Annotated in this window: 102 protein-coding genes, 1 pseudogene and 1 riboswitch (2 of these 104 cut by a window edge); of the genes and pseudogenes, 65 read left to right on the forward strand and 38 right to left on the reverse strand. The window is 71.7% G+C overall.

Going from position 1 to position 114,021, the window contains the following annotated elements; genetic code table 11:
- From pgm to ACFYPA_RS18660, 3 genes are all read right to left on the reverse strand, one after another.
- On the reverse strand, positions 1-1,022 hold the 5' portion of the coding sequence (gene pgm, locus ACFYPA_RS18650) for a phosphoglucomutase (alpha-D-glucose-1,6-bisphosphate-dependent) (protein WP_359316712.1). Its footprint begins 619 nt before the window's first position; the window shows 1,022 of its 1,641 coding nt (coding positions 1-1,022); the start codon lies at positions 1,020-1,022; its stop codon lies off the left edge, out of view.
- Between the two features lie 46 nt (positions 1,023-1,068).
- Positions 1,069-1,788: a 4'-phosphopantetheinyl transferase superfamily protein gene (locus ACFYPA_RS18655; RefSeq protein WP_359079325.1), complete on the reverse strand. Its 720-nt coding sequence runs from the start codon at positions 1,786-1,788 to the stop codon at positions 1,069-1,071.
- A gap of 163 nt (positions 1,789-1,951) precedes the next feature.
- Positions 1,952-2,305, reverse strand: a complete 354-nt coding sequence (locus tag ACFYPA_RS18660; protein ID WP_359079327.1) for a DoxX family protein — start codon at positions 2,303-2,305, stop codon at positions 1,952-1,954.
- A gap of 232 nt (positions 2,306-2,537) precedes the next feature.
- Between ACFYPA_RS18660 and ACFYPA_RS18665 the strand changes: the two genes are divergently transcribed.
- From ACFYPA_RS18665 to ACFYPA_RS18695, 7 genes are all read left to right on the forward strand, one after another.
- On the forward strand, positions 2,538-3,404 hold the full coding sequence (locus ACFYPA_RS18665) for a sigma-70 family RNA polymerase sigma factor (RefSeq protein ID WP_389132905.1): 867 nt from the start codon (positions 2,538-2,540) through the stop codon (positions 3,402-3,404).
- 311 nt (positions 3,405-3,715) lie between these two features.
- A complete protein-coding gene (locus ACFYPA_RS18670; RefSeq protein ID WP_389132908.1) occupies positions 3,716-8,005 on the forward strand; it encodes a discoidin domain-containing protein in 4,290 nt (1,429 codons plus the stop codon).
- Positions 8,006-8,218: 213 nt separating this feature from the next.
- Positions 8,219-9,643, forward strand: a complete 1,425-nt coding sequence (locus ACFYPA_RS18675; protein WP_359316722.1) for an extracellular solute-binding protein — start codon at positions 8,219-8,221, stop codon at positions 9,641-9,643.
- A 78-nt stretch (positions 9,644-9,721) separates the two neighbouring features.
- A complete protein-coding gene (locus tag ACFYPA_RS18680) occupies positions 9,722-10,681 on the forward strand; it encodes a sugar ABC transporter permease (protein WP_359079337.1) in 960 nt (319 codons plus the stop codon).
- 15 nt (positions 10,682-10,696) lie between these two features.
- Positions 10,697-11,656 (forward strand): carbohydrate ABC transporter permease, encoded by a 960-nt coding sequence (locus tag ACFYPA_RS18685; protein WP_359079339.1) that lies wholly within the window; start codon positions 10,697-10,699, stop codon positions 11,654-11,656.
- 136 nt (positions 11,657-11,792) lie between these two features.
- Positions 11,793-13,418 carry a glycoside hydrolase family 13 protein gene (locus ACFYPA_RS18690; protein ID WP_389132912.1) on the forward strand — a complete coding sequence of 542 codons (1,626 nt, stop codon included), beginning with the start codon at positions 11,793-11,795 and terminating at the stop codon, positions 13,416-13,418.
- Positions 13,419-13,507: 89 nt separating this feature from the next.
- On the forward strand, positions 13,508-13,834 hold the full coding sequence (locus ACFYPA_RS18695) for a cupin (RefSeq protein ID WP_359079343.1): 327 nt from the start codon (positions 13,508-13,510) through the stop codon (positions 13,832-13,834).
- Between the two features lie 8 nt (positions 13,835-13,842).
- On the opposite strand, the gene ACFYPA_RS18700 is transcribed toward ACFYPA_RS18695, so the two are convergent.
- On the reverse strand, positions 13,843-15,102 hold the full coding sequence (locus ACFYPA_RS18700) for an RNA polymerase sigma factor (protein WP_389132914.1): 1,260 nt from the start codon (positions 15,100-15,102) through the stop codon (positions 13,843-13,845).
- Positions 15,102-15,458, reverse strand: coding sequence for a YciI family protein (locus tag ACFYPA_RS18705; protein WP_389132916.1), 357 nt, complete (start codon positions 15,456-15,458; stop codon positions 15,102-15,104). The genes ACFYPA_RS18700 and ACFYPA_RS18705 overlap by 1 nt, the downstream gene beginning before the upstream one ends.
- Before the next feature lie 154 nt (positions 15,459-15,612).
- Between ACFYPA_RS18705 and ACFYPA_RS18710 the strand changes: the two genes are divergently transcribed.
- The 3 genes from ACFYPA_RS18710 (at position 15,613) to ACFYPA_RS18720 (ending at position 18,343) form a co-directional block, all read left to right on the forward strand.
- On the forward strand, positions 15,613-16,239 hold the full coding sequence (locus ACFYPA_RS18710) for a GNAT family N-acetyltransferase (RefSeq protein ID WP_389132919.1): 627 nt from the start codon (positions 15,613-15,615) through the stop codon (positions 16,237-16,239).
- Positions 16,240-16,363: 124 nt separating this feature from the next.
- Positions 16,364-17,236, forward strand: a complete 873-nt coding sequence (locus ACFYPA_RS18715; protein WP_359079350.1) for an ABC transporter substrate-binding protein — start codon at positions 16,364-16,366, stop codon at positions 17,234-17,236.
- 174 nt (positions 17,237-17,410) lie between these two features.
- Entirely contained in the window at positions 17,411-18,343 is a 933-nt protein-coding gene (locus tag ACFYPA_RS18720) for a carbohydrate kinase (RefSeq protein WP_389132922.1), read from the forward strand.
- 183 nt (positions 18,344-18,526) lie between these two features.
- Here the strand turns inward: ACFYPA_RS18720 and ACFYPA_RS18725 are convergent, their stop codons facing one another.
- Positions 18,527-19,819, reverse strand: a complete 1,293-nt coding sequence (locus tag ACFYPA_RS18725; RefSeq protein ID WP_389132925.1) for a hypothetical protein — start codon at positions 19,817-19,819, stop codon at positions 18,527-18,529.
- Between the two features lie 166 nt (positions 19,820-19,985).
- Between ACFYPA_RS18725 and ACFYPA_RS18730 the strand changes: the two genes are divergently transcribed.
- The 4 genes from ACFYPA_RS18730 (at position 19,986) to ACFYPA_RS18745 (ending at position 25,535) form a co-directional block, all read left to right on the forward strand.
- Positions 19,986-21,887: an acyl-CoA dehydrogenase gene (locus ACFYPA_RS18730; protein WP_359316739.1), complete on the forward strand. Its 1,902-nt coding sequence runs from the start codon at positions 19,986-19,988 to the stop codon at positions 21,885-21,887.
- 460 nt (positions 21,888-22,347) lie between these two features.
- Positions 22,348-22,535: riboswitch (cobalamin riboswitch) on the forward strand.
- 35 nt (positions 22,536-22,570) lie between these two features.
- A complete protein-coding gene (locus ACFYPA_RS18735; protein ID WP_359079356.1) occupies positions 22,571-23,638 on the forward strand; it encodes an ABC transporter substrate-binding protein in 1,068 nt (355 codons plus the stop codon).
- A 68-nt stretch (positions 23,639-23,706) separates the two neighbouring features.
- Positions 23,707-24,750: an iron chelate uptake ABC transporter family permease subunit gene (locus ACFYPA_RS18740; protein WP_359079826.1), complete on the forward strand. Its 1,044-nt coding sequence runs from the start codon at positions 23,707-23,709 to the stop codon at positions 24,748-24,750.
- Positions 24,747-25,535, forward strand: coding sequence for an ABC transporter ATP-binding protein (locus ACFYPA_RS18745; RefSeq protein WP_389132929.1), 789 nt, complete (start codon positions 24,747-24,749; stop codon positions 25,533-25,535). Before ACFYPA_RS18740 ends, ACFYPA_RS18745 begins: the two co-directional genes overlap by 4 nt.
- 105 nt (positions 25,536-25,640) lie before the next feature.
- Here the strand turns inward: ACFYPA_RS18745 and ACFYPA_RS18750 are convergent, their stop codons facing one another.
- On the reverse strand, positions 25,641-26,681 hold the full coding sequence (locus ACFYPA_RS18750) for a PRC and DUF2382 domain-containing protein (protein WP_359079360.1): 1,041 nt from the start codon (positions 26,679-26,681) through the stop codon (positions 25,641-25,643).
- 484 nt (positions 26,682-27,165) lie between these two features.
- Here ACFYPA_RS18750 and ACFYPA_RS18755 point away from each other — a divergent pair, with 484 nt between their 5' ends.
- The 6 genes and pseudogenes from ACFYPA_RS18755 (at position 27,166) to ACFYPA_RS18780 (ending at position 30,231) form a co-directional block, all read left to right on the forward strand.
- Positions 27,166-27,288: a hypothetical protein gene (locus ACFYPA_RS18755; RefSeq protein ID WP_359316749.1), complete on the forward strand. Its 123-nt coding sequence runs from the start codon at positions 27,166-27,168 to the stop codon at positions 27,286-27,288.
- Between the two features lie 48 nt (positions 27,289-27,336).
- A complete protein-coding gene (locus ACFYPA_RS18760) occupies positions 27,337-27,672 on the forward strand; it encodes a hypothetical protein (RefSeq protein WP_389132932.1) in 336 nt (111 codons plus the stop codon).
- Between the two features lie 10 nt (positions 27,673-27,682).
- The gene (locus tag ACFYPA_RS18765) at positions 27,683-27,964 is read left to right on the forward strand and encodes an IclR family transcriptional regulator C-terminal domain-containing protein (RefSeq protein WP_389132935.1); all 282 of its coding nucleotides are present in this window, start codon (positions 27,683-27,685) and stop codon (positions 27,962-27,964) included.
- A 16-nt stretch (positions 27,965-27,980) separates the two neighbouring features.
- A pseudogene (locus ACFYPA_RS18770) lies at positions 27,981-28,496 on the forward strand (alpha/beta hydrolase); the annotation flags it as partial.
- Positions 28,497-28,616: 120 nt separating this feature from the next.
- The gene (locus ACFYPA_RS18775; RefSeq protein ID WP_389133141.1) at positions 28,617-29,270 is read left to right on the forward strand and encodes an adenosylcobinamide amidohydrolase; all 654 of its coding nucleotides are present in this window, start codon (positions 28,617-28,619) and stop codon (positions 29,268-29,270) included.
- Positions 29,271-29,325: 55 nt separating this feature from the next.
- Positions 29,326-30,231, forward strand: coding sequence for an NAD(P)-dependent oxidoreductase (locus ACFYPA_RS18780; protein WP_389132938.1), 906 nt, complete (start codon positions 29,326-29,328; stop codon positions 30,229-30,231).
- Positions 30,232-30,333: 102 nt separating this feature from the next.
- Here the strand turns inward: ACFYPA_RS18780 and ACFYPA_RS18785 are convergent, their stop codons facing one another.
- Positions 30,334-31,296 carry an RNA polymerase sigma factor SigF gene (locus ACFYPA_RS18785; RefSeq protein WP_359079366.1) on the reverse strand — a complete coding sequence of 321 codons (963 nt, stop codon included), beginning with the start codon at positions 31,294-31,296 and terminating at the stop codon, positions 30,334-30,336.
- 524 nt (positions 31,297-31,820) lie between these two features.
- On the opposite strand from ACFYPA_RS18785, the gene ACFYPA_RS18790 reads away from it, so the two are divergent.
- The 8 genes from ACFYPA_RS18790 to ACFYPA_RS18825 all read left to right on the forward strand — a co-directional run bounded on the left by ACFYPA_RS18790 (position 31,821) and on the right by ACFYPA_RS18825 (position 38,892).
- The gene (locus ACFYPA_RS18790) at positions 31,821-32,558 is read left to right on the forward strand and encodes an SAM-dependent methyltransferase (protein ID WP_389132941.1); all 738 of its coding nucleotides are present in this window, start codon (positions 31,821-31,823) and stop codon (positions 32,556-32,558) included.
- 154 nt (positions 32,559-32,712) lie between these two features.
- Positions 32,713-33,633 carry an NADP-dependent oxidoreductase gene (locus ACFYPA_RS18795; protein ID WP_359316756.1) on the forward strand — a complete coding sequence of 307 codons (921 nt, stop codon included), beginning with the start codon at positions 32,713-32,715 and terminating at the stop codon, positions 33,631-33,633.
- Entirely contained in the window at positions 33,630-34,394 is a 765-nt protein-coding gene (locus tag ACFYPA_RS18800; RefSeq protein ID WP_359079371.1) for a GNAT family N-acetyltransferase, read from the forward strand. The genes ACFYPA_RS18795 and ACFYPA_RS18800 overlap by 4 nt, the downstream gene beginning before the upstream one ends.
- Positions 34,395-34,610: 216 nt before the next feature.
- Positions 34,611-35,825, forward strand: a complete 1,215-nt coding sequence (locus ACFYPA_RS18805; protein ID WP_389132944.1) for a PP2C family protein-serine/threonine phosphatase — start codon at positions 34,611-34,613, stop codon at positions 35,823-35,825.
- Between the two features lie 83 nt (positions 35,826-35,908).
- The gene (locus tag ACFYPA_RS18810; protein ID WP_389132947.1) at positions 35,909-36,577 is read left to right on the forward strand and encodes a TetR family transcriptional regulator; all 669 of its coding nucleotides are present in this window, start codon (positions 35,909-35,911) and stop codon (positions 36,575-36,577) included.
- Positions 36,574-37,347, forward strand: coding sequence for an SDR family NAD(P)-dependent oxidoreductase (locus tag ACFYPA_RS18815; RefSeq protein ID WP_359079377.1), 774 nt, complete (start codon positions 36,574-36,576; stop codon positions 37,345-37,347). The genes ACFYPA_RS18810 and ACFYPA_RS18815 overlap by 4 nt, the downstream gene beginning before the upstream one ends.
- Positions 37,348-37,413: 66 nt before the next feature.
- Entirely contained in the window at positions 37,414-38,454 is a 1,041-nt protein-coding gene (locus ACFYPA_RS18820; protein ID WP_389132950.1) for an NAD(P)-dependent alcohol dehydrogenase, read from the forward strand.
- A gap of 123 nt (positions 38,455-38,577) precedes the next feature.
- Entirely contained in the window at positions 38,578-38,892 is a 315-nt protein-coding gene (locus ACFYPA_RS18825) for a DUF6191 domain-containing protein (protein WP_359079381.1), read from the forward strand.
- Between the two features lie 52 nt (positions 38,893-38,944).
- Here the strand turns inward: ACFYPA_RS18825 and ACFYPA_RS18830 are convergent, their stop codons facing one another.
- Both ACFYPA_RS18830 and ACFYPA_RS18835 read right to left on the reverse strand, forming a co-directional pair.
- On the reverse strand, positions 38,945-39,547 hold the full coding sequence (locus tag ACFYPA_RS18830; protein ID WP_359352769.1) for a phosphatase PAP2 family protein: 603 nt from the start codon (positions 39,545-39,547) through the stop codon (positions 38,945-38,947).
- Positions 39,547-40,221 (reverse strand): DedA family protein, encoded by a 675-nt coding sequence (locus tag ACFYPA_RS18835; protein WP_389132955.1) that lies wholly within the window; start codon positions 40,219-40,221, stop codon positions 39,547-39,549. Before ACFYPA_RS18835 ends, ACFYPA_RS18830 begins: the two co-directional genes overlap by 1 nt.
- A gap of 309 nt (positions 40,222-40,530) precedes the next feature.
- Here ACFYPA_RS18835 and ACFYPA_RS18840 point away from each other — a divergent pair, with 309 nt between their 5' ends.
- The 3 genes from ACFYPA_RS18840 (at position 40,531) to abc-f (ending at position 43,685) form a co-directional block, all read left to right on the forward strand.
- Complete coding sequence (locus tag ACFYPA_RS18840; RefSeq protein WP_359079829.1) at positions 40,531-40,863, forward strand: BlaI/MecI/CopY family transcriptional regulator; 333 nt, start codon at positions 40,531-40,533, stop codon at positions 40,861-40,863.
- Entirely contained in the window at positions 40,860-41,795 is a 936-nt protein-coding gene (locus ACFYPA_RS18845; RefSeq protein ID WP_389132958.1) for a M48 family metalloprotease, read from the forward strand. Before ACFYPA_RS18840 ends, ACFYPA_RS18845 begins: the two co-directional genes overlap by 4 nt.
- Before the next feature lie 246 nt (positions 41,796-42,041).
- A complete protein-coding gene (abc-f, locus tag ACFYPA_RS18850; protein ID WP_389132961.1) occupies positions 42,042-43,685 on the forward strand; it encodes a ribosomal protection-like ABC-F family protein in 1,644 nt (547 codons plus the stop codon).
- Between the two features lie 33 nt (positions 43,686-43,718).
- On the opposite strand, the gene ACFYPA_RS18855 is transcribed toward abc-f, so the two are convergent.
- From ACFYPA_RS18855 to dhaK, 4 genes are all read right to left on the reverse strand, one after another.
- Positions 43,719-44,216, reverse strand: a complete 498-nt coding sequence (locus tag ACFYPA_RS18855) for an NUDIX domain-containing protein (RefSeq protein ID WP_359079391.1) — start codon at positions 44,214-44,216, stop codon at positions 43,719-43,721.
- Positions 44,217-44,278: 62 nt separating this feature from the next.
- Positions 44,279-44,689, reverse strand: a complete 411-nt coding sequence (locus tag ACFYPA_RS18860) for a PTS-dependent dihydroxyacetone kinase phosphotransferase subunit DhaM (protein ID WP_389132964.1) — start codon at positions 44,687-44,689, stop codon at positions 44,279-44,281.
- On the reverse strand, positions 44,686-45,300 hold the full coding sequence (gene dhaL / locus ACFYPA_RS18865; RefSeq protein WP_359352758.1) for a dihydroxyacetone kinase subunit DhaL: 615 nt from the start codon (positions 45,298-45,300) through the stop codon (positions 44,686-44,688). The genes ACFYPA_RS18860 and dhaL overlap by 4 nt, the downstream gene beginning before the upstream one ends.
- Before the next feature lie 55 nt (positions 45,301-45,355).
- Positions 45,356-46,348 carry a dihydroxyacetone kinase subunit DhaK gene (gene dhaK / locus ACFYPA_RS18870; RefSeq protein WP_359079396.1) on the reverse strand — a complete coding sequence of 331 codons (993 nt, stop codon included), beginning with the start codon at positions 46,346-46,348 and terminating at the stop codon, positions 45,356-45,358.
- A gap of 214 nt (positions 46,349-46,562) precedes the next feature.
- On the opposite strand from dhaK, the gene ACFYPA_RS18875 reads away from it, so the two are divergent.
- Both ACFYPA_RS18875 and ACFYPA_RS18880 read left to right on the forward strand, forming a co-directional pair.
- Positions 46,563-47,822 carry an MFS transporter gene (locus tag ACFYPA_RS18875; protein ID WP_359079831.1) on the forward strand — a complete coding sequence of 420 codons (1,260 nt, stop codon included), beginning with the start codon at positions 46,563-46,565 and terminating at the stop codon, positions 47,820-47,822.
- Positions 47,823-47,951: 129 nt separating this feature from the next.
- The gene (locus ACFYPA_RS18880) at positions 47,952-48,497 is read left to right on the forward strand and encodes a DUF1697 domain-containing protein (RefSeq protein ID WP_359079398.1); all 546 of its coding nucleotides are present in this window, start codon (positions 47,952-47,954) and stop codon (positions 48,495-48,497) included.
- Positions 48,498-48,578: 81 nt separating this feature from the next.
- Here ACFYPA_RS18880 and ACFYPA_RS18885 read toward each other — a convergent pair whose 3' ends face one another.
- Positions 48,579-50,507 (reverse strand): ABC transporter permease, encoded by a 1,929-nt coding sequence (locus ACFYPA_RS18885; RefSeq protein ID WP_389132968.1) that lies wholly within the window; start codon positions 50,505-50,507, stop codon positions 48,579-48,581.
- 85 nt (positions 50,508-50,592) lie between these two features.
- Positions 50,593-50,988 carry a helix-turn-helix transcriptional regulator gene (locus ACFYPA_RS18890; RefSeq protein ID WP_359352754.1) on the reverse strand — a complete coding sequence of 132 codons (396 nt, stop codon included), beginning with the start codon at positions 50,986-50,988 and terminating at the stop codon, positions 50,593-50,595.
- A 142-nt stretch (positions 50,989-51,130) separates the two neighbouring features.
- On the opposite strand from ACFYPA_RS18890, the gene ACFYPA_RS18895 reads away from it, so the two are divergent.
- Positions 51,131-52,636: an MFS transporter gene (locus ACFYPA_RS18895; protein ID WP_389132972.1), complete on the forward strand. Its 1,506-nt coding sequence runs from the start codon at positions 51,131-51,133 to the stop codon at positions 52,634-52,636.
- A gap of 8 nt (positions 52,637-52,644) precedes the next feature.
- Positions 52,645-53,676 (forward strand): glutathione S-transferase family protein, encoded by a 1,032-nt coding sequence (locus ACFYPA_RS18900; protein ID WP_389132975.1) that lies wholly within the window; start codon positions 52,645-52,647, stop codon positions 53,674-53,676.
- A 6-nt stretch (positions 53,677-53,682) separates the two neighbouring features.
- On the opposite strand, the gene ACFYPA_RS18905 is transcribed toward ACFYPA_RS18900, so the two are convergent.
- The gene (locus ACFYPA_RS18905; protein ID WP_359079408.1) at positions 53,683-54,183 is read right to left on the reverse strand and encodes a tetratricopeptide repeat protein; all 501 of its coding nucleotides are present in this window, start codon (positions 54,181-54,183) and stop codon (positions 53,683-53,685) included.
- A gap of 160 nt (positions 54,184-54,343) precedes the next feature.
- Between ACFYPA_RS18905 and ACFYPA_RS18910 the strand changes: the two genes are divergently transcribed.
- From ACFYPA_RS18910 to ACFYPA_RS18925, 4 genes are all read left to right on the forward strand, one after another.
- A complete protein-coding gene (locus ACFYPA_RS18910) occupies positions 54,344-56,566 on the forward strand; it encodes an NADP-dependent isocitrate dehydrogenase (RefSeq protein WP_389132978.1) in 2,223 nt (740 codons plus the stop codon).
- Positions 56,567-56,899: 333 nt separating this feature from the next.
- Positions 56,900-58,630, forward strand: coding sequence for a cytochrome c oxidase subunit I (gene ctaD / locus ACFYPA_RS18915; protein WP_359079412.1), 1,731 nt, complete (start codon positions 56,900-56,902; stop codon positions 58,628-58,630).
- 29 nt (positions 58,631-58,659) lie between these two features.
- Positions 58,660-59,004, forward strand: coding sequence for a hypothetical protein (locus tag ACFYPA_RS18920; RefSeq protein WP_359079414.1), 345 nt, complete (start codon positions 58,660-58,662; stop codon positions 59,002-59,004).
- A 143-nt stretch (positions 59,005-59,147) separates the two neighbouring features.
- The gene (locus ACFYPA_RS18925; RefSeq protein WP_359079416.1) at positions 59,148-60,512 is read left to right on the forward strand and encodes an NAD(P)/FAD-dependent oxidoreductase; all 1,365 of its coding nucleotides are present in this window, start codon (positions 59,148-59,150) and stop codon (positions 60,510-60,512) included.
- A gap of 15 nt (positions 60,513-60,527) precedes the next feature.
- On the opposite strand, the gene rho is transcribed toward ACFYPA_RS18925, so the two are convergent.
- Complete coding sequence (gene rho, locus ACFYPA_RS18930; RefSeq protein WP_389132982.1) at positions 60,528-61,700, reverse strand: transcription termination factor Rho; 1,173 nt, start codon at positions 61,698-61,700, stop codon at positions 60,528-60,530.
- 344 nt (positions 61,701-62,044) lie between these two features.
- Between rho and ACFYPA_RS18935 the strand changes: the two genes are divergently transcribed.
- Positions 62,045-62,926 (forward strand): GNAT family N-acetyltransferase, encoded by an 882-nt coding sequence (locus tag ACFYPA_RS18935; RefSeq protein ID WP_389132985.1) that lies wholly within the window; start codon positions 62,045-62,047, stop codon positions 62,924-62,926.
- A 7-nt stretch (positions 62,927-62,933) separates the two neighbouring features.
- On the opposite strand, the gene meaB is transcribed toward ACFYPA_RS18935, so the two are convergent.
- The 3 genes from meaB to mutA are packed head-to-tail and all read right to left on the reverse strand — an operon-like array spanning position 62,934 to position 68,032.
- Entirely contained in the window at positions 62,934-63,938 is a 1,005-nt protein-coding gene (gene meaB / locus ACFYPA_RS18940) for a methylmalonyl Co-A mutase-associated GTPase MeaB (RefSeq protein WP_359079422.1), read from the reverse strand.
- Positions 63,939-63,950: 12 nt separating this feature from the next.
- Positions 63,951-66,176: a methylmalonyl-CoA mutase gene (gene scpA, locus ACFYPA_RS18945; RefSeq protein ID WP_359319680.1), complete on the reverse strand. Its 2,226-nt coding sequence runs from the start codon at positions 66,174-66,176 to the stop codon at positions 63,951-63,953.
- Positions 66,176-68,032 carry a methylmalonyl-CoA mutase small subunit gene (gene mutA / locus ACFYPA_RS18950; protein ID WP_389132988.1) on the reverse strand — a complete coding sequence of 619 codons (1,857 nt, stop codon included), beginning with the start codon at positions 68,030-68,032 and terminating at the stop codon, positions 66,176-66,178. Before mutA ends, scpA begins: the two co-directional genes overlap by 1 nt.
- A gap of 326 nt (positions 68,033-68,358) precedes the next feature.
- Between mutA and modA the strand changes: the two genes are divergently transcribed.
- The 4 genes from modA to ACFYPA_RS18970 all read left to right on the forward strand — a co-directional run bounded on the left by modA (position 68,359) and on the right by ACFYPA_RS18970 (position 71,196).
- Positions 68,359-69,156 carry a molybdate ABC transporter substrate-binding protein gene (gene modA / locus ACFYPA_RS18955; protein ID WP_389132991.1) on the forward strand — a complete coding sequence of 266 codons (798 nt, stop codon included), beginning with the start codon at positions 68,359-68,361 and terminating at the stop codon, positions 69,154-69,156.
- Positions 69,157-69,256: 100 nt separating this feature from the next.
- Positions 69,257-69,685, forward strand: a complete 429-nt coding sequence (locus ACFYPA_RS18960) for a DUF6325 family protein (RefSeq protein WP_359352743.1) — start codon at positions 69,257-69,259, stop codon at positions 69,683-69,685.
- A gap of 58 nt (positions 69,686-69,743) precedes the next feature.
- On the forward strand, positions 69,744-70,046 hold the full coding sequence (locus ACFYPA_RS18965; protein WP_359079432.1) for an SHOCT domain-containing protein: 303 nt from the start codon (positions 69,744-69,746) through the stop codon (positions 70,044-70,046).
- Between the two features lie 349 nt (positions 70,047-70,395).
- Positions 70,396-71,196: a tyrosine-protein phosphatase gene (locus tag ACFYPA_RS18970; RefSeq protein WP_359319670.1), complete on the forward strand. Its 801-nt coding sequence runs from the start codon at positions 70,396-70,398 to the stop codon at positions 71,194-71,196.
- Between the two features lie 145 nt (positions 71,197-71,341).
- On the opposite strand, the gene ACFYPA_RS18975 is transcribed toward ACFYPA_RS18970, so the two are convergent.
- The gene (locus ACFYPA_RS18975) at positions 71,342-71,893 is read right to left on the reverse strand and encodes a hypothetical protein (RefSeq protein WP_389132995.1); all 552 of its coding nucleotides are present in this window, start codon (positions 71,891-71,893) and stop codon (positions 71,342-71,344) included.
- Positions 71,890-72,465 (reverse strand): hypothetical protein, encoded by a 576-nt coding sequence (locus tag ACFYPA_RS18980; RefSeq protein ID WP_359352737.1) that lies wholly within the window; start codon positions 72,463-72,465, stop codon positions 71,890-71,892. The genes ACFYPA_RS18975 and ACFYPA_RS18980 overlap by 4 nt, the downstream gene beginning before the upstream one ends.
- Before the next feature lie 227 nt (positions 72,466-72,692).
- Between ACFYPA_RS18980 and ACFYPA_RS18985 the strand changes: the two genes are divergently transcribed.
- From ACFYPA_RS18985 to ACFYPA_RS18995, 3 genes are all read left to right on the forward strand, one after another.
- Positions 72,693-73,097, forward strand: coding sequence for a DUF1992 domain-containing protein (locus ACFYPA_RS18985; protein ID WP_389132999.1), 405 nt, complete (start codon positions 72,693-72,695; stop codon positions 73,095-73,097).
- Positions 73,098-73,144: 47 nt separating this feature from the next.
- Positions 73,145-73,636, forward strand: coding sequence for a GNAT family N-acetyltransferase (locus ACFYPA_RS18990; protein ID WP_389133003.1), 492 nt, complete (start codon positions 73,145-73,147; stop codon positions 73,634-73,636).
- 158 nt (positions 73,637-73,794) lie between these two features.
- The gene (locus ACFYPA_RS18995; protein ID WP_359352735.1) at positions 73,795-74,310 is read left to right on the forward strand and encodes a DUF6328 family protein; all 516 of its coding nucleotides are present in this window, start codon (positions 73,795-73,797) and stop codon (positions 74,308-74,310) included.
- 90 nt (positions 74,311-74,400) lie between these two features.
- Here the strand turns inward: ACFYPA_RS18995 and ACFYPA_RS19000 are convergent, their stop codons facing one another.
- Together ACFYPA_RS19000 and ACFYPA_RS19005 are read right to left on the reverse strand one after the other, a co-directional pair.
- On the reverse strand, positions 74,401-75,210 hold the full coding sequence (locus ACFYPA_RS19000; RefSeq protein WP_359079447.1) for a VOC family protein: 810 nt from the start codon (positions 75,208-75,210) through the stop codon (positions 74,401-74,403).
- 101 nt (positions 75,211-75,311) lie between these two features.
- Positions 75,312-75,644, reverse strand: a complete 333-nt coding sequence (locus ACFYPA_RS19005; protein ID WP_359079449.1) for a DUF6479 family protein — start codon at positions 75,642-75,644, stop codon at positions 75,312-75,314.
- A 201-nt stretch (positions 75,645-75,845) separates the two neighbouring features.
- On the opposite strand from ACFYPA_RS19005, the gene ACFYPA_RS19010 reads away from it, so the two are divergent.
- The 7 genes from ACFYPA_RS19010 to ACFYPA_RS19040 all read left to right on the forward strand — a co-directional run bounded on the left by ACFYPA_RS19010 (position 75,846) and on the right by ACFYPA_RS19040 (position 84,822).
- On the forward strand, positions 75,846-76,238 hold the full coding sequence (locus ACFYPA_RS19010) for a hypothetical protein (RefSeq protein WP_359079451.1): 393 nt from the start codon (positions 75,846-75,848) through the stop codon (positions 76,236-76,238).
- A gap of 94 nt (positions 76,239-76,332) precedes the next feature.
- Positions 76,333-76,899 (forward strand): 2Fe-2S iron-sulfur cluster-binding protein, encoded by a 567-nt coding sequence (locus tag ACFYPA_RS19015; RefSeq protein WP_359079453.1) that lies wholly within the window; start codon positions 76,333-76,335, stop codon positions 76,897-76,899.
- On the forward strand, positions 76,896-77,882 hold the full coding sequence (locus ACFYPA_RS19020; protein ID WP_359319657.1) for a xanthine dehydrogenase family protein subunit M: 987 nt from the start codon (positions 76,896-76,898) through the stop codon (positions 77,880-77,882). Before ACFYPA_RS19015 ends, ACFYPA_RS19020 begins: the two co-directional genes overlap by 4 nt.
- Before the next feature lie 110 nt (positions 77,883-77,992).
- Entirely contained in the window at positions 77,993-80,092 is a 2,100-nt protein-coding gene (locus ACFYPA_RS19025; RefSeq protein ID WP_389133010.1) for a xanthine dehydrogenase family protein molybdopterin-binding subunit, read from the forward strand.
- 195 nt (positions 80,093-80,287) lie between these two features.
- A complete protein-coding gene (locus tag ACFYPA_RS19030; RefSeq protein WP_359079459.1) occupies positions 80,288-80,818 on the forward strand; it encodes an ATP-binding protein in 531 nt (176 codons plus the stop codon).
- Positions 80,819-80,986: 168 nt separating this feature from the next.
- Positions 80,987-82,399: an NADP-dependent succinic semialdehyde dehydrogenase gene (locus tag ACFYPA_RS19035; RefSeq protein WP_359079461.1), complete on the forward strand. Its 1,413-nt coding sequence runs from the start codon at positions 80,987-80,989 to the stop codon at positions 82,397-82,399.
- Positions 82,400-82,434: 35 nt separating this feature from the next.
- Entirely contained in the window at positions 82,435-84,822 is a 2,388-nt protein-coding gene (locus ACFYPA_RS19040) for a phosphoketolase (protein ID WP_389133015.1), read from the forward strand.
- A 57-nt stretch (positions 84,823-84,879) separates the two neighbouring features.
- On the opposite strand, the gene ACFYPA_RS19045 is transcribed toward ACFYPA_RS19040, so the two are convergent.
- The gene (locus ACFYPA_RS19045; RefSeq protein ID WP_359079465.1) at positions 84,880-85,995 is read right to left on the reverse strand and encodes a chemotaxis protein; all 1,116 of its coding nucleotides are present in this window, start codon (positions 85,993-85,995) and stop codon (positions 84,880-84,882) included.
- Between the two features lie 123 nt (positions 85,996-86,118).
- Between ACFYPA_RS19045 and ACFYPA_RS19050 the strand changes: the two genes are divergently transcribed.
- The 3 genes from ACFYPA_RS19050 to glsA all read left to right on the forward strand — a co-directional run bounded on the left by ACFYPA_RS19050 (position 86,119) and on the right by glsA (position 88,458).
- The gene (locus tag ACFYPA_RS19050) at positions 86,119-86,448 is read left to right on the forward strand and encodes a DUF1269 domain-containing protein (protein WP_359352727.1); all 330 of its coding nucleotides are present in this window, start codon (positions 86,119-86,121) and stop codon (positions 86,446-86,448) included.
- A gap of 98 nt (positions 86,449-86,546) precedes the next feature.
- The gene (locus ACFYPA_RS19055) at positions 86,547-87,113 is read left to right on the forward strand and encodes a hypothetical protein (protein WP_389133019.1); all 567 of its coding nucleotides are present in this window, start codon (positions 86,547-86,549) and stop codon (positions 87,111-87,113) included.
- A gap of 13 nt (positions 87,114-87,126) precedes the next feature.
- Entirely contained in the window at positions 87,127-88,458 is a 1,332-nt protein-coding gene (glsA, locus tag ACFYPA_RS19060) for a glutaminase A (RefSeq protein ID WP_359079470.1), read from the forward strand.
- 63 nt (positions 88,459-88,521) lie between these two features.
- Here glsA and ACFYPA_RS19065 read toward each other — a convergent pair whose 3' ends face one another.
- On the reverse strand, positions 88,522-89,346 hold the full coding sequence (locus ACFYPA_RS19065; protein WP_359079471.1) for an endonuclease: 825 nt from the start codon (positions 89,344-89,346) through the stop codon (positions 88,522-88,524).
- Positions 89,347-89,597: 251 nt separating this feature from the next.
- On the opposite strand from ACFYPA_RS19065, the gene ACFYPA_RS19070 reads away from it, so the two are divergent.
- From ACFYPA_RS19070 to ACFYPA_RS19100, 7 genes are all read left to right on the forward strand, one after another.
- Positions 89,598-89,795, forward strand: a complete 198-nt coding sequence (locus ACFYPA_RS19070) for a hypothetical protein (protein ID WP_359079473.1) — start codon at positions 89,598-89,600, stop codon at positions 89,793-89,795.
- 132 nt (positions 89,796-89,927) lie between these two features.
- Positions 89,928-91,085 (forward strand): methyltransferase, encoded by a 1,158-nt coding sequence (locus ACFYPA_RS19075; RefSeq protein WP_359319649.1) that lies wholly within the window; start codon positions 89,928-89,930, stop codon positions 91,083-91,085.
- Positions 91,086-91,187: 102 nt separating this feature from the next.
- Positions 91,188-92,399, forward strand: a complete 1,212-nt coding sequence (locus ACFYPA_RS19080; protein WP_359319648.1) for an acyl-CoA dehydrogenase family protein — start codon at positions 91,188-91,190, stop codon at positions 92,397-92,399.
- Positions 92,400-92,507: 108 nt separating this feature from the next.
- Complete coding sequence (locus ACFYPA_RS19085; RefSeq protein WP_389133025.1) at positions 92,508-94,181, forward strand: sigma-70 family RNA polymerase sigma factor; 1,674 nt, start codon at positions 92,508-92,510, stop codon at positions 94,179-94,181.
- 139 nt (positions 94,182-94,320) lie between these two features.
- Positions 94,321-95,211 (forward strand): oxygenase MpaB family protein, encoded by an 891-nt coding sequence (locus ACFYPA_RS19090; protein WP_389133028.1) that lies wholly within the window; start codon positions 94,321-94,323, stop codon positions 95,209-95,211.
- A 26-nt stretch (positions 95,212-95,237) separates the two neighbouring features.
- The gene (locus tag ACFYPA_RS19095; RefSeq protein WP_359079745.1) at positions 95,238-97,499 is read left to right on the forward strand and encodes a serine/threonine-protein kinase; all 2,262 of its coding nucleotides are present in this window, start codon (positions 95,238-95,240) and stop codon (positions 97,497-97,499) included.
- A 58-nt stretch (positions 97,500-97,557) separates the two neighbouring features.
- Entirely contained in the window at positions 97,558-99,102 is a 1,545-nt protein-coding gene (locus tag ACFYPA_RS19100; RefSeq protein WP_389133031.1) for a phytoene desaturase family protein, read from the forward strand.
- A 10-nt stretch (positions 99,103-99,112) separates the two neighbouring features.
- Here ACFYPA_RS19100 and ACFYPA_RS19105 read toward each other — a convergent pair whose 3' ends face one another.
- The 11 genes from ACFYPA_RS19105 to ACFYPA_RS19155 form a co-directional block, all read right to left on the reverse strand.
- On the reverse strand, positions 99,113-100,087 hold the full coding sequence (locus ACFYPA_RS19105; RefSeq protein ID WP_389133034.1) for an acetylxylan esterase: 975 nt from the start codon (positions 100,085-100,087) through the stop codon (positions 99,113-99,115).
- A 4-nt stretch (positions 100,088-100,091) separates the two neighbouring features.
- Positions 100,092-102,506 (reverse strand): polysaccharide lyase 8 family protein, encoded by a 2,415-nt coding sequence (locus ACFYPA_RS19110; protein ID WP_389133037.1) that lies wholly within the window; start codon positions 102,504-102,506, stop codon positions 100,092-100,094.
- Positions 102,507-102,516: 10 nt separating this feature from the next.
- Entirely contained in the window at positions 102,517-103,677 is a 1,161-nt protein-coding gene (locus ACFYPA_RS19115) for an SGNH/GDSL hydrolase family protein (protein ID WP_389133040.1), read from the reverse strand.
- On the reverse strand, positions 103,665-104,744 hold the full coding sequence (locus ACFYPA_RS19120; RefSeq protein ID WP_389133043.1) for a DUF1565 domain-containing protein: 1,080 nt from the start codon (positions 104,742-104,744) through the stop codon (positions 103,665-103,667). The genes ACFYPA_RS19115 and ACFYPA_RS19120 overlap by 13 nt, the downstream gene beginning before the upstream one ends.
- Positions 104,741-105,343: a hypothetical protein gene (locus ACFYPA_RS19125; protein WP_359079756.1), complete on the reverse strand. Its 603-nt coding sequence runs from the start codon at positions 105,341-105,343 to the stop codon at positions 104,741-104,743. The genes ACFYPA_RS19120 and ACFYPA_RS19125 overlap by 4 nt, the downstream gene beginning before the upstream one ends.
- Positions 105,344-105,345: 2 nt before the next feature.
- Positions 105,346-107,325 carry a hypothetical protein gene (locus ACFYPA_RS19130; RefSeq protein ID WP_389133046.1) on the reverse strand — a complete coding sequence of 660 codons (1,980 nt, stop codon included), beginning with the start codon at positions 107,323-107,325 and terminating at the stop codon, positions 105,346-105,348.
- A gap of 3 nt (positions 107,326-107,328) precedes the next feature.
- Complete coding sequence (locus ACFYPA_RS19135) at positions 107,329-109,116, reverse strand: heparinase II/III family protein (protein ID WP_389133049.1); 1,788 nt, start codon at positions 109,114-109,116, stop codon at positions 107,329-107,331.
- Complete coding sequence (locus ACFYPA_RS19140; protein ID WP_359079762.1) at positions 109,104-109,868, reverse strand: SDR family NAD(P)-dependent oxidoreductase; 765 nt, start codon at positions 109,866-109,868, stop codon at positions 109,104-109,106. The genes ACFYPA_RS19135 and ACFYPA_RS19140 overlap by 13 nt, the downstream gene beginning before the upstream one ends.
- Positions 109,869-109,913: 45 nt before the next feature.
- Complete coding sequence (locus ACFYPA_RS19145) at positions 109,914-110,837, reverse strand: carbohydrate ABC transporter permease (RefSeq protein ID WP_359079764.1); 924 nt, start codon at positions 110,835-110,837, stop codon at positions 109,914-109,916.
- Positions 110,824-111,666: a sugar ABC transporter permease gene (locus ACFYPA_RS19150; protein WP_359079766.1), complete on the reverse strand. Its 843-nt coding sequence runs from the start codon at positions 111,664-111,666 to the stop codon at positions 110,824-110,826. The genes ACFYPA_RS19145 and ACFYPA_RS19150 overlap by 14 nt, the downstream gene beginning before the upstream one ends.
- Positions 111,667-111,804: 138 nt before the next feature.
- Positions 111,805-113,073, reverse strand: a complete 1,269-nt coding sequence (locus tag ACFYPA_RS19155) for an ABC transporter substrate-binding protein (protein WP_359319627.1) — start codon at positions 113,071-113,073, stop codon at positions 111,805-111,807.
- 226 nt (positions 113,074-113,299) lie between these two features.
- Between ACFYPA_RS19155 and ACFYPA_RS19160 the strand changes: the two genes are divergently transcribed.
- Positions 113,300-114,021, forward strand: partial view of a LacI family DNA-binding transcriptional regulator gene (locus tag ACFYPA_RS19160; RefSeq protein WP_359079770.1) — the 5' portion only. Its footprint extends 361 nt past the window's final position; 722 of the gene's 1,083 nt are visible here — the first part of the coding sequence; the start codon lies at positions 113,300-113,302; the stop codon falls past the right edge of the window.

Here is a 114,021-nt window from a genome sequence, read left to right on the forward strand (position 1 = left end):
GGCCAGTGGTCCCGGTGCGCGTACAGGTAGTTGATGGCCACGGCGAGGTAGTGGTTCGGGTTCATCAGCCCCCCGTCCGGCGTGACGATGCCGTGCCGGTCCGCGTCGGCGTCGTTGCCGGTGGCGATCGAGAAGCGGTCGCGCTGCCCGATCAGCGAGGCCATCGCGTACGGCGAGGAGCAGTCCATCCGGATCTTGCCGTCCCAGTCCAGGGTCATGAACCGCCAGGTGGGGTCGGTGAGCGGATTGACCACCGTCAGGTCGAGCCGGTGCTGCTCGGCGATGCGGCCCCAGTACGCGACCGACGCACCGCCCAGCGGGTCGGCGCCGATCCGTACTCCGGCGGCGCGGACCGCGTCCAGGTCGAGCACGGACGGCAGATCCGCCACATAGCTGCCCAGGAAGTCGTACGTACCGGTCGACGGTCCCGCCAGTGCCCGGACGTACGGCGTGCGGCGCACGTCCTTGAGTCCGCCGGCGATGATCTCGTTGGCCCGGTCCTGGATCCAGCCGGTCGCCTCCGACCCGGCCGGGCCGCCGTTCGGCGGGTTGTACTTGAACCCGCCGTCGCCCGGCGGATTGTGCGAGGGGGTGACCACCACACCGTCGGCGAGGTGCGAGGCGCGGCCCCGGTTGTACGTGAGGATGGCGTGCGAGACCGCGGGGGTGGGCGTGTAGCCGTCGGCGGAGTCGACGAGCACGGCCACGTCGTTCGCCGCGAACACCTCGATGGCGGTCACCTTGGCCGGCTCCGACAGGGCGTGCGTGTCGGCCCCGAGGAAGAGCGGCCCGTCCGTGCCCTGCAGAGCCCGGTACTCGCTGATCGCCTGGCTCGTCGCCGCGATGTGGTCCTCGTTGAACGCGGTGGCCGTCGACGAGCCCCGGTGGCCCGAGGTGCCGAAGGCGACCCGCTGGCCCGGTTCCGAGGGGTCGGGACGCAGCGTGTAGTACGCCGTCACCAGCCGCGCCACATCGGTCAGGTCCTCCGGGCGCGCCTGCTGCCCGGCTCGTGTATGCGGCATCTGCCACTCCTCCGTATCGGTCGGTCGGTACGATCTGCGCGCCCCGTCATTTTCGCCGGTCACCGCCACGACCGGGCAGCTGCCCCGCCGTGCGGACGGCCACCGCCGCCGCGTATCCGGCGGGGACCCGGACATCCGTGATCGTCCAGCCCGCCGGGCCCGGACCGGGGCGGGGGCCGGTGCCCACGTGTTCGGCGGCGAGGCCGTCGGCCAGGCCGATGCCCTCACCCTTCAGATACGCCTCCTTGCGGGTCCAGACCCGGCCGAAGGCGACCGGCCGCTGTTCCTCGGGAAGCTCCGCCAGCTCGCGGGACTCCGCCGGATGCAGCTGACCGGCGATCTCGGACACGACCCCGGGCTTCGGCAGCTGCTCGACGTCCACCCCCACCGGCACGTCCGCGAACGCCAGCAGCGCCACTCCGCGGGAGTGCGACAGCGAGAAGTGCACACCGCCGCCGGTCACCGGACGGCCGTGCGGCCCACCGCAGGAGGGACACGGGTCCCGCGTGAGCGGGACGCTTTCGGGGGCGACCCCCAGCCGCGCCCCGAGCAGCAGCCGCAGGGCCACGTGCGCGGCGGCGTAGCAGCGGCGGTCGGCCGCCACGACCAGGCGGGCCGCCCTGTGGAGTTCGCCGTCATCGAGGATGTCCGGCGCCATCCGCTGCGCATGCCCGCCGTGCCGCACCGCGTCCACCAGCCACAACGAGGGGCCACCGGCCGGGGCGAGGGCGGGCAGCCGGTGGCCGTCCTCCGGGAAAGCGAACACGTCGGGCTGGTACACCGTTTCGTCGTTCCCTTCGCCGGGCGGGTGCCGTGGGGGCGGATCACGGCGGAGCGGTCCTTCATATCCTATGGAGATCCCGACGGGGCCCGAACATGCTCGATCGGCCGACGGCGGACCGCCACGGGCAGGGGCGCGTCGGCGTGGGTCATGTTCCGGCCACGAAGAAGCCGGTGGCGGCGATGGCGAGGAGCAGGTAAGCGCCCGGGGCGGCGATGTTGTGGAGGACCCGGGCGCGGAGGTGAACCACCACCGCCCCGACGAAGAACGCGATCAGGCCGACGCCTGCCGCCAGGCCCAGCCAGGGAACCCCGAGGAGGCCGACGAGGAGTCCGACGGCGCCTGCGAGTTTGAGGGTCGCCAGGTACGGCAACGCAGCCGGAGGGAGGCCGACCTCGGCGTTGTTCGCCAGCACGAACGGTGCCCGTGCGTAGTCCGCGATCGCGATGAACGCGTTCGCGACGGCACACGCTGCTGGGCCGATGATCAGGAGCGAGTTCATGAGCCGTACGCCCCCGCCGCGAGAAAACGTTCCGGGACGGAGCCCTGGCCAGGCTCGCTGGAGCACACGCTGCGGACTACGTCCTCCACCGGTGACGTTCGGGCGGCGATGTCGTTGCCGGTGCGCGACCGCACCATCTGTAGGCTCATGACGTTGTCATCTCCTCGGGATGCGAACAGGAATGGGTTGAACCGACCGTCCTGACGTCCACCGGCTCCGAAAGGTGACACCCATGCCGATCACGGCCGAAGAATTCGAGAGCGCGCGACCGTATTTGCTGTCGGTCGCCCACCGCATGCTCGGCTCGGTCCATGACGCCCAGGACGCCGTTCAGACGACATGGCTGCGGACCGTGACCGCCCGGTCCTCACCGCGGATCGAGAATCCGGTGGCTTGGCTCACCACTGTCACCGCCAGGGTCTGCCTGGACGAACTACGTGCCAGACGCCGTCGCAACGAGGCGCCGCTACTGGCGGGTGCCATCCCGGCCGCAGAACTGGCCGCGGACGAAGCGATGCTCCGCACGGAGGACGTCTCCCGGGCGCTCATGGTCCTGCTGCGGCGGCTGACCCCGCCCCAACGGGTCGCCTATGTCCTGCACGACCTGTTCTCCGTGCCGTTCGACCGGATCGCGCACGTGCTGGGTGGGACAGTGTCCGGCGCCAAGAAGCACGCCAGCAGGGCTCGGCAACGCCTCGACGGCGCCCGCTACGCCACGGAGTGGGACAGCCGGCCCGACCCGCAGGTCGTCGAAGCCTTCCTGGCGGCAGCCCGGACCGGGGATACGCGCACGATGATCCGACTGCTGGCGCCGGACAGCGTCCGCGACGCCGACGCGGCGCTCCTGCCCGGCGGAGTCCGCACCCTGGTCACCGGCGCCGAAAACATCGCCGCCGAGACCGTGCGCTTCCAAGATCGCCTCCACGCGGTCTGCGGACTCACGGTCAACAACAGGCCGGTGCACCTCATCGCACCGGGAGGGCATCCCCTCGCCACGATCGAGATCAGCACGGCCGACCGGAAGGTCACACGCATCACGCTGAGATCGGCCCGGGCGACGGACGAATTCACGGCTGCCCCGCCGTCAACCACCTCCTGACCCGTCACAACGCGGTGCGCAGCGCCCGTCCGCGGTGACAGGGCGAACGCGGCCCGGACGGGACCGTCAGGGCAGGGGCCCCCAAATACCTTGCCCACCAACCCAGTTGGCGCCCGAGCGGCGGCCTTCGTCGAGCGCCCCCCTTCTGTCGTAACAGTGGACTCGCCGTCATTTCTCTGCAACTCTCTGACCGCAAAACGCAAAAGTCCATCCCCGTGATGCAGGAAATCATGACTCTTCTGCCTCATCGGGTACGCAGACAGAGCCGCGCCTTGGTCGCGCCCTGCGCCGAGGCCGAAGATCGGGGACATATGAGAACGCGAATCCGCCGATGGCGGGTCCTTTCCGCCACCCTCACCACCAGCCTGCTGATGGTCGGCTGGCCGGCCCTCAACGCGTCGGCTGCCGGTGGCCCGAACATCGCCGCCGGTCACAGGACGGCAGCGAGCAGCGCCGGAAAGGAGAGGGCCGCCGCGAACATCGCGGACGGCGACCGGTCCACGTACTGGGAAGGGGCGGGCAGCACCCTGCCCCAATGGGTGCAGAGCGACCTGGGCAGGGTCACCCGCATCGACAGGGTCACACTGAAGCTTCCCCAGGACTTCAAGACCCGCCGGCAGACGCTCTCGCTCCAGGGAAGCGTCGACGGCACGAGCTTCACCACGCTGAAGACCTCGGCTGCCTACACCTTCGCCCCGGGCAGCTCGAACGAGGTGACCATCGACGTCCCGGCCACCCGGGCACGGTTCGTACGGGCGGACATCACCGCGAACACCGCGTCGAAGAACGGCCAGCTCGCCGAGCTGGAGGTCCGGGCGGCCGCCGAGTCGTCGGTGAACCTGGCGGCCGGCCGCACGCTCACGGCCAGCAGCTACACCCAGACGTATGTCGCCGCCCACGCCAACGACGGCAACACGGCCAGCTACTGGGAGAGCCGCAACAACGAACTGCCGCAGTGGATCCAGGCCGACCTCGGCTCCTCCGTCCGGGTGGACCGTGTGGTGCTGCGGCTGCCGGGCGGCTGGGAGGCCCGCAGCCAGACGCTGAAGATCCAGGGCAGCGCCAACGGCACGGACTTCCAGGATCTGACCCAGTCCACGCCCTACACCTTCAGTCCGACGGCAGGCGAGTCGGCGACGATCTCCTTCGACGCCACGACCACCCGCTACGTGCGCGTGCTCGTGAGCGCCAACTCCGTCCAGCCGGGCGCCCAGGTCTCCGAACTGGAGATCTACGGCCCCGCGTCGGGTGACACCCAGGCGCCGAGTGCTCCGGCGCAACTGGCGTACACCGAACCGGCCACCGGACAGATCAGGCTGACCTGGAAGGCGTCGACGGACGACACCGCGGTCACCGGCTACGACGTCTACGCGGACAACACGCTGCTGACGAGTGTGGCCGGCGATGTCACGACCTTCACCGACACCCGCCCGGCCGGTGCGACCGTGTCGTACTACGTCCGCGCCAAGGACGCGGCGGGCAACGTCTCGGCGAACAGCAACACCGTGACACGGACCGGAGGCACCGGCGACACCCAGGCGCCGACCGCACCGGCCAACCTGAGTTTCACCGAAGCGACCGCCGGTCAGATCAAGCTGGTCTGGCAGGCGTCCACCGACAACAAGGGCGTCACCGGTTACGACGTCTACGCCAACAACGTGCTGCGCAAGAGCGTGGCGGGCGACGTCACCACCTACACGGACGCCCAGTCGGCCGGGGTCACCGTCTCCTACACCGTCCGGGCCAGGGACGCGGCGGGCAACGTATCGGGCGACAGCAACACCGTCACCCGCAACGGCAGCACGGGCACCGCCTCCAACCTGGCGGTCGGCAAGCCCGTCACCGCTTCCTCCGTGGTCCACACGTTCGTCGCGGAGAACGCCAACGACAACAGCGTGACCACTTACTGGGAAGGCGCCGGGGGAAGTTACCCGAACACCCTGACGGTGAAGCTGGGGGCCAACGCCGACACCGAGAGCGTCGTCGTCAAGCTCAACCCGGACAGCGCCTGGGGGGCCAGGACCCAGAACATCCAGGTCCTCGGGCGGGAGCAGGGTGCCTCTTCCTTCGCCGGTCTGGTCGCGGCCAAGGACTACGCGTTCAGCCCGGGCAGCGGCAACACGGTGACGATTCCGGTCGGCGCCCGGGTCGCGGACGTGCAGCTGAAGTTCACCTCCAACACCGGTGCGCCCGCCGGTCAGGTCGCGGAGTTCCAGGTGCTGGGCGCCCCGGCACCCAATCCGAACCTCCAGGTCAGCGCGGTGACGGCGACTCCGGCGGCGCCGGTCGAATCGGACCCGGTCACGCTCACCGCGACGGTGCGCAACAGCGGTCCGGTCGCGGCACCGGCGAGCAAGGTCGAGTTCCGGCTCGGCGGCTCCAAGGTCGCCACCGCCTCCGTGGGCGCGCTCGCCGCCGGGGCCTCCGCCCAGGTCAGCGCCGGAATCGGCCCGCGCGACGCGGGCACGTACCCACTGAGCGCGGTCGCCGACCCGGCGAACGAGGTCATCGAGCAGAACGAGACCGACAACACCTACACGAGTACGACCGGCCTGGTCGTGAAGCCGGTCGCCAGCTCGGACCTGGTCTCCACCGGGGTCAGCACCTCCCCGTCGGCGCCGTCCGCCGGTCAGAACGTCGCCTTCTCGGTCGCCATCAGGAACCAGGGCTCGGTGGCCTCCGCCGCGGGCGGCCACGCCATCACGCTGACCCTGAGCGACTCCAAGGGCGCCACGGTGAAGACCCTCACCGGCACCTATTCCGGGGCGATAGCCGCGGGTGCGACCGGCGCCCCGGTGAACCTGGGCAGCTGGACCGCGGTCAACGGCTCGTACTCCGTGAAGACGGTGATCGCGGACGACACCAACGAGCTCCCGGTCAAGCGCGGGAACAACACCGCCACCAGCTCGCTCTTCGTCGGACGCGGCGCCAACATGCCGTATGACATGTACGAGGCGGAGGACGGGGCCACCGGCGGTGGAGCCCAGGTCGTCGGCCCGAACAGGACCGTCGGCGACATCGCGGGCGAGGCGTCCGGACGTAAGGCCGTCACCCTCAACAGCTCCGGAAACTACGTGGAGTTCACCACCAGGGCGAGCGCCAACACCCTGGTGACCCGCTATTCCATCCCGGACTCCGCAGGGGGCGGAGGCATCGACTCCAAGCTGAACATCTACGTCGACGGCAGCTTCCTCAAGGCCATCGACCTGACCTCGAAGTACGCCTGGCTGTACGGCGCCGAGACCGGACCCGGCAACTCCCCGGGAGCGGGCTCACCGCGGCACATCTACGACGAGGCGAACGTGATGCTGGGCAGGACCGTCCCGGCAGGGAGCAGGATCCGGCTCCAGAAGGACACCGCCAACACCAGCACCTACGCGATCGACTTCGTCAGCCTGGAGCAGGCGGCACAGATCGCCAACCCCGATCCGGCCGCCTATGCCGTCCCCGCCGGCTTCACCCACCAGGACGTCCAGAACGCCCTGGACCAGGTGCGGATGGACACCACGGGCAAGCTGGTGGGCATCTACCTGCCCGCCGGCGACTACCAGACCGCGAGCAAGTTCCAGGTCTACGGGAAGGCCGTGAAGGTCGTCGGCGCGGGCCCCTGGTACACCAGGTTCCACGCCCCCTCCACCCAGGAGAACACCGACATCGGCTTCCGGGCCGAGGCCAGTGCCAAGGGATCGTCGTTCGCGAACTTCGCGTACTTCGGGAACTACACCTCGCGCATCGACGGACCGGGCAAGGTGTTCGACTTCTCCAACGTCTCGGACATGGTCATCGACAACGTCTGGAACGAGCACACGGTGTGCCTCTACTGGGGTGCGAACACCGACAGCATCACCATCAAGAACTCCCGCATCCGAGACACGTTCGCCGACGGCATCAACATGACCAACGGCTCGACGGACAACCACGTCGTGAACAACGAGTCCCGGGCCACCGGCGACGACAGCTTCGCACTGTTCTCGGCGATCGACTCCGGCGGCGCCGACATGAAGAACAACGTCTACGAGAACCTCACCTCGCTGCTGACCTGGCGTGCGGCGGGCGTCGCCGTCTACGGCGGCTACGACAACACCTTCCGCAACATCCACATCGCGGACACCCTCGTCTACTCCGGCATCACCGTCAGTTCGCTGGACTTCGGCTACCCGATGAACGGGTTCGGGACCGGTCCGACGACGGTCGAGAACGTGTCGGTGGTCCGCTCCGGCGGCCATTTCTGGGGGACGCAGACTTTCCCCGGCATCTGGCTGTTCTCCGCCTCCAAGGTCTTCCAGGGCATCCGGATCAACCACGTGGACATCGTCGATCCGACGTACAGCGGCATCATGTTCCAGACCAACTACGTGGGAGGACAGCCGCAGTTCCCCATCAAGGACACGGTCCTGACCGACATCTCGATCTCCGGCGCCCACCGCAGCGGGGACGCCTTCGACGCCAAGTCCGGATTCGGACTGTGGGCCAACGAGATGCCGGAGTCCGGCCAGGGGCCGGCCGTCGGTGAGGTCACCTTCAACGGGCTCAAGCTCAGCGACAACGCTCAGGACGTGAAGAACACGACGTCCACCATGAAGATCAACATCAACCCGTAACCGGCACCGCAACCAGGGCGCCGTCCGGTCCGCCGGACGGCGCTCCGTGCTGCGCGTGAGGCGCACGCCGCACGCTGCGTGCGAAGCACTGTCAAACTTTTACGAAAACTGCGCGAGATATTGCGTTCACATGTCGCCGCTGGTTGAGTGTGGCTCGCCCCGGCAGAGAGTCGGCCGAGGGCCATCCACGCTCATGCCCAAAGGGGACCATCGATGAGAAGTGCCGGGTTGCGCCGCACACGCCGTATCAGCCGTGCCTCCGCGGCTGCCCTTGTCACCGCACTTGCCCTGACCTCGCTCGCCTCCTGCGGCACGAGCAGCAGCAAGGACGACGACTCGAGCAGTGCGTCCAAGGGTTCGTCCGACCCTTCGGCTCCGCTGGACCCGAAGGCGAAGGTGACGATCTCGATCGACTGCATGCCGCCGGCGGCCAAGGCCGCGGAGCTGCGTGAGTGGAAGGAGGACATCAAGACGTTCAACAAGACGTACCCGAACGTCACGATCAACGGGAAGTCGACTCCGGGCCAGTGCAACGAGCCGCCCCGCTTCACCGCCATGCTGAAGGGGAAGTCGCAACCCGACGTCTTCTACGCGTACTTCACCGATCTCCAGCAGGTGCTGGACAACGACGGGGCCGAGGACATCTCCGCCTACGTCAACGACAAGTCGGTGCCCGCCCTGAAGGACATCCAGACCCAGGTCATCGATGTGGCCCGTAAGGACGGCAAGCTCTACGCCCTGCCGACCAGCAACTACACCATGGGTCTGATGATCAACCGGAAGCTGTTCACGCAGGCCGGCCTCGACCCGAACACCCCGCCCGCCACCTGGGAGGAGGTCCGCACCGCTGCCAAGAAGATCGCGGGTCTGGGCAAGGGCATCGCCGGCTTCGGCGAGTACAGCGCCGGCAACAACGGCGGATGGCACTTCGCCGCCACCCAGTACGGCCTGGGAGGGGACGTCGTCGACGCCTCGGGCAAGAAGGCGGCCTTCAACGACGCCAGCGGCAAGCAGGTCCTCCAGCAACTGCACGACATGCGCTGGGAGGACGACAGCATGGGCAAGACCCAGCTGCTGAAGTGGGGCGACCTCCAGAAGCAGATATCCAGCGACAAGCTGGGCATGTTCCTCGCCGCCCCCGACGACATCGCGTACATGGTGCAGCAACTCGGCGCCCAGTACGAGACCTTCGGCCTGGGCCCGATCCCCGGCGCCAAGGGGACGCTGTTCGGCGGCAACAACTACATGATCAAGAAGGGCAGTTCGCCCGACCAGATCAAGGCCGCCGTCGCCTGGCTGAACTTCAAGAACCTCACTCCGGGCAAGGGGCAGTTCGACTGGGCCCGCACCAAGGCCGACAAGCTCCCCGTCGGCCTCCCGCAGCCGAACTTCTTCCTGGGCGACAGCAAGGCCAAGGACGACGCCGCACGCACCGCCAACGCGTCGATGCCCATCGAGAACTTCAGGGCCTTCATGGACAACCCCGTCCAGGGGAAGGCCGAGCCGCCGAAGGCTCAGGAGATCTACAAGATCCTCGACAACGCCATGTCCGGCGTGCTGACCAACGAGGACGCCGACATCGACAAGCTGCTCTCCACCGCCGAGCAGCAGGTCAACCAGGTTCTGGCCAACCAGTAACGGACGCGCGGGACCGGGTCACGCGGACCCGGTCCCGCATCCGGCCCCCTGAGTTCACCGGCACCGAGGAGACACACCATGTCGGCCCCTACCCTGTCCTCCCGCAAGGCGACCGGGCCCCGCCCGGGACATCCGGCCCCAGCCCGCCGGGACTCCGCCCGCGAGGAGTTCCTGCGCGCCGTGCGCCGCAACATCTCAGCGCACGGGTTCCTGATCGGAGCGGTGCTCTGCTTCTCGCTCTTCTCGTGGTACCCGATGGTCAGGGAATTCGTCCTGGCCTTCCAGAAGACCGAGGACGGCAGGACCACCTGGGCCGGCTGGTCCAACCTGACCTACGTCTTCAACGACCCCGCGTTCTGGCAGGCCTGGCGCAACACCGCGCTGTTCACCGTGCTGGCGCTGCTGCTCGGCTTTTTCGTCCCGTTCGTCGTCGCCGTCGTGCTCAACGAGTTCCGGCACGGGCAGGGCTATCTGCGGCTGCTGGTCTACCTCCCCGTGATGCTGCCGCCGGTCGCCTCCGTCCTGCTCTTCAAGTACTTCTACGACCCCGGATACGGTCTCTTCAACCGCATCCTGGACATCTTCCATCTGCCGGCCCAGCAGTGGCTCCAGGACACCGACACCGCGATGCTGTCCGTCGTCATCGCGGCGACCTGGATGAACATGGGCGGCGCGACCCTGATCTACCTGGCCGCACTCCAGGGCATCCCGGGGGAGCTGTACGAGGCGGCGGAGCTCGACGGCGCGGGACTGCTGCGCAAGGTCTGGCACGTCACCATCCCGCAGACCCGGCTCATCCTCTCGCTGCTCCTGCTCATGCAGGTCATCGCGACGATGCAGGTCTTCACCGAGCCGTTCCTGCTCACCAACGGCGCCGGCCCGGAGGGCTCCACCACCACGGTCGTCTACCTCATCTACCAGTACGCCTTCAACTTCAACAACTACGGCAGCGCGGCGGCACTCGGCCTCGTCCTGCTCGTCGTCCTCGCGGGATTCTCCGCGGTGTACGTACGACTGAGCCGCAGCAGCGAAGACTAGGACGGGAGCACGACCATGGCAGCGAACACGCTTGTCTCCCGGCGCGGGAGCGACCTGCACAAGACCGGCCGGCGCAGAGCGGCACGCCCCGCCGACCTCGGGCGCCAGCGGACCCTGATCTCACCGGCCCAGCTCGGCAGGCCCCGCGGCAAGGCCTTCTACTGGATCGTCTTCTCCCTCGTCATCATCCTGTTCACGGTGGTTTTCCTCGGGCCGCTGTACTGGATGGTCACCGGCGGCCTCAAGACCACCCAGGAAGTCGTCCAGAGCCCGCCCACCGCCTTCCCCAGCTCGCTCCACACCGAGAACTACAGCCAGGCCTGGACCGTGATGGACCTGTCCAAGCTCCTGTTCAACACCCTCTACTACGCCTTCGGGGCGCTCGTCTTCCAGCTGGTCTTCGACGTCGCGGCCGCGTACTCGCTGTCCAAGCTGCGGCCGGTGTTCGGCAAGGTCATCCTCGGGATGATGCTGGCCACCCTGATGATCCCGGCCACCGTGCTGGTCGTACCCCAGTACCTCACGGTCCTCGACGTGCCCGTCTTCCAGCGCAACCTGGTCAACTCGCCCTGGGCGATCTGGCTGCCGTCGGTCACCAACGCCTTCAACATCTTCCTGCTGAAGCGGTTCTTCGACTCGATCCCGCGCGAACTCCTCGACGCCGCCTCGATCGACGGCGCGTCACCCCTGCGCACCCTGCGATCGATCGTCCTGCCGATCTCCCGGCCGATCCTCGGCGTCGTCTCCATCTTCGCCGTCGTCGGGGTGTGGAAGGACTTCCTCTGGCCGATGCTCACCCTGCCCGACCCCAGCAAACAGACCCTCAACGTGGGCATCTACTCACTGGCCAGCGGTGTGCCCGAGAACGTCCTCATCGCCGCGCTCACCATCGCGTCGATCCCGACGCTGCTCATCTTCCTGCTCTTCCAGCGCAACATCATGAGCGGTCTGACCGCGGGCGGCCTCAAGGGCTAGTGCCCTCCGGACCGCGCCCCGCCCGACCGGGGCCCCGTCCCGCCGCCTTCCCCTCAGCACTCCGCCGCCGGCCCTCCCATCCTGCCCCGCTCGCCGGGCCGGCGGCGGAGTCCCACCTGCCCGAAAGGAACGTCACGTGGCAGCCAACCGTCCGTCCGAGGCCACCGCGAACTGGTGGCGGGACGCCGCCATCTACCAGATCTACGTACGCAGCTTCGCCGATGGCGACGGTGACGGCACCGGCGACCTCGCCGGGGTCCGGGCCAAGCTGCCCTACCTCGTCGAACTCGGCGTGGACGCACTGTGGTTCACCCCCTGGTACCTCTCACCACTCGCCGACGGCGGCTACGACGTGGCCGACTACCGCACCATCGACCCCGCGTTCGGCACCCTCGCCGAGGCCGAGAAACTGATCGCCGAGGCCCGGGGCCTGGGCATCCGCACCATCATCGACATCGTGCCCAACCATGTGTCCGACCAGCACGCCTGGTTCCGTGCCGCCCTCGAAGCCGGCTCCGGCAGCCCCGAGCGCGACCTCTTCCACTTCCGTACCGGGCGGGGTGCCGACGGCGAGATCCCGCCCAACGACTGGGTCTCCGAATTCGGCGGCACACCCTGGACCCGGCTGGACGACGGCGAGTGGTACCTCCACCTCTTCGCCACCCAGCAGCCCGACCTCAACTGGGCACACCCCGCGGTCCGCCGCGAGCACGAGGACGTCCTGCGCTTCTGGTTCGAACGCGGCGTCTCGGGCGTGCGGATCGACTCGGCCGCCCTGCTCGCCAAGGACCCCGCACTGCCCGACTTCGTCCGGGGCAGCGACCCGCACCCCTTCGTCGACCGCGACGAACTGCACGACATCTACCGTTCCTGGCGGGCCATCGCCGACGAGTACGACGGCGTCTTCGTCGGCGAGGTGTGGCTCCCGGACACCGAGCGGTTCGCCCGCTACCTGCGCCCCGACGAACTGCACACCGCATTCAACTTCAACTTCCTCGCCTGTCCGTGGGACTCCGCACTGCTGCGGACCGCGATCGACGACACGCTCGCGGAACACGCCCCGGTCGGCGCGCCGGCCACCTGGGTCCTGTGCAACCACGACGTGACCCGCACCGTCACCCGCTACGGGCGCGCGGAGACCGGGTTCGACTTCGCCGCGAAGACCTTCGGCACCCCCACCGATCTCGCCCTCGGCACCCGCCGGGCCCGCGCCGCGGCCCTCCTGTCACTGGCCCTGCCCGGCGCGGCCTACCTCTACCAGGGGGAGGAACTCGGCCTTCCGGAAGCCGACATCCCGTTGGACCGCATCCAGGACCCGATGCACTTCCGTAAGGGCGGCACCGACCCGGGACGCGACGGCTGCCGGGTCCCGCTGCCCTGGGCGGCGAAGGAACCGCACGCCGGATTCGGCGCCACCGCCGCGCCCTGGCTGCCACAGCCGGACGGCTGGTCCGACTACGCCGCCGACCTCCAGCGCGGCGATCCGGACTCGATGCTCAGCCTGTACCGCGAGGCCCTGCGCCTGCGCCGCAGCGAACCGGGCTTCGAGACGGGAGGAGAGCCCGGAATACGCAGACTGACCTGGCTCGACACGGCGCCCGGGGTGCTCGCCTTCGCCCGGACCGATGGCCTCGTCTGCGTCGTCAACCTGGCCGACGAGGCCGCCGAGCTGCCCCCGTACACCGGGATTCTGCTGGCCAGCGGCCCCCTCGACCCTGCGGGGGGACTGCCGCGCGACACCGCGGTCTGGCTGCGCACCTGACCGCACGGTCTCGGAGGACCCGGCCGCACGCGGCACGGCCGGGTCCGGCAGGTTCGCGGGGGAGCGGGGGCTGCGGCACAGTAGGGCATATGGACGCACCGAATGATCTGAACGCCCTGGCCGACGAACACCTGGCCGCAGCCCGCACCTCCCCGCACGGCCGCAGCGCCCACCTCCTGCTCCACGAGGACCCGATGCGCCAGACCGTCATCGCACTGGCCTCCGGGCGCGCCCTCGACGAGCACAACGCCCCGCCCGCCGCCTCCCTCCAGGTGCTGCGGGGCGCGGTGCGGATCACCGCCGAGTCCGGTGATGTGGAGCTGGCCGCCGGGCAGCTCCACCCGATCCCCCAGGAACGGCACGGGCTGCTCGCCCTGGAGGACGCCGTGGTGCTGCTGACGGCCGTCAACGACTGAGGGACCGGTCACCCTGCGGGCAGCGCGTCGCGGCGGTGCCGGAGGAAGTCCTGCTCGGCCCTGTTGTCCGTGAGCGCGGCGGCCGCCTCGTACGCGGTGGCCGCCTCCGCCACACGGCCCAGCCTGCGCAGCAGATCGGCCCGTACGGCGTGGAACACGTAGTAACCGTCGAGCTCAAGTTCGTCCAGGAGCGCGAGCGCCTGACCCGGCCCCGCCACCTCGGCCACCGCCACCGCACGGTTCAGCGCCACCACCGGATCAGGGGCCACGGCCAGCAACTGGTCGTACAGCCGCAGGACCTGCTGCCAGTCGGTGTCCGCCGCGACCGCCGCGTCGCTGTGCACCGCGTTCACCGCGGCCTGGATCTGGTACGGGCCGGGGCGGCCCCTGCGCAGGCACTGCCGGACGAGATCCTGCCCCTCGGCGATCAGCCCGCGGTCCCACACACCTCGGTCCTGCTCGTCCAGCGGCACCAGTTCGCCCTTCGGCCCCGAGCGTGCGGGGCGGCGCGACTCGGTGAGCAGCATGAGGGCCAGCAGCCCCACCGCCTCCGGTTCGCCGGGCATCAGCTCCACCAGCAGCCGGCCGAGGCGGACGGCCTCCGCGCACAGGTCCTCGCGCACCAGCCGGTCACCCGAACCGGCCGCGTACCCCTCGTTGAAGACGAGGTAGACCACGGCCAGGACCGAGCGGACGCGTTCGGGCAGATCGGAGTCCGCCGGCACCCGGTACGGGATCCGCGCCTCGCGGATCTTGGCCTTCGCCCGTACCAGCCGCTGCGCCATCGTCGGCTCCGGAACCAGGAACGCGCGCGCCAGCTCGACGGTGGTGAGGCCGCCCAGCAGGCGCAGGGTCAGGGCGACCTGGGCGGCCGTGGAGAGCGCGGGGTGGCAGCAGGTGAACATCAGGCGGAGCCGGTCGTCCTGCACGGGGCCCTCCTCGGCCGGTTCGCCCGGGGCGGTCAGGAGCCCGGCCTGGGCGTGCCGGTTGGCCCGCGAGGCCTCCCGGCGCAGCCGGTCGACGGCCCGGTTGCGGGCGGTGGTGATGATCCAGCCGGCCGGTGCGGGCGGTACCCCGGCGTCCGGCCAGCGGTCGAGCGCGGTGGTGAACGCCTCCTGGACCGCCTCCTCGGCGATGTCGATGTCACCGAAGGTGCCGACGAGCACGGCCACGCAGCGCCCGTACTCGTCGCGGAAGAGCCGCTCGATCGCCGGAACGGGCACGTCCGCGGCGTCCGGTCCGTCCCCCGGGGCGGACGGGTCCGGCATCAGCCCTCCACTTCGCCCTCGAACGGCCTGACCTCGATGGGCAGTCCGATGGCCAGGGCGGCCTTGCGCCCCCAGACCAGCGCGGCGTCCAGATCGGGCGCCTTGATGATGCTGAGCCCGCCGAGGTACTCCTTGCCCTCGATGTACGGGCCGTCGGTGAGCACGGTGTCGCCGTCCTTCGCCCGCACGACGGTGGCAGTGTCCGGCGCGCTCAGTCCGCCGTCGAAGACCCAGGCCCCGGCCTCCTGGAGCTCCCGGTGGAAGCCCTCGACCCTCCGCATGATGCGGCCCAGTTCCTCGGGGGCGGGCGGGACGCCGTCGGCCGGTGTGACCACGCTGAGCAGGTAGTGCTTCATGGTGTGCCTCCTCGGAACGGGGCCGGCGCCGTGCCGGCCTCTCACCCTCTATACGAACGGCCGCCGCCCGGATCGACACGGAACACGGCCGTGTTCGACGAAATCTTCCCCATCGACCTTGTGGGAGCGCTCCCAAAGTCGGCAGGATGACGCGATGACCTCGTTTCCCGGCCTGCGGGCCTATCGGACCGACGACCGCGCGGCCCTCGCCGACATCTGTGTACGGACGGCCGACAACGGCGGCGACTCCCGGCACCTATATCCGGACCCGGAGCTGATGCCGTCGATCTTCGCCGCACCGTACGCCTTCCTCGAACCCGACCTGGCGTTCGTCGTCGACGACGGCACGGGCCGGGCGGTCGGCTACATCCTGGGAACGGCCGACACCCCGCGCTTTGTGACGGAGTTCCGCAAGCGCTGGCTGCCGCTCGTCGACGACCGGTACCCGCGGCCGGACGCGGCACCTCTGAGTCCCAGCGACGAGATGATCGGACTCCTGCACAACCCCGAGCGCATGGTCCTGCCCGAACTCACCGGCCACCCGGCCCACTTGCACATCGACCTGCTGCCCGAGTGGCAGCGCAAGGGGTACGGGAGGGAGTTGATGCGCACCTTCCTTGCGGCCCTGCACGCCAAGGGGGTCGAAGGCGTGCACCTGTCCATGCTCACGGCCAACACACCGGCCAGGGCGTTCTACGACCGGCTCGGTTTCGCGGAGATCGAGGTCCCGGACCCCGGGCCCGTCACCTACCTCGTGCGCTCCACGGCGGCCGACCTCTAGGGCATGTGTCGGACACCCCCTGGTCCGTCACCGGTGCCATGGGTGCCACCCGGGTTTGCTGGGCAGGTAGTCCCGGACGAGACCGCTCCGGGGGGCGGGCAGCCGGTGGCGAGAGGTGTGTGACGTGAGCGAGCGGACCGTGTGGGAATTCTCCGACGACCGTGGTCAGGTGTCGACTGCCGGGAGGCGGCCGACGAGGGTCCTCGCCTATGTTCAGGCGGGCGCGACCTTATGGGATCACGGCATCCGCCCGAGCGGGATATTCGGCTCGGGCCACGACGACCCCGCGGTGCCGGACGCGGCGAAGACCGGTTCGCTGCCGCCGGCCGGCATCCCGTACGCCGGGGCGGGCCCCACGCTGGACGCGGACACGCTGCTGAGCGGTGAACCGGACCTCGTGGTGGCCGTCAGCTACGGCGGCGGCCAGGTCTACGGCCTCGATCCGGAGACGGCCAAGCATCTGGAGGGGCACGTCCCGGTCGTCGTCATCGACGTGGGGCAGGCACGCACCCTCGCGGAGATCGGTGACCGGTTCGCCGAGCTGGCCCGGTCGCTCGGGGCCGAGGAGCCCCCGGCGGCCACCCGGGAGCTGGACGCGGCCCGGGACCGGGTGCGCGCGCTCACCTCGGGTCCGGACAGGGCGAGGGTGCTCGCCCTGTCACCGGCGGGCCAGGAGCAGGCGCATCTTGCCCGACCCCGGATGTGGCCCGAGCTGCGGGTGCTGACCGAGCTGGGCGTCGGCCTGGTGGAACCGGCCGAGGGCCCCGGGGCGAACTGGTCCACGGTCGGCTGGGCCCAGGCCGCCGCGCTGCGGCCGGCCGTCGTGCTCGCCGACATCAGGGCCCACGCCACCGCCCTCGGTGATCTCCGGTCCGACGGTCCGTGGGCGGCGGTGGAGCGCTCGGTGCGCGTGGTGCCCTGGAACCCCGAGCCGGTGTGCAGCGCGCGGGCCCACGCACAATTCCTGGCTCTCGTGGCCGACGCGCTGGAGGCTTAGCCGGAACGGCTTCGGGAGGGGCCGCTCCGTGACGGGGCGCGGCCGGTTGCCGGCCCCGACCGGGCCGCCCACGGCAGGATCGGTGACGCGGCACGTGCGCAGGACTCGGCACGCGCGCAGGCGGTGTGGTCTGCCAGGATGCCTACGCCCTCGCACAACAGGAGACACCCCCTCATGCTCGACAGACTCGACCTGCTGGTCATCGGCGAATGCGTCGCGGACGTCGTCCGGCTGCCGGACGCGGCCGACCGGGTCCACCCGGGCGGCAGCCCGGCCAACGTCGCGTACGGCCTGGCCAGACTCGGCCACGACACGACCCTGCTCACCCAGCTCGGAGCGGACGAGAAGGGGCGGCTGATCCGTGCCCACCTGACCGGCGCCGGTGTCGAGGTCCGAACGGACGGCTCCACCGCGCCCACTCCCTCCGCCGTCGTGAACCTGGACGGCGCCGGGCGGGCCTCGTACGCCTTCGACATCACCTGGACGCTCGGTCCCGTCTCCCTGGAGCGGCCCCCGGCGCATGTCCACACGGGATCGATCGCGGCGGTCACGGAACCCGGCGCGGCGGCGGTCGTCGCCGCCGTCGAATCACTGCGCGCCGCCGCAACGGTCAGCTACGACCCCAACGTGCGACCGGAGCTGATGGGGGACCACGAGGCCGCCGTGCGCAAGGCCGAGCGCTGTGTGGCACTCAGCGATGTGGTGAAGGCGAGCGACGAGGACCTGGAGTGGCTGTATCCGGGCGTGGAGCCGGTGAAGGCGGCCGAGCGGTGGCTCGCCACCGGGCCCGCCGTCGTCCTCGTCACCCGGGGTGGTGACGGAGCGTTCGCGGTCCTGCGCGCGGGGCCGCTGACGGTGGACGCGTTGCCCGCCGAGGTCGTCGACACGGTGGGGGCGGGGGACGCCTTCATGTCCGGCACCCTGCACGCGCTCGCCGCACACGGCCTGCTCGGGCCGGCCGGCCGGGAGCGGCTGCGGGCACTGGACCGGGCGACCGCGAAGGACGTCCTGCGTCACGCATCGGCTTCGGCGGCCGTCACGGTCGCCCGCGCAGGTGCCAGCCCGCCCGACCCGGCGGAACTGCGCGAGGCGCTCGGCCGGAGGTGAAAGCGACGGTGCCGCCGTCTCCCCCCACAGGGACGGCGGCACCGCCATCGCGCCGACGACGAACTGCTGGAACGGTGGCTCCGGAGATGCTGCCCATCCCTCACCGCCCAGCTGTCACCGGCACGGCACCGTTGTACCCACCGTCCGTTACCCGGGCATTACAAGCCTGCCCGCGCGCCCGGACTACCCCGTCGCCACCAGATGCGGCGTGCTGTCGTCATCGAGGAACTCGACGACGGCCAGCACGAACAGGGCGCACAGCGCGATCCACACGGTGACCAGACCCGTCGGCCGGTCCCACGCCAGCAGCACCGCGACGGCCACCACGACCACCGTCCAGTTCAGCGGCCGCCGCGCCCGGTGCACCCACCTGCCGACCGGACCTCCGGTGACACCGGCCGCGTCCCGCACGGCCCCGATGCCGCCGCTCCACATCGCCGTCACCCGTCTCGCCGCGCGGCCCCGGCCCGTGAGCCAGGCCGCGAGCGCCACCACCACGCCGACGGTCACCACCAGCCGGATGCCGGCGCGCAGATATCCGGCCAGCGTGTCGAACACCGCCGCCGCCGCCGGCTGCGAGACGTCCGGGGGAAGACTGTCGAGATAGAACGCGCGCCCCGCCCACAGCCCGAGACCGAGCAGCGCGGCACCCACCGCCACGGCCAGCGCGGCGGTGACCAGCGCCCGCCGGCGGCGTACCGCGAGCAGCACCCCGCCTGCCGCCACCACCAGCGTGAACACGGGAAGCCAGAAGCCGAGGAGTTCGAGCGCCCGGAACCCCTTCTTCGCCTTGCCCACCGAGTCCGAGGTCAGGAGCGTGAAGTCGGTGTGGATCTCGGGAATCCTTTCGGCGACCTTCAGGCCGCGTTCCACGAGGCGCTGTTTCACCCGGTCGATGACCGGGGCGAGGTCCAGGGTGACGGTGTCGCCGCTCAGCTTCACCGCGCCGCCGCCCTCACCGGTCAGGGCCTTCACGACGGAGGCGTGGGCCTGCCTGTTGAGGTTGCTCCACACCCGCTCGAAGGCGTCGCTGGTGACGAAACGCTCCACCGTGCCGTGCACGAAGTCGGTGACGCCCGCGGTGAGCGGGTCGCCGAGCTTCCCGAGCGCCTTGTCGACGACCGGGCGGTCGGCGGGCGCCACGTCCGCCAGCAGTGCGTCGATGTTCAGATGGGTCATGACGACGGCGGTGACACGATTGGTCACCGCCGCCTGCACATCGGGGTCCGAGGCCAGCGGCTCCATCGTGTCCACATAGCGGTCCGTGTCCCCGGCGACGTCGCTCGCCCAGCTCGACAGGATGCTCAGCGGGGTGAGCACGGCCGCCACCAGGATCAGCAGGACGGCGAAGAACGAGCGCAGGCGCGGCCGGGAGTGGGCCGGGCCGCGGGTCTCCAGTTGCTCCACCCGGGCACGCAGGGCTTCCAGTTCGGCCTGCTCGTCGGCTGCCGTTGGTTCATCGGGGTGCCGTTCCATGACCCAAGGGGATGTCCTGTCCGCCCGCGCAGCGCGGCGGATTGCTGCATACGGGTGACGGGCACCGGTGGCGCGGTGGCGGTGGCGCGCCTCGCCGGGAGAGGGAGATCGCCGGGACGCCGCATCCTGGGGGTGTCCTGGACGAATCCTGATCGTTCCCGCTTTTATGAACACCATTTTCGACAGTGCCGATCACTCGGAAGCCGGAACCGGGCCGGTCGCCGGTCCGCTCAGCGCCGTGCTCCTCGGCCCGGACGCCCGCCGCGAGCACGGCTTCTGGCGACGGCTCGTGGCTACCGAGCCGTTCCGCCGGCCGCTCTGGCCGCCTCCCGGGCCCACCCCCGACGAGCGCCTCGCCCTGGCCCACGCACGGCTGCGCACGCTCAACAACGCACTGGACAGCGCCGCCCGCCCGGCCGCCGACCCCCGTGCCATGGCCGCCCTGCACGAGTGGCTCGCCCCGGTGGACCCGGCGCTCGCCACGGTCGCGGGCATTCACTACAACCTCTTCCTCGGCAGCCTGCTGGACCATGACGCGGACGGTCCCCGTGATCTGTCGGACTTCCTCCGGCTGCGACGCATCGGCACCTTCCTCTGTACGGAGGTGGCGCACGGCAACGACGCGGCAGCCGTGGAGACGACCGCCACCTACGACCCCGGCCGGGACGGGTTCGTGCTGCACACCCCGCACGCCGGTGCGCAGAAGTTCATGCCCAACACCAGCCCCGCGGGCGGCCCCAAGTCGGGACTCGTCGCCGCCCGGCTGATCGTCGACGGCGCCGACCAGGGGGTCTTCCTGCTGCTGGTGCCGCTCACGGACGCGTCCCGGGCCCTGCCCGGCATCCGGGTGCGCCGGCTTCCGGCACGGATGGGCAGTCCGGTCGACCACTGTCTGACCTCCTTCGACCAGGTCTTCGTGGGCCGGGGGGCATTGCTCGGCGGCGCGCAGGGGCGGGTCGGCGACGACGGGGTGTTCCGCAGCGAGACCGAGGGGCGCAGGCGCCGTTTCCTCGCCTCGATCGGACGGGTCACCACGGGCCGTATCTGCATGAGCGCCAGTGCGGTGGGCTCCGCCCGCGCCACGCTGGCCGTCGCCGTCCGCTACGGAGGCCACCGCTTCGTCTCGGGGGGCCGCTCGGCCCCGCCGGTGCCGGTGATCGACCACCGCAGCCACCACGGCCCCCTCGCCGAGGCCATGGCCACCGTCTTCGCGATGAGCCTGCTGCACCGCCACGTCCTCGACCGGTGGGAGAAGGCCGCCGCACGGCCGCCCGCGGAGCGTGAGCCGGCCGAGCGGCTGGTCGACATCGCGAAGGGCTGGATCACCTGGCAGGCCCGCTCCGTGATCGTCGAGTGCCGCGAACGGTGCGGCGCACAGGGGCTGCTGGAGAACAACGGCATGACCGAACTCGTCACCGGGATCGAGGGCGCCATCACCGCGGAGGGTGACAATCTGGCCATCCACTCCCGGGCGGCCGCCGGACTGCTCCTCGACGCGGCACGGGCCCCGCAGGAGGAGCGGGCCGACGGCCCCCCGAGCGGCGACCTCACCGACCTCCCGTTCCTCGGCCGGCTCCTGGACCAGGTGGAGCGGATCTGGTTCGACCGGGCGGCCGCACGGATGGCGCAGGTGCCGCACGGCGGCCCGCTGGAGCGGTGGAACGCGGCATCCGGCCCCGCGCTGCGCGGAGTCGAGGCCCATGCGTACCGGCAGGCGGCCCACGCGTACGAGAAGGCGCTCGCGACCCTGCCCGGCGGTGCGGCCCGCGAGCGGCTGGGTGATCTGGCCCGGCTGTTCGCGCTGCGCTGGGTCGCGCACAACAGCGGAGACCTGCTCGCCGCCGGTCACCTGACCGCCGGTCAGGTCGACGGGCTGACCGATGCCACCGAGCAGCTCGTCGCCGCGGTGAGCCGCCACCTCCCGGAACTGGCCGCGTCCTTCGCGCTGCCCGGGGAACTGCTCGCCGACTGGCCCATCGCCGGAGCCCACTACACCGACGCGTACGACGACCCGGGCGCCTCCTGGCACACTGCCGCGGACCGGGAACCCGCGGGGGGCGCGCGATGACGGGTGCACCGCGCCGGGCAGCCGCTGTGCCGCGCCGGGCGGCGGACGCGGCCCAGCGCCTGGGCCTCCGTGTCGTCCTGCCGGCCTTCTGGGGCACAGCCGCCGCGCTCTCACGGTGGTGTCAGGGGCCGCCCACCGACGGTGGCGAATCGGTTCGCCGCAAGGGGTGACCGGGGCGGGGGTCGTCCGGACTCCCCGGCGCCCGGGGGGGGGGGGGGGGGCCCCCCCCCCCGCCCCCCCCCCCCCCCCCCCCCCCCCCCCCCCCCGGGGGGGGGGCCCCCCCCGCCCGCCCGGGCGGGGGGGGGGGGGGGCGCGCCCCCCCGGGGGGGGGGGGGGGGGGGCGGGGGGGGGGGGGCGGGGGGGGGGGGGCGGCGGGCCCCCGGGGGGGGGGGGGGGGGGGGGCCCCCCCCCCCCGGCCGCTCCACCGCCGCGTACCGCCGCTGAGCTGCGCGGAGGCTCGTGGTAGCGTGCCCGAGCCAGTCGAACTCCACGTAGGGGTCAGGGAATCCGGTGCGAATCCGGAACTGACGCGCAGCGGTGAGGGGGACGGGCGGGGCCACGGCCACTGGGAGACGCACGGTTTCCCGGGAAGGCGTCCCGTCCGCATGAACCCGAGTCCGAAGACCTGCTGGCACCCGTGGTCCGGTACCGGGCCGCGGAACTCCGTACACCGGGTCCCGCGCATGGGCCCAGAGACGCCGAGGTACTCCGTGCCGCCCATAACCGGCCGCGCCCGCAACGCCGCCCTGCTCACCGCCGCCCTGCTCCTGCTGACGGCCTGCGGCGGCGGCAGGGACAGCACCACCGCCGAACCGACGGCAGCCGACGGCTATCCGGTCACACTGAAGAACTGCGGGCGGACCGTCACCGTGGAAGCGGCTCCCCGACGTGCCGTCCCGGTCGACCAGGGATCGGCCGAGATCCTGCTGTCGCTCGGCCTCGCCGACCGGATCGCCGCCACCGCCACCTGGACCGACCCGGTACTGAAGGGCCTGGAGAAGGCCAACGCCGGCGTCCCGAGGATCTCCGACAACCGCCCCTCGTCGGAGAAGGTCCTGGATCAGGAGCCCGACTTCGTCAGCGCCTCCTTCGAGTCGACCCTCGCCAAGGGTGGTGTCGCTCCCCGCGAGCAGTTCGAGAGGCTCGGCGTCCCCACCTACGTCTCGCCCGCCGACTGCACCGCCAAGGACAACAGCAAGGACGGCGACGGCGTCCGCACCGGCGCCCTGACCATGGACAGCGTCTACACCGAAGTGCGCGAGATGGCGAAGGTGTTCGGTGTCCCCGAGCGCGGCGAGAAGCTCGTCGCCGTGCTGCGCGCCCGCATACGGAAGGCGACCGGGGGCATGGACGCCTCCGGAGCCTCCCTCATGTACTGGTTCGCCAACTCCGAGGCCCCGTACCTGGCCGGCTGCTGCGGAGCGCCCGGCATCATCACCCGGGAACTCGGGGCGCGGAACGCCTTCGACGACACCCACGAGGAATGGCCGCAGATCAACTGGGAGACCGTCGCCGACCGCAACCCGGACGTGCTGGTCATCGGCGATCTGACCCGCAAGTCGCAGACCGCCGAGAGCGCCGCGAAGAAGATCGCCTTCCTGGAGTCCGACCCCGTCACGAAGAACATGGACGCCGTCCGGCACAAGCGCTACGTGCTGCTCAGCGGCCAGGCCATGAACCCCACCATCCGGACCGTCGAGGGCGTGGAGCGCGTCGCCGCCGGTCTGCGCACCTTCGGACTCGCGGGGTGACGGACACCGAACAGGCCGCGGCGCCGCGCGAGGACGCGGGTGTGGACGCCCGGTCCGGCATCCGAGGTATACGGGGTGTCAGGGGCATCCGGGGTGTCCGGGGCATCCGGGGCGGACTCCTGTGGGCCGGGGGCGTGCTGCTGCTCGCCCTGTCCATCGCCCTCGCCGTCACCATCGGCCCCGCCCGGATCTCCGTCGCCGACGTCTGGTCCACGGTGGCCGCCCACTTCGGTGCCGGTGAGTCCCGGCTCAGCCCGATCCGGGACGGCATCATCTGGAACCTGCGCATGCCGCGCACCCTGCTCGCTGCGGTCTGCGGTGCCGGGCTCGCCGTCTGCGGCACCGTCATGCAGTCGCTGCTGCGCAACCCGCTCGCCGACCCGTTCGTCCTCGGGGTCTCCTCCGGGGCCTCGACCGGTGCGGTGGTGGTGGTCGTCCTCGGCGTCGGCGGGGGAGCGGTCTCCCTCTCGGCGGGGGCGTTCATCGGGGCGCTGTGCTCCTTCGCCCTCGTCATGCTGCTCAGCCATACCCTCGGCGGCAGTACCGACCGGGTCGTCCTGTCCGGGGTCGCGGCCATGCAGCTCTTCTCCGCGCTCACCTCCTTCGTCGTGATGACCGCCGCCGACGCCGAGCAGACCCGCGGGGTGCTGTTCTGGCTGCTGGGCTCGCTCGGCGGCGTCGGCTGGAGCGATGTGTGGATCTGCTCCGCCGTGCTCGTCGTGACGTTGCTGATCTGCCTCGGCCATGCCCGTACGCTCGATGCCTTCGCCTTCGGCCAGGACGCGGCGGCCACCCTCGGTGTCCACGTCGGCCGTACCCGCATCGTCCTGCTGTGCACGACCGCGCTGCTGACGGCCGCCCTCGTCAGTTCGGCCGGTGCCATCGGCTTCGTCGGTCTGGTCCTGCCGCACGCGGCCCGTGCGCTCTCCGGCTCCGGGCACCGCAGGCTGCTGCCGGTCACCGCACTGGCCGGGGCCGTTTTCCTGGTGTGGGTCGACACCCTCGCCCGGACCGTACTCGACCCGCAGGAGGTTCCGGTGGGAGTCGTCACCGCGCTGATCGGGGTCCCCGCCTTCGTGCTGGTCCTCTACCGCACCCGGCGGACCCCATGACCCGGACCGCCCCCGGGGGGCTGCGGGCCGAGCGGGTCAGCCGGGAGGCGGGCGGCCGCCTCATCCTGGACGGGGTCTCCCTCGCTCCACCGCCCGGCGCGACCATCGGGCTGATCGGCCCGAACGGCTCCGGGAAGTCCACCCTGCTGCGGATACTGGCCGGAGTCCTGGCCCCGGACGCCGGAACGGTCACCCTCGACGACGATCCGCTCGTCGCCGTCGGCCGCCGCACCGTCGCCAGGCGCGTCGCGATGGTCGACCAGCACGCCGTCACGCAGGTCGAGCTGAGCGTCGTGGACGTCGTACGCCTGGGCCGCATCCCGCACCGCCGCGCCTGGTCGGCGCCGACGGCGATGGACGAGGAGGCGGTGCACGGGGCCCTGGAACGGACCGGTCTCGCCGCACGCCGCGACCAGTCCTGGCACACGCTCTCGGGCGGCGAGCGCCAGCGCGTCCAGATCGCCCGGGCGCTCGCCCAGCAGCCGCGGGAACTCCTGCTGGACGAACCGACCAATCACCTGGACATCCAGCACCAGCTCGAACTGCTGTCGCTGGTCGCCTCGTTGCCCCTGACCGCCGTCGTCGCCCTGCACGACCTCAACCTGGCCGCGATGTTCTGCGACCGGATCGTGGTGATGGACGAGGGACGCGTCGTCGCGGGCGGCACCCCCGCCGAGGTGATCACCGAGGCGCTCATCGCCGATGTCTACCGGGTGCGCGCCGTCGTGACACCGGACGGTCCCGAGGGGCGGCCTTCGGTGCGCTTCTGTCCGGGGCGCCCCTGACACCCCTGCGGACGCCGGGCCGTTGCGAGCCGAGAGGGGCGGGCCCCGGTGCGGGGCCCGCCCCTCTCCTGTGCGGTACGGCCGTCCGCAGGGGTGTGCCGCGGGTCAGCGGCGCCGTCCCCGGCCGGATTCGCCGCCCATGTCCTTGCCACCCATGTCCTTGCCGCTCTTGGTGGTGCCGTCCGCGTAGTCGATCTGCTCCTTACGTAGTTCGGCGGAGACTTCCTTCTGCTCGGTCACCTTCTTCGTCTCCATCCGTACCCGTTCGACCGGCACGGTCTCCTTGCGCATCGTCGCGCGCTCGGCGTGGAGGGTGACCTCCACGTCCTGCTCGGTGATGTCGGACCGGGCCGCCCTGTCGCCCGGCGCGAGCGGTTCGCGGACCACGCGCACCTCTTCGTGCGTCACGGGCACGGTCCTGGTGACGTTCTCGGTGACGACGTACTTGTGGAGGCGGGCCTTGCCGCTCTCGAACTCCTCGGTGCCCACGTGGAGCTGCTCCTCGGAGCGGATGATCTCCTCCTTGCCGCCCAGGTCGGCGCTGGAGCGTTCGGCGCCCGCACCGGCTCCGACCAGCGGACGGGCCGTGCCCGAGGTTTCGGTGTCGCGGTGCTTGCCGGTCCCGGCGCCCGTACCGGCCATGCCGGCCGAGGTCCCGGAGGCCGTCCGGCCCGTGCCCGCGGCGCCGGCCCCGGCTGCCGCTCCGGCCCCGGCCGCGGCTCCGGCTCCGGCCGCGCCCATGGTGCCCGTGCCGGCCGTGGTCGGTGCGTCGGCGCCCTTGGTGCCGCCGGCTCCGGCGCGGTCGCCGATATTGGCCTTCGTGGTCCGGGTCAGGCCGTAGTGCCGGTAGAGCTCTTCCTCCTCGGAGACGGACAGATGCGCGTCCGCGTCCACCCGGGGCGCTTCCTTGACCCGGTCCTTCGGGTGCGAGATGTGCAGGTCGGAGCCCACGCGACGGGCTCCGGCGAGAGGCACGAAACTCTCCTTCATGCCGAACAGGCCGGTCTTGACCGTGATCCAGTCCGGTCGGCCGGTGGTGTCGTCGACATACACCCGCCCGACGTTGCCGATCTTCTCGCCCTCGGTGTCGTACACCGTCAGGCCGTCGAGCTCTCCGGAATCCGTGAAACCGTCAGCGGCTCCCATGTCTGATTCCTCCTCGCCCGGGCGCGTCCTGTAGGTGGGTCCAGCAGGGGAGGCGCGTCCGGATTCCATCGCGCCTCACCCGGATGGGCGCTGCAACCGCCCGGCCGCCGGAGGCCGGGTGCCGTGCCCGCCCCACGTCGGCACAGGCCCCGTACGACGCTGATGCGGGGCCATCGGCCCGGTTAGGCCAATCGAGTGAACGGGGCGGTGGAGGCCCCCGGGCCGCCTTCCCCGGCGGGAGAACGGAATGGCCCGGACGCGAGGCCACCCGCAACGGCAGGTTCCCCATCCGCCCGACACGGCCGCACCGCACGGACGGCGCCCCGCCTGCCATGCCCCTGAACAGGCCGTTCCCGCCGTGGGGCGAATATCCGGGAAACCCTTGACACCCGCTGGGAGCGCCCGCGCCCTTTCGCCAGAAATGGCAACGCCGTTGCGATTTCCGCACCAAGGCGTACGACGCGGATGAAGGAGGCCCGGCCGCATGGCTGAGCACGGCACGGACACCACCACCCCGGCCACCGCCGGACAGCCGGCCCCCGGTGTGCTGCAGACCGTCGACAGGGCCCTGGTCGTGCTGCTCACCTTCACCGAGCAGCGCCCCTAGTGGGGCGTCGGCGAACTGGCCCGGCACCACGGCTGGGACAAGGCGGTCGTGCAGCGTCTGCTCACCACCTTGAGCGCGCGCGGCTTCCTGCTCTGCGACGAAAACAGCCGCCGCTACCGGCCGGGTCCGGCTCTGTCGCGACTGGCCCGGGTCAGCGAGCACAGCGGAGTGCTGTCCTCGATCCCCCGGCCGGTGCTCGCCCGACTGCTCCGTGAGACCGGCGAGAGCGTCGTCCTCAACGTCCCGCACGGCGGCAGCCACCGCTGCGAGGCCGCGGTCGACGGCACCGGACCCGTCCGCTACACGGCGATCATCGGCGCCGTCATGCTTGGTCACGCCGGGGCTTCCGGGCACGCCATCTTCGCGTACCACCCCCGAACGTGAGATCCGGCAGATGCTCGGCGCCACCGGACTGACGCGCTTCGACGACAGCACCATCACCGACCTCGACGCGCTGCTCACCTGCTATGCGCAGGTGCGTGCCGACGGGTACTGCATCAGTCACGGCGAATACGACGAAGCCGTGACGGCGGTCTCCGCCCCCGTCTTCCAGGGAGACGGGGTCCCCGCCTCGCTCACCGTCATCGGCCCCTCCCACCGGGTGGACCGGGCCGCCGACAGCCTAGTGACGCTGGTACGCGCCGGAGCGGACATCACCGCCGCCCTCGGCGGTTGAACCCGCGCTCCACGCCGGGGCAGCGGGGCCCGAGCTCACCGATACCTTCCTGCGAGGTGTCGACACGGCCGTGTCGTTCGCCGAACGGCCCCTGTACGCGGTGCTCCACGAGCCGATCTACGCCCAGGGCGGCCGCCCCACCGACTGGTCGGCTCACCGGATCCGCCGGGAGTTCCCCGCCTTCGACGCCACCGCCGGCGGCCCGCTCCGCTTCACCGGCGAGATGGTCTGCCCCTGGCAGTTCGAGGAGGACCCCGCTCTCGTCCCGCTGCGCGGCACCGCCGAGGCGCTCGCCGCCCGTACCGACTGGCCGGCCCTCCACGACCTGGACCGGCTCTCCGCCAACGAGGTCCGCGTCGTCGCCGCCGTCTACCACGACGACATGTGCGTGGACCGGGAACACGCCCTGCTCACCGCCGGTGCCGTACGCGGACTGCGGACCTGGGTCACCGACGCCTACGCCCACGACGGCGTCCGGGCCGACGCCGCCGTACTGGACCGGCTGCTCTCCATGGCCCGCGGCGAGGTCTGAGCCCCGCGGCCACGGACAGGGCCTTTCCGGGGTGGCCCTGCCCGGCCCTTATGATCGACGGGACCCACGCCGACCACCGTCCTGCCGCACCACCGGGGGTACCTCATCCGTTCCGTACGCATCCGGCTGCCCGAACAGCGCGGTGAACTGCTGGCGCGGCGCGAGGACGGCCTGGAGCTGCACCACCTCGTGTGGCGGCTGGGGCCCGGGTGGCGGGTGTGCAGCAGCGCGGTACTCGGCGGCGGCATCGGCCTGCGCGAGTGGATCCTCAACGCCCAGGTGCCCGGCGGCTATCCGCGCATGGACCCGGACCGTCACCTCGCCGAGATAGCCGGTGCCGAACACCTCGGCGGGCCCGGCGCCGGACTGATGACGGCCGCTGACGTCACCGCGTACACGCTCGCCACCGACGAGGGCGTCACCGCGACCGCCACATGCGGTCTCGGAGTACGCGGATGGGCGGCGGCGGCAGCCGAGGGGACGCGGGGACCGCAGCAGCCGGGAACGGTCAACATCGTCGTCACACTGCCCGTGCCCCTCACCGACGCCGCACTCGTCAACGCCGTCGCCACCGCCACCGAGGCCAAGGTGCAGGCACTCCTGGACGCCGGGCTCGACTGTTCCGGCACCCCCACCGACTCCGTCTGCATCGCCGCTCCCGCGCCGGAGGCAGGTGCGGGCGAGCCGTTCGCGGGGCCCCGGTCGCGCTGGGGCGCGCGACTCGCCAGGGCCGTGCACGCTGCGGTCCTCGAAGGCGCGCTGCGGCAAAGCTGACCATCCGAAACGCCGCGAGAGACAGTCTTCGTGGCCGACGAAGGGAAAAGCCCTCATGACCCAAGCAGCCGACGCAGTGCCGCAGCGGCCGGCCGTCGCCGTGCTCGGCACCGGAATCATGGGTTCGGGCATGGCCCGGAGCCTGCTCAGGGCCGGTCTCGACGTCCGCGTCTGGAACCGCACACACGAGAAGGCGACACCGCTCGCCGCCGACGGCGCCACCGTCGCGGACACCGCGGCCGAAGCCGTCCGCGGCGCCGACGTCATCCTCACGGCGCTCAACGACAGCACCGCTGTCGCCGCCGCGCTCACCGCCGCGTCCGACGGGGTGCACCGGGGCCAGATCCTCCTGCAGAGCTCCACCGTCGGGCCCGATGCCACCGCCGAACTGGCCCAGCGAGCCGTGGACCTCGGCCTCGTCTACCTCGACGCCCCGGTCTCCGGCACCAGGCAGCCCGCGGAACAGGGCGCGCTGACCGTCCTCGTCTCAGGACCGTCCGCCGCCCGCGCGGCGACCGGACCCGTGCTCGACGCGATCGGGCAGCGCACCGTCTGGGTGGCGGAGGAACCGGGAGCCGCCTCGCGGCTCAAACTCGTGGTCAACGCCTGGGTGATCAACATGGTCGGCGGCGTCGCGGAGTGCCTGAACCTCGCCGAGGGACTCGGTGTGGACCCGCGGACGTTCCTCGACGTCATGAAGGGCGGGCCGCTCGACACCGCCTATCTGCAGGGCAAGTCCGCCGCCGTCCTGTCCGGCGACCTCACCCCGAGTTTCGCCTTGTCCACGGCCCTCAAGGACACCCGGCTCATCCTCGAAGCCGCCGGGCACGCGGGCGTACGGCTGGACCTGACGCAGGCGTCGGCCGCCCGCTTCGAACGCGCCGAGGCAGCCGGGCACGGCGGCGAGGACATGATCGCCACCTACTACGCCGGCCGGCCCGAGGAGAAGGACCGCGACTGATACGGGGCGCGCGCCGCCCGCCGCCTCGGACCATCTACGGAGCGGGAGCGGACACGGCGAAGGGGCTCCCGGCCACTGTGGCCGGGAGCCCCTTCGCTCCGCTCACTCCTCGACGAACATCCCGTCACGGAGCCTGTGCAGGATCCGGCTGATCAGCCTGGAGACGTGCATCTGCGAGATGCCGAGCTCCGCGCCGATCTGCGACTGCGTCATCTCCTGTCCGAACCGCATGTCGATGATGCGACGTTCACGCTCGTCCAGATTTTCCAGCAACGGTGCGAGCGTGTGGAGATTCTCGATCGTCTCCATGGCCGGGTCGGGGCTGCCCAGCACATCGGCGAACGTACGCCCCGCCGTGCTGTGCTGGCCCGAGTCGGTCGTGGCGGCGGGCATGTCCAGCGAACCCGCGGTGTATCCGTTGGCCGCCACGATGCCCTCGGTAACCTCTCCCTCGCTCAGGCCCAGCTGCTCGGCGAGCTCGGGAACGGTGGGGTCGCGGTCGAGTTCGGCCGCCAGGGTCTCCTTGGTCTTGGCGATGTCGACCCGCAACTCCTGAAGCCGGCGCGGAACATGGACCGCCCAGCTGGTGTCACGGAAGAATCGTTTGATCTCTCCGGTGATGTACGGAACCGCGAAGGAGGTGAACTCGACTTCGCGGGAGAGGTCGAACCGGTCGATGGCCTTGATCAGCCCGATGGTGCCGACCTGGATGATGTCCTCCATGTCGCCGCTGCCCCGGTTCCTGAACCGGCCGGCGGCGAAGCGCACGAGGGAGAGGTTCATCTCGATGAGGGTGTTCCGCGCGTACTGGTGGGCACGCGTCCCCTCCTCCAGGGTCTGGAGCCGGTCGAAGAACAGCCGGGACAGCTCCCGCGCGTCGGTGGGTGCCACCTTGCCCGCGTTCTCGATCCAGGGCAGCTCACCGAGGTCACCGGGTGCCGGCCCGGTCCCTGTGAACTCGCCCTGTCCGACGACCGCCGTCGCGGCTCCTCCGTTGTCGGCCGGTACCGACCGTGCACTCTCCGCTCGCTCCGCACCGGCAGTCCGCGCAGTGTGCGTCGTCATTTCGTCACGCTCCCTGGTGATAGACCCTGAGGTGTTGACGCCTGCCCCGTCGGAAAGCTCCCATGCACACAAACGGAAGTTGATCAGTTGACGCGGCGTCAATGGGGCGAGCGGGCGCGTCTTCGCCGCCTCGGCGGGCCGGGGTGAACGCGGGCACAGAACCGCCCCACCGGTACGGGGGAGCCCGGTGGGGCGGTCGTCTCCAGAGTGCCACAGCCACGGCCGCCAGGGGGGCACGCCCACGTATATCCGGCGGTAGTTGAGTCAAAATCGACGGTGCCGGGCCGACGGCGCACACTCGGTGGCGCGGACAGCCGACGACCTGTTCGACGCCGCTGCCGGTGAACTCGTGCTCCTCGTCCGCCTTCCACATACAGCTCGACGGGGGCGCGGCCGGTTCGCGACACTGACCGGCACTGCTCGTGGGCGGGCCGTCGGCGGTGGGCGCCGGGGCCCGGCGCACGCGGTCCGCAGGGCAGCGAAAACGGCGTGCGCGCACGCGGTGCGGCTGTCAGGCTGCGCCGGTGAACCGTGACCAGATCTCCGCCCTCGCCCATGCCGACCACCCGATCAAGGCGCCGCTCGACGACGCATCGGTGAGCAGGCTCTTGGACCGTGCCGTCCCACCCGGTGACGCGCGAGCGCTCGACCTGGGGTGCGGGGGAGGGGAGTGGCTGCTGCGCGCCCTCAGCGCCCATCCGGGTCTGCGGGCCGACGGCGTCGACATCTCCGAGGGCTCCCTCCGGCAGGCGGGTGAGGCGGCGGACCGCATCGGCGTGCGCGAGCGGCTCGTCCTGCACCAACGGGACGGCACCGCCTTCGTCTCCCCGGAGCGGTTCGATCTCGTCCTCAGCGTCGGTGCCGCGCATGTGTTCGGCGGCCTGCTGCCCACCCTCGCGGCCGCGCGGAAGCACCTCGCTCCCGGTGGCCGAGTCCTGATCGGGGACGGCTTCTGGGAGCGCGAGCCGTCGCCGGAAGCCGTCGAGATGCTCGGCGACTTCGCCGACCTGGCCACCACCCTGGACCGGGTCACCGCCGACGGCTGGACACCCGTGCACGGACACGTCAGCTCGCGCGCCGAACTCGACGCCTACGAGTGGTCCTGCTGGGGGTCGCTGGCCTCCTGGGCCCTGGACAACCCGGCCGACCCCGGGAGCGCCGAGGCGCTGGAGACCGCGGCGGTCCGCCGTACCGAATGGCTGCGGGTCTACCGGGAGACATGGGGCTTCGTGACGCTGGTCCTGCGCCCCACGTCCGGCTGACCTCACCCCGGGGGCCCCATCGCCTCCCGCTGATTCACTTCGGTCCCGTGAACGAGCCCGTTCCGGGGAATACGTGCGTGGCGAACGGACTTCCTGCTGCTGGGGCAACCGGCGTCCGGCCCGGGTGCCCGTGCCACGAACGGAGAGGGAGCCCATGTCCAAGGCGTACGTGTTCACCCGCAACGGCGGGCCGGAGGTGGAGGCCCTCGTCGACCGGGACACGCCGTCGCCCGGTCCCGGGGAACTGCTCGTCGCCGTACGGGCGGCCGGGGTCAACCCGGTGGACTGGAAGCTGCGCACGGGATACACCCGGCCCGGCAGCGCGCCGCAGCCGTTTCCCGCGGTCCTCGGCAGCGAGGCCGCCGGGGTCGTCGAGGCGATCGGTCCCGGCGTCGAGGGATTCGCGGTCGGGGACGAGGTCTTCGGCAATCCGGTGACCGGCGGCTACGCCGAGCACGCGCTGCTGCCCGTGGCCGTGACCGCCCACAAGCCGGCCCGGCTCCCCTTCGCCGACGCGGCGGTGCTGCCGGTCGCGGCGGCCACCGCCTACGACGGAGTACAGCAGCTGGGCCTCGCCCCGGGGTCCACGCTCCTGGTCACGGGGGCCGGCGGCGGGGTGGGGAGCGCCGCGGTGCAGCTCGCGCGCCACGCGGGCGTCCATGTCATCGGCGTCGCGGGCGCGGCCAAGAAGGAGTTCGTCGAGTCGCTCGGCGCGGTGCACGTGGAATCCGGCGCGGCTCTCGCCGACCGGGTACGGGGAGCGGCGCCCGGCGGCATCGACGCGGTCTTCGACCTGGCCGGTGGCGACACGCTGCGCGAAGCGGCCACGCTGCTCGCGGACCCCGCCGCGCTGATCAGCGCCGGTGACAAGCCGCTCGTGGCCGAGCTCGGCGGGGCGCCCGTGGCACGGGCCCGCACCGCCGCGGTACTCGACGCGGTGGCGGCGCTCGCGGTCTCCGGTGCCCTGCGCACACACATCACCGGGACGTACCCGCTCGCGGCGGCGGGCGAGGCGCTGCGTGCGGTGGAGGAGGGCCATGCCCTCGGGAAGACCGTGATCGAGGTGACGGCATGAACGAGCCCCGGACCGCCCTCGGCGATGACCACCCCCTCGACGACCCGGTGACAGCCTCGCTGACGGGGCCCCACGCACACTTCGCCGAGCGGCGTGGCCGCATCCTGCGCTATCCGCCGGACGTCACCCCCTGGGTCGCCCTTCCGGACAGGCCGGAGACCGGCGACTGGGCCGATGCCGCCGCGCTCGCCGGACCCGGCGGCATCATCACCGTCACCGCCTTCCGTGAGCCGCCGCCGGACGACTGGGAGGTCGTTTTCCACGCCGAGGGCGTTCAGCTCGTCGACGCGGGAGTCGAGGCGGCGCCGTACCCGGAGGCCGTCCGGCTCGGTCCCGCCGATGTGCCGGAGATGCTGGACCTGGTCGCCCGCACCCGGCCGGGCCCGTTCGCGCCCCGCACGGTCGAACTCGGCACTTACCTGGGTGTCCGGCGTGACGGGGTGCTCGTCGCCATGGCGGGGGAACGCCTGCGTCCGCCCGGCTGGAGCGAGATCAGCGGCGTCTGCACGGATGAGTCGGTACGCGGGCAGGGGCTCGCCGGCGGACTCGTGCGGGCCGTCGCCCACGAGATCAGGGAGCGCGGCGAAACACCCTTCCTGCATGCCGCCGCATCCAACACCGGCGCCGTCCGGCTCTATGAGTCACTGGGCTTCGCACTCCGCCGCCGTACGCCGTTCCTCGCGGCACTCGCCCCCGGACACCCTCCGGCCCGTGTGCCCGGCACGGGCCGGGGCGATGTCCGTGAGGCGGCCACCCACTGACCTCGGGGCCCGTGCCCTTCGGACCCGGACGCGGCAGGGCGTGGCAGGCCCTCGGGCCTTCGGCCCACGGCGTGCGGGCCGAAGGCCCCCGGCACTGTTTCCGGGACCTTCGGCGCGGCGGGTGAGGCCGTAAGCCTCGTGTGCTGTCCGTCGCGACTCGGGTGCACTGGTACGGAACGCCGGCGCCGGGCCGGCAGCACCCCCGGGAGGAAGGCCGTGACGATCGGGCTCCAGCACCTGTCGACGACGCGTGAAGCAGCGCTCACGGGTACGGAGGCGGGCGAGGCGGCCGTACGGGCGCCGAGGGTAGGGAACCCGGCGCTGTTCGGTGGCCTGGCGCTGCTGACGGCCGTGATCGTCCTGCTCGACCTGTGGTCCGGCGACGAGCTGCGCATCGTGCCGCTGCTGGTCGTCGTCCCCGCCCTCGTCTCCGTGTTCGGGACGATCCGGCAGACCGTGGGCGTGGCCTCCTGGATCATGGTGGTGGCCGTCACCTCGCGTCTGGTGACCGGTGGGACCTTCTGGGACATCACCAGCAGCGTCGTCTTCACGGTGCTGGCCTCCTTCCTCGGTGTGGGCGCCTGCGCGCTGCGCATCCACCACGCCACCGAGATAGCCAGGCTGCGCTCCGCCGCCGTCGCCCTCCAGCGCCAGATCCTGCGCCCGCTGCCCATCGTGACCGACCAGGTCGTCGCCCACGGCACCTATGCGCCGATCGAGGAGGACCGCCTCGTCGGCGGCGACATCTACGAGGTCGTGTCATCGCCCTACGGAACCCGGGTGATCATCGGAGACGTACAGGGCAAGGGACTCGCCGCGATCGGGGCGGGCTTCGCCGTGCTCGGCGCGTTCCGTGAGGCGGCGATCCGCGAGCCCTCCCTGACCGGGGTCGTCGACGCACTGGAGGACGCGGTCGCCCGGCACAACGCCTTCTCCGCCCAGACCGGCGAGACGGAACGCTTTGTCACCGCGCTGGTGCTCGACTTCGCCGGCGACGGGCGCGTCCGAGCCGTCAACTGCGGGCACCTGCCGCCTCGCCTGCTGCACGACCATGTGGCCAGCCCCGTCCCGCTGCGCCGTACATCGGTGCCGCTGGGCCTGGCCGAGCTCAGCAGCGAGGCGCGGGCCGGCGAAGAGCTGGACTTCCCGGCCGGTGCGACGCTGCTGACGTTCACCGACGGAGTGACCGAGGCCCGTGACACCGCCGGAGCCTTCTACCCGCTGGACTCCCGGCTGGGCCGCTGGGCGGACCTCGGCCCCCGGGAACTGCTCGACGCGCTCCACAGCGATCTGAGCGAGTTCTCGGGTGGCGTGCGGCGTGACGACATAGCCGTGCTCGCGGTGCGACGGACACCGTCCACCGCCTCCCGCCGGCCCGCACAGGAGGGCCACGGCGCGAGGCGGGCCGCGGAGGCGTTCAGCGGGCGCTAGCAGCGGCCCACCCCACGCTGGACATCACATGTCCCGGTGAGACGTTTGTCGCGCCGGGACATTTTTGGGTGTACGGTGCACGTATGGACCGGGAAACGAAGAGCCCGGAGAGGCGGAGCCGCAAGGCACGCCGGACCCGGGAGACATTGGCCCAGGCCGCGTTCGAGCTCGTACTCGAGCGGGGTCTGAGGGACGTCACGGTCGAGGAGATCGCGGAGCGGGCCGATGTGGACCGCCGCACCTTCAGCCGGTACTTCACGAGCAAGGAGGCCGCCGTCCTGGACTCGGTCCGGGGTGACGGTGACCGGATCAACGACGCGCTGCGGGCCCGGCCCGCCGGTGAGCCCCCGCTCACCGCCTACCGCCGGGCTGTTCGCGACTGGCTCGCCGACCCTGCGGACCGGGCGTGGCACCGCCGCCCCAGGATCTTCGAACTGCTGGTCCTCGCCGAGCGGGAGCCGACCCTCTACGCGGCGTTCCACCACATCAGGGTGGACGCCCAGGAGGACTCGCTCCTCATCGTCGCCGACCGGCTCGGAGTCGACCCCCGGCAGGACATCCGTCCCGCTGTCACGGTCGCGGCCGGAGCCGGCGCCCTGCTCGCCGCCCAGGTCGCCTGGGTGCGCGGCGGCTGCCCGGAGGAACTGCCCCGGCTCGTCGAGCAGGCATTCGACGCTCTTTCGGGAGAGCTCGTCCAGGAGCCCGCCGGCCCGGCGTCACACAGCACCACGGAAGGAAACGGAACATCATGAACACCACGCAGACCCCCGCCGACCAGGAATTCGCGGGCCGCACCGCCCTCGTCACGGGAGGCGCCTCCGGTATAGGCCTGGCCCTGGCCCACCGGCTCGCCGCCTCCGGCGCGTCCGTCGTCGTAGCCGACTACGACGAGGAGAGCGCGCGCAAGGCGGTCGCCGAACTGGAAAGCGCCGGGGCCGAGGCAGCCGCCGTGGCCATGGACGTCACCGACCCGGCCTCCGTCGAAGCGGGTGTGCGGTTCGCCGTCGAGACCTTCGGCGCCCTGCACCTCGCCGTGAACAACGCCGGCATCGGCGGGCCGAGCAGCCCGACCGGGGAGTACGCCGTCGAGGACTGGAACCGGGTCGTCGCCACCAACCTGAGTGGCGTCTTCTACTCGATGCGTTACGAACTCCCCGCCATCGTCGCCGCGGGCGGCGGCGCCATCGTCAACATGTCGTCGATCCTCGGCACCAACGGCTTCGCCGGCTCGCCCGCGTACGTCGCCGCCAAGCACGGAGTCGTCGGCCTCACCAAGACGGCGGCCCTCGAATACGCCGCGCAGAACGTCCGCGTCAACGCCGTGGGCCCCGGCTTCATCGACACACCGCTGCTGCGCAACACCGAGGGTCCGGCCCGCGACCACCTGATCTCGCTGCACCCGGCGGGACGCCTCGGCACTTCGGAGGAAGTGGCCGAACTCGCCGCCTTCCTGCTGTCCGACCGCGCGTCCTTCATCCACGGCAGCTACCACCTGGTGGACGGTGGCTACTCCGCCTCCTGAGCGGGGGAGAGGGGGACGGGGGCAGGGGGGCGGTCAACAGAGCAGGACGAGGTCAAGGAGGACCCCATGAAAGCCGTTCAGTACCGGGAAGTCGGCGCCGCACCCGAGGTCGTCACCGTGCCCGATCCGGAACCCGGCCCCGGGCAGGTGCTGCTGAAGGTCACCGCCGCAGGCGTCTGCCATTCCGACATCGCGGTGATGAGCTGGCCCGCGGACCGGTTCCCCTACGCGCTGCCGCTCACCCTCGGCCATGAAGGCGTCGGTACCGTCGCGGCGCTGGGCGACGGCGTCAGCGGTCTCTCGACCGGTGAGTCCGTCGCGGTCTACGGTCCCTGGGGTTGTGGGACATGCGTCAAGTGCGCGGAGGGCAAGGAGAACTACTGCCTGCGCGCCAACGAGCTCGGCATCAACCCGCCCGGGCTGGGCTCGCCCGGCGCCATGGCCGAGTACATGATCGTCGATGACCCGCGCCACCTGGTCCCGCTCGGTGGCCTCGACCCGGTGCAGGCCGTGCCGCTGACGGACGCGGGCCTCACGCCGTACCACGCCATCAAGCGCTCCCTGCCGAAGCTGGTGCCCGGCGCGACCGCCGTCGTCATCGGCACCGGCGGTCTCGGGCACGTCGCCATCCAGCTGCTGCGCGCCATGACGGCCGTCCGGGTGGTCGCCCTCGACGTCACGGAGGACAAGCTGGCTCTGGCCCGTACGGTCGGGGCGCACGAGGCCGTCCTGTCCGACCAGCACGCGGCGGAGCGGATCCGCGTGCTGACCGGCGGCGTCGGCGCCCAGGTCGTCCTCGACTTCGTCGGAGCCCCCGCGACCGTCGCGACGGCCGGCGCGGCTGCCGCCATCGACTCCGACGTCACGATCGTCGGCATCGGCGGCGGAAGTCTGCCGGTGGGCTTCGGTTCCCTGCCCTTCAACACGACGGTGAGCGCCCCCTACTGGGGATCCCGCTCCGAGCTGGCGGAGGTGCTCGACCTGGCCCACTCGGGCGCGGTGAACGTCCACGTCGAGACGTACGCGCTGGACGAGGCGCCGCTGGCCTACGAACGGCTGCACGCCGGCAAGATCAACGGCCGCGCGGTCATCCTTCCCAACGGCTGACACCCGGACCCCCTCCGCACGACCATGCGGGCCGCCGCACGACGCGTCGGCCCGCATCGTCGTACCACCGGGTCGTACCAGCGGCCGATGCGCACGACGCCGCCCCGGACGGATACTGCCCGCATGGAATTCGCTGCCCTGATGACGCTGCCCGCGCTGGTGATCGGGCTGACCGTCGCCGCCTTCCTCGACCAGCTGCTGCTCCGGGCGGGCCGGGCAGGCCTTCTGCCGTGGCGGAACAGCGCCCGGCAGGGCCAGGTCTCCGCGACCGGATTCGAGCAACTGCACGCGACGTTCTCACCCGGTAAGCAGAGCGAACTCAAGGAGCGTCAGAGCGCGCTGTTGCTGCGTGACGACGAGGAGGACGGCGCCCCGCCGCACCACTCGACCGTCGACCTCGACGGTGGCCATGCCGTCATCCGCCTGCGGCAGCGGTGATACACGGGCCCGGCTCGGTGGGGGAGAGGCCGCGGGCGCGACCGGTCCCGCCTCATCCCGCCGCCACCAGCGGGCGCAGTCGGCTGTCACGCAACCGCACCACCGCGGGCGCGCAGCGACGCGCCGCCACCGTCAGCGGCCAGGCGACCAGGGCGCCGGACAGCAGCCCGATCAGCACATCGTGCGGGTAGTGCGCCCCGACCCAGACCCGGGAGGCGCCCATCAGCAGCGCGGCGGCGAGCGCCGCCGCCCCGAGCCGACGGTCGGTCAGCCAGATCGCCGTCGCCGCGGCCGCCGCGATGGCTGCGTGGTTGCTGGGGAAGGACCAGTCACCGAGCGCCGGACACGCCTCCACCGTCACGACGTGCAGCGTCCGGCAGGGCCGCTGTTCGTGAAAGACGGACTTGACCAGGTCGTTGACGAGATACGCGGCCACCACGACGAGCGGGGTGCACAGTGCCATGGCGGTGCGCGCGGGATCCGCCGGGCGGGAGCGCCACCAGGCCGCGAGCATCAGCAGGGCGAACAGGGCCGGCCCGTAGTCCGACCAGATGCGGACGGCCGAGTCCAGCGGGGCGGGGGAGCGATGGGCCAGCTCGGTGACCCAGGTGTAGAGACCGCCGTCGATCGAGGAGGCGGCGGAGGCGAGCGGCATCAAGGGGTATCTCCTTCGGCGGTGCGCCGGGCGCGGGAACGGGAGCGGATCACTTCGGCGGCGAGCGGAATGAGGGAGACGGCCACCACCACGGCGACGATCGGCAGCAGGTACCGGTCGACGTTGGGCACCGAGGACCCCAGGCCGTATCCGGCGAGGACCAGTCCGGCCGTCCAGACCACGCCGCCGACGGTCTGCCACACGGTGAACGACCGCGCCGGGACGCCGAGGGCCCCGGCCAGTGGGTTGAGCACGGTGCGCACCACAGGGACGAAGCGGGCCAGCACGATGGCGCGGCCATGGCCGTATCTGCCCAGCAGCGCCTCGGCGCGCGCGGCGCCCTCATGGAGCCGTTCGGCGCTGCTGCGGGCAAGCAGCGCCCGGCCGCCGCGCCGCCCGATCCAGTAGCCCGTCTGTGCGCCGAGCAGCGCACCGGCCACCGCGGCCGTCAGCACCTGCGGCAACGACAGTCCGACCGGCCCGTGCGCGCCGGGCACGCAGAGGACGCCGGCCGTGAACAGCAGGGAGTCGCCGGGAAGGAAGAAGCCGACGAGCAGCCCCGTCTCGGCGAAGAGCACGACGGCGATGCCGAGCGCGCCGAACGTGCCGAGCAGTGAACCGGCGTCCAGCAGGTTCACCGCCTGTGGCAGCGGCGCCGACGAAAGTACGGACACGGTGGCGGGTCTCCCATAATGGTGAGCGGGCGGCCCCGCGGGAGCGCCCGACTGACTACAGTGATGTAGACGGTCTACATCACTGTAGACGTCCCGACGGGGAGGAGAGTTCCCATGTCCCAGGTGAACGGGATATCGGGCGGAGAACCGGCCCACCGCCCCTCCGGCGAGCCCGCCCCCGCACCCACGCCGTCGGCTGCGCCGGGCCCGGACACCACGGCCCGATCCGCGTCAGGCCCGGACACCACGGCCGGATCCGTATCAGGCCCGGCCGACCGCGCGACCGCCGAGCGGCGCCCCTCCGGCGAACTGGAGTCCACGATCCTGGCGGCCCTCTGGTCGGCCGGAACGCCGCTCACCCCCGGCCAGGTGCAGAGCGCGATCGCGACGGCACTCGCCCGCACCACCGTGACCACGATCCTGTCGCGCCTCTACGAGAAGGGCTCGGTCACCCGCAGCAGGGCGGGGCGCGGCTTCGCCTACACGCCCACCGAGGACGCGGCCGGACTGACCGCCCGCCGGATGCACAGCGAACTGCGCAAGGAAGAGGACCGCAGCACGGTGCTGGCCCGGTTCGTCTCCCAGCTCACGGACGAGGACGAGAGGCTGCTCCGCGATCTCCTGGACGGTGACGCCCGGTGATCTACGCCGTGTGGATTCCGCTGCTGGTGCCCTTCGTCGTCGTTCCCGCCGCCCGCCGGCTGGCCGATGCCCTGGCCCCCGAACGGGCCGTGCGACTCCTTGCCGCGACCGGCGCGGGCCTCGCGCTGTGCACCGTGCTCGCGCTCACGCTGCTGGTGGCACCCGGTGCCGGCCGGCTGTCCGTCGTCGCCGCGGCAGGCGAGTTCGTCCATCCCCTCGCCGCCGCCGCGCCGGGCACAGCCGTCCCGCTCGCGGTCGCCGCCCTGACGCTGATCGCGGGCTGCGCCGCCGCGGTGACGCGCGCGGTGCGCGGCCACTGGGCCCAGCTCCACCGGGCCCGCGCGGACCGGAGCGAGGGGGAGGAGCTGGCGGTCCTGCGCGACAGCCGCCCGGACGCCTACGCGCTCCCCGGAAGACCCGGCAGCCCCGGCCGGATCGTCGTCACGACCGGCATGCTGCACGCCCTCGAACCCGCCGAGCGGGAGGCCCTCCTCGCCCACGAACGCGCCCACCTCACCGGCCACCACCACCTCTACCTCGCCGCTGCAGAACTGTCCGCGCGCTGCCACCCCGCCCTGCGCGCTCTGCGCGCCCCCATGGGATACGCGCTGGAACGCTGCGCCGACGAGGCCGCCGCGCACGCCGTGGGGGACCGTCGGATCGCGGCCCGTGCGATCGGGCGAGCCGCGCTTGCCGCCCGGACCGCCGGGCAGCCGGGAGCGCCCCGGCCGGCCGTGGCGCTCGCCGCAGCCGCGGGGCCCGTCCCGCGCCGCGTCGCCGCCCTGCTCGGCCCGGCCGCCGCCCGCCCGCGCCTCGGGAGGATCGCGGCCGCGACCCTGCTGGCCTGCCTGGCCGTGTCCGGCGCCGCGGCTCTCGACGCCACGTACGACCTGCACAGCAGCATCGAGGTCGCGCAGGGCGAGCACCCGTAGCACCCGGTCCGGCTCCGGGAAAACCCCGGCAGCTTCCGTGCCGCCCCCGCTAGACTCGCCTCATGGGTTCGTACGCGTACTACTTCTTCCGCTGACTCCGGGCAGGGACACCGCCGCCCCTCGCCGAGCCGTCGTCCACCGACGCTCAGGCAGCGCGGCGTGCCCTCCCCTCGGACCGTCCGGAAGCCCCGCCCGCCGCGCCCCGTCATGGGCCGCCGAGGCACGTATCCCCAGGGAAACGCCACCATGCCCCTCCCGCACGACCGCGCCCAACTGACCATGAAGGACGTCTCCAAGGCGTACGGAGACCGGGCCGTCCTCGACCAGGTGTCGCTCACCGTCCGCCCCGGTGACCACGTCGGCGTCATCGGTGAGAACGGATCAGGGAAATCCACCCTCCTGCGCCTGATCGCCGGCGCCGAGACGCCGGACAGCGGCGACATCACCGTCCGCTTCCACGGCGGCACCGGCTACCTCTCCCAGATGCTGGCCCTCGACCCCGGCGGCACCGTCCAGGACGCCGTCGACGCCGCGCTCGCCGAACTGCGCGCGCTGGAGCGGCGGATCCATGCCGCCGAGACGGCACTCGCCGCCCCCGGAGGCGCCGACGACGCACAACTGGCCCGATACGGGGAGCTGCTGACGGAGTACGAGGAACGCGGCGGCTACCGGGCCGATGCCCGGACCGATGCCGCACTGCACGGCCTCGGACTCGCCCACCTCACCCGGGACCGCACGCTCGGCAGCCTTTCCGGGGGTGAACAGTCCAGGCTCGCGCTCGCCTGCGTCCTGGCGTCCGCCCCCGAACTGCTGCTTCTCGACGAGCCGACCAACCACCTCGACCTGCGGGCCGTCACCTGGCTGGAGGACGAGCTGCGCGCCCACCGGGGCACCCTCGTCGTGATCACCCACGACCGCGCGTTCCTGGAGCGGACCACCACCGTCATCGTCGAGGTCGACCGCGACCTGCGCAGCGTCGTCCGCTACGGGGACGGCTGGGACGGCTACCGCACGGCGAAGGCGGCGGCACGCCGCCGCTGGGCGCAGGACCACCAGGAATGGCTGGACGAGCTGGCCCGTACCGAAGAGCTCGTGAACGGAGCGGGGCAGCGGCTCGCCGCCACCGGCAAGGACCCCGGGGAGGGCTGGGGCAAGCATCGGCGCTCGCACGAGGCGAAGCTGTCCGGTCAGGTCGGAGCGGCCAGGACGCGGCTGGACGGGCTGCGCAGGGCGCCCGTGCCGGCTCCGCCCGAGCCGCTGCGGTTCGCCGCCGGACTGGCCCTGGCCTCCGAGGGCGACCGGCCGCCGGGGCCCCTGGTGGAGCTCACATCCGTAGCGGTGGGCGACCGGCTGAACATGCCGGCGCTCCGGGTGGACAGCGGGCAGCGCCTGCTGGTCGGCGGCCCCAACGGGGCAGGGAAGTCGACTCTCCTGAGGGTCATGGCGGGCGACCTCACCCCCGACACGGGCATGGTGCGCCGACGGGCCCGGATCGGCTACCTCCCGCAGGAGCTCCCGGCCCGGCCGACCCGCCGCACCCTGCTGGCGACGTTCGCCGCAGGACGGCCCGGTCACGCGGAGGAGTACACCGACATGCTCCTCGCGCTCGGCCTCTTCCGCCCGGACGACCTGTACGTCCCGGTCGCCGCACTCTCCGCCGGGCAGCAGCGCAGGCTCGCGCTCGCCCGGCTGGTCACCCGGCCCGCCGATCTGCTGATCCTGGACGAGCCGACCAACCACATCGCCCCGGCCCTGGTGGAGGAAGTGGAGGCGGCGCTGGCGGCGTACGAGGGAGCGGTCGTGGTGGTCTCGCACGACCGCAGTTTCCGCCGCCGCTTCACCGGCGACCGGCTGGAGCTCCACGCGGGCCGCCCCGTCGCACGCGTCTGACCACCGGCGACGCACGGCGAAGGGGCCGCGGGATCAGGCCCCGTCGTCGTGCGCGGCGGGGTCCTGCCCGCCCGTCAGACGGTCGCGCAGCCGGTCCACGAAGACCCGCTGCCCCTTGACGAGCCGCTCGGCCGCGACCTCGGGCGCGCACCAGGCGAACCGGTCGACCTCCGGGAACTCGCGCTGGGCCCCCGACCCCCGGGGCCACTCCATCGTGAACGTCCCCGGTTGCGCCGCCGCCGGATCGAGATCGGCCTCCACGGCCCACACCGTCACGGTCTTGCCGCCGGCCTGTCGCGACTCGCCCAGAGCCACCCACGCGCCGTCCGGCACCGGGTGGCCGAACTCCTCCTCGAACTCCCGCCGGGCCGCCGCCTGCGCTTCCTCTCCCGGCCCGTACTCGCCCTTGGGCACCGACCACGCCGCACTCTCCCGGCGCGCCCAGAACGGACCGCCCATGTGCCCGAGGAGCACCTCGAAGCCGACGCCGCGACGGCGGAACAGGAGAAGACCTGCGCTGTGGGGTGCCATGGCGTCAAGTGTGGGCGCCGCGCCCGCCAAAGGCCCGGACGACAGGCCGTCCCGGATACGGCCTAACCCTTGCGGTAGTCGTACGCCTCCGAGGCGGCGGCCGCGACCGCGTCGAGGCCGCCGCCGGCCGACGCCGTGACCAGCGCGGCCACCGCGCCCTCCACGAAGGGCGCGTCCACCAGGCGTGTCCCGTCCGGTAGCTCGTCGCCCTCGGCCAGCATCGCCTTCACCGTCAGCACGGCGCTGCCCAGGTCGACGAGGACCGCGACCCCCGCGCCCCCGTCGACGGACCGGGCCGCCTCCGCGATGCGCTCCGTACTGGTCCCGAGACCGCCGGCCGGCGTACCGCCGGCCGCGGCCACCGGAGCCGTCGCACCGCCGGCCGCGAGCCCCCGCGCCAGGTCGGCGACCGCCTCGGCCACCGGACCGCTGTGCGACACCAGCACGATCCCGACCTGCCCGTCCCCGCTCACGCGCCGCCTCCCGACGCGGTGGCGGTCTCCGCGAGCGCGGCGATCAGCAGCGCGGCCGACGTGGCACCCGGATCCTGATGACCGATACTCCGCTCACCCAGATAGCTCGCCCTGCCCTTGCGCGCCTGCAGGGGGACGGTCGCCAGCGCCCCCGCCCGGGCCGCTTCCGCTCCCGCCTCGAACGACGTCCCGAGTGCCTCGACCGCCGGCAGCAGCGCATCGAGCATCGTCTTGTCTCCGGCCTGTGCCCCGCCCAGCTGGGCGACCGCCGCCACCCCCTCACCGAGAGCCTGCGCCAACTGCTCGTCGGTGACGGCGGGCGCGTCACCCAGCGCCTTGCCCGTGCGGCGCAGCAGCGTCCCGTACAGCGGCCCCGACGCCCCGCCGACGGTCGAGATCAACTGCCGCCCGGCCAGCATCAGTACGGCGCCCGGGCTCTGCGGCGGCTCCTTCTCCAGCGCGGCCGAGACCGCGGCGAACCCGCGCTGCAGATTGCTTCCGTGGTCGGCGTCCCCGATCGCGGAGTCGAGGTCGGTCAGATGGGCCGCTTCACGGTCGACCGAGGCAGTGGTCGTGGACATCCAGCGGCGGAAGAAATCGGCGTCGAGCACATGCGCTCCTCGGTGCGTCGAATGAAGGTTGCGTCCCCGCGAGGGGCCGGACGGGTCAGCGGCCCCAGCGCAGTGCGGGTGTCTGCACCGGCGCGTCCCAGAGCCGTACCAGCTCCTCGTCCACCTGGCAGAGCGTCAGCGAGCAGCCCGCCATGTCGAGCGAGGTCACATAGTTCCCCACGAGCGTACGGGCCACCACCACGCCGCGCTCGGAGAGGGCCCGCTGCACCTCGGCGTTGAATCCGTACAGCTCCAGCAAGGGTGTCGCACCCATCCCGTTGACGAGGGCGATGACCGGCCCCTTCGGCCGAAGATCCTCCAGCACCGCGGCCACCGTGAAGTCCGCGATCTCCCGCGAGGTCATCATCGGGCGCCGCTCCCGTCCCGGTTCGCCGTGGATCCCCACGCCGAGTTCGAGTTCGCCGGGGGGCAGATCGAACGTGGGGGAGCCCTTGGCGGGCGTGGTGACCGATGTCAGCGCCACCCCGAAACTCCGCGACGCCTCGTTGACCTGCCGCGCGAGGGCCGCCACCCGGTCCAGCGGCGCGCCCTCCTCCGCCGCGGCCCCCGCGATCTTCTCGACGAACAGGGTCGCCCCCGTGCCCCGCCGCCCTGCCGTGTAGAGGCTGTCGGTCACCGCCACGTCGTCGTTGACGAGCACTTGGGCGACCTGCACGCCCTCCTCGTCGGCGAGTTCGGCGGCCATCTCGAAGTTGAGCACGTCACCGGTGTAGTTCTTGACGATGAACAGCACGCCCGCACCGCTGTCGACGGCCGCTGCCGCCCGCACCATCTGATCCGGTACGGGTGAGGTGAACACCTCGCCGGGGCACGCGGCCGACAGCATGCCGGGGCCCACGAACCCGGCATGGAGCGGTTCGTGTCCGGAGCCGCCGCCGGAGACCAGGGCGACCTTTCCGGCCACGGGCGCGTCGCGTCGTACGACGACACGGTTCTCGACGTCCACGGTCAGTTCGGGATGGGCCGCGGCCATACCGCGCAGCCCGTCGGCGACCACGGTTTCGGGGACGTTGATGAGCATGCGCAACGGAATCTCCCAGGAAGGCTGTCGACGGTGGACCACCACCGTAGGACGCCGGAGGCCCCGAGCGAAGAACCGCACGTGTTCTCTCGTGTGCCGCACCCCGGGTGCGGCCGGAAAAGGACAGGACTCCCGGCGTCCTGACGCATACCGTCGGGGCCGGGCCGGGCCGGATCGAGGAGGGTATGTGGTGGGTGCGGGTGAACCGTCCGGGAAGGACATGACGACGGCCGGGGGAGGGGTTGCCTCCCCCTCCCTGCGGAGGAACCCCGCATACCGCGTGTTCCTGGTGATCCAGGCCCTGTCCGCCCTCGGGGACTCCTTCTCGTACGTGGCGATCCCGCTCCTCGTGTTGCACAGCACGGGGTCGGTGGTCCAGATGGGGGTCGTCACCGGCCTCACGGGAGTCGCCTCCATCGTCACGGGGGTGTTCGCCGGTGTGATCGCGGACCGGTTCGACCGCAGGCGGCTGTTGATGATCAGCGACGCTGCGCGCTGTCTGCTCTACGCGATCGTCCCGTTGGTCTGGCTGTTCACGACGCCGATCTGGCTCGTGTACACCATCGTGCCGGTCGTGGGCGTCTTCTCCATGCTCTTCCAGGTCACCTATGTGACCGTGGTACCGGCGATCGTGGCGCCGGACCAGATCGCGAGGGCCAACGGGCATCTCTTCGCCACCTTCGCCGTGGCCGGAGTCGCCGGCCCGGCCCTCGCGGGCTTCGTGGCCGCGGCGGCCGGTCCGGCCGCCGCCATCGGGATCGATTCCGTGACCTTCGCGGTCTCCGCCGTCGGTCTGCTGTTCGTCAGGATCCGTACGACTCCGCGCGTCGACGCGGACAGGACCGGACGCGGCGCGGTGCGGCGGGAGTTCCTCGCGGGCGCGAGGTTCCTGTGGGAGCATCCGGTCCTCCGCCCGCTGACCGTACTGCTGTCGTTGCTGACCTTCCTCACGTACGGGATGACGGATCTCGTCATCTATCTGCTGAAGCACGATCTCGGCCACCGCGACAGCACGGTCGGCTATGTGCTGGCGGCCGGCACGGTCGGCACGTTCATCGCCTCCGCCGTGGTCGCCCGGGTCCGTGCCCGGCTGGGGTTCGGGGCCAGCTGGATCGCGGCCTTCGTGCTCGCCGGGGTGGCCGTCGCCTGCATGGGACTGTCGCGGAGCGTGCCGGTGATCGCCGTACTGATGACGGTCAACGTCCTGTGCACCGGTGTCGCGGGCATCTCGTCCATGTCGCTCCGTCAGGAGGTGACGCCGAGCCGGCTGCTGGGGAGGGTGACCTCCACGTTCTGGACCATCCACTCGGCCCTCGGCCCGTTGGGCGCGGCCGCCGCCACCGCGGCCGCGGCCGGTTTCGGAGTCACCCCCGTCTTCGTCGTCGTGGGTGTCGCCGTGCTGTGCATCGCGCTGACGGGCACGGTGACCGGCATCGCGGGGTCCTCGCCAGGGCGGCGGCCGTTGGGGGACGCGGCGTGACCCGGCGGCGAAGCGGCCGGAACGCGCGGACCTGCCGGCCCCCCTGCGCCCGGCGCGCGGGCTACGCTGTCGGGCGCCGACCGCGGCGCCCCTCCTCCTGCGGATCCTCATGCGGACAGGTGATCTGATTTGCTGTACATCGCGTTCCTGCGCGGAATGAACGTGCCGGGCCGATCCGTGAAGATGGAGTACCTGCGCAGTCTGTTCACGGACATGGGGTTCGACTCCGTACGCAGCTACATCCAGAGCGGAAACGTCTTCTTCGAGTCCGACGAGAAGGACCGGGCCGTGCTCGGCGCCCGGATCGGCGACCATCTTGCCGGGGCGCTCGGCTACGAGGTCGCGGTCTGTCTGCGTACGGTGCCGGAACTGGAGGCGCTGATCGCGCTCGACCCGTTCAAGGACGTCACGGTCACCGACGACCTGCGCTGCTGCGTGGTGTTCACGACCGAGCGGATCGACCCGGAACTCGAGCTGCCCGTCCTCTCTCCGAAGAAGGACATGGAGATCATCGGCAGCACCGGTCACGACGCCTTCGTCGTCTGGCACCTCATCAACGGCAGGGCGCCCGCCGCGAAGGGCTTCCAGGAGCGCGTCCTGGGCCACGACGCGACGACGCGCTTCTTCCACACCGTCGTGAAGATCCTCGACGCGGCCAAGAAGGGCGCCGCCTGACGGATCAACGGCGGCAGGGGCAGGCCTCCGCGTGGCTCCATCAGCCGCCGGCGGTGTCCGTCCCCGCGCCACGTCCGCGTCTCACATCGGGACGACGGTCGTCTCCGTGGCCTTGACGCCGGTCCACACCGGCACCCCGTCGGCGAGCCCGAGTTCGGCGGCTGCCTGGGGGGTGATCTCGGCAACGAGGTCGGGGGCCTGGTCCGAGGCGACCAGGACCCGCAGCCGGCTGCCGCTGGACGTGATCTCGCGGACCGTTCCGGGCCAGACGTTACGGGGGCTGCCGCCGGGCTTCTCGCGGTGGACGGAGACCGCTTCCGGTGCGATCACCACGAGCGCCGGGGTCCCGGGGGGCAGGGGCTCCGCCACGACGATGCGCCCGCCGCCCGCCAGGTCGAGCCCGTCCGCGGTGGCCGTGCCCGGCCAGGCGTTGCGGCCCAGCATCCGGGCGACCCAGGGGGAGCGGGGGTGGCGGGTCACCTCGGCCGGTGGAGCGTCCTGCAGGGCGCGGCCGTCGTCGAGCACGAGGACGCGGTCCGCGAGGGAGACCGCCTCCACGGGGTCGTGGGTGACGATCAGGCAGACGCCGCCGAACCCGTCGAGGTGGGTGCGCAGGGTGTGCCGCACCCGGGCCCGGGTGGTCTGGTCGAGTGCGGCGAGCGGTTCGTCCAGGAGCAGCAGGCGGGGGCGGGCGGCGAGGGCCCGGGCCAGGGCGACCCGCTGTGCCTGTCCGCCGGAGATCTGGGACGGGCGGCGGGCGGCGAGGTGGCCGACCCCCAGGCGGTCGAGCCACTGCTGGGCGCTGCTCCGGGCCTCGCGGCGTGACACCCCGCGGGCGCGGAGCCCGTAGGCCGTGTTGCCGAGGGCCGTCAGGTGCGGGAAGAGCGCCCCGTCCTGCGGCACCCAGGCCACCCCGCGGCGGTGCGGGGGGAGCTCGCTGACGTCGATGTCCCCGAGCCGCAGCCGGGCGCGGGAGCGCGGAGTGAGGCCGAGCAGCGCCCGCAGCAGTGTGGTCTTGCCCGCGCCGTTGGGCCCGACGACGGCGATGGTGGTGCCGGGGCCGGCGCTGAGCGTCAGGTCGTTGAACCCGGTGACTTCGGCGTGCAGCGGCCACTCCTGCCCTGCCGCTGCTCCGTCGGGGACCGTCGCCACGGTGACCGGTGCCGGTTCCTCGGCGACCGGGCCGGCGGGGCGGGTGCGGCGGGCCGGTGTCCCCGTCCAGCGGCCGCGCAGGGCGATCAGCACCACCATGGCGATGGCCAGGAGCAGCAGCGAGACGGACGTGGCGGCCTCGGGGGACTCCTGCAGGAGCAGATACACCTGGAGCGGCAGTGTCTGGGTGGTCCCCGGCAGGTTGCCCGCGAAGGTGATGGTCGCACCGAATTCGCCGAGCGCCCGGGCCCACGTCAGCGCGGCTCCGGCGGCCAGCCCGGGCGCGACCATGGGCAGGGTGACCGTGAGGAACACCCGCAGCGGAGAGGCCCCGAGCGAGGCGGCCGTCTCCTCGTACCGTGAGTGCAGCCCGCCGAGTGCCCCTTCGAGGCTGATGATCAGGAACGGCATCGCCACGAACGTCGCCGCCAGGACCGTACCGGAGGTGTGGAAAGGGAAGGTGATGCCGAACGTGTCCTCCAGCCACGGACCGAGCAGACCGCGGCGGCCGAAGGCCAGCAGGAGGGCGACACCACCCACGGTCGGTGGCAGCACCATCGGCAGGAGCACGAGTGAGCGGACGAAGGCCTTGCCGGGGAAGTCGGTCCTGGCCAGCAGCCAGGCCAGGGGAACCCCGAGGACGAGGGCGAGGCCGAGCGACCAGAACGAGACGAGGAGGGAGAGCCGCAGTGCCTCGGTCGTGCCCGGGCTGCTGAGATGGGCCCCCACATCGCCCCAGGAGGTCCGGGCGAGGATCCCGGCCAGCGGCATCATCAGGAACGCGATGGCGAGCAGCGCGGGGATCGCCAGGGCGATGGGTGTGCGGGTGCCCGCTGGGCGGCCGCGGAGACGTTTCATCGGGGATCCCGGGGGCTTCGGCGGACAGGCCGCCGCCATGGCGCGCGCACGGCGGCCGGCAGCGGGCCGGGCGGGCGGTCGGCGGTCAGGTGCGGTCGATGTGCACGCTGGTCGACTTCACACGGGCGGTCGCCGTCATGCCGACCTCCAGCCCGAGTTCCTCGACGGCCTCCCGGGTGAGCAGCGATACGAGCCGGTGCGGACCGGCCTGGATCTCCACCTGCGCCGCCACGTCCCCGAGCTTGACCGCGGTGACGATGCCCGGGAAGGCGTTGCGCGCGGAGGTGTAGGAGACCTCCTCCTCGCCGGTACCGTTCTGTGCGACCTCGACGGAGAACGCGGCCAGGTCGCGGCCGTCGATGAGACGGCGGCCGCCGTCCTCGCGATGGGTGGCGACGCGGCCGGCATCCGCCCAGCGCCGCGCGGTGTCCGGGCTGACGCCCAGCAGACGGGCGGCCTGCCCGATGGTGTAGGACTGCATATGCCGCACTCTAGGGTCAATAAGCTTGCAGATGCAAGCATTTGGGCGGAAGTCCTGGTGGGTGCGCCGCCGGGAACGGGCCGGTGGGCCGGGTGGCCCTGCCGGGATGAGGAATCGGGGCGCGCCCCCTAGGGTGCGAGCCATGGGAGAGAGTGCGAGGAACCGGGGTTCTGCGGGGCGGGATACGGGCTCCGCCGCCGGACCGGACACCCCCGACCCCCGGCGGTGGAAGGCGCTCGCGGTCTGCCTGGTCGCGGGTTTCATGACCCTCCTGGACGTGTCCATCGTCAACGTGGCCCTGCCGTCCATCAAGGAAGGGCTGCACACTCCGGAGTCCGATCTGCAGTGGGTGCTCTCCGGCTACTCGCTCGCCTTCGGGCTCTTCCTGATTCCCGCCGGGCGCCTCGGGGACGCCCGTGGGCGCCGCCAGGTCTTCATGACCGGTCTGGTGCTCTTCACTCTGTCGTCCGCGGCCTGCGGTGCCGCCCAGTCCAGCACCTGGCTGGTGATCGCCCGGCTGGTCCAGGGTCTGGCCGGCGGCCTGGTCTCGCCGCAGATCTCCGCCCTCATCCAGCAGATGTTCTCGGGGCGGGAGCGGGGCCGGGCGTTCGGGATGTTCGGCACGGTGGTCGGCATCTCCACCGCCGTCGGACCGCTGTTGGGCGGACTGCTCATCCAGGCGGCCGGAGCCGAGGAGGGCTGGCGCTGGGTTTTCTACGTCAATCTCCCCCTCGGGTTCGTCTGCCTCCTGCTCGCGCGGCGGCTGCTGCCGGACACCCCCTCCGCGGGCCCGGTGCGGCTGCGGGACCTCGACCCGCTGGGGATCCTGCTGCTGGGCGCGGGCGTGCTGGCGCTGCTGCTGCCGTTCGTCCAGGCCCATCAGTGGCCGCGCAACGGGAAGTGGCTGCTCCTGCTCCTCGCCGCGGCCCTGCTTGCCGCGTTCGTCGGATGGGAGTCCCGGTGCGGGCGCCGCGGTACCCAGCCGGTCGTCGACCTCAGACTCTTCCGGGTCCGTTCCTACTGGCTGGGCTGTCTGCTCATCCTGCTGTACTTCGCCGGATTCACCTCGATCTTCTTCATCACCACGCTCTACCTGCAGAGCGGGCTGCACTACACCGCCCTGCAGGCGGGTCTGGCGATCACCCCGTTCGCCCTCGGATCCGCCGTCGCGGCGGGCCCCGGCGGCAGGATGGTCGGCCGGTACGGACGCCCCCTCGTCGTCATCGGCATGGCCACTGTCGCGGTCGGGCTGGCAGCCACGGCGCTCGCCGTCCACCTGGTGCCCGGCAGGGGAGCGGGATGGGCGATGGCCGCCCCGCTGCTGCTGGCCGGACTGGGGAGCGGCCTGGTGATCGCACCCAATCAGACCCTGACCCTCTCGCAGGTGCCGGTGGCCACCGCGGGAAGCGCCGGAGGCACCCTGCAGACCGGCCAGCGGGTCGGTTCCGCGATCGGGATCGCGGCCGTGGGCTCGGTGTTCTTCGCGCAGGTCGGCTCCGCGGCCTGGTCCACCGCCTACGACCACGGGCTCATCGTCTCCGTCGCCTTCGTGCTCGCCGGACTCCTCGTGGCGCTGGCCGACGTGCGCGCGTCCCGGCGGGGCAGAAGCCGTACACAGCAGTCCGCACCCTCACCGGCGGACCCCTAAGGAGGCCCATGAACGACCCCGACGGCACCGCGCAGGACGGCAACAACGCGTACGGGCACAAACCCTTCAAGCGCTCCCGCAGCCATTTCGCCGACCGCATCACGGCCGACGGGCGCGACGGCTGGCCCGTCGAAGCGGGCCGCTACCGCCTCGTCGTCAGCCGCGCCTGCCCCTGGGCGAGCCGCGCCCTGGTCTCCCGAAGGCTGCTGGGCCTGGAGAGCGCCCTCTCGCTCGCCGTCGCCGACCCCCTGCAGGACGACCGCAGCTGGCGCTTCACCCTGGACCCGGACGGCCGGGATCCGGTGCTCGGCATCCGCTACCTGAGCGAGGCGTACGACGCCAGGGAGCGCGGCTACCCCGGCGGCGTCAGCGTCCCCGCCGTCGTCGACGTGCCCAGCGGCAGGCTCGTCACCAACGACTACCAGCAGATCACCCTGGACCTCGCCACAGAATGGACCGCGCTGCACCGCGCCGGGGCACCCGACCTCTACCCGCAGCCGCTGCGCGAGGAGATCGACGAGGTGATGGAGGGGATCTACCGCGACGTCAACAACGGGGTGTACCGGGCCGGGTTCGCCGATGGCCAGGGCACGTACGAGAGCGCCTACGAGACACTCTTCCGCCGCCTGGACCAGGTGTCCGACCGGCTGAGGGACCGGCGTTACCTCGTCGGCGACACGATCACCGAGGCCGACATCCGCCTCTTCACCACACTGGTGCGCTTCGACGCCGTCTACCACGGCCACTTCAAGTGCAACCGGTCGAAGCTGACGGAGGACCCGGTCCTGTGGGCCTACCTCAGGGACCTCTACCAGACCCCGGGGTTCGGGGACACCGTCGACTTCCACCACATCAAGCAGCACTACTACCGCGTCCACACCGGCATCAACCCCACCGGCATCGTGCCCGTCGGGCCCGACCTCTCCGGGTTCCTGACGCCGCACCACCGCGAGGAGCTCGGTGGCCGGCCGTTCGGCGACGGCACCCCGCCCGGTCCCGTGCCGGCGGGCGAACAGGTCCCCCCGCGACACCGGCCCTGAGCCCGCCTACTCCGTCTCGTCCAGGCGATCGGCGTAGTGCTCGATCGCCGGGCGGTACGCCTGGATCCCGGGGTCCGCACCGGTGGCCGCCGTCACCTTGAGCAGCGTGCTCACGGCCTCCCGCGCCTCGCCCAGGTTGTACAGCGTCATGGCGAGGAAGGTGCGCAGGGCGGCGTCGTCCGCGAACTCCGCCAGTCCGCGGCGCAGCACCGAGCGCGCCTCCTCGTAGCGGCCCAGCACCCGCAAAGTGCTGCCCAGTCCCAGGAAGGCCCCGTGGCGGTCCTCGGCCGTGAGCCCGCTGCCCTCCAGCGCGCGTTCGTAGAACGGCACGGCCTGCGCCTCCAGCCCGAGGGAGTCATGGGCCCAGGCGGTCTGGTAGGCGATCCCCGCGTGGCCCGGATGAACGGCGGCCAGGCTCAGCAGCCGCTCGTGCGTCTGTGGGGTCCGCTGTTCGCGCAGCCGTACCGCCTCTGCCAGTTTTTCGTCGTGCTCGCCGTCCGTGCCCATGCCGCCGCACGCTGCCACCACCGCGCGGGAACCGCAAATCCGCCCTGCGGGGGCGGTACGGCCGGTTCCGGACTGGACGGGGCGGGGCCCTGTCGAGACAGTGGCGATCACGAGATATCTTGATGTCAAGCAATGTTGCAGACGTGGAGCGGAGCACAGGGTGACTGACTCGACCATCATCTATACACACACCGACGAGGCCCCGGCCCTGGCGACGTATTCGTTCCTGCCCGTGGTCGAGGCCTATGCCTCGCAGGCCGGGGTCACCGTGGAGAGCCGCGACATCTCCCTGGCGGGCCGGATCATCGCCAGTTTCCCCGAGCGCCTCCAGGAGAACCAGCGCATCGACGACGCTCTCGCCGAGCTGGGCGCGCTGGCCACCACTCCCGGTGCGAACATCATCAAGCTGCCGAACATCTCGGCCTCCATCCCGCAGCTGAAGGCCGCGATCGCCGAGCTCCAGGAGCAGGGCTACGCGCTGCCGGCCTACCCGGACGACCCGCAGAGCGACGAGGACAAGGACGTCCGCGCCCGTTACGACAAGGTCAAGGGCAGTGCGGTCAACCCCGTCCTGCGCGAGGGCAACTCCGACCGCCGCGCCCCCGCGTCGGTCAAGAACTACGCGAAGACCCACCCGCACCGCATGGGCGCCTGGACGGCCGACTCGAAGACGAACGTCGCGACCATGGGCGTCGACGACTTCCGCTCCACCGAGAAGTCCGCCGTGATCGCCGAGCCCGGCTCGCTGCGCATCGAGCTCGTCGGTGACGACGGCACCACGACGGTGCTGCGTGAGTCCGTACCCGTGCTCGCCGGCGAGGTCGTGGACGCGGCCGTCATGCGCGTCGCCGCGCTGCGTGAGTTCTTCACCGCGCAGATCGCCCGGGCCAAGTCCGAGGACGTGCTGTTCTCCGTCCACCTCAAGGCCACGATGATGAAGGTCTCCGACCCGATCATCTTCGGCCACGTGGTCCGCGCCTTCTTCCCCAACACCTTCGCCAAGTACGGCGACGTCCTCGCCGCCGCGGGACTCACCCCCAACGACGGCCTCGGCGGGATCCTCAAGGGTCTCGACTCGGTGCCGCACGTCGGCGCCGAGATCAAGGCGTCCTTCGAGGCCGAGCTCGCCGACGGCCCCGCCCTGGCGATGGTCGACTCCGACAAGGGCATCACCAACCTGCACGTCCCCAGCGACGTCATCGTCGACGCCTCCATGCCGGCCATGATCCGCACCTCCGGCCACATGTGGGGCCCGGACGGCCAGGAGGCCGACACCATCGCCGTCCTGCCGGACAGCAGCTACGCCGGTGTCTACCAGGTCGTGATCGACGACTGCCGTGCGCACGGCGCCTTCGACCCGTCGACCATGGGCTCGGTGCCCAACGTCGGTCTGATGGCGCAGAAGGCCGAGGAGTACGGCAGCCACGACAAGACCTTCGAGATCCCCGCCACGGGGACGGTGCGCGTCGTCGACACCGCCGGCGACACCGTGCTGGAGCAGGCCGTGGGCGCCGGTGACATCTTCCGGATGTGCCAGACCAAGGACCTGCCGATCCAGGACTGGGTCAAGCTCGCCGTCACCCGCGCCCGCGCGACCGGCAACCCGGCCGTGTTCTGGCTCGACGAGAGCCGTGCGCACGACGCCGAGCTCATCAAGAAGGTCAGGACCTACCTGGCCGACCACGACACCGACGGTCTGCGCATCGAGATCATGACCCCGGAGGAGGCCACCGCCTTCTCCCTGGAGCGCATCCGCCGCGGCGAGGACACCATCTCGGTGACCGGCAACGTGCTGCGTGACTACCTCACCGACCTGTTCCCGATCCTTGAGCTCGGCACCAGCGCGAAGATGCTCTCCGTCGTGCCGCTGATGAACGGTGGCGGGCTGTTCGAGACGGGCGCGGGCGGCTCCGCGCCCAAGCACGTCCAGCAGCTCGTCAAGGAGGACTACCTGCGCTGGGACAGCCTGGGCGAGTTCCTCGCCCTCGCGGTCAGCTTCGAGCACCTCGCGCAGACCACGCAGAACGCGCGCGCCCAGGTCCTCGCCGACACGCTCGACCGCGCGACCGCGACCTTCCTGAACGAGGACAAGTCGCCCAGCCGCAAGCTCGGCGGCATCGACAACCGCGGCAGCCACTTCTACCTCGCCCTGTACTGGGCCCAGGAGCTGGCGCAGCAGAACGCCGACGCCGAGCTCGCGACGGCGTTCGCCCCGCTGGCCAAGACGCTGGCCGAGCAGGAGCAGACCATCGTCGGCGAACTGGTCGCGGTCCAGGGCAAGCCCGCCGACATCGGTGGCTACTACCAGCCCGACCCGGCCAAGGCCGCAGCCATCATGCGCCCGTCGGCCACGTTCAACCAGGCGATCGCGAGCCTCGCCTGATGTGACACGGGCACGCACAGGGTGAGGGCCCCGCACCACTGCCCCCATCCGTACGTCCCGACTGCTCCGCCCCGGCCGACTTTCCGTCGAGCCGGGGCGGAGCTGTTTCCGGCGACGCCCCGCACGAGCTGTCCGCCGGTGGGCCGGGGGACGCCCTGACGAGTGAAAGTGGCGCCCTGGCGGGTGCCGGGCCGCCCTCGGAGAGCCCATGGCTGGTTTGCTGCAACCGGAAACGCGCGCGACGCGCGGGGAGGGCCGTTCGGCCGCCCCGCCGGAGCGGCGCCACGGCGGGTCCGCAGTCCACCCGCGGATGACAACCGAAGGAGCGTCCCAGTGACGACGACGGGAACAGCAGAGCCGACGGACGAAGAGGAGTCGTACGCCAACGAGCTTCCGGTACACAGCAGGGAGCCGGGGAACGTCGTCGTCAAATGGATGACCAGCACCGACCACAAGACGATCGGCTCGCTGTACCTGGTCACCTCGTTCGCGTTCTTCCTCGGCGGCGGTCTGCTCGCACTCGTCATGCGTGCCGAGCTGGCCCGGCCCGGTACGCAGATCGTGTCGAACGAGCAGTTCAACCAGGCGTTCACCATGCACGGCACGATCATGCTGCTGATGTTCGCGACGCCCCTGTTCGCCGGGTTCACCAACTGGATCATGCCGTTGCAGATCGGGGCGCCCGACGTGGCGTTCCCGCGGCTGAACATGTTCGCCTACTGGCTCTACCTCTTCGGCTCGCTCATCGCGGTGGCCGGCTTCCTCACCCCCAACGGTGCGGCGGACTTCGGGTGGTTCGCCTACTCCCCGCTGACGGACTCCGTCCGGTCGCCGGGGATCGGCGGCGACCTGTGGATCATGGGTCTGGCCTTCTCCGGCTTCGGCACGATCCTCGGTTCGGTCAACTTCATCACCACGATCATCTGCATGCGCGCACCCGGCATGACGATGTTCCGCATGCCGATCTTCGTCTGGAACGTCCTGCTGACCGCGGTCCTGGTCCTGCTGGCCTTCCCGGTGCTCGCGGCGGCGCTCCTGGTGCTGGAGGCGGACCGGAAGTTCGGTGCGCACGTCTTCGACGCGGCCAACGGCGGCCCCCTGCTCTGGCAGCACCTCTTCTGGTTCTTCGGCCATCCCGAGGTGTACATCATCGCGCTGCCGTTCTTCGGCATCGTCACCGAGATCATCCCGGTCTTCAGCCGCAAACCGATCTTCGGCTACATCGGACTGATCGGCGCGACGATCGCCATCGCCGGCCTCTCCGTGACCGTGTGGGCGCACCACATGTTCGTCACCGGCGCGGTGCTGCTGCCGTTCTTCTCCTTCATGACGTTCCTCATCGCCGTGCCCACCGGGGTGAAGTTCTTCAACTGGATCGGCACGATGTGGAAGGGCTCGCTGTCCTTCGAGACACCGATGCTCTGGGCGGTCGGCTTCCTCGTCACCTTCCTCTTCGGTGGTCTGACCGGGGTCATCCTGGCCTCGCCGCCGTTGGACTTCCACGTCTCGGACTCGTACTTCGTGGTCGCGCACTTCCACTACGTCGTCTTCGGCACCGTGGTGTTCGCGATGTTCGCGGGCTTCCACTTCTGGTGGCCGAAGTTCACCGGCAAGATGCTGGACGAGCGGCTCGGGAAGATCACCTTCTGGACGCTGTTCATCGGTTTCCACGGCACGTTCCTGGTGCAGCACTGGCTGGGAGCCGAGGGCATGCCGCGTCGTTACGCGGACTACCTCGCCAGTGACGGCTTCACCGCGCTGAACACGATCTCGACGATCTCCTCGTTCCTGCTCGGCCTGTCGATGCTGCCCTTCCTCTACAACGTGTGGAAGACCGCCAAGTACGGCAAGAAGATCGAGGTCGACGACCCGTGGGGTTACGGCCGTTCTCTGGAGTGGGCGACCTCCTGCCCGCCGCCGCGGCACAACTTCGTCACGATGCCCCGGATCCGTTCCGAATCCCCGGCGTTCGACCTGCACCACCCCTCCGTACGCGAGCTCGATGACGCCGCCAACCGTCATGACCGCTCCGTGACGGTGGCACCGGGGGACAAGCAGGCGTGAGCGGGAGAGCCGGGGAAGAGGAGAGGCGCATGGGCCAGGATCCCGAGAAGGACAGCGCCCGCGGCCTGGCCCAGATGGAGGGCTATCTGCTGTGGAACGCCGAGGTCGAGGAGGCGCGACGGCGCGCCCGCCGCTTCACGGACGAGCTGCCGTGGCTGACGACGGGCCAGCGCGACGAGGTGGAGCGGGTCTACGTGGCCGACCGGGCCGCGGCCTCGCGCGCGATGCTCGTACGCGTCTCGGCCCGTGCCACCGAGCTGCGCGGCGAGTACAGCGAGCGCTATCGCCGGCTCAGGGCGCGCTGCGTCGCCGCCGCGGTGGTCGCGGGCACGACGGGCGGCGCGTGTATCGCCTGGACGTATCTGACCGGATGAGGCGGGGCGGGTCGGTCTGTTCGTCCGTTCTGCCGTCCCAGCAGGCGGACTCGCGCCCGTCTCGTAAAGATGAGAGGTGACGGGCGCGTGTGACGGGGCAGGCGAACGGTTGACCGTGCAGACCCCGAGAAGGGACGAACACTGTGGCACGACCCAGGATTCTCGTTGTCGGAGCCGGATTTGCCGGGGTCGAGTGCGTACGCCGTCTGGAGCGCGGGCTCCGCCCGGGTGAAGCGGACATCGCGCTCGTCGCGCCGTTCTCGTACCAGCTCTACCTGCCCCTGCTGCCGCAGGTCGCCTCCGGCGTCCTCACACCGCAGTCCGTCGCGGTGTCGCTGCGACGCAGCAGCAGGCACCGCACGCGCATCATTCCCGGCGGGGCCATCGGGGTGGACCCCAAGGCGAAGGTCTGCGTCGTCCGCAAGATCACCGACGAGGTGGTGTACGAGCCGTACGACTACATCGTGCTCAGTCCGGGCAGCGTCACCCGCACCTTCGACATCCCCGGACTGCTCGATCACGCCCGCGGAATGAAGACGCTGGCCGAGGCGGCCTACGTACGCGACCACGTGATCGCCCAGCTCGACCTCGCCGACGCCAGCAGCGACGAGGAGGAGCGGGCTTCCCGGCTCCAGTTCGTGGTGGTCGGCGGAGGGTACGCCGGCACCGAGACCGCGGCCTGCCTGCAACGTCTCACCAGCAACGCGCTGAAGCACTATCCCCGGCTCGACCCGAAGTTGCTCAAGTGGCATCTGATCGACATCGCGCCGAAGCTCATGCCCGAGCTGGGCGACAAGCTCGGAGAGAGCGCGCTGAAGGTCCTGCGTGAACGCGGCATCGAGGTCTCCCTGGGGGTCTCCATCGCCGAGGCGGGCGCCGACAAGGTGACGTTCACCGACGGGCGGGTCCTGCCCTGCCGCACCCTGATCTGGACGGCCGGGGTCGCCGCGAGCCCGCTCGTCACCACGTTCGACGCCGAGACGGTACGCGGACGGCTGGCGGTGACTCCCGAGATGACCCTGCCCGGCTACGAGGGCATGTTCGCGCTCGGGGACGTCGCGGCCGTGCCGGACCTGGTCAAGGGTGACGGCGCGGTCTGCCCGCCGACGGCCCAGCACGCGATGCGTCAGGGCCGCAGGCTCGCCGACAACCTGCTGGCCACGCTCCGGCACCAGCCGATGCGGCCGTACGTCCACAAGGATCTCGGACTCGTCGTGGACCTGGGCGGCAAGGACGCCGTGTCCAAGCCCCTCGGCATCGAGATGCACGGCATCACGGCCCAGGCCGTGGCGCGCGGCTACCACTGGTCGGCGCTGCGCACCAACGTGGCCAAGGCGCGCGTGATGGCCAACTGGCTGATCAACGCGGCGGCGGGCGACGACTTCGTCCGTACGGGATTCCAGTCCCGCAAGCCGGCGACCTTGCGGGACTTCGAGTACACGGACAGCTATCTCACTCCGGAGCAGGTCCGTGAGCACACCGCCTCGCTGAACGCCCGGATCAAGTGAGCCGGCACCGTGCCGTCAGGCCGGCGGCACGGTGGTGCGGATCAGGCGGAGGAAGGCGGCGTTGTCGCCGGTCTGCCTGATCCGGTCCAGCAGCGTCTCCAGGGAGGTCTGCGCGTCCCGGGCGTGCAGGGCCCGGCGCAGACCCCGGACGGCATGCAACTCATCGGGTGTGACGAGGAGTTCGTCGCGCCGGGTGCCTGAGGCGGCGATGTTCACCGCCGGGTGGATGCGCTTCTCGGCCAGTGAGCGGTCGAGCCGCAGTTCCATGTTGCCGGTGCCCTTCAGCTCCTCGAAGAAGTACTCGTCCGCCCGGGAGCCGGTGTCGACGAGCGCCGTGGCCACGATGGTCAGGGAGCCGGCCTCCTCGGTGAGGCGGGCGGAGCCGAAGAGGCGCTTGGGCCCGATCAGCGCGGCGGCGTCGACACCCCCGCTGAGGGTGCGTCCGCCGTTGCCCGCGGCGTTGTTGTGGGCCCGGCAGAGCCGGGTGAGCGAGTCCAGCAGGATGACGACGTCCCGGCCCTGCTCGACGAGCCGCTTCGCGCGTTCGAGCGCGAGCTCCGCCAGCGCGATGTGTTCCTTGGCGGGCCGGTCGAAGGTCGAGGCGTAGACCTCGCCGCGTACCGAGCGGCGCATGTCGGTGACCTCCTCGGGCCGTTCGTCGAGGAGTACCACCATCAGATGGGCTTCGGGGTGGTTCTCGGCGACGGCGGCCGCGAACTGCTGGAGGAGGACCGTCTTGCCGGTCCTGGGCGGGGCGACGATCAGCCCGCGCTGCCCTTTGCCGATCGGGGCGACGAGATCGACGACGCGCGTCGAGGGGCCTCCGGACGGCGTCTCCAGACGCAGCCGCCGGCGGGGGTGGAGCGGGGTGAGGTCGCGGAAGTGCGGGCGGCCGCGCAGCGACTGCGGGGGCAGTCCGTTGACGCGCACGACCGCGCTCAGGGCGCGGGGCCGCTCGCAGACGCCCTCGACGACATCACCCTTGCGCAGGCCGTGCCGGCGGATGAGCGCCGCGGGTACCTGCACGTCGCCGGGGGCGGGGTGGCCGTCCGCGGAGCGCAGGGAGCCGTGCCCCTGCTGTGCGAGGTCGAGGATGCCGGCGGCGGCCGTGGTGGCCGCGGGCCGGGTGGTGCTGGATGCGGGGTGTTCGAGTGTGGTGGTCATGCGGGGTGGTCCTTTCGCGGACATGCGAATGAGGGGGCCCGGCAGAGACGGGGGCGGAGAACGCACGCCCCGGACGACGGGCAGGAAAGACCGGCGGGAGAGAGTCCGTACCGGACTGGAGAAGTGATGCGATGAAGCTGGATCGCCGGTCGGAACGACGGGCGCATCAGCGTCTGAAGGTGAATCGGTACCGGAGCCTGAATGAGAGGCCTGCACATGTACCGATCGCACTATAGCACGGCCGCCGGGCTCCGGTGGCGGACGTGGAGTGGCTGAGGCCCACGCCCGCGGTCGAAACCCCGTTGCGGCGGGGGGGCGGGGGTGATTGCGTAACCCGGGCCCTTCCCCTTCCCGACCGCGGAGTCACCTTGCCGATACGCGTCACCGCCCTGATCGATCCCGACCGCGGCGCGGGCGGCCACCGCCTGGCGTGGCTGGCGTCCGACGAGACGGGAGCCCCCGTCGGATCGGCGTTCCTCCGGGTCTTCACCCGGGAGGGCCAGGACCACCTCGCCGAACTGGAACTGCACGTGCACCCGGCGGAACGCCGCCAGGGCACCGGCTCGCTCCTGCTCGACGCGGCGGCCCGGGCGGCCGGGGAGCACGGTCGGCGCTCCGTCGTCGTGCAGACCGAGGCGGGTACACCCGGGGATCGGTTCCTGCGGGCCAAGGGCTGGCGCAGGGTGCTCACGCTGACCTATGCCCGGCTCTCACTGAAGGCGGTGGACAGGGCGGCCCTGACCACCATCGTCCGCGAGCCGCATCCGGGCTACCGGCTGGAATCCTGGGAAGGCGCCGTCCCCGGCCCGCTGGCACGGACGTTCGTCGCGTCGCGTCGCGCCATGGACGACATGCCCATGGACGACACCGACTACGGCACCGTGGTCTGGGACGTCGAGCGGGTCAGGGCCGTGGCGCAGGCCGTCGCCGACCGCGGCGATCTGCTGCGCACGGTGGCCGCCGTCGACGAGGCGGACGGGTCGATCGCGGGCTTCACCGAACTCGTCGTGCCGGGCGACGGGCAGGGCGACGGTCAGCACTACGGGACGGGCGTCCTGCCCGAGCACCGGGGCCGCGGCCTCGCCCGCTGGATGAAGGCGGCGTCCATCCTCGACGCCCGTGAGCGCCACCCGGGCCTGGGCGGCCTGCTCGCGGACACCGCCGACAGCAACACGTACATGCGTGGCATCAACGACGCGTTCGGATACGAGCCGACGCACCGCTCGTTCGCGTACCAGCTCGACCTCTGAGGCCGGGTCACGTCCGCCCGTCGCGCTCCGTCCCCCGGAAGACTGCCAGGATCTGCTCGGCGGCCAGAGTGGCGGGCAGCGAACCCTCCCGTACGCGTACTTCGAGCTCCGGGGCGAGAGCACGCACTCCGGGATGGCCGCGCAGACTTTCCAGCAGCTCGTCGCGCACCATCGTCCACGTCCAGTCGACCTGCTGCTCGCGCCGCTTGGCCGCGAGCCGCCCGGTCGACTCCAGCAGTGTCCGGTGCTGCTCCAGCCGCTCCCACAGCGTGTCCAGACCGCTGGACTCACGGGCGCTGCAGGTCAGCACCGGCGGCGTCCAGGCGGCGTCCGCGGGGTGCATCAGCCGCAGCGCGCCCGCCAGTTCACGCGCGGCGGAGCGCGCGTCCCGCTCGTGCGGGCCGTCGGCCTTGTTCACCGCGATGGCGTCCGCCAGCTCCAGCACGCCCTTCTTGATGCCCTGGAGCTGGTCACCGGTGCGGGCCAGTGTCAGCAGCAGGAACGTGTCGACCATGTTGGCGACCGCGGTCTCCGACTGGCCGACGCCGACCGTCTCCACCAGGACCACGTCGTAACCCGCCGCCTCCATCACCACGATGGACTCGCGGGTCGCCTTCGCCACTCCGCCGAGCGTGCCGGCGGTGGGGGAGGGGCGGACGAACGCGGCCGGGTCCACCGCGAGCCGCTCCATCCTGGTCTTGTCGCCCAGGATGGAGCCGCCGGTACGGCTGGAGGACGGGTCGACGGCCAGGACCGCGACCCGGTGCCCGAGCCCGGTGAGCATGGTGCCGAGCGCGTCGATGAACGTCGACTTGCCCACCCCGGGCACCCCGCTGATGCCGATGCGCCGGGCGTTGCCCGAATGCGGCAGGAGTTCGCGCAGCAACTGCTGGGCCAGTGCCCGGTGGTCGGGCCGGGTGGACTCGACGAGGGTGATGGCGCGCGCGATGTGCGCCCGCTTCCCGTCGAGTACCCCCTTCACATAGCTGTCGAGATCGATCTTCGGTGCCATCGGGTCAGCGGCTCACAGCTCGTGACCGGGCTCGTGACCCAGTTCGTGCCCCAGTGAGGACCCGAGACGCGTCACGAGGTCGTGGGCCGCGTCCGGGATCACCGTTCCCGGCGGGAAGACGGCCGCCGCGCCCGCCTCGTGCAGCGCGTCGACGTCCTGCGGCGGAATCACCCCGCCCACCACGATCATGATGTCCTCACGGCCCTCGGCCGCGAGCTCCTCGCGCAGCGCCGGTACGAGGGTGAGGTGGCCGGCGGCCAGGGAGGAGACGCCCACGATGTGGACATCCGCCTCGACAGCCTGGCGGGCGACCTCGCCCGGCGTCTGGAAGAGCGGGCCGACGTCCACGTCGAAGCCGAGGTCGGCGAAGGCGGTGGCGATCACCTTCTGGCCGCGGTCGTGCCCGTCCTGGCCCATCTTGGCCACGAGGATGCGCGGACGCCTTCCCTCGGCCTCCTCGAACGCGTCGACCAGTGCGCGGGTGCGGTCCACGGACGGCGACTCCCCTGCCTCGTTGCGGTACACACCGGAGATCGTACGGATCTGGCCCGCGTGCCGGCCGTACACCTTCTCCAGCGCGTCCGAGATCTCGCCCACGGTCGCCATCGCACGCGCCGCGTCGACGGCCAGCGCCAGCAGGTTGCCCTCCAGCCCGGGACCGGGGTCCCGCCCGGCGGCGGCCGTCAGCGCGTGCAGCGCGTCCTGGCAGGCCTGCTCGTCGCGTTCCTCGCGCAGCCGCCGGAGCTTCTCCAGCTGCTGGGTACGGACCGAGGAGTTGTCGACCTTGAGCACGTCGATCTTCTCGTCCGTCTCGACGCGGTACTTGTTGACGCCGATGACGGGCTGGCGGCCGGAGTCGATGCGGGCCTGGGTGCGGGCGGCGGCTTCCTCGATGCGGAGTTTGGGGATGCCGGCGTCGATGGCCTTGGCCATGCCACCGGCGGCCTCGACCTCCTCGATGTGCTGCCAGGCCCGCCGTGCCAGGTCGTACGTCAGCTTCTCCACGTAGGCGCTGCCGCCCCAGGGGTCGATGACCCGGCCGGTGCCGGACTCCTGCTGGAGCAGGAGCTGGGTGTTGCGGGCGATGCGCGCCGAAAAGTCGGTGGGCAGCGCGAGGGCCTCGTCGAGGGCGTTGGTGTGCAGCGACTGCGTGTGGCCCTGGGTCGCGGCCATCGCCTCGACGCAGGTGCGCGTGACGTTGTTGAACACGTCCTGCGCGGTCAGCGACCACCCCGACGTCTGCGAATGGGTGCGCAGCGAGAGGGACTTGGCGTTCTTCGGCTCGAACTCCTTGACCAGTTTGGCCCAGAGCAGCCGGGCGGCGCGCAGCTTGGCGATCTCCATGAAGAAGTTCATGCCGATCGCCCAGAAGAACGACAGACGGGGTGCGAACGCGTCGACGTCCAGGCCGGCGTCGCGTCCGGCGCGCAGGTATTCGACGCCGTCGGCCAGGGTGTAGGCCAGCTCCAGATCGGCCGTGGCCCCGGCTTCCTGGATGTGGTAGCCGGAGATGGAGATCGAGTTGTAGCGCGGCATCTTCTGTGAGGTGTACGAGAAGATGTCGGAGATGATCCGCATCGAGGGCTTCGGCGGGTAGATGTAGGTGTTGCGGACCATGAACTCCTTCAGAATGTCGTTCTGAATGGTCCCGGCCAGCTTTTCGGGGGCGACACCCTGTTCCTCGGCGGCCACGATGTAGAGGGCGAGGACGGGCAGGACGGCGCCGTTCATCGTCATCGACACGGACATCTTGTCCAGCGGGATGCCGTCGAAGAGCTGGCGCATGTCGTAGATGGAGTCGATCGCGACACCGGCCATGCCGACGTCACCGGTCACGCGGGGATGGTCGCTGTCGTAGCCGCGGTGGGTCGGCAGGTCGAAGGCGACCGACAGACCCTTCTGCCCGGCCGCGAGGTTGCGCCGGTAGAAGGCGTTGGACTCCTCGGCGGTGGAGAACCCGGCGTACTGCCGGATCGTCCAGGGCTGGTTGACGTACATCGTCGGGTACGGCCCGCGCAGATACGGAGCCATGCCCGGACGCGTGTCCAGGAAGTCCAGACCCTCCAGGTCCTGCCCCGTGTACAGCGGCTTGACCGCGATGCCCTCCGGGGTCTCCCACAGCAGGTCACCGTCGGAGCTTCCGGAGGACTCCTTGACCGCGGCACGCCACTGGTCCTCGGTCACCTCGGCGCCGGCGCCCGGCCCGAGCTCGATGTCGGAGAAGTCGGGGATCCGCATTACGCCACACCCATACGGTCGAGAACGGAAGAGAGCACGGCCACGACGTCACAGCCGGCGAAGACGTACTCGTCGACGCCCGGGTACGCGCCGGGCCGCCCCGCCAGGTACACCCGTTGCGCACCGGCCGCGACGAGCGCCTCGGCGACGTCACCCGCCTGTTCGGCGTAGAGGGCGTCACTGGAACACAGGCAGACCACGTCGGTACCCGAGGCGGTGAGAGCCGCGGGCGCCGACGAGGCGTCCACCTGGGCCGGCTCGTGGACGGTTTCGATGCCGCCCGCCCGGAACAGGTTCGCGGCGAACGAGGCACGCGCGGTGTGCGCCGCGGCGGGGCCGAGCGCGGCGAGGAACACCCGCGGCCGGGCGCCGGTCGCCGCCAGATGGGCGTCCGAACGGGTGCGCAGCGCCTCGAAGGCTTCGTCACGCCGTACCACCGGAAGGCCGCCCCGGGCCGCGGCCGGCGGGACCGGCTCGCGCTCCACCGCGCGCTCCGCGAGCTGCGGGAACTCGCTGACGCCGGTGATCGGCTCCTTGCGCCGCGCCAGATCCTTGCTGCGCGCCGCCCAGGTGGCCGCGATCCGCTCCGCGACCATGCCCGAGCCGAGCGCCGCGGTCTGTCCGCCGGCCCGCTCGATCTCCTGGAAGAAGGCCCAGGCGGCGTCCGCGAGCTCGTCCGTCAGCCGCTCCACGTACCAGGAACCGCCCGCCGGGTCGATGACCCGGGCCAGGTGCGACTCCTCCAGCAGGATCGTGGAGGTGTTGCGGGCGATGCGCCGCGCGAACGCGTCGGGCAGCCCCAGCGCGTGGTCGAAGGGCAGCACGGTCACCGCTTCCGCGCCGCCGACGCCCGCGCCCAGACAGGCAAGCGTGGTCCGCAGCATGTTCACCCACGGATCGCGCCGGGTCATCATCACCGGCGACGTCACCGCGTGCTGGCGCTGCGCCCCGGCCTCCGGTGCCCCGCAGACCTCGGCGACCCGCGCCCAGAGCCGGCGCGCGGCGCGCAGCTTGGCGATCGTCAGGAACTGGTCCGCGGTGGCCGCGTACCGGAATTCCAGCTGTGCGCAGGCCTCCTCGACACCGAGCCCCGCGCCGGTCAGCTCGCGCAGGTAGGCGACGCCCGTCGCCAGCGAACTGCCCAGCTCCTGAGCGGCCGAGCCGCCGGCCTCGTGGTAGGGCAGCGCGTCCACGGTCAGCGCGCGCAGCCCGGGGAACCCGGCCGCGCAGTGCTTCGCCCAGCGGACGGCGGACGTCAGGTCCGCCTCGTCTCCGCTGCGGGCGGCCCGCCCCAGCGGGTCGGCCCCGAGGTTCCCGCGCACCGCGTCCGCCGGTACGCCACGTTCCTCGTGGAGCCGGAGCAACTCCGTAGCCGCGGCGTCGAGTTCGCCCCCGGCGTCGAGCACGAGCGGCGCCAGATCGAGGTGTACACCCGTCAGGGCCCGTGCCAGACCGGAGACCGGTACACCGCCGGAGCCGCCGACGGCCAGCCACAACGAGGTGGCGCCGTTCTCCAGATCCCCGAGGAGGGCCTCGTTGAGCCGGACGGGATCCGTCGACGCGTGCCGCTGCCGTACCCCCCATCCGCCCGCCGTACTGCCCTGCGGTGTGCTGCCGCGGGTGAAGGGGGCGAAGCCCGGCAGGCCGGAATCGGGCGCGTCGTCGCGCGAGGTGTAGAGGGGGCGCGTGATGAGCCCGTCCTCCACCGTGGTGGACAGTGCTTCCTCGGCGGCCGAACCCGAAACGTCCTTGCCCGACTTGCGCAGCACACCTTCGACAAGGCTCTGCCACTGCTCGTGGGCGGGGTCAGGGAATTCGGCGGCCAACGAAAGCCCGTCAGCAGGCAGGACCGTCATGCCCAGATGCTAGGACAGGTCTCAGATGAGCAGCAGAGGCTCGACCTGTGACCTTGCCCTCTCCCAACGCACTTGATCCTTTACGTACGGTCGCGTAACCGAGCCGGAACGCGGCGGTTTGGCGTTTCCTCCAGGCGTACGGGCATTTGCTCCATAGATCGTCATAGTTCATTGCAGATGCGAGAAAGAACCTCATATTCTGTGGCACATGCGGTCATGCGTAAGGGGGGGGCGGTTCGGTTCGGTCCCCGCCGTCCACGCGCCCGGCCGTGTTGACGACGTCCCCCGGAAAGCCCATGCAGCACGCCCGAAGGAGCCACGCTCAGATGCCACTCACCCCCATCGGGCGCCGTGCCGCAGCCACGGCCGTGACCGCCGCCCTGCTCGTCCCGCTCGCCGCCTGCGGTGGCAACGACACGGCGAAGGGCGCCGGCGGGGGGAGCGCGGGCGGTTCACCGAGCGTGAAGCTGACGATCCTGGCCGCCGCTTCGCTCACCGATGTGTTCCGTACCGCCGGTGCCGCGTACGAGAAGGAGCACCCCGGGGCGGAGGTGACGTTCTCCTTCGCGGGATCGCAGCAACTCGCCGCACAGGTGAAGCAGGGTGCGCCCGCGGACGCGCTGGTCACCGCGGACACGAAGACGATGGACGGACTGGCATCGGAGACGGGCACCCCGACCGTCATCGCCAGGAACCGCCTCGTCATCGCGACGGGCGAGGGCAACCCCGAAGGGATCCGGAGTCTCAAGGACCTGACCGACGCGCGCCTGAAGGTGGTCCTCGCCGCGTCCGAGGTGCCGGTCGGCCGCTACAGCAAGCAGGTTCTGGACGCGCAGCAGCTCACGGTCCGGCCCGTCTCCCAGGAGCCCGATGTCCGCGCCGTGCTCAGCAAGGTCGAACTCGGTGAGGCCGACGCCGGCATCGTCTACAAAACGGACGCGGCCACGGCCACCGACAAGGTGGACGCGGTGGACATCCCCGATGCGCAGAACGCCATCGCCTCCTACCCCGCGGCCACGCTCAGGGACTCCGGCAACAGCGAGGCCGCAGCGGCCTTCGTCGAGTGGCTGACCACCCCCGCGGCCCGGAAGATCCTCACGGAGGCCGGTTTTCAGAAGCCCTGACCGGCGCCGATTTCCGAGGTGCGGGGAATTTGCCGCAATGCGGCGGTAAATGTCCGAAGTTATGCTGCTGGCAATTCATCCTTCCGGAGAGGACACGCCCGTGGCTGTGGGACCTGTGGAGTACCTCGTCGTCGCTTTCCCCGGCAGCCGGTTCACCGGTGCCATCGCGCCGGCGCTCGCCGAAGCGGTGGCGTCGAAGGCGGTGCGCATCATCGATCTGACCTTCGTGTACCGGGCGGAGGACGGCGCGATCGAGATCGTCGAGCTGGACGACCTCGACCCCGACGACCTCGTCTCCTTCCAGCCGGTCGAGGGCGAAGTCAGCGGCATGCTGAACAGCGACGACATCCGGACCCTGGGACAGAGCGTGCCGCCCGGAAGTTCCGCGGCGCTGATCGTGTGGGAGGACCTCTGGGCGCTGCCGCTCACCGAGGCGGTCCGCGCGTCGGGCGGGCAGCTCGTCGCCCATGAGCGGATTCCCGCCGAGGTCGCGGAGGCCGCCCTGTCGGCGGCCGGCTCCGCACGCTGACGCCGCACCACACCGCATCGGAAAGGCGTACGACATGCCGATTCTTCGAGGACCTGGAATGAACCGCCGCGGGCCCGGCCTGCTCGGAGCCGTGGCGCGCACGGCCGTGGTCGCGGGTACGGCCTCAGCGGTCAGCGGCCGTGTCCAGCGGCACCAGCAGGCGAGGTTCGCCGAGGACGACTCCGCGCAGATGGCCGAGGAGCAGACGCGGCAGCAGGCGCAGGCGGCTCAGCAGCAGGCCGCCGAGCCGTCGGGCGACGATCTGATCAGCCAGTTGGAGCGACTGGCCGAACTGAAGAAGCAGGGCATCCTGACCGACGCCGAGTTCGACGCGCAGAAGGCAAGGCTCCTGGCGCCGTGACCCCTGCGGGCAGCGGCGGCCACCCGCCCGCATCGCGAGGGCGGTAAACGCGCACGGGGAGGCGTGCCGCTCCGGTTCGCAGGGTGCGGCAGTGGCGTCCGGCGGACCGCGTGGCGCTGGTGACGGTCGCTTCCCAGGGCGCGTGCGGGCGCGTGCGGAACGCGCGTCGGCCCAGGCCGGAGCCCTCCGCGGCACCTCTTCGGCACCCCTCGGCCCAGCCTGACGGGCCGGTCTGTCCGATCGATGATCACCGGCGTTTTACTTTGTCGATTTCACGACATCATGCGACTTTTGATCCGGCCAGGCCGAAATCAATTCGGATACGTGTCGGGAAAAGAGGAAGTTCATCGTGCAAACCGCCAGGGCCGTCCCGGCAGCCTCTGTTCTCAACCTGCGGGACCTGGGCGGCATCGCTCTCGGGCCCGGCCGGCAGGTGCGATCCGGCGTGGTGCTGCGCTCCGGTCAGCTCAGCGGGCACGATCCGGTGCATGACGCGGCGGTGGCCGGGCTCGGTATCCGTACCGTCGTCGATCTGCGGACCGCGGACGAACGTGTCTCGGCGCCCGACCGGCTGCCGCCGGGGGCCCGGCTGTTCGTCGCCGACGTGCTGGGGGACGATCCGGGTGTGGCACCGGCCAGGCTCCGCGCGCTGCTCGCCGATCCGGTCGAGACCGAGCGGCTGCTCGGCGGCGGGAAGGCCGAGGAGATGTTCGCGGAGACGTACCGCAAGGTGGTGCTCTCGGCCCGTGCGGCGGCCGCCTACCGGGCCTTCCTCGACACGGCCGCCGACGGCGCCGCCCGCCCCGTGCTCTTCCACTGCACGACGGGCAAGGACCGCGCGGGCTGGGCGGCGGCCCTGCTGCTGCTCCTGCTCGGCGCCTCGCGGGATGTCGCCCGGTCGGAGTTCCTCGCGGTGAACCCCGTGATGCGGGTCGCGTTCGGGCCCTCCGTGCAGAGCTACCTCGACGCGGGCGGCGACCCGGAGATCGCCTCCGCGATCATCGAAGTCCGTCCCCGCTACCTGGACACGGCGCTGGACGCCATGGACGAACGCTGGGGAGGGCTCGACGGGTACGCCCGCGACGGGCTGCGCTTCCCGGACGCCTCACTGCTGCGGCTGCGGGGCGAACTCGTGGTACCCGCCCGATGACCCGAGCGCTCCACTGCCGCCGGCGCGTGTGCGCCGGCGGCAGTGGGCGTGCCCGGCAGGGCGGCGGCGAAGAGGGTCGGCCGCGTGTGCGGTGCCGTACGTGCGGTGTCTTCCCGCCGGTCCGTGCCGGATGGCTGTCCGGCGCTCACACGTTCAGCAGCCGCTCGGTGAGGTCGCGGTAGTGCTGAAGGGTGACCCGCAGCTCCTCGGTCCGCATGTCGGGATCGCCGTCCCGTCCGGCGGCGGCGAGCGCGCGCCGGTGCTCCTGGAGCGAATCCGTGAGGCCGTCGACAACCGTGTCGAAGGTGCGCTCGGCCTCCTCGACCGCCAGGCGGGGGTTCTCGACGAACTCGCTCACCGCGTGCTGGAGCCGCTGGGTGAGCCGGTCGTGGTCGCCGTCCGGGAACAGGGGCCGGTTCTTGCCGGCCGTGTTCGCCCCGGTGTGGGGTGCCGGTTCCTCCGGTAGGCCGTCGCCGGGCAGGGTGGCTGCGGCGGGGGCCGTCATCGGGGGCCTCCCCGCCACCGCTTCCTCCGGAATCCGTGCGGTGCCCGTTGCTCCGGTGCCCATCGGGCGGGTGTCCGCTGTCCTGTGGTCCGCCGCGCCTCCGGGGCCGGCGGAGCGGGGCTGGTTCGCCGCCTCGGGGGCCTCGGGGACCTCGGTGGGTATGCGAGGTGTGGATCCGATGTCGTGCGTCATGCCTTGCCACTTCCTTCCGCGTGGTGCGTGTGCCGTCGAGCCGGCCGGTCCGTGCCGTTCGAGACGAGTACGTCGAACAGACCGCGGGCCTCCAACAAGGCCTCCCGCATGTCCTCCGTACCGCCGTCGCCCTGCCTGGCGGCGTGCACCCGGCGATAGCCGTTGACGTGTTCGGCGTGGTGAACGGAGAGCGCCGCGCTCTGCTCGCCGAAGTCCTCGCCGTCGGGGAAGCCCAGGTCGCGTGCGAGTGCGGCCAGCAGGGCGTCCGCCTCGGCGACCGCTTGCTGGGGCGCGTCGACGAAGCCCGCCTCGATCCGCGTCCAGCGCTCCGCGTACAGCTCGCGCGCCTCGGACGTCAGCGGACGCTCACGCAGGGAGCCATGTCGCTCCAGCCGCTCCTGCAGCTCGCGTTCGGCGGCCTTCGTGTCGCCGTCGTGGCGTGCGACCGTCCGGTCGTACTCGGGTCCGAAGCGGCGACGCATCCCCTGTCCGCCCGACTGCCGGGCGTAGAGGAAGGCCACTGCGCAGGCGGCCACGAGGACGACCGCGACGATGATCACTACGGTCATCATGGTCACCACTCCCGCCGGTTCTCGGTCCGCGTGTCGCTGTGTTGCACTCTCACCATCCCCTTCGGATCGTGCCCCGGCGCCGTACCGGCCGGGCGTGGTGCTCGTGTACCCCGCTGTCCGCGTTCAAGCCCCGTGACCGGTCCACCGGTTGTGATCCGGACGCTGCCGGTGGCGCCTGGGTATCGTGAAGGGGCTGCATCACACGCATCTCCGAGAGGGGCATCACGGTGACCGAGCGCAAACCCGCGGGCGTCAGCTTCGAGACGTGGGTCGACAAGCAGATTCGCGAGTCCGAGCAGCGAGGTGACGTTTCCCAGCTGCCGGGGTTCGGCAAGCCGCTCGAAGGACTTGACCGCCCGTACGACGAGGCGTGGTGGATCAAGGCGAAGATGCAGCGCGAGGGGATGTCCGTACTCCCTCCGTCGCTGGCCCTGCGCAAGGAGGCGGAGGAAACGCTCGCCGCGGTGCCCGGCACGCGCGTCGAGGCCGAGGTGCGGCGGATGCTGGTCGAGGTGAACGAGAAGATCGCCGCGGCGATCAGGCGCCCGCCGCCGGGACCGCTCCTCAACCTCAAGCCGTTCGACGTCGAGGCGGTCGTCGAGGAGTGGCGCACGGCTCGCCGCTCTTCCTGAAGCCGCGGGCGGCTTCTGCCCGGCCTCGGGTGCGTAATACTCGATGCATGAGACCAGGCATTACCTCCCGAGCGCGCCGGACGCTGGGCGAAGACGTCGGAATCCGGCGGGCCGGCGCACGGGACGCGAAGCGCCTGACCCGGCTGGTCCGGACCTCCCGCGCCTACGAGGGGCCGTACGCACCCATGGTCGCCGGGTACCGGGTGGGCCATGACTACGTGGAGACGCACAGGGTCTTCGTGGCCGTGGGGGAGACCACCGCCCGTCTGCTCGGCTTCTACTCCCTGATCCTCGACCCGCCCGAACTGGACCTGATGTTCGTCGCCGACGATGTGCAGGGCGCAGGCATTGGGCGCCTGCTCATGGGGCACCTGAGCAACGAAGCACACGAGGCCGGAGTAACTGAGGTGCGCGTCGTGTCCCATCCGCCGGCCGAAGGCTTCTACCTGAGCGTGGGGGCCCGGCGGACCGGCACGGTGCGGGCCGCACCCCCCGCGGTGATGTGGGACCGTCCCGAACTCGTGCTGCCGGTCGTCTGACAACGGGTGGGGAGCCGGGGCCCGACCGGAAGTCGGCGACAGCGGTCGGCGGACCGCTCATCGGACGCGCCCCGGCTCATGAGGAGGTCTACCGTGTGGGAGAAAAGGCCATGGCACATACAGGCGCTGCCGCATCCGCATCCGGACGGAGGTCCACGATGAGCCCACGCGAGGAGGAGGGCGGACGCGGGGGCCGCGGGTGGGGGCGTGAGGAGACGGAGGAGGAACGTGCGGACCGCCGGTGGACCGATCTCCTCCAGGAACTGCGCGTCGCCCAGACCGGCGTGCAGATCCTCTTCGGCTTCCTGCTCGCCGTCGTCTTCCAGCCGCGCTTCGCGGATCTCTCCGACACCGACCGCACGATCTACGTGGTCACCGTGATGTTCGGCTCCGCCACAGCGGGTGCGCTCATCGGCCCTGTCTCGTACCACCGGCTGCTCACCGGGCGGCGGCTCAAGCCCCAGACGGTCACCTGGGCGTCACGCCTGACCGTGATCGGGCTGATCCTGCTGTTCTGCACGATGTGCTCGGCACTCCTGCTGATCCTGCGCGTGGCGCTGCACAACGCGCTCGCCCTCTGGCTGGTCGGCGGGATGGCGCTGTGGTTCGTGGTCTGCTGGTTCGTCTTCCCGGTCTGGGCGCTGGCACGGTCCCACGGCCGTCGGGAGAAGTGACGGCGCCCGGGGACGCGGGTTCCCGGGCCCAGTGCTTTCGTCCGGATCGGGCCGGCCCTCGCGAGCCCGGCCCGATCCGGACGGAAGCCCCTAAGCGTGGTGGACGTCCGAGAGCGTGAACAGTCCGCCGTCCGGATCGACCAGTGTCGTCTCGCGGCCTTCGGGCCGGGACCGTTCCTCGATCAGTGAACCGCCGTGCTCCTGGGCGGCCACGACAGCGGCGGCGACGTCGTCCACCGGGAAGTTGACCTGCCAGTGCGGGCGGACCAGTGGATCGGGGGCGGCCTCGACCGCCCCCGAACTGATCCGCGCCAGCTGCCGGCCCCCGCACTGAACGATCACCTCGTCCTTCTCGTACGCCACCTCGCAGGAGCCGGGTCGTCCGCTCGCCCAGTCAAGGACTTCGCCGTAGAAGATCGCGGCGTCGAAGGCGTTGCGCGTGCGCAGCCGGAGCCAGGCGTGCGCATGGCCGCCCGGGGCGGGCGGCGACGTCGCGGGGGAGGTCCGCTCCCAGATACCGAACGTGGCACCGTCCCGGTCGGCGGCCAGCGCGCCGCGCCCCTTGCCGAGGGCCAGCGGGCCGACTGCCATGGTGCCGCTGCGCTCCCGGACCCGGGATGCGGTCACATCGGCGTCCTGGACGGCGAAGTAGGGCGTCCACGCCACCGCGACGCTGAACGCGGTCGCCACGGCACCGATCCCCGCGACGGGTACGTCACCGCGGCGGGCGACCGCGAACTCCTGGCCGAGCTTGCCCGGCCGGAACGTCCAGCCCATCACCGGGCCGTAGAACCTCTGGGCGGACTCGAGGTCCCGGGTCATCAGATTGACCCAGCAGGGTGCCGCAGGCCCGGTCAGGGGCGCGGGCTCGGGTGCCGTACCAGAGGTGCTTCCGGTCATGGTCCTACTGCCTTCATGGGGGGTGCGGCAGGTGTGTGCCGGTGGCCTTCGGGGCCTTCACCAGCCTCACCGCGGGTGTCCGCTCCCGCAACACGCGAAGTTCAGTCGCGACGCTCCTCGTCGTCCCGGTGCGTGACCTCACTGCCGTGTTCACCGAGTTCGTAGGGTGACAGTCCCCGGCCGTCGGCGGGGAAGTCGTCGGCCCCGTGGACATCGCGCTCCTCCACATGAGTGCGGTGGTCCGGCGCCACGGGCTGCTCCTCGGGCCGCGGGGGCGGCAGTTCCTGGTCCTGCCGCCGCTTGCCCAGCCAGAAGGCGCCGATCAGCACGGCCACCAGGACCACGCCGATCACACCCATCACCGCCCCGGTCGCGCCCCGTCCGTCCGCGAGGGTGATGGCCAGGGAATTCAGGGCTCCATTCGATACGTCCATGCTTGCCGGATACCCCGGCGCGGGGATGTCACTCGGCTCTGCCATCGAATTCATGTTTTAAGTGGATATGGCGCCAGAAAATGTTTGGGAGCGGCGTAAGCCCGTTCTCTCCGGGTACCCGCCGGGCACTCCGGGCCGCCCGTGTCGCAGGGGTCCGCCCGCGGGGCGAGCCTGGAAGTGACCCCTTGGGAAGGAACCGCGGTGAACAGCACACAGCGACAGCAGCAGTCCGAGGAAGGCCGTGAGGACCGTGAGGTGTCGGTCGTGGTCAGCGGATGCGGGAAGGACGACGCACGCACGGTCTTCGACGTGCTGCGGGCCGCCTTCGCCACCGACCGGGGCTCGACCGACGTACCGCAGGAAGTCAACGGCAAGCGGCCCACGGCTTGGGTGGTGACCGTCGACGTCACGGAGGCCCGGGTGGTGTCCGGTCCGGTGCGGCTCGGCGAGCCCGTCACCGCCGACGTGCAAGGCGGCTACTGGGCGGTGGACCAGCTCCGGCAGAGCCTGGCGGGTGCCTTCGCCGTACGCGTGGTGGGCACCGTGTCCGGTGACCAGGAGGAGGAGGTCCGGCTGCGGCTGGAGAACAAGTAGGCCGAACGCTCCGCCGGAGCCGGTTCGCGACGCGGAGCCGCCGCCCGGCTGGTAGAAAGCAGACAAAACGACCTCTCCAGAAAGGTGCCGTCACGTGGACCCGACCAGCCGAGGGAGGGGCGGTGAGGCGGAGGAGCGGGCGACCGGCCACCTTTCCACCCTCACCCTGAACATCAACGGAGCCGAGCGGACACTGACGCTCGACCACCGGACCACGGTCCTTGACGCACTGCGTCTGCACCTGGGCCTGACCGGGGCGAAGAAGGGCTGCGACCACGGACAGTGCGGCGCCTGCACCGTGCTCGTGGACGGCCGGCGCGCCAACAGCTGTCTGCTTCTGGCCGTGGCCCAGGACGGGGCCCGGATCACCACGATCGAGGGCCTGGCCGACGGGGACCGGCTGCACCCGCTCCAGAAGGCCTTCCTGGAGCGCGACGCGTTCCAGTGCGGTTACTGCACGCCCGGGCAGATCTGCTCGGGCATCGGCGTCCTGAGCGAGGCCGAGGACGGCTTCCCGTCCCACGCGACCGCGAGCACCGCGCCCGCCACCGCCCCGGTGGCGCTCGACGCAGCCGAGATCCGGGAACGGATGAGCGGCAACCTGTGCCGGTGCGGTGCGTACCCCCGCATCGTCGAGGCGATCGGAGATGTCGCCTCGTGAAGCCCTTCGGATATCTGCGCGCGGCATCGGTCGCCGAAGCGGTCCGCGAGAGCGCCGCCCATCCCGGCGCCCGGTTCCTGGGCGGCGGCACCAACCTGGTCGACCTGATGAAGCTCGGTGTGGAGAGCCCCGGTCTGCTCATCGACGTCAGCCGGCTGGCGCTGGACCGGGTGACGGACACGGCCGACGGCGGCCTGCGCATCGGGGCCACCGTCCGTAACAGCGATCTGGCCGCCCATCCCGCAGTGCGCACGCGCTACCCGGCGTTGTCCCAGGCGCTGCTGGCCGGCGCCTCCGGACAATTGCGGAACACCGCGACCACCGGGGGCAACCTCCTGCAGCGCACCCGCTGCCCGTACTTCCAGGACACGTCGAAGCCCTGCAACAAACGCGAACCCGGCAGCGGCTGCCCGGCTCGCGAGGGCGTCCACCGCGACCTCGCCGTCATCGGTCACTCCTCCGAGTGCGTCGCCACCCACCCCTCGGACATGGCCGTGGCGCTCGCCGCCCTCGATGCCTCGGTCCTGCTGCACGGGCCGGACGGCGAACGGACCGTGGCCGTCACCGACTTCCACCGGCTGCCCGGGGACGATCCGAGCGCGGACACCGTGATCCGGCCGCACGAAGTGATCACCGAGGTGGTCCTGCCGCCGCTTCCGGACGGAACGGTCTCCCTTTACCGCAAGGCCCGCGACCGCGCCTCGTTCGCGTTCGCCCTTGCCTCCGTGGCGGCCGTTCTGCGGGTACGCGAAGGGCGGATCGAGCATGCCGCGCTGGCGTTCGGCGGGCTCGCCCACCGGCCGTGGCGTGCCCGCACCGCCGAGGAGGCACTGCGCGGCGCACCCGTCGGCGACGCCGCGTACCTGAGCGCGGTGGACGCCGAACTCGCGGCGGCCCGGCCGCTGCGCGACAACGCGTTCAAGGTGCCCCTGGCCCGCCATCTGGCCGTCGACGCCCTGGCCGCACTCGCCGCCCGCTTCTGAGGCGACTGCTTCTGAGGCGACCGCACCCGAAGGCGACCGCACCCGAAGGCGACCGCCCCCGAAGTCGCCCGCGCCCGAAACCCCGCCCCCAAGAGTCGAGGACCCCCGCCATGAGCCACGCCCCCCAGCCGCTCGGCGCCCCCGTCGCCCGCCGCGAGGGCCGCGACAAGGTGACCGGCGCCGCGCGCTACGCCGCCGAACTCAACCTGCCCGGCTGTCTGTACGCCTGGCCCGTGCCCGCCACCGTGCCCCACGGCCGGGTCACCGCGATCCGGACCGCCGACGCGCTCGCCCTCCCCGGTGTCCACGCCGTCCTCACCCACGAGAACGCGCCACGGACCGGGGAACCGGACGACCCGATCCTCGCCGTCCTCCAGAACGACCGCGTGCCGCACCGCGGCTGGCAGATCGCCGTGGTGGTGGCCGACACCCTCGAAGGTGCGCGAGCGGGCGCCGAGGCCTTGCACGTCACCTACGAGACCGCCCCGCACGAGGTCGTCCTCACCGCCGACCACGCCGGCCTGTACACCCCGGAGACGGCCAACGGCGGCTACCCGGCCGAGCGTGAGCGCGGCGACTTCGACGGCGCATTCGCGGCAGCACCCGTACAGGTCGACACCACCTACACGATCGGGCCGCTGCACAACCACCCCATGGAGCCGCACTCCTCGACCGCCCACTGGTCGCCGGAGGGGCACCTCACCGTGTACGACTCCAGCCAGGGCGCCACCAAGGTGCGCGACAGCCTCGCCACCCTGTTCGGCCTCCGGCCGGACCAGGTCACCGTCATCTCCCGGCACGTCGGCGGCGGTTTCGGCAGCAAGGGCACGCCGCGCCCCCAGGCCGTGCTCGCCGCCATGGCCGCGCGTCACACGGGGCGCCCGGTGGAGCTGGCCATGCCGCGGCGCCACATGGCCGCCGTCGTCGGCCACCGGGCACCGACCGTGCAGCGGGTCCGGCTCGGCGCGGAAAGGGACGGTACCCTGACGGCGGTCGCGCACGAGGTCATCACCCACACGTCCACCGTGAAGGAGTTCGTGGAGCAGGCGGCCGTGCCGGCCCGCGTGATGTACGGATCGGCCCACAGCCGGACCAGCCACCGGGTCACCGCACTCGACGTCCCGAGCCCGTCGTGGATGCGCGCCCCTGGTGAGGCGCCCGGGATGTACGCCCTCGAGTCGGCCGTCGACGAACTCGCCACGGCTCTCGGCCTCGACCCCGTCGAACTGCGGCTGCGCAACGATCCGGCCGACGAGCCCGACTCCGGCAAGCCCTTCAGCAGCCGCAACCTGGCCGCCTGTCTCCGGGAAGGTGCGGCGCGCTTCGGCTGGACCGACCGCGACCCGCGCCCCGGCGCCCGCCGGGAAGGCCCCCTGCTGCTCGGTACGGGCGTCGCCGCAGCCACCTACCCCGTCTACGCCAGCGCCTCCCACGCCTTGGCGCACGCCGCCGCCGACGGCTCCTACCGCATCGCGGTCAACGCCACCGACATCGGCACCGGCGCCCGGACAGTCCTGGCCCAGATCGCCGCACGTGTGCTGGAGACGCCGGTGGACAACGTGACGGTCGACATCGGTGACAGCGACCTGCCGGACGCCCCGCTGGCCGGCGGCTCCTCGGGCACCGCCTCCTGGGGCTGGTCCGTCCACAAGGCGGCCACCGCCCTCGTGGAGCGGCTCGGCGAGAACTCCGGGCCGCTGCCCGCCGTTGGAGTGACCGTCACCGCGGACACCACCGAGGAGACGGCCGCGGAGTCCCCGTACGCGCGTCACGCGTTCGGGGCCCACTTCGCGGAGGTCGCGGTCGACTCGCGGACCGGGGAGGTCCGGGTACGCCGGATGCTCGGGGTCTTCGCCGCCGGACACATCCTCAACTCCCGTACCGCCCGGTCCCAGTTCATCGGGGGCATGACCATGGGACTCGGCATGGCCCTGACCGAGAGCAGCACCCTCGACGCGGCCTTCGGTGACTTCACCGAGAGCGACCTCGCCTCGTACCACGTGCCGGCCTGCGCCGACGCGACCGGTCTGGAGGCGTACTGGATCGACGAGGACGACCCGCACCTCAACCCCATGGGCAGCAAGGGCATCGGTGAGATCGGCATCGTCGGCGCGGCGGCGGCGATCGGCAACGCCGTCCATCACGCCACCGGTGTCCGGCTGCGGACCCTCCCGCTCACCCCGGACCGGCTGCTCTCCGCTCTGTACTGAAGCCGGCGCGGAAGGGCACGTCGGCGTCATACGGCCCGGTCACCGGGGGTGCGTGGCCGGATGTGTTGCGCAACCGGCCCTGCGGCCTCACCCTGAGGAGTGACCCAGAAGTGACATCTGCTCACTCTTCGTATTCGGGGATCGTTGGTTTCAACGGGGCGAAGCACGTGGGCCTCGATGTGAGGAGCCTCGACGATGACCGTTCCACTCGACCGGCACTATCTGGTCGAACTACAGGTTTCGGCAGAACGTGTGTCCCAGTTGCGACGGATAGTCGCCGCACACCTCCGCCACTGGAGTCTCGAACTCCACGTCCGGCCCGTGTGCCGCGCCGTGGAGGAACTGCTGACCAACGTCCAGCGGCACGTCGGTGACGACAACCACTGCGTCGTCGAACTCCGCTGGTCCGGACGGCACCTCACGGTCTCCGTCGCCGACAACGGTTCCGACATGCCGCGGCTGCTCCACGAGGGCGGCGGCCTCAGCCGGGTCATGGCCCTCAGCGACAGCTGGGGCACCTGCCGGACCACCGAGGGCAAGGTCGTCTGGTTCACCCGGTACGCACAGGAGCCGCAGCACATCGAGCTCGTCCCGCTGCCGCCGCTGCCCGACGTCCACGAGTTCCGCCGCCCCCCGGCCGTCGTCACGGACTTCCCCACGGCAGCCCCGGCCACGGACTTCCCCGAGGCCGCCCCGGCCCGGACCGACGCCCCCGCCCTCGTCTGAGGCGCGCGGCACGCAGCCGCCCCCACCCCCTGCCCCCTTCCGGCGCGGATCGCATGCCTCACGCATGCATGGTCCGCGCCGGTCGGGTATGCGGAGAGCGGCGGCCCGCGTTGCGCCGCCGCCCGCGGCGCGGCACGGTCGAAGTACCGAGGCAAGGAGGCCACAGTCATGCCCATCGCGACGGTCAATCCCGCGAACGGCGAGACCCTGAGAACGTTCGACGCCCAGGGGCCGGACGAGATCGAGCGGCGGCTCGCCGCGGCGGACGCCGCCTTCCGCGAGTACCGCACCACCGGATTCGGCGAAAGGGCCCGGCTGCTCAACCGGGCCGCCGACCTCCTCGACGAGGACCAGCAGGACATCGCCCGCACCATGACCCTGGAGATGGGCAAACCCCTCAAGGCGTCCCGCGCCGAGGCGGCGAAGTGCGCCAAGGCCATGCGCTGGTACGCGGCCCACGCCGAGGAGCTCCTCGGCGACGAGCACCCCTCGCCCGCCGACGTCGAGGACTCCGGTGCGTCCCGCGCCTACGTCCACTACCGGCCGCTGGGCACCGTGCTCGCCGTGATGCCGTGGAACTTCCCCCTCTGGCAGGTCGTCCGGTTCGCGGCCCCGGCGCTGATGGCCGGCAACACCGGACTGCTGAAGCACGCCTCGAACGTGCCGCAGACCGCGCTGTACCTGGGCGACCTGTTCCACCGGGCCGGATTCCCGGCCGGCTGCTTCCAGACGCTTCTGGTGGGCTCGGGAGCCATCGAGGCGATCCTGCGCGACCGCCGGGTGGCCGCGGCGACCCTGACCGGCAGCGAACCGGCCGGCCGCGCCGTCGCGTCCGTCGCGGGCGACGAGGTCAAGCGCACCGTCCTGGAACTCGGCGGCAGCGACCCCTACCTCGTCCTGCCCTCGGCCGACGTCGCCAAGGCGGCCCGTACCGCCGTCACCGCACGCGTCCAGAACAACGGGCAGTCCTGCATCGCCGCCAAGCGGTTCATCGTGCACACGCAGGTGTACGAGGAGTTCGCCGAACGCTTCACCGTGGGCATGCGGGACCTGACCGTCGGCGACCCGCTGGAGGAGTCCACCGACATCGGTCCGCTCGCCAGCGAGCAGGGGCGCGCCGACCTGGAGGAGCTCGTCGACGACGCCGTGCGCCAGGGCGCGAGCGCCCTGTGCGGAGGCGGCCGGCCCGAGGGCCTGTCCGGCGGCCTGGAGCGGGGCTGGTTCTACGCCCCGACCGTCCTCACCGGCATCACCCCCGCCATGCGCATCCATCGCGAGGAGACCTTCGGCCCCGTCGCCACCCTCTACCGGGCCGAGAGCCTGGACGAGGCCCTGGAGGTGGCCAACGACACGCCGTTCGGGCTCAGCTCCAACGTCTGGACCCGCGACGCCGAGGAGAGCCGCCGCTGCATCCGGGACCTGGAGGCGGGCGGCGTGTTCTTCAACGGCATGACGGCCTCGCACCCCGCGCTGCCGTTCGGCGGCGTGAAGCGCTCCGGATACGGACGTGAGCTCGCCGGCCATGGCATCCGCGAATTCTGCAACGCCACCACCGTCTGGTACGGCCCCGAGCCGCGATGACCGGAACCACCGTCCACCCGCGCTGAGAGGTGACCATGAGCGACGCCCCGCCGTCCTCATCGACGACCGGCCCGACCGACGAGGAGATCGCCGCGCTCGACGCGCACTGGCGGGCCGCCAACTACCTGGCCGTCGGCCAGATCTACCTGATGGGCAACCCGCTGCTGACCCGGCCGCTCGTCCCCGGGGACATCAAGCCGAGACTCCTCGGCCACTGGGGCACCTCACCCGGGCTCAACCTCGTGTACACCCACCTCAACCGCGTCATCGCCGCGCGCGGCACCGACGCGCTGTGCGTCTGGGGCCCCGGGCACGGAGGTCCCGCCGTCCTCGCCAACTCCTGGCTCGAGGGCAGCTACTCGCAGACGTACCCCGACGTCAGCAGGGACGAGGCCGGAATGGGGCTGCTGTTCAAGCAGTTCTCCTTCCCCGGCGGCGTACCCAGCCACGTCGCGCCGGAGACACCCGGCTCCATCCACGAGGGCGGTGAACTGGGCTACGCCCTCGCGCACGCCTACGGCGCCGCGCTCGACCACCCGGGCCTGCTGGTCACCTGTGTCATCGGCGACGGTGAGGCGGAGACCGGACCGCTCGCCGGCTCCTGGCACGCCAACAAGTTCCTGGATCCGGTCCATGACGGGGCGGTCCTTCCGGTTCTCCACCTCAACGGCTACAAGATCGCCAACCCCACCGTCCTCGCCCGCCTCCCCGAGGCCGAGCTCGACGCCCTACTGCGCGGCTACGGCCACGAACCGCTGTACGTGGCGGGGGACGACCCCCTCACCGTGCACCGGGCGATGGCCGCCGCGATGGACCGAGCCGTCGACCGCATCCGCGAGCTCCAGCACGCGGCCAGGACCGGGGGCGGGAGTGGACGCCCGCGCTGGCCGATGATCGTGCTGCGTACGCCGAAGGGCTGGACCGGGCCCGCCGAGGTCGACGGACTGCCCGTAGAGGGGACCTGGCGCGCGCATCAGGTCCCGCTGCCCGGAGTCCGCGACAATCCGGAGCACCTGCGGCAGCTGGAGCGGTGGCTGCGCTCCTACCGGCCCGAGGAACTCTTCGACGCAGAGGGGCGCCCCACGGAGCAGGTGCTCGCCTGCGTGCCGGAGGGCGAGGCGCGGCTCGGCGCCAGCCCGTACGCCAACGGCGGTCTGCTCCTGCGGGACCTGCCGGTTCCGGCCCTGGAGGCACACGCGGTCCAGGTGGACGAACCCGGGACCGTGCTCAACGAACCGACCCGGATCCTCGGCGGACTGCTGGAGGCCGTCATGGCCGCCACCGCCGACCGGCGGGACTTCCGCGTCGTCGGCCCCGACGAGACGGCGTCCAACCGCCTGGACGCCCTCTACGGGGCCACCGGCAAGGCCTGGCAGGCCGGCACGCTCCCGACCGACGAGCATCTGGCCCGCGACGGGCGGGTCATGGAGGTCCTCTCCGAGCACCTGTGCCAGGGGTGGCTGGAGGGCTATCTGCTCACCGGCCGGCACGGATTCTTCTCCTGCTACGAGGCGTTCGCCCACATCGTCGACTCGATGGTCAACCAGCACATCAAGTGGCTGCGGACCTCGCGCCGGCTGCCCTGGCGCCGCCCCGTCGCCTCCCTCAACTACCTGCTCACCTCGCACGTCTGGCGCCAGGACCACAACGGCTTCTCCCACCAGGACCCGGGCTTCGTCGACCACGTCCTGAACAAGAGCCCCGAGGTCGTACGCGTCTATCTGCCGCCGGACGCAAACACCCTGCTCTGCGTGGCCGACCACGTGCTGCGCAGCCGCGACTACGTGAACGTGATCGTGGCGGGCAAGCAGCCCAGCCTCGACTGGCTGACCCTCGACCAGGCGCGTGCGCACTGTGCGCGCGGCGCGGGCGTCTGGGAGTGGGCGGGCACCGAGGACGGCACCCGCGAGCCCGACGTCGTACTCGCGTGCGCCGGGGACGTACCCACCCTGGAGACCCTGGCTGCCGCCGGTCTGCTGAGGCGTCACCTGCCGGAACTCTCGGTGCGGGTGGTGAACGTCGTCGACATGGCCCGTCTCATGCCCCACGCCGAGCATCCGCACGGGATGCCGGACTTCGAGTACGACGCCCTCTTCACCCGTGACAGGCCGGTGATCTTCGCGTACCACGGCTATCCCTGGCTGATCCACCGGCTGGCCTACCGCCGTACCGGCCATGCCCAGCTGCACGTCCGGGGCTACAAGGAGGAGGGCACGACCACCACCCCCTTCGACATGGTGGTCCGCAACGACCTCGACCGCTACCGCCTCGTCATGGACGTCATCGACCGCGTTCCCGGACTGGGGGTCCGTGCGGTCGCGGTGCGCCAGGCGATGGAGGAGACCCGGACCCGCCACCACGACTGGATCCGGGCCCATGGCACGGACCTGCCGGAAGTGACCGACTGGACCTGGGAGGGGTGAGCGCCGCCGGGTACGGCAGAGGCCCGGACGGCATTCCGTCCGGGCCTCTGCCGTACCTCAGTAGCGCAGCGCCGCCGCGATCCGTCCGTGCTCCTTGAGCGAGTCGTCCGCGACGAAGACGACATCGGCGCCGCTGTCCAGCGCCGCCTCGACCAGCTCGTCCACGATGTCCTCGCGGACGTTCACGTCCGCCGGGCCGGTGGCGTCGCCGCTCACCGGGACCAGGTGCTCCCGGTCCACCCGGACCGTCTGCTGGTGGTGCTCCTCCACCGCCACCAGGCCGGCGCGCCCCTCCCGGACGGCGGCCCACACCTCGTCGAGGCCGCCGGCGAAGGCGCGCCGTCCGCGGGCCTCGTCCAGCTTGCCGTCGATCTCCGCGGCGAAGCGCTTGCGCCGGGCCTCCAGCGCGGGCCGCAGTTCGGTCAGCAGATCGCTGGGGGAGGTGTCGGCGGGCGCACCCTTGGTGACCCGGCCGACCGCCTCCTTGGCGACCTCGCCGACCTCGTCGAAGAGCGCGAGCGCCGGAGCGAGTCCGACCAGGTAGAGCGGACGCGGGTCGGTGGCCAGCACCCCGCGCAGCTTCTCGTCCACCGTGCGCAGGAACTGACGGGTCTCCTCGTCGGTGAAGGTGCTCGGGGTGTCGCCGATGCGCTCCTCGCGCTGCGGGTTGGGCGCCTCGCGCGGAGCCGTCAGCGGGAAGCCGCCGATGTACTCCTCGTGAGCGGCGTCGGACGTGCCGCTGAACAGGGCGGCGTGGTCCGCGGACACGGTGAGCGTCCAGAACGGCTGGGCCTGCGCCTTCGCGGCGACCAGGTTGCGGGTGAGGTAGGTGTCGCTGAGCACCACCCGTTCGGGTGCGGTGCGGGGCAGTTGCCAGATCTGGAACTCGTCGGGCGTCGCGAGGATCACGAGCGCGTCCAGGGCGCGGCGCGGATCGACCTCGTCGACCGCGCGGTCCAGTTGCTGCTTGACCGCCGCGCGCACCTCGCGGGTGACCTCGGGGTCGGCGTCGAGCCGGTTCCCGGCCTCGGACACCAGGTTGCGCAGCCGTACGGCGTCCTGGGCGTTGTCCGGTGCACGCCGATGGGTCGGCATGGTCAGGGACAGGGCCGGATAGGGCTTGGCCGCGCGGAGCTCCTGCAACACACCGGCGGTCAGGGCGTCCGTATCCATCAGTTCCCTCCCGGGGGACTTGCCGCGCACTGCCGTGCGGAGCGGGTGATTCGACGAGTCAATTCATACCTTTTGATCCTAATATGAGCGAGTTGGTCACCTTGGGTTCCGGAGGTATGCGCGATGTCCACCCTCACCGTGTGGAAGTTCCAGCCGGCCGAAGGCGCGGAGGACGTGGAGCTCCTGATGCCGCTCCTCGGCGCCGCCATCGGCGCGGCCGCGGGGGTGCTCGGCGGCAAGCCGGCCGACGTCGGCATCGACGACGACCTTTTCGCAGAGGTCAAGGAGAAGGTCGCGCCCGGCACTTCGGCCCTCTTCCTGCTCACCATGAACGAGGTGCCCGACCGGATCGGCGAGGCGCTCCCCGGGGGCGGCGCCGAACTGCTCCACGGCAATCTGGACACCCGCAGCGAGGAGCGGCTCCGCGACGTCTTCGGCGAGGACGCGGCATGACCCTGCGGGCACCTGCCCCCGCGACCGGCCGCCGCCTCGCCGGCCCCTCCCACGCAGGACCCCATTTCCCTTCGTACTTCCGAGCAGACGGAGCGTCCGTGAACCAGACCAGCCCCGTGCGGCGTGCCCTCGGCCGTCGCGCCGCCCGCAGCCTGACCCCCGCCGTGCTCGCCGCGGTCCTCGTCGCCGGTACCGCCGCCTGCGACAGCGACGACAGCTCGACGCAGGGCACGGCCCGCAGCACCCGTACGGTGTCCGCGGAGCCGGCTTCGTCCCCGACGGCCACCGGGAGCCCGCGCACCCAGGAGGACTTCGCGGCCTCGGTCTCCGCCGATGTGGAACGCAACCGGCAGAAGGCAGTGACGACACTGAAGGGCGTCGAGGGCAAGGGCAACGCCTTCGACGACGTCTCCGTCAACGGGCTTCCGGTCGCGGCGGCGGAGCAGTTCCGCAGCGCCCTCGTCCGGGTGACCAACCCCACCGGCAAGGCCGCCTTCTACGCCGTGCGGGTGGAGTTCGTGGACGCGTCCGGAAAGGTCCTCGACTCCGTGGTGCTGGGCTTCCCCGACGCCCCGCCGAACCAGACGGTCAGTCAGCACGCGAACAGCCGCAAGGCGGCGGGCGTCAAGTCGTTCCCCCGGATCGCCCAGGCCGAGCGCGGCTGACGGCCGGATCCGGGTGAGCGCCGCCACCGGTGCGGTCACGGACGCACTGCGAGAACTGCACACCAGCTACGCCGGGGCCGACGGGGGCGAACTCGCCGGCTACATCCCGCAACTGGCCCTCGCCGACCCCGGCGCCTTCGGGCTGGCCCTGATCAGCATGGACGGTCACCGGTACAGCGCGGGCGACGCCGATGTCCCGTTCACCGTGCAGTCCGTCTCGAAGCCGTTCGTCTACGCCCTGGCCCTGTCCCTCCTCGGCCTCGACGAGGTGTCGCGCTGGGTGAACGCGGAGCCCAGCGGCGAGGCGTTCAACGCCATCAGCCTGGAACACGGCACCGGACGACCCTCCAACGCCATGGTCAACGCGGGCGCCATCGTCGCCACCGCCCTCATCCCCGACACTCCCGTCGCACCGCGGTTCGGACGCATCCTCGACTGCCTGAGCCGGTTCGCCGGCCGCGCGCTCGACGTCGACGAGGAGGTGTACGCCTCCGAGGCCGCCACCGGCGACCGCAATCGCGCCCTCGCCTATCTCATCCGCAGCACGGGGCCCCTGCCCGTGGACCCGGTGGCGGCGGTGGAGACGTACTTCCGGCAGTGCGCGGTACGGGTCACGGTCCTGGACCTCGCCGCGATGGCGGCGACCCTGGCGCACGGCGGCGTCAATCCGCTCACCGGGGAGCGGGTGGTGTCCGAGCCCGTCGCCGCCCAGGTGCTCACGGTGATGGCGACCTGCGGCATGTACGACGCCTCGGGTGACTGGCTGCTCAGGGTGGGGCTGCCGGCCAAGAGCGGGGTGTCCGGCGGCGTGATCGCCGCGGGGCCGGCCCGGTTCGGGCTGGCGGCGTACAGCCCGCCGCTCGATCGGACCGGGACCTCCGTGCGCGGGCGCCTGGCGATCGGGACGCTCTCGGACCGGCTCGGGCTGCACCTCATGCGCAACCCGGCCCTGCCGGGTTCCACCGTCACCCTGGTCACCACCGCCGACGACCTGCCCGCCGTGCCTGCGGGCGAGCGTGCCCGCCGGCAACGCGTGGCGGTCGCCGCCGCCCAGGGCGCCCTGGACTTCACCGCGGCGGAGCGGGTGCTGTACGCCCTGGACGAGGCGGGCGCCGGACGGACCGGCGCGGTGGTTCTCGACCTGGTGCGGGTGACGGACATCGATACCGTGGCCCGGGCGATGTTGCGCGGCGGGCTGGCCCGGCTCGCCGCCGACGGCCGGCGCACCGCCGTGGCCGACCCCGACGGCCGCCTCCGGGAGCCGGGCGATGACACCGGCGCCGCGCGCTCCTTCGCCAGCCGCGAGGAGGCCGTCGCCTGGTGCACGGCGACGGCCTCCGGCTGAGTCCCCGCCGAACAGGCTCCCCGGCTCGGACGATGCCCGGGGAGCTGTGCCGGGGAGAGCCGTTCACCAGATGGCTTCCACCCACTCGGGGTGGTCTATGAACGGGTTCCGGTTGTGCTGGAACTCGTCGAATATGACGTCGTTGCGCCGCTGTTCGAAGCTGTCCGGCGGGTCCTCCTCGCTCCATGACTTCAGTACGGAGAGGCGGCCGATGTTCGGTGCGGAGCCGTTCGACACGTTGTCGTTGGGTTCGAGGTCGGCGAAGGAGTCGTCGCCCTCGTAGCGCACCGCCATGTAGAGGATCATGCGGGCCACGTCGCCCTTGACCGCGTCGCGCGGTTCGAAGGAGTCGCCGTCGGTGTAGTTGCCGGGTGCGTCGCCGAGCTCGGTGCCGCCGTTGTCGAAGTCCTTGTTGCCGCGCGTGGAGTTGACCGAGACGTCCGTCGGGCGCAGATGGTGGACGTCGGTGCCGGGGCCCGTGGCCGTACCGAAGTCGCCGTGGGACTTGGCCCAGACGTGCTCCCGGTTCCACTGGCCGGCGTTGCCGCCGTTGTCGCTCTTGGGCTCGGAGCGGCCGGTGTAGAGCAGGATCACGTTCGAGGAGTTGGCCGGGTCCTCGTCGGTGGCCTTCAGCGCGTCCCAGACCTGGCTGTAGCTGAGCTTGGTCTGGTCGCTGATGATCGTGTGCAGGGCGCCCTTGAGCGCGGTGCCGGTCTTGCCGAGCGCGCCCTGGTAGTACGTGTCGTCCAGGGCGCCGAGCGGGGTGGCCGACCGGGCCGGTGCCTGGGGTGTCGTGGCCGGTGCGGCGGCCGCGGTGCCGCCGAGCACGGCGAAGGCGGCGAGTGAGGCCAGCAGGGGGCGCCGGCGGAAAAGGGGACGACGGGACATGTGGGGTGTCCTCTCCGGAAATACGGGCATCGCGGCGCCGTCACAGGGTGGGGGGCGGCTCCGCGGTGCGCGTGTTACTGGGTGGTCAGCGGGAGCCTTCCACACGGACCGTGACCCGGGTGTGAACGCTGCGTACCTATCATGTGCAGGTCAAGTGAGGGTCGGGACCGGACCCTCACACGCGTCTCACGGGCCTCGGATGCGCCGCCGTCGGCGTGGGGCGAGAATTGCCGCAAGGACTAGGAGGCGGTATGAGCGACGAGCCCGAATCCGTATCCGTGCGGGGTGTGACCCCCGACAGCCTTTTGCACACCGGCGCCAGCGACAACCCCTCGGCGGAGGACCTGGTGCTCGCCTCCGGGCGGGACCTGACGCCCCAGAACCTCGAGTGGGCGGAGCGCAGGCTGGCCAGGGAGGGCAGGGCGGCCCTCGACAAACAACTGCCGTAGTCATCCAGCCCGCCGCCGCCACCGGCGGGCGCCGGTGACCGTGGCGGCGCCCGGCCGCGGCGGGGGTGCGGGCGCTCGCCGGGCCGCCGGTTGTTCAGGCGTACGGCGCTGCTCGGCTAGCCTGAACGCAATATGAACCGTTTGACGACGTCAGGGGCTGGTTACGACCTCGCCCGATTCCCCGAGAACCCCCGCGACCCGTTCCGAGCCTGGGACGCGGCCGACGAATACCTGCTGAGGCACCTGGAAGGGGCCGACGGCGCCGAGCCGGTCGGCCTCCCGGGCCATGTCGTGATCGTCGGTGACCGCTGGGGCGCGCTCAGTACGGCGCTGGCCGCGCACCACCCCGTACAGATCACGGACTCCTACCTCGCCCAGCGGGCGACGGCGGCGAACCTGGAACGCAACGGTGCCGACCCCGGCGCCGTGCACCTGCTGTCCGCCCGCGAGACGCCCCCGGACCGTGTCGACGTCCTGCTCGTCCGGGTGCCCAAGAGCCTCGCGCTCCTCGAGGACCAGTTGCACCGGCTCGCCCCCGCCGTTCACGCGGGCACCGTCGTCATCGGCACCGGCATGGTCAAGGAGATCCACACCTCCACCCTCAAGTTGTTCGAGCGGATCATCGGCCCCACCCGCACCTCGCTCGCGGTCAAGAAGGCGCGGCTCATCCACTGCACGCCCGATCCTTCCCTGGCGCGCACCCCCAGCCCCTGGCCGTACCACTACGAACTCCCCGACGACGTCGGGGCCGTCGCAGGCCGCACGGTGGTCAACCACGCCGGCATCTTCTGCGCGGAACGGCTCGACGTCGGCACCCGCTTCTTCCTGAAGCACCTGCCGGTGCGCAGCGGCCCCGACCGGGTCGTCGACCTCGGCTGCGGGAACGGAGTCCTCGGCCTGGCGGCGGCACTCGCCAACCCCGAGGCCGCGCTCACCTTCGTCGACGAGTCCTACCAGGCCCTCGCCTCGGCCGAGGCGACCTTCCGGGCCAACGCCGGACCGGACGCCGAAGCCCGCTTCGTGGTCGGCGACGGGCTGGCCGGCGCGGAGCCCGGCAGCGCGGACCTGGTGCTCAACAATCCGCCGTTCCACTCGCACCAGGCCACGACGGACGCGACCGCCCGGACCATGTTCCACGGAGCGCGCACCGCGCTGCGCCAGGGCGGCGAGCTGTGGGTGGTGGGCAATCGGCACCTCGCCTACCACACGCAGCTGCGCCGGATCTTCGGCAACTGCACCACGGTGGCCGGCGACCCCAAGTTCGTCGTGCTGCGCGCCGTCAAACGCTGACAACGGGGCAGCCGGTCCGCGCCCCTTCCGGATTCTTGCAACACGTTCTACTGTGTGCGCCGCCGCACACGGGCGACGCGAAGCGAGACTCCTGGAGGGGCCGTGCACCTCGAATACACGCCTGAACAGCAGCAGTTGCGCGCCGAGCTGCGTACGTACTTCGCCGCCCTGGTCCCCGACAACGCCTATGCGCGCCCCGGTAGCCCGAAAGGCACGGGAGGTGCCCCCTCCGCCGGCCCGGCCGCGCAGAAGCGCTTCTACCGCGAGACGATCCGCCGCCTGGGCGCCGACGGCTGGCTCGGCGTCGGATGGCCCACGGAGTACGGCGGGCGCGGCCTCTCGCCGATGGAACAGTTCATCTTCTTCGACGAGGCGGCGCAGGCGGGCGTCCCGCTGCCGCTGATGGCCCTCAACACCGTCGGCCCCACGATCATGCGGTTCGGCACCGACGAGCAGAAGGCGTACTTCCTGCCCAAGGTCCTCGCCGGGGAGATCGACTTCGCGATCGGCTACAGCGAACCCGACGCGGGCACCGACCTCGCGGCCCTCAAGACCCGGGCGGTGCGCGACGGCGACACGTACGTCGTCGACGGACAGAAGATCTGGACCACCAACGGCGACACCGCGGACTGGGTGTGGCTCGCAGCCCGCACCGATCCGGACGCCCCGCCCCACAAGGGCATCACCATGCTCCTCGTCCCCACGTCCGACCCCGGCTACTCGTGCACCCTGATCAACACCCTCGCCTCGCACGACACCACGGCCAGCTACTACGAGAACATCCGCGTCCCGGTCTCCCGCCGAGTCGGTGAGGAGAACAAGGGCTGGCGGCTCATCACCAACCAGCTCAACCACGAACGCGTCACCCTCGCGGCTCACGGCACCATGGCCATCCGCGCCCTGCACAACGTCCGCCGCTGGGCCGCCGAGACCCGGCTCGCCGACGGCCGCCGCGTGATCGACCTCGGCTGGGTCCGCGCACGCCTGGCCCGCACCCACACCCGGCTCGACGCGATGAAACTCCTCAACTGGCAGATGGTGTCCGCCGTCCAGCACGACACCCTCACCCCGCAGGACGCCTCCGCCGTCAAGGTCTACGGCTCCGAGGCGCGCCGCGACGCCTACGCCTGGCTCATGGAGGTCGTCGGCTCGGCGGGGCCGCTCAAGGAGGGCTCCGCGGGCGCCGTCCTGCACGGCGAACTCGAACGCGGATACCGCTCCGCCGTCATCTTCACCTTCGGCGGTGGCAACAACGAGATCCAGCGGGAGATCATCTCGTGGATCGGCCTCGGGATGCCGCGGGTACGCCGCTGAGTCCCCGGTGAGGAAAACCCGGTCGTAGAAAACTGATATCCGAGCTGCCCTCGGCGGTCTCCCAGCCATCGGGCATCATCAGCGGTCTACAGGACAGGGAACTTCTTCATGAGCCAGCAGCACACGGTGGACGCGGCGGCACTGGTGACCGCCGCCCGCGAGGGGGACGCGGGGGCCAGGGACGAGCTGGCCGGCGCGTACCTTCCGCTCGTCTACAACATCGTGGGCCGGGCGCTGAACGGTTCGGCGGACGTGGACGACGTGGTGCAGGACACCATGCTGCGCGCGCTGGACGGGCTCGGCGGTCTGCGGGCCCCGGAGAGTTTCCGCTCCTGGCTGGTGGCGATCGCGATGAACCAGGTCCGCGCGTACTGGCAGGGCCGCTACGGAGCCCCGGGCACGCTGGAGGAGGCCGGACAGGTCGCCGACCCCGGGGCCGACTTCGTCGGCCTGACGATGACGCGCCTGCAACTGACCGGGCAGCGTCGGGAGACGGCGCGCGCGACACGGTGGCTGGATCCGGAGGACCGGGGGCTGCTGTCGCTGTGGTGGCTGGAGTGCGCGGGGGAACTGACCCGCACGGAGGTCGCCGAGGCACTGGAACTCTCGCCGCAGTACGCGGCGGTCCGGGTGCAGCGGATGAAGGCGCAGCTGGAGACGGCCCGCATCGTCGTGCGGGCGCTCGACGCCCAGCCGCCGTGCGAGGAGCTCCGCGGGGTCCTCGTGGCGTGGGACGGCCGGCCCTCGGCGCTGTGGCGCAAGCGCATCGCCCGGCACGCCCGTGACTGCCTCCGGTGTGCCGGACTCCGGAGCGGCCTGATGCCCGCCGAGGGCCTCCTGGCGGGGCTGGCGCTGGTCGCGGTGCCCGTGGCCCTGCTCGCGCTGTGGCCCGAGCGGGACGGCATGGCGCCCGTGGCCGCGTCGCACGCGCCCGGCGCGACGCCGGGCGACGGCGCGATACCCGCCGGCCCCGGCCGGCACCGGTCTCCGGGCGGGCGGAACGCGGACGGCCGGGGCACCTCGCGCGCCGACGCGCGCCGGCGTCGGCGGACCGTCCGGCGACGGGTGGTCGGCAGTGCGGTACTGGCGGCCTGCGTGGCCGGCGGGGGGCTCTGGTACGCGTCCCTCGGGCCCGGGACCGGGACCGGGAGCGACGAAGCGTCGTCGCGTACGTCTGCGGAGCCCATCACCGATCTCGCCGCTCCCGGAACCCCGGCCGCCGGGCCGGTGTCGCCGTCCCCGTCCCCGCCCGCGTCCGCGTCCGCGTCGCCGTCGCCGTCCGCGAAGAAGAGCGCCCCGGCCACCCCGACCCGGAAACCGGAGAAGAGCCTCCCCCCGGCCCCGAAGGCGACGGCCACGCCACGCGTGCCGAGCACCCCCGCCGCGCAACCGCCCCCCATGAGCACCACGGCCCAGGTCGTCGCCCTGGTCAACAAGGAGCGGGGGGCCGCCGGATGCGGGCCGCTCAAGGAGGACACACAGCTCACGGACGCGGCACAGAGCCACTCCGACGACATGTCGGCCCGGGACTTCTTCGAGCACACCAACCCCGACGGCGCCGACCCCGGACAACGTGTCACGGACGCCGGCTACCGCTGGTCGACGTACGGGGAGAACATAGCCCGGGGCCAGCAGACGCCCGCATCGGTGATGGAGTCCTGGATGAACAGCCCCGGCCACCGGGCCAACATCCTCAACTGCGCCTTCAAGGACATCGGCATCGGAATCCACACGGGCCCCGGCGGACCGTGGTGGACGCAGGACTTCGGCGCGAAGCTGTGAACAGCCCCGCGCGAGGGTCACGATGTTCTCCGGGGAGGGGATGGCGCATGATGCGTCGGGGGAGATCCGGCCGCGGCGGAACGCCCTCTCGCCGCGAGCGCGCCGGTCAGCCACGAGCGGGTACGGGAGGTACGCACACATGACGGAACCCGATCCCGGGCTCTTCGGACCCGCATCGGTCACCTGGCAGATGCACGGCGACCCGATGATGTGGGTCGCCGGAGTGCGCGCCCTGTACCTCCAGGCGCTCCACCCGCGCGCGGTGCGCGGCGTCATGCAGAACTCCGACTTCCGCCAGGACGCCTGGGGCCGGCTGATGCGCACGGCGGGCTTCGTCGGGACGATCACGTACGGCACCACCGACGCCGCCGAGAAGGCGGGCGCCCGGGTCCGGAAGATCCACCGGCTCCTGAAGGCCACCGACCCGCTGACCGGCGAGACCTACGGCGTCGACGACCCGGACCTGCTGTTGTGGGTGCACTGCGCGGAGGTCGACTCCTACCTGCAGGTCCAGCGGCGCTCCGGCTACCCGCTCACCGACGCGCAGGCCGACCGGTATGTCGACGAGCATCGCACCGGCGCCCGTCTCGTCGGCCTCGACCCCGACGGCGTACCCGCGACGGCCGCGCAACTGGCCGCGTACTTCGTCCGCGTGCGGCCACAGCTCGCCCACTCCCCGGAGGCGCTGGACGTCGACGACTTCCTGCGCCGGCCGCCTGTCCACCCCCTGCTCGTACCGGCGCGCGCCGTGCTGTGGCGCCGCGTCGCGACACTCGCCTACCAGTCACTGCCGCCCTTCGCGCACGAGCTGTACGGCAGACCCGCACCGTCGCCGGCCATCGTCGACCGCCGCCTGCGCACCACCGGAACCCTCCTGCGGGCCATCCCGTCGCGGCTGCGCTGGAAACTGCCGCCCGGTCACATCGTGCACGCGATGGCACGACTCGGGCCCGGTAGCCGCCCCACCCCGTACAAACTGAAGAGGCAGGCAGCCATACTGGACGGGCCGGGGAGGGCGCAGCCACAGTAGGCGGAGTGACGGGGGCGACAGCAGGGATGGCGGAAACCAGGCTGATCCAGAGCCGGTACCGACTGCTCGATCTGATCGGGCGCGGCGGCATGGGCGAGGTGTGGCGTGCCCGTGACGAATCACTCGGCCGTCAGGTCGCCGTCAAATGCCTCAAGCCCATGGGCCCGCAGCACGACCAGGACTTCACCCGCATCCTGCGCGAACGCTTCCGCCGGGAAGCCCGCGTCGCCGCCGCGCTCCAGCACCGGGGCGTCACCGTCGTCCACGACTTCGGCGAACACGAGGGCGTGCTCTATCTCGTGATGGAGCTGCTGGACGGCCGCAACCTCAGCCAGCTCCTGGAGGACAACAAGCAGCACCCGCTGCCGGTCGACGACGTCGTCGACATCGCCGAACAGGTCGCCGACGCCCTCGGCTACACCCACCAGCAGGGCATCGTCCACCGCGACCTCAAGCCCGCCAACATCATGCGGCTGGCCGACGGCACGGTGAAGATCTGCGACTTCGGCATCGCCAGACTCGGCCACGACATCTCGGTCTCCTCCCGTCTCACGGGCGTCGGCATCGCCATGGGCACCCCGCACTACATGTCGCCGGAGCAGATCAGCGGGGGACAGGTCGACCACCGCAGCGACCTCTACTCGCTGGGCTGCGTGCTGTACGAGATCGCCACCGGGGCACCGCCGTTCGACCTCGACGACGCCTGGGGCGTGCTCGTCGGGCACCGCGACACCCCGCCCGAGCCGCTGCGGACCCACCGGGCGGAACTGCCCGGGTTCTTCGACCGCGTCGTCCTGGAACTGCTCGCCAAGATCCCCGAACAGCGGCCGGCCGACGCCGGCGACCTGCGCCGCCGCATCGCCGTCGGCCGTACCGGCGAACAGCCGCACCTGGAACCGACCGGGCGGGTGCTGCTCGCGCCGCCGGCCCCCGTCGAGCACCCCGGCGGGCCTGGCTCCGCCCCGCGACTGCCCGCCTGGACCCGCGGCATGACCACCGGGCACAAGGCGACCGGCCCCGCGATCCCGGAGCCGGATCCGTTCGACCACTCGGCGGGTCTGACCGGCGAATGGACCACCGCCACCGCCTCGGAGCAGCGCGCCGCGGGCCGGGCGGCCGGCGCCGGGCGGGCCACTCCGGCCCCGGAACTCCTCTCGGTACTCGCCAACCGCCACAGCGCCGGGCTCAATCTCGGCAGGCTGGGGCACTGGGAGGAGGCGGGCGAGGTGCACCGCGCGGTCGCCGCCGAACGCGAGAGCGCGCTCGGCCCCGACCACCCCGACACGCTCTCCAGCCGGTACGAGGTCGCGTTCACCCTCAGCAGGACGGGACGTGCGGCGGACGCGCTCCGGGAGTTCGGCCACGTCGCCCAGGGCCGCGAACGCAGCCTGGGCCCCGACCATCCGGAGACCCTCGCGGCCCGCCAGGAGACGGCGTACGTGCTGGGCCGGCTCGGCCGCCACTTCGAGGCCCACCAGCTGTACGCCGCCGTTCTCGCCTCCCGGGAACGCTCCATGGGGCCCGACCACCCCGACACCCTGCGCTGTCGCCACAACCTCGCGTTCAACCTCAGCCGGCTCGGCCGGCTGGAGGAGTCGTACGGCATGGCCCGCGACGTGGCGACCGCGCGCGCCCGGCTGCTCGGCGCCACCCACCCCGACACCCTCGTCACCCGATACGAGGTCGGCTACACCCTGGGCCGGCTCGGCCGCTGGGCGGAGGCCCTGCAGACCTACCGGGAGGTCGTCCGGGCCCGGTCGCAGGCGCTGGGAGCCGACCACCCCGACACCCTCGCGGCCCGCTACGAGGTCGGCATCAGCCTCGGGCGCCTGGGCCGCAGCGACGAGGCGCTGGAGATCTACCGCGCGCTCGTCGAGGACCGCACCCGCGTCAGCGGCCCCGCCGACCCCGAGACCCTCCGCGCCCGCCACGGGCTGGGCGTCAACCTGGGCCGGCTGGCCCGCTGGGAGGAGGCGCTGGCCGAAGCCCGCGAGGTGTGCGCGCACCGCGAACGCGTCCTGGGGCCCGACCACCCCGACACCCTGGTCAGCCGCCGGGAGGTCGCCGTCGGCCTCGGCTGGCTCGGACGCTGGGCGGACGCCCTCACCGTCTACCGGCAGGTCGCCGAGGCACGGACCCGCGTCCTGGGCGCCGACCACCCCGACACCCTCGCCGGCCGCAATGACGAGGCGCACTGCCTCGAACAGCTCGGCAGGGGCCAGGAGGCCGTCGAGCTCTACCGGCAGGTGGCGGCGCTGCGGCAACAGCGGGGCATCCCGCCCCGGTGAACGCGAAGCTCCCGGCCGGAACCCTGGTCCGGGCCGCGGGTCCGTGTTACCAAGGGGCATGCCCGTACGAGACAGCTATGACGCGGTGATCGTCGGCGGCGGCCACAACGGACTGGTCGCCGCCGCCTACCTGGCCCGCGCCGGACAGTCGGTCCTGGTCCTGGAACGGCTGGACACCACCGGGGGAGCGGCCGTCTCCACCCGCCCCTTCGCCGGGGTCGACGCCCGGCTGTCGCGCTACTCCTACCTGGTGTCACTGCTCCCGCCGAAGATCGTCGGCGATCTCGGTCTGGACTTCGCCGTACGCAAGCGGACCGTCTCCTCCTACACCCCGGCCGTCCGCGACGGCCGCCCCACCGGACTGCTCGTCGCCGGTGACCGCACCCGCGACTCCTTCGCCGCGCTCACCGGGTCGGACCGGGAGTACGAGGCATGGCAGCGGTTCTACGGACGCACCGGGCGGGTGGCCGAGCGGGTCTTTCCCACGCTCACCGAGCCGCTGCCCACCCGTGACGCGCTACGCGAGCGGGTCGGTGACACGGAGGCCTGGCAGATGCTGTTCGAGGAGCCCATCGGTGTCGCCGTCGAGCGCGACTTCGACGACGACCTCGTACGGGGCGTCGTCCTCACCGACGCGCTGATCGGCACCTTCGCCGACGCGCACGATCCCTCGCTGCTCCAGAACCGCTGCTTCCTCTACCACGTGATCGGCGGCGGCACCGGAGACTGGGACGTCCCGGTCGGCGGCATGGGCGCGCTCACCGACGCCCTCGCGGGCGCCGCCCTGGCCGCCGGCGCACAGATCCGCACCGGGCACGAGGCGGTCCGCGTCGACACCGACGGAACCCATGCCGAGGTGACGGTACGGACGGACAGCGGTGAGTCCACCGTCGGCGCCCGCCGCGTCCTGGTCAACGCCTCACCGCAGGCGCTGGCCGTCCTCCTCGGCGACGAGCCGCCCGCCCCGGCCGAAGGCGCCCAGCTGAAGGTGAACATGCTGCTCACCCGGCTGCCCCGGCTCAGGGACCGCTCCGTGGACCCACGTCAGGCGTTCGCCGGGACCTTCCACATCGCCGAGGGGTACGGGCAACTTGCCGATGCCTACCGGGACGCGGCGGCGGGCCGGCTGCCCGCCGCCCCGCCCTCGGAGATCTACTGCCACTCCCTCACGGACCCCTCGATCCTCGGTGCGGATCTCGCCGCCCGCGGCTACCAGACCCTGACGCTCTTCGGCCTGCACACCCCGGCCCGCCTCTTCGCCGCGGACAACGAGACCACCCGCGCCACGCTGCTCAAGGCCACGCTCGCCGAACTCGACGCACACCTGGAGGAGCCCCTCGCCGACTGCCTGGCGCTCGACGCGAACGGCGCGCCCTGCATCGAGGCGAAGACCCCGCTCGACCTCGAACGGGACCTGCGGCTGCCCGGCGGCCACATCTTCCACCGGGACCTCGCGTTCCCGTACGCCACGGCGGAGACCGGCCGCTGGGGCGTGGAGACCCGGCACGCCAACGTGCTGCTGTGCGGGGCCGGCGCGGTGCGCGGCGGCGGGGTCAGCGGGGTCCCCGGCCACAACGCCGCGATGGCGGCGCTGGGCCGGTGACCGGCGCCGGTTACCGACCGAACGCACCTCGCAGCGCGGCGACCTTGCGCGGCAGGTCGTACTCCGCGCCGCCCTCGTGCCCGTTGTACGTGAACACCTCGATCCGGGCCGGACCGGCGTAGCGGTGGTACGCGGCGAACACGGTGGACGACGGGCAGATCTTGTCCATCAGCCCCACAGAGAACCACGCCGGAGCACTCGCCCGCGCCGCGAAGTTGACCCCGTCGAAGTAGGACAGGGTCTCCATCGCCTCGTCGATCCGGAAGCGGTGCCCGGACAGCCAGCGGGCGATCTCCGCGTACGGGCCGGCGTCCGTGATCTGCGAGGCGCGCCGGTAGTGGCAGAGGAAGGGCACATCGGCGACCACCGCCGCGACGTCGTCGCGCAGCCCCGCCACGGCGAGCGCGAGGCCGCCGCCCTGACTGCCGCCGAGCACCGCGACGCGTGAGGCGTCGACCGCGTCATGGGCCTTCGCCGCGTCGACGGCGCGCACCGCGTCCGTGATCAGCCGGCGGTAGTAGTGCCGGTGGGGGTCCTCGATGCCCCGGGTCAGGAAGCCGGGGGAGGAGGAACCGTTGCCTTCGGGGCCGATGTCCACCGTGTCGGCGGTGTTCTTTCCGCCGCCGCCCTGCCCGCGGTTGTCCATCACCAGATGGGCGTAGCCGAGAGCGCTCCAGGTCAGCCAGGAGTAGGGGATGCCACGGCCGCCGTTGTAGCCGATGTACTGCACGACGGCGGGCAGCGGGGCCGAGCGCTCCCGGGGGAGCATCAGCCATGCCTTCACCGGCTGACCGCCCCAGCCGCGGAACGTCACGTCGAACACGTCGACGGTGGCGAACCCGGCGTCGTACGGGACGAACTCGGTGTCCAGGGAGTGGCGGGCGCTCTCGGTGAGGGTCTTCTCCCAGAAGGCGTCGAAGTCGGCCGGCTCCTCCGGCTCCGGCCGGTAGTCGCGCAGCCGGTCCAGGGGCATGTCGAACAGCAAGGGTCTAGCTCCTCTTCAGGGTGAGGCCGAGGGTTGCACCTTGGCGTTCAGCCGTGTCCGCGGTGATCCGGATGCCGGTGCCGGTCGGCGCCACGGTGATGCCCGGGTCGGCCGAGACGACCCGCAGCCCGCGGCGGGCGAGGTCCAGGACGACGGAGGACCGCAGCTGGGTCGGGTCGGACAGCGAGACGGTCACCGTCCTGCCCTCCGACCGCACCAGGACGGAGGCGGGTCCGTCCGCGGCGAGTTCCTGCACGGCTCCGGCGGTCCAGAAGTTCGCGGCGAGCAGCCCGTCCGCGCAGCGGCGTACCGCGTGCACGGCGGTGGAGCGGGCGACCAGCTTCACCGGGGGCGCCGACGACCACTGCTTCGTCCGTTCGGCGGAGGCCATGGGCGCCTGGAGCCAGAAGTAGCCCGCCCCGGCCGGCGCGGAGCCGTGGTCCTGCCACAGCGTCAGGTAGGGGCGGGTGACCGGGGTGTCCGTGCCGTACTTGAGGTTGATCTCGCGCCAGGTCGCGGTCCGGTCCTCGCGCAGACCCCGCAGGGTGACGGGTTCGGGGAAGACGTAACCGCCGGTCCCCGCCACGTGCAGCCAGCGCACCCGGTCCAGCCGCGCCGACCACCCGGTGTCCGGCGGAGCGGCCTGCCCGTTGACGAGGAGCGCCGCCGCGGGGTCCCGCAGCTTCCGGTTCTCCACGATCGTCTCGGCCGAACCCGACTCGGCACTGATCCCCGAGCCGACGCACGCGATGACGTCGTCGAGGCAGAACCAGCTCTTGAGGCCGTGCAGAGAACTGCCGAAGGCCCGCAGCTCCATGCCGTACGCGCCGAGCGTCGTGCCGGGCAGCGCGGCGCCGCCCGCCCAGTCGGCGGTGCTGGTGGTGCGCTGCCCCGCCGCGTCGGCCGGCCGGCCCGCGAGGACGGTGGTACCGGGCAGCCGTGCGGGATCGACGGTGGGCCAGTAGTCCTCGCTGTAGTGGCCGAGGTCGTCCGTGTACAGGAGCACCATGCCGTCGGAGAGGTGCCAGGCGTGCAGGTTCTCGTTCTGGATGGACTCGTAGTTGTAGATCCGCGACGAGTACGCGGAGATGCCGAGGGCGAACGAGGGCCGGTGGTGGGCCGCCTTGTCCATGCGCGGGTGCTGCTTGTGGGCGACCAGCGGACCGCGGGCCGGCACCGGGGACGCGATGACGTTACGGGCCGCGACCAGCGACGCGAGGTCGGTGACGGCGAGGAAGTCGCGGTAGGTGTCCTCCGCGATCCACTGCTTGACCAGTGCGGTGAACCGGTCGGCGGTCTCCCCGGGGAAGCTCGGGATCAGCCGCACCACCGCCTCGATGACGGTCTGCGCCGAGGCGTGGCCCTGCTTGCTGGGCCGGGCGATCTCACGTCCGCACACCGACGCCATCACATCGCCGCGCGCCAGCAGGGGATCGAAGCCCTCGTCGACCCACAGGCGGACGTTGTCGAGATCCGGGTCGGTGACCGTCCACGCCGTACCCGCGAGGAGGTTCAGCAGCCGGGAGAGGTTGTTCAGCAACTCCTTGCCGTAGCCGCCGTTGTACGGGTGCTTGTAGTGCTGGAGGAACGAACCGTCGGAGTAGAAGCCCTCGCCCGTGCCCTCGGACGCCGCGCTCGCGTCGTTGAAGGCGAGGACGCTGTTGGCGCCCGAACCCTCGACGTCCGAAAGAGCGTCACGGACCCGGACGAGGTCGTCGCCGCTGTCGCGGAGCACCGCGTTCACGGCGACGACGGTGGAGATCCACACCCGGTTGGCGCCGGTCGCGATCTGCCGGTCGGCACGCCAGAGGTTGGGGTCGGGCGTGTAGCCGCGGACGGCCGCGTTGATCCGGCCGAGCCGCTCCGTGCCGAGGACGTCGTACAGCAGCACGGCCGCGTCGTTGAGCGCGAGCGCGGAGCCGATCTCCCAGTCCCAGTCGTTGTCGAACCGGGTGTGCTCGGGGCCGTACCGGTGCGTCAGCATCCAGTCGATGCCCGCCACAAGCAGATCGCGCAGTGCGGTGTCGCCGTACTGGACGGTGCCGGGGACGGCCCACGCGGTCGCGACCGTCGCGAGGCGCTTGAACGACGTCGTGACGTGGTTGGAGAGTGTGGTGCTGGTCAGGTCGGGGAAGAGCCCGTCGGTACGGGACGGGTCCAGGCCCTTCGCGGAGGTGGTCGCGGCCTTGCCGATCCGGGCCACGGCGGCGGCGATCCGCGGGTCCGTCAGATCGAGCCCCGGGCCGCCGGTGAGCAGGGTGTGCCACCGGGAGCGCAGGGAGGACGCGTCGTCGACCGGGTCAGCGGCGTGCGCGGTGCCCGCCGGGAGCGTGAGCGGCAGGGCGGCGGCCGCGCCGAGCGCCGCCGCCCCGGCGAGGACGGTGCGGCGCGTGGTGCCCCTGGTGATGCCTGGGTTCATGATGTGGCCCTCACAGAAGGTGTCGGCGGTCGACGGCCGCGGCGAGTGCCGCGTGGCCGGAAGGATTGGGGTGGAGGCCGTCGCCGCTGTCGTACGCGGGCAGCATCCGCTCCGGGTGGTCCGGATCGCGCAGGGCCGCGTCGAAGTCGGCGACGGCGTCGAAGACCCGCCCGGTCCGCACGGCCGCGTTGATCCGCTGCCGTACCGTCTCCAGCTCGGGCGTCCAGCGGGTCCAGCCGCCGAACGGGGTGACGGTCGCACCGACCGCGCGCAGGCCGGCGTTCCGGGCCCGCAGCACCAGCTGCCGGTAGCCGGCCAGGACGAGCGCCGGGTCGGTCTGGCTCGGCGGCTGCTGGAGGTCGTTGACCCCGAGGTGGATCAGTACGGTCCGCAGCCCGGGGAGCGACAGCACATCGCGGTCGAAGCGGGCCTGTCCGCCGGGGCCGAACCGGGCGTCGTCCAGCAGGACCCGGTTGCCGCTGATCCCGAGATCGGCGACCGCCGCCCCGGGCAGGCGCCGGGCCAGTTGGTCGGGCCAGCGCAGATCGGCGTCGTCGGGCGTGCCGACACCCTCCGCGATGGAGTCGCCCAGCACCGCGATCACCGGGCCGTGCGCCCCCGTCACCTCGACACCCGTCAGCAGGAACACCGAGGTGGTGCGCACCCCGTCGACGTCGTGCGAGGCGTGGGTGTTGCGGTGGAACGACAACGGACCGGTGGGGCCGGGCAGCGCGGTCCGGACCGTCAGCAGGGAGCCCTCGGCGGCCCGCAGATCCGCGACCGCGTCACTGGTCAGCGAGGCGCCCGCGGCGAGCCGGGCCTGCCGCTGCCCGCCGAACGTGACAGGCTTTCCGCCCGCTGTCACCGGGCCGATCAGGACCGGCACCGTCCCGAAGGCGTGCCCGTAGCGCAGCCGGACCTGTCCGCCGGCCGACAGCCGGACGTGCGCGGTGAACGTGCCCTGCGTCAGCCCGCTGCTCGCCACCGTGTCGGTGGGTGTCGGCGCGGTCTGCGCGGTCGCCCACGACGTCGTCCAGCGCGAGCGGCGGGCCCCGCGGCCCGGTCCCTCGGCGGCCCGCGCCCCCGGTGCCGTCGCCGCGACCGCGGCCAGCCCGGCCGCCGCCGTCAGTACCCCGCGTCTCGCGGGCCCCCACCCGTTCACTGGGGGCACGCACCGGTCGGGGTGTACTCGCCGGCGTAGGTGCCCACGGCGTCGCCGCCGGTGTTCCCGCTCATGGTGTTCGTGCAGACAGGACCCTGCGGGGTGCGCATGAACTTGATGCCGCCGCCGGCGTTGTCCGTGATCGTGTTGCCGTAGACGCTGGTGTCGATGCCGTCGGTCGCGGTGTCACCGCCGAGCCGGATGCCAGCGCCGACGTTGTCGTGGAGGGTGTTGTAGCGGAAGATGTTGCCGCTGCCGCGCGCGTCCAGGCCGCCGGAGCTTGAGTCCTTCTGCTGGCTGCAGTCGTTGTACTCGACGTAGTTGTTCGTCGAGTTCTCCTTCACGTCGACGCACTCGTTGCCGCGCGTGGCGATGGTGTTGTGATGGATGCGGTTGTTCCTGCTGATGTCGGCGGCCGCGTCCGGGGCGCCGTTCGGGCCCTGCTGCTCGGGGGCCGTGCCGAGGTAGATCCCCTCGCCGTTCTTGCCGCCACCGCCGAACTTGAAGTCGGCGACGCCGCAGTCGGTGATGGTGTTGCCGGAGATGTCGGCGCCGGTCACCAGATAGCGCACCCGCAGACATTCGTCGGCGGCGTTCTTCAACGTCATCCCGGTGATGCGCAGACCACCCACACCATTGCCGGGAGTCGTGCTCATGACATATATGAGCTTGAGGCGGTACCCCGCCACATCGGTGGACGCCCCGTGCAGCCCGTCCACCGTGAAGCCGTCCAGCGTCGTCGAATCGTGCTGCACCTGAATGATCCGGGCGTCGCCCGCCCCCTTCACCACGGCGTTCGCCGGGCCGGTGATCGTGACGCCGGCCCGCTTGGTCACGACATCCTGCTCGTACGTACCGGCGGCGAGATTCACCACCGCCCCCGTCGGGGCCAGGTCGACCGCCTTCTGGATCGTGGCGAGCGGGGAGCCCGCCGACGTACCGGAGTCGCTGTCGCTGCCGGCCGGCGACACGTAGTAGGCGGTGGCGGTGGCGGCGGCCACCGACGGCGGGGGGAGGACGAGCGGGGCGCCGAGGGCGAGCGCGGCGACGAGGGCGGTGCGCAGTGCGTGGCTCATGGGGTGTGCCTCCTGGGGTCGGCGAAGGACAGAGCGAGCAGTACGGGGATGCTCGGGCCGAGAAGCAGCGGCCCCAGCGGTACGACGAGGGAGAGAAGCACGGCGGAGACCACCGCGCCGAGCAGGGCGGTGCCGCGGGCGGCCGAACCGAAGCCGAGCGCCAGCGCGCCGCGGGTCCAGCCGCGGACGGTGCCGCCCGGCGCCCGGCCCGCCTCGGCGGCCAGCGCCACATGATGGATGACCAGGGCGGCCGCGATGCCCATCTGGGCGGCGAGCAGGACGAAGGTCCACGGCTCCGAACGGCCCGCCAGATAGGAGATGTTGGCGGCCAGCACGCCCCCGGCCGCCGTCGAGACGAGCGAGTGCCGCCACAGGGCCCGCCAGTACTGCGGGAAGGCCGTCAACGTGCGGACGAAACAGCGGCTGTCCCCGTCGGCCCGCCACCGCTGGAGTCCGTGCGCCATCGCGGCGAGCGCGGGAAGCCAGGTCACGACCCCCAGCGACAGCACGGCGAACGCGGCCCCGGCGGCGGCCGGGTAGGCCACGAACTCCAGCCGCCGCAGCAGCGTCGGCCACCCGGACGAGAGAGTTGCCTGCATGATCAGCCGACCTTTCCTGTGTACGGCTCCGCGACATCGAGGAGCACCGTGCCGTCGAGCTCCAGCCGGGTCGCCGCCACGACGCACGGGTCGCCGCCGTCCATGAGCAGCACGGCGGCCGCGTCGGCGTGGACCCCGGCGGTACGGATCCGCCGGGCTACGGGGGAGAGCAGCACCGTCTCCGTGCCGAACGTGACGCCCTGGCCTTCCGCGCACGCGACCCGGGAGGCCTCCGTGCCGGTGCCGGGTGCGATCGTCGTGAGGAAGTGCCCCGCGGGTGACCGCGCCGAGGTCGAACGCAGCGTGTGCAGGATGCGGGTGAGGCGCAGCTCAGGGGTGCTCGACGTCGGATTCGCCTCCACCTCGGTGACCTCCGTGGTGGTGCGGGCGCCGACCGGGGCGAACTGCCGCACCAGGGCCGTCGCCGCACCCGAGCGGATCAGCCGGCCGCCGTCGGGCAGTACTTCGGTGGGCCGGTCGGTCTGGAGCAGGAAGGTCCACTCCCGCGCCGCGTCCGCCTCGGCGAGGTCCAGGAGCACCAGACGTCCCGACGGGGTGAACACCAACGTACGGTCGAGCCGCCGCACCCCCAGGGCCGGGTCGTACATCGCGGCGATCTCCGCGGTGGAGTGCGCCCATCCGCAGTCGGCGGACACGAGCACATCGCGCTGCCTGGCCTGGCGTTCGAAGGGGATGTCCCGGTACACGTGGTACCGGTCCTCGTCCGCGTATCCGTGCCCGTCCACCAGCAGCAGGTTGTGGTGCGCGGCCCGCTTGCGGTTGCTGTAGCCCTCGTCCACCGCGAGGAACGCGCCCTGCGAGACCAGCACGAACGAACCCGAATCGGGGTGGTGGTGCCCCTGGTTGAGAGTGTCCCAGCCCTTGTCCACCCGGTGCTTCCCGGCCGTCTCCCATGCCCGGTGGCCCCCGCCCGGACTGGCCTTGAACGACACCAGCGTGGCGTCGTCGTCCCAGCCGGTGCGCGCCGCCAGCAGCCCGAGGTCGGGGAAGAACGCCCGCGTCTCGGTGGGCCGGCCCGCCGGTACGGACGGGTCGTACCAGAGGTACTCCAGACAGGCCTCCGGCAGGATCCCCGGCCGCACCCCGCTCTCGGCCGCCTCCTGCCACAGCAGTTCGCCCGATGCCAGGTCGCCCATCCACTGGGCCTCGGGGATCCGGTACTGGGCGGCGAGCCGGTAGTAGAGACCCGCGCTGTGGCCGCTGCGCCGGTCGTGGCAGTCCCCGTGGTCGACGTTGAACGCGAATCCGGGCGCCGTCTGGTGCAGCCGGTAGCGGAACGTCCGGGACATGAATCCGCCCCTGTCCCACCAGTCGACGCCCTCCGCCTCCTCGAGGAGATCCAGGTGGGCGGCGAGGAACGGCACGCCGTAGCGCCAGTAGACGACGCCCTCCGCATGCGATCCGTCCTCGGGCATCAGGTCCAGAACGGTCCCGAGGTTGTCCTTCGCGCGCTCGGTCCACTCCTCCTTGCCCAGCACGTACCCGGCCGTGGCCAGCCCCGCGTAGCAGATCCAGTTGTGGTTCTGCCAGTACGACGACGACCACCAGCGGCCCTCGCTCGCCACCGCGAACTCGTACATCCGCCGCCCCTGGAGCAGCAGCTTGTACCGCAGCAGCGCCCGTACCTCCTCCGGCAGGTCGTCCCCGACCCACCGGTAGGCGAGGGCCAGGTGGTGCAGCAGCCAGCCGGCGTCCAGGTCGTGGTCCGGCATGTGGGCCCTGCCCCAGTGCGGCAGCCGCACCGCCGCCTCGATCCAGCGCAGGCTCTCCGCCAGATGCGCCGGGTCGCCGCCGACCCGGTGGGCGAGGGCCGGGTTGGAGGCGGCGGGGCCGAGCCACGTGATGCTGGCCAGGGGGTGCGTGTGAGGCGGGGTCAGCCCGCGGTGACGGGCGGCCTCCTCGTACAGCCGTACCTCCTGCGCGGGGCGCGGGCCGGGCGGCGGGGTCGCCGAGAGCAGCAAGGGTCAGTCCTCCGTCCGGAAGTGTGCGGTGCTGCCGTCGGCCAGCCGGACCGTCAGGGCGTCGGCGTCCAGTCGTACGTCGGTCACCGCGGGCCCGGCCGATGCGGCCTGGTAGACCGAGGCGAAGGTGACGCTGTCGGTGTCCGCGGTGAAGTCCACCCGGGTCCGCGCGCGTTGCGGATCGTCGGCCGTGCCCGGGCCCGGCCGCGTCACCGGCCGTACCGGCACACCGGCGCAGTGGGTGTGCCAGCCGTGCAGCATCTCGTCGCCGTACCAGGTGGTGCGCGCCGCCCCGGCTTCCTGCACCTGCACGTCCAGTGCGGTGCCGGGGCGCAGTTGGGCGGTGATGCGGCGCGACTCGTCGGCCGTCACGGTCAGCAGGTCCACCAGATAGCCGGCACCCGCCACGAGGCGCCGGACCGCGCGCACACCCTCGTACGCCGTGGTCACCTCCGCCGTGACGGAGCGGTCGTCCGACCCGAGCAGTGTCCCCGTGCACTCCGCCTGTTCGCGGCCGTCCACGCGGAACGCCGGGTGAGCCTCGGTCGAGGCGTACAGATCGCGGAACTCGGCGTGGGCGTAGGGCACCTGACCGGGATCGGGCTGCCACGGTGTGGTGTCGCCGTAGAGATAGAGAGACAGTTTGTCCCGGTGGCCGTGCGAACCGCCGTGCGGGCCGAAGTCCAGCAGTGCGTGGATGCCGGCGACCCGCAGCACCGCATAACCCGCCTCGGTGAACAGCGTCAGTGCGCCCGGAGCCGGGCGCTCCGGCAGCGGCGGGCCCGTGAACCAGCCGCCCAGCTCCCGGTCCAGTCCGTCGTCGGCGGCGCCCAGCTCGGCACGGGCCCGGCCGGCCACCGCGTCCAGCGCGGCCGAAGGCACCAACTGCTGCGCAAGAGACACAAGTTCGAGCCACTCCAGAGCCAGCGGGGCACGCAGATACGGGCCGTCGTGCAGCGCGGGCAGAATGCCGCCCGGTGTGGCGATCGCCGCCAGCACGTCCGTCATCCCGGCCAGCACACCGACCACATCCGACGGGAGGGCCACCGGATCGGTGCCCCGCAGCGCCAGCAGTGCCGCCCGCAGCACGAACCCGTGGTAGTAGGTGCTGCCCTCCCACTCCCAGCCGTCCTCGGCGACCGCGACCCGCAGATGCGCGTACAGCCCGCTGTCGCCCTCCAGCCACTCCTTGCCGCCGTCCCACTCCTGCCCGCGCACCGCCGCGGCGCCACGCCCGGCGGCGGCGCCCGCGGCGTTCAGCCACGCGGTGTAGTTGGAGGCGAGCTGACCCTTGCGGATCAGTACGGCGCGGGCGTCGAGTGCTGCCCGCTCCAAGGAGTCCAGCAGCGGCAGCACCCCGGAGAGGTCGTCCGTGCCGTGCTCGGTGAGCGTCAGGACGGCGTGCCCGATGTTGACCGCCCAGATCGCGTCGGTCAGCGCCTGGTGGAAGAGCCGGCCGCGCAGCATCCAGCCCTGCGCCTCACCGTGCTGCGTCGTGGCCAACTCCTCGTACAGAGCGGCGTACTCGACGAGCCGGGCCACCGCCTCGCCGCGCTCCCCGCGATGGGCGAGCACCCGCAGGTGCCGCGCCCACGCCTGGTGCGACAGCACCAGCCAGGCACCGCGCACCGCCTCGTTGTCCACCCGGCAGCCGTACGCACACCGCGCACCGCCCTGCGGGAACACCCCGGCGAGTACATCACCGTGGTCGAGTTCCACCCCGTGCGCGGGGCAGACGTACGCGTGCCACCAGCCGCCGCGCTCCCGCGCGATCCGCCTCAACGCGGCCATACGCCACCGTCGATGTCCACGGTGGTCGCGGTGAGGAAGCCGGAGGAGGGCGACGCCAGGTGGACGACGGCCGCGGCTACGTCCTCCGGTGTGCCGGCGCGGCCCACCGGGATGCCCGCCTCCATCGCCTGCTGCGCCGCCGGCGCGGTGAACGTGTCGTGGAAGGCGGTGCCCTTGATGAAGCCGGGGGCGACGGTGTTCACCGTGATGCCGCTGCCGCCGAGCTCCTTGGCCAGACCCTTGGTGAATCCACGGATCCCGGCCTTGGCGGCCGCGTAGGCGACCGATCCGGGGCCGCCGCCGTTGTGCGCGGCCAGCGACGACATCGTGATGATGCGCCCGGCGGACGACTCCTTCAGCTGCGGCAGTGCCGCCCGCACCGTACGGAACGTCGACGTCAGATTGGTGTCGATGACCTGGTCGAAGTGGTCGTCGGACATCTCGGCGATCGTCGCCCGCCCGATCAGATGGCCGGCGTTGCAGACCAGGACGTCCAGCCCGCCGAGGAACCCGGTGGCCTCCTCGACGAAGCGGTCCACCTCGGCCGTCACCGTCGCGTCGGCCTGGAACGCCTTGGCCCGCCGGCCCAGCGCCTCGATCGCGGAGACCGTCTTCGCGGCCTCGTCGGCGGAGGAGTGGTAGTGGACGGCGACGTCGGCACCGGCCTCGGCCAGGGCGACGGCGATGGCACGGCCGATGCCGTGGCCCGCCCCGGTCACCAGCGCGCGGGAACCTTGGAGATCAGCAGACATGGGGGGTAACCCTTTCGATAACCGGCCGTTGAGGACCGGGACCGGTCACTTGAGACCGGCGGTTGCGAAGCCCTGCACGAAGTAGCGCTGGCCGATCAGGAAGAGAATGACCATGGGCAGGGTGGCGAGCGTGGTGCCCGCCATCAGGAAGTGCCACTGGGGGCCGTTCTCCGTCCTGAAGACGGAGAGCCCCACCTGGATGACCCGCAGACTGTCCGTCCGGGTCACCAGCAGCGGCCAGAGGAAGTTGTTCCAGGAGGACTCGAAGGTCAGCAGCGCCACCGTGATGAGGGCGGGCTTGACCTGCGGCGTCATGATCCGGGCGTAGATCCGGAACTCGCCCAGACCGTCCAGCCGGGCGGCCTCTTCCAACTCCACCGGCAGGTCCAGATAGAACTGTCGGAAGAGGAAGACCGCGAACGGGGTGACCGCGCCCGGCACGATGAGTGCCCACCAGGTGTCGAGCCAGCCGCTGCCGCCCTGGCCGAAAAGGTCGTTCCCGCCGGCCAGCGGCATGAACCGGACGATCAGGAACTCGGGCAGCACCTTGGTGTACGTCGGGATCATCAGTGCCGCGATGAAGAGGTAGAAGATGACCTCGCTGCCCCGGAACCTGATCCGGGCCAGCGAATACCCGGCCATCGAGGCGATCACCAGATTGAGGACGGTGTGACTGATCGCGATGATGAAGCTGTTGCGGGCGTACGTGGCGAAGGGAGCGGCCTTCAACGCCTCGGTGTAGTTGCTGAAGTCCCAGTGCTCCGGCAGCAGTCCGGCGTCCTGCGACGCGATCTCGACCGGCGTCTTGAGCGAGGTCAGCACCATCCAGACGAACGGCACCACCATCAGCAGCGACACGGCGGACAGTGTCACATAGAGTGCGATCCGCCCGAAAGTGACCGGCTTCCCCTTGGCGGTGGGCCGGGGCGGGCGAGCGACGCCGGCCTTGTGCAGCTCAGTTGTGGCCACGGGTACCTCCCATGATCCGCCGGTTGACCAGGGTGAAGCCCATCAGCAGGACGAACAGCACCAGGGACTGGGCGCAGGCGTAGCCGACGCGGAACTCCCGGAAGGCGGACTTGTAGATCTCGTACGTCATCATCGTGGTGCTGTTGGCCGGACCACCCTCGGTGAGGATGTAGATCTGGTCGAACGACTGGAACGCGGTGATCATCGAGGTGATGAGCACGAAGAACGTCGCGGGCTTCAGCAGCGGCAGCGTGATGGAGAAGAACTGCCGGGCCTTGGACGCACCGTCCACCGACGCGGCTTCGTAGAGCTCCTTCGGCAGGGACTGGAGCGCGGCCAGGTAGATGAGCATCTTCATGCCGATGCCCTGCCAGATGCCGACCAGGATCACCGAGGGCAACGCCCAGGTGGTCGACGAGAGCCAGGCCGGGCCGTCGATCCCGACGAAGGAGAGAAGGGCGTTGAGCAGCCCGTTGCTCGGGTTGTAGATCCACAGCCAGACCAGGGCGATCGCCACCGTGGCGGTGACCTGCGGCAGGAAGATCGCGGTACGGAAGATGCCGCGCGCCTTCAGACCCGTGTGCAGGGCGAGTGCCACCAGCAGCCCCAGCATCATGCCGAACGGCACGGTGAAGAAGGTGTAGACGACGGTGTTGACGATGGACTTGCGGAACACCGCGTCGTCCAGCATCTCCTTGAAGTTGTCCAGCCCCACGAACTGCGGCGGCGTCAGCACGTCGTACTTCGTGAAGGCCAGGACGACCGAGGCGACGACGGGCAGCCCGATCCAGAGCGCCGCGTGGAGCAGGGCGGGGGCCACCATCAGCATGCCGGCCCGCTGCCTGCGGCGCCCCGGACCCGTTGGGGTCCTGCCGGCCCGCCGCGTGGCGGGCCGTGTCTTCTCAGGCGGGGAAGGCGGCCGCGCGGTCTGTGCCTTCAGTACGGATACAGCTCCCACAGTGGCGCCTCACATCCGGCCGATGGCGGCTTCGGCGAGACGGCCGAGTTCCGCGATGGCGTCCTTCGCGGACTGGCCGCCCACGATCGCGGGCTCCAGCGTCGGCTTGATCTTCTCGCGGATCTCCATCCAGGCCGCGGTGCCGCCCTCGGAGCAGGCGGCGCTCATGTTCTGGAGAGAGAGGTCGACGAACTCGTTCTCCTTCACATAGCCGGTCTCGTTGAGGTCCTTGAGCCCCGGAACCGAGCCGCGCTGCTTCGCGGCGCCCAGGATCGATTCGGGGGTCGCGAGGTACTCGACCAGGGCACGGGCCGCCGCCGGGTGCTTGGAGCTTGCCGACTGGGTGACGAGCGTGCCGCCCTGGAGCATCGCCGGCTTGCGGTTGGCCAGCACGAACGCACCGAGCGTGTCGTCCTTGAGCAACTGGGGGTTCTGCAGGCGGACCTGCTCCCACAGGGCACTGCTCGTCATCATCATCGACGCCTTGCCCGTCTGGACGTTCGTCGGTTCACCGAGTGCCGTCTTCTTGGCGTAGCTGGCGGAGCCGTCCTTGATGAGGTCCTTGAAGAACTGCAGAGCCTCGACGCCCCGGTTGTCGGTGAAGAGCACCTTCTTGCCGTCCGCGCTGAACAACTGACCGCCGTTGGCGAACAGGAAGGTCTCCCAGCACTGGCGCAGATCAATGGAGAACGGGTCAAAACCGATCCGCCCGTCCTTCGTCAGCTGCTTGGCCACGGCCCGCAGCTCGGCCCAGTTGGCGGGGGTCTTCTTGATGCCCGCCTCGGCGAAGTGGTCCTTGCGGTAGACGACGATGCGGGTGTCCAGCACCACCGGCAGCGCGTACAGCTTGCCGTCGTAGCGTGACGGCTCCAGCACCCGCTTCTCGTAGTCGTGCGCGGTGGCGAACTTCTCCGGCAGCGGGGCGATCGCCTTCTTGGCGGCGAACGGCGGGATCCAGCCGACCCCCATCATCAGCACGTCGGGCAGCAGGCCGCCGGCCATACCCGTGGTGATCTTCTCGTTGAGCTGCGCGTACGTGGTGTAGTCCACATTCACCTTGACGTCCGGATACTTCTTCCGGAAGCCGCCGAGGATCTCCTTCTCCAACAGCGTCTTGCCGTTGGCGTTCTCGTAGATCGGGGTGAGCAGCGTGATCTCGCCCTCGGCGGGACCGTCGGCGGAGCCGGCCGCCGTGGAGCCGGTGCCGCAGCCGGAGAGTGCGGCCGCAGCCGTACCGGCGCCGATGGCAGCGAGCAGCGACCGTCGTTTGAGTTCCATTGGGCACCCCTTTTGAGGTGGAGGCAGTGGATCGATCCAGCGATGGCAACCCGGCCATGGCTGGGAAGCGCTGGTAAATCGATGCACTGAGACTAAGAACGCCCCAAGAGGCTCGTCAACAGCTGATGCACAACAATTTTCCAGGAAGTTAACGGGTGTACCGGTGAAGAGAGTTCAGTAAATCGGTACACTAGTGTGGCTGAACACGTTCCGAACCGGAGGTGGCATGAGCGGGGTAACGATCCATCAGGTCGCGGAGGCTGCGGGTGTCTCCGCCAGCACCGTGTCGAACGTCCTCAACGGGCGTACGGACCGTATGCAGGCGGCGACCCTGGCCCGTGTGGAGCAGGTGATCGAGCAGCTCAGCTACCGGCCCAACCGTGCTGCGCGCATGCTGCGCACCGGCCGGATCAAGGTCATCGGCCTGATCGTGCCGTCCGTCGCCAACCCCTTCTGGGGGGCGCTCGCCCGGGAGCTGGAGGCCATCGCGCTGGCCGAGGGGTATCACGTACTGCTCTGCAACAGCGAGCGCGATCCGGCCCGTGAGCTCAAGTACGGCGAGGAGCTGCTGGCCGACGGAGTGAGCGGTGTGGTGCTCTGTTCCTCGCTGCCCTCGCTCGACCATGTGGCCCCGCTGCTCAGCCGCGGTCTGAAGATGGTGGCCTTCGACCGCACCGCCCAGGCGGGCGACCCGCCGTCGCTCGCTTCCATCAGTGTCGACAACGCGATGGGGGCCGAGCTCGCCACCCGTCACCTGCTCGAACTGGGCCATCGCCGCCTGGCGTTCGTCTCCGGCTCGGTCAACAGCGTCAACCGCCGCGAACGCCTGCGCGGATTCCGGGCCGCTCTGGAGTCGGCCGGCCTCGACCCGGCCGACGCGATCGTGTGGCCAGGCGCCGGCACCACCGAGTTCGGCGACAAGGACGCGGCCGAGCTCGGCCGCCGGGC

The sequence above is a fragment of the Streptomyces sp. NPDC005775 genome (assembly GCF_042871565.1).
Classification (GTDB): domain Bacteria; phylum Actinomycetota; class Actinomycetes; order Streptomycetales; family Streptomycetaceae; genus Streptomyces.

Coding starts and splice junctions, on each gene's coding strand:
- ACFYPA_RS19005 (WP_359079449.1), bottom strand. CDS start 75,644: ATGGACGTATCGAATGGAGCCCTGAATTCCCTGGCCATCACCCTCGCG.
- ACFYPA_RS18980 (WP_359352737.1), bottom strand. CDS start 72,465: ATGATGACCGTAGTGATCATCGTCGCGGTCGTCCTCGTGGCCGCCTGC.
- ACFYPA_RS18725 (WP_389132925.1), bottom strand. CDS start 19,819: ATGGAACGGCACCCCGATGAACCAACGGCAGCCGACGAGCAGGCCGAA.
- ACFYPA_RS19035 (WP_359079461.1), top strand. CDS start 80,987: ATGCCCATCGCGACGGTCAATCCCGCGAACGGCGAGACCCTGAGAACG.
- ACFYPA_RS18965 (WP_359079432.1), top strand. CDS start 69,744: ATGAACCGCCGCGGGCCCGGCCTGCTCGGAGCCGTGGCGCGCACGGCC.
- ACFYPA_RS18755 (WP_359316749.1), top strand. CDS start 27,166: ATGGCTGAGCACGGCACGGACACCACCACCCCGGCCACCGCCGGACAG.
- ACFYPA_RS18890 (WP_359352754.1), bottom strand. CDS start 50,988: ATGCAGTCCTACACCATCGGGCAGGCCGCCCGTCTGCTGGGCGTCAGC.
- ACFYPA_RS19075 (WP_359319649.1), top strand. CDS start 89,928: ATGAACCGTTTGACGACGTCAGGGGCTGGTTACGACCTCGCCCGATTC.
- ACFYPA_RS18825 (WP_359079381.1), top strand. CDS start 38,578: ATGGAATTCGCTGCCCTGATGACGCTGCCCGCGCTGGTGATCGGGCTG.
- ACFYPA_RS18800 (WP_359079371.1), top strand. CDS start 33,630: ATGAACGAGCCCCGGACCGCCCTCGGCGATGACCACCCCCTCGACGAC.
- ACFYPA_RS18750 (WP_359079360.1), bottom strand. CDS start 26,681: ATGGGAGCCGCTGACGGTTTCACGGATTCCGGAGAGCTCGACGGCCTG.
- ACFYPA_RS18990 (WP_389133003.1), top strand. CDS start 73,145: ATGAGACCAGGCATTACCTCCCGAGCGCGCCGGACGCTGGGCGAAGAC.
- ACFYPA_RS19135 (WP_389133049.1), bottom strand. CDS start 109,116: ATGGCCGCGTTGAGGCGGATCGCGCGGGAGCGCGGCGGCTGGTGGCAC.
- ACFYPA_RS19125 (WP_359079756.1), bottom strand. CDS start 105,343: ATGCAGGCAACTCTCTCGTCCGGGTGGCCGACGCTGCTGCGGCGGCTG.
- ACFYPA_RS19155 (WP_359319627.1), bottom strand. CDS start 113,073: ATGGAACTCAAACGACGGTCGCTGCTCGCTGCCATCGGCGCCGGTACG.
- ACFYPA_RS19070 (WP_359079473.1), top strand. CDS start 89,598: ATGAGCGACGAGCCCGAATCCGTATCCGTGCGGGGTGTGACCCCCGAC.
- ACFYPA_RS18660 (WP_359079327.1), bottom strand. CDS start 2,305: ATGAACTCGCTCCTGATCATCGGCCCAGCAGCGTGTGCCGTCGCGAAC.
- ACFYPA_RS19090 (WP_389133028.1), top strand. CDS start 94,321: ATGACGGAACCCGATCCCGGGCTCTTCGGACCCGCATCGGTCACCTGG.
- ACFYPA_RS18785 (WP_359079366.1), bottom strand. CDS start 31,296: ATGACGACGCACACTGCGCGGACTGCCGGTGCGGAGCGAGCGGAGAGT.
- ACFYPA_RS19040 (WP_389133015.1), top strand. CDS start 82,435: ATGAGCGACGCCCCGCCGTCCTCATCGACGACCGGCCCGACCGACGAG.
- ACFYPA_RS19050 (WP_359352727.1), top strand. CDS start 86,119: ATGTCCACCCTCACCGTGTGGAAGTTCCAGCCGGCCGAAGGCGCGGAG.
- ACFYPA_RS18700 (WP_389132914.1), bottom strand. CDS start 15,102: ATGCCGGACCCGTCCGCCCCGGGGGACGGACCGGACGCCGCGGACGTG.
- ACFYPA_RS19140 (WP_359079762.1), bottom strand. CDS start 109,868: ATGTCTGCTGATCTCCAAGGTTCCCGCGCGCTGGTGACCGGGGCGGGC.
- ACFYPA_RS18920 (WP_359079414.1), top strand. CDS start 58,660: ATGGGCCAGGATCCCGAGAAGGACAGCGCCCGCGGCCTGGCCCAGATG.
- ACFYPA_RS19065 (WP_359079471.1), bottom strand. CDS start 89,346: ATGTCCCGTCGTCCCCTTTTCCGCCGGCGCCCCCTGCTGGCCTCACTC.
- ACFYPA_RS18855 (WP_359079391.1), bottom strand. CDS start 44,216: ATGGCACCCCACAGCGCAGGTCTTCTCCTGTTCCGCCGTCGCGGCGTC.
- ACFYPA_RS18735 (WP_359079356.1), top strand. CDS start 22,571: ATGGGCCCAGAGACGCCGAGGTACTCCGTGCCGCCCATAACCGGCCGC.
- ACFYPA_RS18765 (WP_389132935.1), top strand. CDS start 27,683: ATGCTCGGCGCCACCGGACTGACGCGCTTCGACGACAGCACCATCACC.
- ACFYPA_RS18670 (WP_389132908.1), top strand. CDS start 3,716: ATGAGAACGCGAATCCGCCGATGGCGGGTCCTTTCCGCCACCCTCACC.
- ACFYPA_RS18795 (WP_359316756.1), top strand. CDS start 32,713: ATGTCCAAGGCGTACGTGTTCACCCGCAACGGCGGGCCGGAGGTGGAG.
- ACFYPA_RS18995 (WP_359352735.1), top strand. CDS start 73,795: ATGAGCCCACGCGAGGAGGAGGGCGGACGCGGGGGCCGCGGGTGGGGG.
- ACFYPA_RS18665 (WP_389132905.1), top strand. CDS start 2,538: ATGCCGATCACGGCCGAAGAATTCGAGAGCGCGCGACCGTATTTGCTG.
- ACFYPA_RS18680 (WP_359079337.1), top strand. CDS start 9,722: ATGTCGGCCCCTACCCTGTCCTCCCGCAAGGCGACCGGGCCCCGCCCG.
- ACFYPA_RS18820 (WP_389132950.1), top strand. CDS start 37,414: ATGAAAGCCGTTCAGTACCGGGAAGTCGGCGCCGCACCCGAGGTCGTC.
- ACFYPA_RS18720 (WP_389132922.1), top strand. CDS start 17,411: ATGCTCGACAGACTCGACCTGCTGGTCATCGGCGAATGCGTCGCGGAC.
- ACFYPA_RS19000 (WP_359079447.1), bottom strand. CDS start 75,210: ATGACCGGAAGCACCTCTGGTACGGCACCCGAGCCCGCGCCCCTGACC.
- ACFYPA_RS19045 (WP_359079465.1), bottom strand. CDS start 85,995: ATGGATACGGACGCCCTGACCGCCGGTGTGTTGCAGGAGCTCCGCGCG.
- ACFYPA_RS19150 (WP_359079766.1), bottom strand. CDS start 111,666: ATGCTGATGGTGGCCCCCGCCCTGCTCCACGCGGCGCTCTGGATCGGG.
- ACFYPA_RS19095 (WP_359079745.1), top strand. CDS start 95,238: ATGGCGGAAACCAGGCTGATCCAGAGCCGGTACCGACTGCTCGATCTG.
- modA (WP_389132991.1), top strand. CDS start 68,359: ATGCCACTCACCCCCATCGGGCGCCGTGCCGCAGCCACGGCCGTGACC.
- ACFYPA_RS18780 (WP_389132938.1), top strand. CDS start 29,326: ATGACCCAAGCAGCCGACGCAGTGCCGCAGCGGCCGGCCGTCGCCGTG.
- ACFYPA_RS18830 (WP_359352769.1), bottom strand. CDS start 39,547: ATGCCGCTCGCCTCCGCCGCCTCCTCGATCGACGGCGGTCTCTACACC.
- ACFYPA_RS18685 (WP_359079339.1), top strand. CDS start 10,697: ATGGCAGCGAACACGCTTGTCTCCCGGCGCGGGAGCGACCTGCACAAG.
- ACFYPA_RS18730 (WP_359316739.1), top strand. CDS start 19,986: ATGAACACCATTTTCGACAGTGCCGATCACTCGGAAGCCGGAACCGGG.
- ACFYPA_RS19100 (WP_389133031.1), top strand. CDS start 97,558: ATGCCCGTACGAGACAGCTATGACGCGGTGATCGTCGGCGGCGGCCAC.
- ACFYPA_RS19030 (WP_359079459.1), top strand. CDS start 80,288: ATGACCGTTCCACTCGACCGGCACTATCTGGTCGAACTACAGGTTTCG.
- ACFYPA_RS19120 (WP_389133043.1), bottom strand. CDS start 104,744: ATGAGCCACGCACTGCGCACCGCCCTCGTCGCCGCGCTCGCCCTCGGC.
- scpA (WP_359319680.1), bottom strand. CDS start 66,176: ATGCGGATCCCCGACTTCTCCGACATCGAGCTCGGGCCGGGCGCCGGC.
- ACFYPA_RS18710 (WP_389132919.1), top strand. CDS start 15,613: ATGACCTCGTTTCCCGGCCTGCGGGCCTATCGGACCGACGACCGCGCG.
- ACFYPA_RS18695 (WP_359079343.1), top strand. CDS start 13,508: ATGGACGCACCGAATGATCTGAACGCCCTGGCCGACGAACACCTGGCC.
- ACFYPA_RS19110 (WP_389133037.1), bottom strand. CDS start 102,506: ATGAACCCAGGCATCACCAGGGGCACCACGCGCCGCACCGTCCTCGCC.
- ACFYPA_RS18885 (WP_389132968.1), bottom strand. CDS start 50,507: ATGAAACGTCTCCGCGGCCGCCCAGCGGGCACCCGCACACCCATCGCC.
- ACFYPA_RS19085 (WP_389133025.1), top strand. CDS start 92,508: ATGAGCCAGCAGCACACGGTGGACGCGGCGGCACTGGTGACCGCCGCC.
- ACFYPA_RS19025 (WP_389133010.1), top strand. CDS start 77,993: ATGAGCCACGCCCCCCAGCCGCTCGGCGCCCCCGTCGCCCGCCGCGAG.
- mutA (WP_389132988.1), bottom strand. CDS start 68,032: ATGACGGTCCTGCCTGCTGACGGGCTTTCGTTGGCCGCCGAATTCCCT.
- ACFYPA_RS18905 (WP_359079408.1), bottom strand. CDS start 54,183: ATGGGCACGGACGGCGAGCACGACGAAAAACTGGCAGAGGCGGTACGG.
- ACFYPA_RS18900 (WP_389132975.1), top strand. CDS start 52,645: ATGAACGACCCCGACGGCACCGCGCAGGACGGCAACAACGCGTACGGG.
- ACFYPA_RS18745 (WP_389132929.1), top strand. CDS start 24,747: ATGACCCGGACCGCCCCCGGGGGGCTGCGGGCCGAGCGGGTCAGCCGG.
- ACFYPA_RS18675 (WP_359316722.1), top strand. CDS start 8,219: ATGAGAAGTGCCGGGTTGCGCCGCACACGCCGTATCAGCCGTGCCTCC.
- ACFYPA_RS18815 (WP_359079377.1), top strand. CDS start 36,574: ATGAACACCACGCAGACCCCCGCCGACCAGGAATTCGCGGGCCGCACC.
- ACFYPA_RS18810 (WP_389132947.1), top strand. CDS start 35,909: ATGGACCGGGAAACGAAGAGCCCGGAGAGGCGGAGCCGCAAGGCACGC.
- meaB (WP_359079422.1), bottom strand. CDS start 63,938: ATGGCACCGAAGATCGATCTCGACAGCTATGTGAAGGGGGTACTCGAC.
- rho (WP_389132982.1), bottom strand. CDS start 61,700: ATGTCCGCGAAAGGACCACCCCGCATGACCACCACACTCGAACACCCC.
- abc-f (WP_389132961.1), top strand. CDS start 42,042: ATGCCCCTCCCGCACGACCGCGCCCAACTGACCATGAAGGACGTCTCC.
- ACFYPA_RS18705 (WP_389132916.1), bottom strand. CDS start 15,458: ATGAAGCACTACCTGCTCAGCGTGGTCACACCGGCCGACGGCGTCCCG.
- ACFYPA_RS18875 (WP_359079831.1), top strand. CDS start 46,563: ATGACGACGGCCGGGGGAGGGGTTGCCTCCCCCTCCCTGCGGAGGAAC.
- ACFYPA_RS18895 (WP_389132972.1), top strand. CDS start 51,131: ATGGGAGAGAGTGCGAGGAACCGGGGTTCTGCGGGGCGGGATACGGGC.
- ACFYPA_RS18975 (WP_389132995.1), bottom strand. CDS start 71,893: ATGACGCACGACATCGGATCCACACCTCGCATACCCACCGAGGTCCCC.